This is a genomic window from Glutamicibacter sp. AOP38-B1-38 (assembly GCF_052377485.1).
Lineage (GTDB): Bacteria > Actinomycetota > Actinomycetes > Actinomycetales > Micrococcaceae > Glutamicibacter.
Genome location: NZ_JBQSWU010000007.1, coordinates 56,269 through 140,559, shown reverse-complemented (window position 1 = coordinate 140,559; position 84,291 = coordinate 56,269). Strand labels below are relative to the sequence as shown.

Below are 84,291 nucleotides of genomic sequence, written 5' to 3'. Positions count from 1 at the left end.
AACTGCGAGTCCTCCGTCTAGCATGCAGGCACCACGAGTGTCTGCATGCACCGCGCCGTATTCGCTGTGCGCCCGCATGGTTGCACGAGCGCCCCGGGAATTGGCTGCCGCTTCTCGACAAATTCCAAGTCGACAGGGCGAGGCATCAGGGTTAAACAAAAGCACCCTCCCGAGCCGTATTCACGGCTCAAGAGAGTGCTTCTGTATCTAGTGCTTAGTAGTCGCGACGTCCGCCGCTACGGCCCGAATCGCCGAAACGGCTCTTGCCGCCACGTCCGCCACCGCCGCCGAAGCCGCCGCGCTTTTCGCCACCGCGTCCGCCGCCGAAGCCTCCGGAGCGTCCGCCACCGAAGCCACCGGAACGCTTACGGTCGCCGTAGCCACCGCGATCCGAATCTTCGGCTGGGCTGCGACCGTTGTCGAGCTCCAGGTCGATAGCTTCGCCGCCAATGCGCGTCTTGGACAGTGCACGCCACTGGTCCTTGCTCAGCTCTGCTGGCAATTCGACCAGGGTGTGATCCGAACGGATATCAATGCCACCGATTTCGGAGGAGTTGAAGCCACCCTCGTTTGCCAGTGCGCCGACGATCGAGCCTGGCTGAACGCGGTTACGACGGCCAACGGCCAGACGGTACATGGCGTTGCCCTCGGCTGCAGTCTTGCGAGCACCGCGCTCACGTGGTTCGCGACGGGCTCCGTCACGGCCACCCTCACGTCCGCCTTCGCGGTCCATGCGGGCCTTCTTCGATGGTGGGATGACTGGTTCGGTCATCAGCAGTGGACGACCGCCCTGAGCCATCAGTGCCAGTGCGGCAGCGATTTCCAGCTGATCCAGGTCTTCGTGCTCGCTGGCGAAACGCTCCACGATTTCACGGAAGGTAGTCAGATCCTGGCCACTGATGGTCTGGTCGATACGATCAATGAAACGCTGGATGCGACGGTCGTTGACCGAGTCCAGGGAAGGAAGCTGCATCTGGGTCACCGGCTGGCGGGTAGCCTTCTCGATGGCACGCAGCAGGTACTTCTCGCGTGGGGTCATGAAGAGGATCGCGTCGCCCTTGCGCCCTGCACGGCCGGTACGGCCAATACGGTGCACGTAGGACTCGGTGTCGTGTGGGATGTCGTAGTTGATGACGTGGGAGATGCGTTCCACGTCAAGGCCACGAGCGGCCACGTCGGTTGCGACCAAGATATCGATCTTGCCCGAACGCAGGTTCTCGACGGTGCGCTCACGCTGCTGCTGCGGGATATCACCGTTGATGGCGGCGGCGGTGAAGCCACGTGCCTTCAGCTTGTCGGCAAGATCTTCGGTAGCCATCTTGGTGCGCACGAAGGCGATAACGCCTTCGAATTCCTCGGATTCGAGGATACGGGTCATGGCGTCCAGCTTGTGGGCACCCATAACCTGCAGGTAACGCTGGGTGATGTTGGTGCCGGTCGAGGTGGTCGACTTGACGGAAACTTCCTGTGGGTTGCGCAGGTATTCCGCAGCGATACGACGAATGGTGCGTGGCATGGTTGCGGAGAAGAGTGCAACCTGCTTGTCGGCCGGGGTCGACTCCAAGATCTTGTCGACCTCTTCGGCGAAGCCCATGCGAAGCATTTCGTCGGCCTCGTCCAAGACAACGTACTGGAGGTTGGACAGGTCCAGGGAACCCTTGTTGATGTGGTCGATGACACGACCTGGGGTACCAACAACAACCTGTGCACCGCGGCGCAGGCCGTTGAGCTGTGGGCCGTATGGGGAGCCGCCGTATACCGGCAGGACGGTGAAGTCGCTGAGGTACTTGGCGTAGGAAGTGAAAGCTTCAGCAACCTGGAGGGCTAGCTCGCGGGTTGGAGCCAGAACCAGGATCTGCGGGGTGCGAGCTGGACCGTTGAGGTCAGCAAGCTCGGCCATGCGGGACAGTGCCGGCAGCGCGAACGCCGCGGTCTTACCGGTACCGGTCTGAGCCAAACCAACAACGTCACGGCCTTCAAGAAGCAGTGGGATGGTGGCGGCCTGGATTGGCGATGGCTTCTCGTAGCCGAGGTCGGCCAGTGCTGCAAGCACTCGGGCGTCAAGACCAAGTTCGCTGAAGAGCACGGTCGGCTCTTCGGTGGTCTTTTCGTCATTGGTGTTTACGGGCATGTCAGATGACACGAAGAATTACCTCATTCGTTTGGGGGAAGGCCTACCCGTCCCCAAAAGAAAGAACGACGCATAGGCTACACAGTAAAAAAACTACTCACGCTCATCAAGCGCTCCCCTATGACATAAAAACCGCGCTCACACTTGGCGGAAGAAATACAACACGAGAAGGCTCTAGCCTCAAAAATTGGGCGAGATGCAAGGAAACCCTGATGTTCGCGAACACCTAATACTATCGACATCAGGGGCCATTTGTCAGGGCGAGAGCCGTGTGAGTTCGGGCACCGCGACGCAGAGGACCCAAAACCATCCCCGGAACGCTAGGCTGGAAGACGTGAAAAAGCCCGCGAATCCCTCACTTACAGACGTGTCGACCCCCGGTGCGCTACGCATCTCCCGGTTCGTTTGGATTTTGGCCGGAGTGCTCTTCTTGGGCTTCGCAGCCAATCTATTCTTCGATACCTGGACTGGCCGGTCCCTGGACCTGGGGCCGCTGGCTCTCGTCGCCCTGCTGGCGGTGGCCGGGATTGCGTTCTGCCTCTTGGCCATCCGCCTGTGGAAGGGCGAACGCTCGGCACGTGCCCAGTTGACCTGGATCGGACTGATCGCGGCGCTGCCGACCCTGCTGCGCATGGGACGCTATGCGATTCTTGCGGCCGTGGTGCTCGTCGCGGTGCTGCTGATGTGGACCCCGGCAAGCATCAAGTATTTTAAACTCGTCTCGCCAAAGCCCAAACAGAAATAGTCGACGGCCCGGTTAAACACCGCGGGACTCGCAACCCAAGTGGCTACGAGTCCCGCGGTGTTTTTCTGCTTACAGCGCCGTGAAGGCGCGCTCCAGATCATCGATCAAGTCGGCGGCATCTTCGATACCCACCGAGAGTCGAAGCAAATTCACCGGGACGGCCAGCTCGGTGCCCTTGACCGAAGCGTGAGTCATCTCCGATGGGTAGTTCATCAGCGATTCGATGCCGCCGAGCGACTCGGCCAGGGTGAAGAGCTTCGTGCTTTCGGCAATCTTCCGCGCGGCGGCCTCGCCGCCGGCGAACTGCACCGACACCATGCCGCCAAAACCGCTCATCTGCTTCTTGGCGATCTCATGGCCGGCGTGATCGGCGAAGCCCGGGTAGAGCACGCGCTCCACTTCCTTGCGTTCGCGCAGCCAGGCAGCGACCTGGGCCGCATTCTCGCTATGGGTGCGCATGCGCACGCCCAGGGTCTTCAAACCGCGGGTGGTCAGGAATGCGTCCATCGGGCCTGATACGGCGCCCACGGCGAACTGGATGAAACCGATCTTCTCGGCCAGCTCGTCGTCGTTCACGATGATCGCGCCGCCAACAACATCTGAGTGCCCGCCGATGTACTTGGTGGTGGAATGGACGACGATATCCGCACCGTGGGTCAGCGGCTGCTGCAGGAAGGGGCTGGCGAAGGTGTTGTCGACAACCAGCAGCGCGCCAGCCGCGTGGGCGATCTGCGCGACCCGGGAGATATCGGTGATCTTCATCATCGGGTTCGACGGGGTCTCGACCCAGACCAGCTTCGCCTTGCTCTTTTCGATCGCGGCGGTCAAGGCCTGCTCGTCGGCCATGTCCACCGGGGTGTTGCCAATGCCCCAGGCGCCGAGCACGCGGTCGATCAGGCGGAAGGTTCCACCGTAGGCGTCGTTGCCCAATACGATGTGGTCCCCCGGGCGCAGGATCGCGCGGATCAAGGAGTCCTCGGCCGCCAGGCCCGAGCTGAAGGAAAAGGCGTGCTTGCCGAATTCGGCTCCGGCCAGCTGCGCCTGGAGCGAATCACGGGTTGGGTTGGTGCCGCGGCCATATTCATAGCCGTTGCGCAATTTGCCGATCGCTTCCTGCGCATAGGTCGAGGAGAAGTGCAGCGGCGGAACAACCGCGCCGGTCACCGGTTCAAATTCCTGCCCGGCGTGTACGAAACGAGTATTTGATCCTTGGGTATTTTCGGTCATGACGTTCCTGTCCTTGAGGTGGAATTCTTTAGCGGGTGACGTAGGCCAGCAGGTCCGACGCCGATAGCGCGGCGACAACGTCTCCGCCGTGCGTCAGCAGAACCGCCGGGTGCACGGCCAGCATTTCTTGGGCACGGGCGAGATCTTCACCCACACCGAGCAGCGGGATGGCCAGCTGCTCGAGCTCTGCCAGCTCGCTGGTGGCCGCGGCGCCGGCCAGGAGCGCGTCGGTGATGGCCGCCGCGCCGATGACCCCGCGGATTTCGCCGATCCGGGCGGGCAGCTGGACGGTGGCCACGACCAGCGCTTCGGCACCGGACTCGCGCAGCGCCGCGGCGGCCTGGGCCAGGGTGGTCTCGGGTGCCACGGTCGGCTGCGGCTGAGTAGCCAGCGCGCGGGCTATGCCCACCAGCTCGGAGTCCGCCTCGCCGGTGAAACCCTGGGTGAGCATCCAGGAGTCATTGAAGATCTTCGCCAGGTAGCCGCGGCCGCCATCGGGTGCGATGACCACCACGACGTCGTCTTCGCTCAGGTCCTTGGCCACGCGCAGCGCCGCCACGATGGCCATCCCGGATGAACCGCCCAGCAGCAGTCCCTCCTCGCGAGCCAGCCGGCGAGTCATCTCGAAGGAGTCGGCATCCTTGACCGCCTCGACAGCATCGGGCACCGCAGGATCGTAGTTGCCCGGCCACATATCCTCGCCGACGCCTTCGACGAAGAACGGGCGGCCGGTGCCGCCGGAGTAGACCGAACCGTCCGGGTCCGCGGCGATGACCTTGACCGGACCAGCGGCACGATCGGCGGAAATCTTCTTGAGGTAGCGTCCGGTACCGGTGATGGTGCCGCCGGTGCCCGCACCGATCACCACGTGGGTGAGCTTGCCGTCGGTATCGTTCCAGATTTCCGGGCCGGTCGTCTCGAAGTGGCTTTCCGGGGCTCCGGGATTGGAGAACTGGTCTGGCTTGTATGCGCCCTCGATCTCGCGGACCAGGCGATCCGAGACACCGTAGTAGGACTCAGGGGATTCCGGGGCTACTGCCGTTGGCGTCACGACGACTTCGGCTCCATAAGCGCGCAGCACGTCGCGCTTTTCCTCGCCGACCTTGTCCGGGGTGACGAAAATGGTGTTGTAGCCCTTCAGCTGTCCGACCATCGCCAGCCCGACACCGGTGTTGCCACTGGTAGGTTCGACAATAGTTCCGCCGGCCTTCAACTCGCCGCTTTGCTCCGCACGCTCAACCATTTTCAGGGAGATGCGATCCTTGATGGATCCGCCCGGATTCAGGTATTCGAGCTTGACCAGCACGGTGGCTTTGATACCGTCGGTCACGCGATTGAGTTTGACAAGTGGCGTGTTGCCAATCAGATCTAGAACTGTAGACGCATACTTCATGTCAAGAACTTTACCGGCGGATGACACACATGTCGTGGCCACTCGTAGCTTAGCGTCATCCAGTAGCCATCGCTGGCGCGAAATGTTAGCGAGAGGCCCGAACAGGGGAAGAGGTACAGAGCGTGCACACCGCGGCGACCAGCAGCACCTACGACCCGCAGCGTCCGGTCAATTTGCCGAAGTCCTTGGGGATTCTGCGTCGCGGCCTCGGCGACCCGACCATCCGGCTGTCGGCCACGGAGGCCTGGTTGGCCTTTGCGACGCCGCAGGGCGATGCGACGCTGCACATGTTTAAACCGTCGATTAATGGCGTCGCTCGGTTCGACGCGTGGGGACCGGGTGCGCGGTGGGCCATCGAATACGCGCCGGAGCTCTTGGGCAGCCAGGACGATTGGGCGCGCTTCGATGAGCCAGATTTCTTCGCCACCCTGCCCGAACTAGTGCAGCGCCAGCGCAGGGATCATCGGGATATGGTGCTGCCGCGGACCCACCGGATCTTCGAGCATGCCGCCGGTGCGGTGCTGGAACAACGCGTCACCGGGATCGAAGCAAATCATGCTTGGCGCTGGCTGATCCGGCACCATGGAAGAACCGCACCCGGCCCGGCGCCCGAGGGGCTGCGGCTTTTTCCGCGCCCGGAACAAATCGCTTCGCTCAAACGCTGGGATTGGCAAAGCGCCCGGGTTGAGGATCAGCGGGCGCAGACGCTGAGCAGGCTAGCGTTCGCCGCGAGCCGATTGGAATGGTGGGCCGCCTTCGAACTGGGTGAGAAGAAGCCGCAGGCTAGCGGCGCGGGCACTCTGGAAGCTGCGTTGCTGGCCATGCCCGGCATCGGACCTTGGACGGTTGCCGAAACCTTGCAGCGTTCCCACGGCTCCCCCGACCACATTTCGGTCGGCGACTATCATCTGGCGGGGTTTGTTGGACAGATGCTGACCGGACGTCGCGTCAAGGATTCGACAATGCTTGAGCTGTTGTCGCCTTTTGCCCCACAGCGCCAGCGCGTGATTCGGCTGCTGCTGCTTTCCGGCCAGAAAAAGCAAAGCTTCGGGCCACGCTATGCCCCGTTGGATCATCGAGGTCGTTAGCAGCCCGAAGCTTTAGTTGCCAGATAGCTTTTGTACTATTCCGCCTGCGCGCCTTCCTCGGCGATCTGTGCGTGCACCTCGGACATGTCGATGCCCTTCACTGCGGTGACTAGATCTTCGAGCTGGGCCGCATTCAGCACACCAGGCTGAGAGAAAACCAGGACCTTTTCGCGGAATGCCATCACGGTCGGAATCGACGTGACATTGGCAGCGCGGGCCAAACCCTGTTCGGCTTCGGTGTCCACCTTCGAGAACACAACATCAGGGAACTTTTCCGAAGTTTGCTCATAAACCGGCGCGAACTGACGGCAAGGACCGCACCACGCTGCCCAAAAATCAACGAGCACAATGTCATTGTCTTCAATCAGCTGGGCGAATTCTGCTTCGCTCACATTTTTAGTTGCCATGCTTACACGGTAGCCGAATTCGGTCACAAGTACGTAGCTGAGAGACATTTTGCGCAGTGAGGAAACCCGGAATATCGGGATTTTTGCGTATTTTTCCGGGGATGCAAAAAACTCCCAGATCCTAAGATCTGGGAGTCATTTGTGGCAGATACTGGATTCGAACCAGTGAAGGCGTTGCCAGCTGATTTACAGTCAGCCCCCTTTGGCCACTCGGGTAATCTGCCCCGTTTGTTCACGTCGGAACGAGAAATAACTCTACAGGAGTTTCGGGGAGTTGTGAAATCGGGAGGCGCATTTTTGATGTAAGCCTGATCACAGCCCAAATTCGCGCTGCTAAACCGGTAGGCTATGAAGCGAATTGGACCCGTAGAACACCAAGGAGAAATCACATGGCTAGCGATTCCACTTTTGATGTCGTCAGCAAGGTAGACAGCCAAGAAGTCGCCAACGCACTGCACCAGGCCCAGAAAGAAATCGTGCAGCGATACGACTTCAAGGGCGTCGGTGCCGAGATCGACTACAGCGGCGAGAAGATCCTAATGAAGGCCAACGCCGAGGAGCGCGTCAAGGCTGTGCTGGACATCTTCCAGTCCAAGCTGGTCAAGCGCAACATCTCGCTGAAGTCCTTGGACGCCGGCGAGCCCTATGCCTCGGGCAAGGAATACCGCATCGAGGCCTCCATCGTCGAGGGCATCGCCCAGGACGTTGCCAAGAAGATCAATAAGCTCATTCGCGACGAAGCGCCGAAGGGCGTCAAGTCCACCATTCAGGGTGATGAGCTGCGTGTTTCCTCCAAGTCCCGCGACGACCTGCAGGAGACCATGACGCTGCTGCGCGGCTTCGAGGAAGCCGACCTCCAGTTCGTGAACTTCCGCTAGGAACCAGCCCGAGTGCCAATGACAAAGCCGTTGCCAACTGTTCGTTGGCAACGGCTTTGTCATTGCATGGTGAATTTTCTGTCGAAGTGCTAGTGGCCGCGGGCCATCGCTTCCAACCGGGCGACTCGGTCGTCCATGGCGGGGTGAGTCGAGAACATTTGCTTCAGGCGCGAGCCGAAGGGGTTCGCGATCATCAGATGCGAGCTGTTCACCAGCTTCTGGTCTTGCGCGGCCAGCGGGGCGGCGCTGATCCCGGATTCAAGCCGGCGCAAGGCGCTGGCCAGCGCCAGCGGATCGCCAGTGAGTTTGGCGCCGTCTTCGTCCGCATCGAACTCGCGGGTTCGGCTCACAGCCATCTGGATGAGCGAGGCGGCCAGCGGTGCCAGCAAGGACATCGCGATCAGTGCAATCGGATTGACGTTGCGGTTGTCCCGTCCGCCGAAGAACAGCATGAATTGGGCGACGGAGGTGATCACGCCGGCCACGGCCGCCGCCACCGACGAGGTGAGGATGTCGCGGTTGTACACATGCATCAGTTCGTGGCCCAGCACTCCGCGCAGCTCGCGCTCGTCGAGCAGCTGCAAGATCCCCTCGGTGCAGCACACCGCGGCGTTCTGCGGGTTGCGCCCGGTCGCGAAGGCATTGGGCGAGGTAGTCGGGGACACGTAGAGCCTAGGCATCGGCTGCTGGGCATTAATCGACAGCTCGCGAACGATGCGGTACATGGCTGGCTGATCCGCCTCGGTGACGGGGTAGGCATGCATCGAGCGCAGGGCGATCTTGTCGCTGTTCCAGTAGCCATAGGCGGTGGTGCCCACGCCGATCAGGGCAAAGATCCAGATGAATGAGCCGTTTCCGCTGCCGAAGGAAATCAGCGATCCGAGCGCCAGCAGGAGGGCAAACATTCCACCGAGCAAAAGCGCGGTTTTGAAGCCATTGTTGTGTTGATGCACCTTGGGTCCACTCCCCATGTTCGAAATCCCATTGCGGTTCTCTCTAGTGTATTTGAACGAGCAAGTCGGCGTGTTTGTTCCCCGCCGGAGTCCTCTCCCCTGGTGCGAGCTGGATCACGGTGCGCCCCGCCGGTGTGATTTAATCCCCGCCTGAGCCGCGGCGTGACTACCATCACCTTGTGCGGCCGTACCCGGCCCTTGGGCATACGATCGACTGACAATGCTCTGATCCACGGCGCCGCCTGCGGCCCGTGGTGGCTCGGTGGAAGTGGAAACGATTAACTGATGAGTTCCGGAAGCACTAAACCAGTTCGCTCCGAACATTCCCTTGGCCTGATCCAAGGCACGACCGCATATTTGGTCTGGGGGCTGCTCCCCCTGTACTTCCTTTTGCTGCCGGAAATCTCCGCCTTCGAATTCGTCGCCGTGCGCATCGTCTTCTCGCTGGTTTTCTGCGCCCTGCTGCTATTCGTGACCAAGCAGATTCGCTTGTTCCTCAGCATGTTCAGAAATCGCCAGACGGTGAGCCGTCTGGCACTCGCCAGCGTGCTGATCGCGGTGAACTGGACGCTCTATGCCGTGGCGGTACTCACCGGCCATGTCCTTGAGGCGTCGCTGGGCTATTTCATCAATCCCATCGTCGCCATCGTGCTCGGCGTGCTTGTCCTGAAGGAAAGACTGAGCCGGCTGCAATGGGCCGCCTTGGCCGTGGCCACGATTGCGGTGCTGGTTCTGACCTTCGGCCTCGGCCGAGTCCCATGGATCTCACTGGGCTTGGCGTTTTCCTTCGGCTTCTACGGACTGGTCAAGAGCCAGGTAGGGAAAAGCGGCACCGCCCTTGGGGCGCTGACCATGGAAACTCTGATCCTGGCGCCCCTGGCCGGCGTCTTCCTGCTCTGGACGTCGAGCCAAGGCTCCTCGGTCTTCACCGGGGTCGAACTGCCGATGCTGGCCCTGTTGGCCGCCAGTGGCATCATCACGGCCGTGCCCCTGCTGCTTTTCGGCGGGGCCGCACGCCGCCTGCCGCTGAGCACCCTGGGCTCCTTGCAGTTCCTGGCTCCGATCATGCAGTTCATCCTCGGCCTGCTGGTTTTCGGCGAATCGATGCCGGTGGAGCGCTGGATCGGGTTCGGGCTGGTCTGGACGGCGGTTGTGCTGATCATTCTCGACATGGTTCGCACGCCGCGGACCGGGCGCGACCCAGAACCAAAACAGGTTAGTTAACGCACAAGTGGCCTGGTTTATTGGAACCAGGCCACTTGAGTTTGAGCGAGTTACGCGTGCTTGCGAATCGCTGCCTCCAGGACATCAAAGGCTTCGCTCAGCAGCGCGTCTCCGATGACCAGCGGAGGCAACAGGCGCACCACATTGCCGTAGGTGCCGCAGGTGAGGATTAGCACACCTTGGGCCAGGCACTCGGCGGCGACCTTCTTGGTCAGTTCCGCGTCTGGTTCCTTGCCGCCGGCCTTGACCAGTTCGAGGGCAACCATCGCGCCGCGGCCGCGGACGTCGCCCAGCGCCGGAACATCCTTTTGCAGGGCTTCGAAGCGGGCGAAGAACTGCTTTTCGATCTCGCGGGCACGCCCGGCCAGATCCTGCTCTTCCATGAACTTGATGCTCTCCAGCGCCGCGGCTACGGCAACCGGGTTGCCGCCGTAGGTTCCGCCGAGTCCGCCGCCGTGCACCGAATCGAGCAATTCTGCGCGCCCGATGAGTCCCGACAAGGGCATGCCGCCGGCAATGCCCTTGGCCACGGTCACCAGATCGGGTTCGATCCCTTCGATTTGGGAAGCAAACCACGCGCCCGCGCGGGCAAATCCGGCCTGGACTTCATCGGCAACGAAGACGATGCCGTTTTCCTTGGCCCACTCGACCAGGCGCGGCAAGAAGCCGGTGGCCGGGACAATGAAGCCGCCCTCGCCCTGGATTGGTTCGATGATGATCGCGGCGATCTGGTCGCCGCCGATCTGCTTCTCCATGGCCAGGATCGCGCGCTCGGCTGCTTCCTTGCCGGAGATGTTAGGGTTCTCTTCCCGGTAGGGGTAGCTCATTGGCATCCGGTAGATCTCCGGTGCCAGCGGACCGAAGCCGCGCTTGTATGGTGCCGCCTTGGCGGTCAGGCCCATGGTGAGGTTGGTGCGGCCGTGGTAGGCGTGGTCGAAGGCGACTACCGCCTGGCGGCCGGTAGCCACGCGAGCGACCTTGATCGCGTTTTCTACCGCTTCGGCCCCGGAGTTGAAGAATACCGCGCGCTTCTCGAAGTTGCCCGGAGTGATCGCCGCAAGCTTCTCGGCCAGCTCGATGTAGTTCTCATAAGGGGCCACCATGAAGCAGGTGTGGGTGAACCGAGCCGCCTGCTCGGCGACGGCCTTGGCCACCGCAGGGTTGGAAGCGCCTACGGAGGTGACCGCGATGCCGGAGCCGAGATCAATGAGCTGGTTGCCGTCTACGTCGACGATGATTCCGCCATCGACATCGGCAGCGTAGACCGGCAGGCTGGAGGCCACGCCGGCGGCGACCGCCTTGGCACGGCGGGCGCTCAATGCTTGGGACTTTGGTCCTGGGAAGGCACCAATAATCTGGCGTTTCTGCTCAATGCGGTAAGTAACGTCCACCGTGTTTCCTTTCGAAAAATATTGCCGGTCCTTGATGCCGGAATGACTCTATCTAGAAGAATATGGCCGTGCGGCATATTGCTCTACCCGTACCAGCACAATAATGAACCATATTCACAGTGCACTTGCACAGAGAAAAAGCCTCCTCCCTTCCGGACACATATCCGAAAAGGAGGAGGCTTAGTTCTTTAGGCAGTGACCTAGTGGTTATTCGTTGCCAGTGGTGGCCGGCTCGACATCGTCATCGTGCTTTTCCGGATTGCGCGAGAGATTCACTAGGCTGATCGCCAGGCCGCCCCAAATGGTCAACATGGCGATGATCATGAAGGTGATTGCAATGCCGCTCATGGCTAGTACTCCTTTCCGACTGGATCGGGCAATTCTTCTGCCTCGACTTTTTTCTGATGTTCCGCAAATTCGGGATCATTCAGTTTCGATTTCTTGCTCCATGGAACGAGCGAGAGCAGCACGGCACCGACGATCAGTGCGCCTGCCATGCCCCAGCCGAAGATGCCGTTGAACCAGACCGGGTAGCCGGAATACGGCTCGGAAATCTTGGTCTGGATCTCGTTGATCAGCATGTAGCCAAGCGCCGCCGGGCCGACACCACCGACGAGAACCATCCACGCGGTGCCCAGCTTGATGGAGCTGTGGCGGTTCAGGTGCTTGGCCAGACGCGGCAGCATGCCCAGGCCAGCGCCGAAGACAATGATCAGCACCAAGGCACAGGCGAGAATGCCGAACTGGTTCACGAATGCGTCCATGGTATCCAGCAGGTACAGCCCGGTCGTGGTCGGGAACAGAATCATCGAGATCAGCGCCACCGGAAGGGTCACCACCAAGGTGGCGGCCTTGCGGTTCCAGCCCAGCTTGTCTTGGAACGCCGCCACGATGACTTCAAGGATCGAGATCAACGAGGTAATCCCCGCAAAGACCAGCGAACCGAAGAACAGCACGCCGATGACCGAGCCGAATGGCGCGGCGGAGACGATGGTTGGGAAGGCGATGAAGGCCAAGCCGATACCGCTGGCGGCCACATCGGAAACCGCAGAGTTCGCGTTGTAGGCCATGAAGCCCAGCGCCGCGAAAACACCAATGCCGGCAAGCAGTTCGAAGCTGGAGTTGGCGAAGGCCACCACGTAGCCCGAACCGGTCAGGTCGCTCTTGCGCCTCATGTACGAGGAGTAGGTGACCATGATGCCGAAGGCGATAGACAGGGAGAAGAAGATGTGGCCGAAGGCCGCAGCCCACACCCCTGGGTTCGACAGCGCTTCGAAGTTCGGAGTGAAGAAGGCGTTCAGGCCATCGACTGCTCCGGGCAGGAAGACCGACTGGACGACAAGGATCAAGAACATCACGATGAGCAGCGGCATAATGAAGCCGTTGGCACGTGAAATGCCCTTGTTGACACCGGCAACCATAATGATGATGGCTACCAGCCAGACGCCGAGCATTGGCCCGAAGACCCCGCCCACGATATCCATTGAGACACCGGCTTCCGGCGCGACCTGGAGGAAGCCCTCCATGAAGAAGGTCGCGGCGTCATCGCCCCAGGCCTTCGTCAGGGAGAACCAGCAGTACATGGCTGCCCACGCGATGATGGCCGCGTAGTAGATGGCGATAATGAAGCAGATCAATACCTGCCACCAGCCAAGCACCTCGGCCTTGCGGCTCGCGCGGCGGTATGCCAGCGGGGCCGACCCCCGGTAGCGGTGGCCGATCGAATAGTCCAGGAATAGCAGTGGAATACCGGCGCAGAGAATTGCGACGAGGTAGGGAATCAGGAACGCGCCGCCACCGTTCTCGTAGGCGACATAGGGGAAACGCCAGATGTTTCCCAGACCAACGGCTGAACCAATCGCCGAGAGAATAAAAAGCTTGCGCGACGAGAACGTCTCGCGCTTGCCTTCAGCGAGTGGAGCGCCCTTTTTCAAAGATGGAGTGCTCATGGCACTAAACTAGCGCAAATGGTTCACATTATGGGCAATTCTCCAAGAAAATTGTCCATAATCTGAACAACTGGGTTTTTCGGGAACTTTTGCGCGGCACCATAGAATTGCCGTATGGCAATCACACTACGCGCCCTATTGGCCCTTGACGAGCTGGATCTTCGTCCGCTCAACGATCATTCGGCAGCCAATGACACCGCAATCACCTGGGGCGCGGTCACCGAACTTCTCAATCCGGCAGACTTCCTCACCGGCCGGGAAATCGTGCTCACCACGGGGGTCCGGCAGAAGACGACGGCCAGCCAACGAGAATTCGTCAAGACCCTCGCGCAGAATGACGTCGTGGCCTTGGGCTTCGGCACCGGCTTGGGCCACAAAAATGTCCCAGCCTCAATCCTGCAGACAGCAAATGAGGTCGGCCTCCCGGTCTTCGAGGTTCCCTATCAGATTCCCTTTGCCGCAATCACTCGCATCATCGCCGAGGCGCTGAACGCGGACCACCTGCAGCGGCTCGAACGCCTGCTGCGCTCGCACCAGCGGCTGACCCGCGCATTGCTGTCCTCCGATCTGGACACCATGCTCGATGAACTCGCCCGGATATTGAAGACCGACGTGGCGTTGACTCTTTATGGCGAAAGCATCAGCGGCAACTACGACGAGCAACGCGATTGGAATAGCCTGCCGGTGGCCACCGGCATCCGCGACAAATGCATTCTGCACCTAGCGCAGCCGTACGCGCCAGATCCTCTGATCGAATACGCGCAGTCGCTGATCGGACTTGAGGTTGCCAACAACGCCCGGCTGCTCGCCTCGGAACGCCAAGCCAACGGCCAGGTGCTAGCGGACCTGGCCGCCGGCACGCTGGCCGGGGATGATGCGACGGTCAGAATCGGCGCGCTGGGGCTCAATCCGAAGCGCGAGCATGCGGTGATCTTGATTCAGGCCGCGACGCACCCCGAACGCTTGCCGGCGCTGCCCTTGCCGGCCGAACTGAGCTCACAGGTTTCCGTAATCGTCGAGGACCGCCTGGCGATTATCGTGGCACACAACCAGCTGCAGCATTCGATTCGACGACTTGATGCCTACCTGAATGACGCGGGTATCACCGCACGGGTGGGATATGGCGGGCGCTACCCGAATACCTCGGGCATCCGGTGGAGCTATTTTGAAGCTCTCGAAGCCTTGCGCCATGGTGACCGCGTCAACGTGCCCAATAAGTTGTCGCTGACCTCGCTGTTGCTCGCCGCCCGAGATGTTCCCTTGCAGGACCTGGCCGAGGAAGCCTTGGGACCGATTCGCAAATTTGATGCAACTCACGATTCCGACCTTGAACGGACGCTGCGCGAATACCTCAATCGCGACGGCTCGGTAGGCGCCGTCGCGGAATCACTGGGCTTGCACCGCAATACCGTGCGCTATCGCATGCAGCAGATCTCTGAACTCACCGGGTACGACCCGAACGTCACCAGCGATCGCGTGCAGCTGTGGATCGCGTTGAGCGCACTTGAACTGGGCTAATTCTCGATAGGATAAAGACATGGCTGACATGTTTCTTGAAAAGTTCCGTTCCCTCGTCCCCAAGTACCTTGAGGACCAGTGGAATGAAGCTGACGGATTGACCGCCGAAGAATTGGCCGAGGGGCTGGCCCAATCGGGGGTTTCCATTCCTTTCGTGCTCGAAGAGTTCTACCTCGCGGTCGGCAATAACGAGGACTTCACCGAGGCCTACCATTTCTTCTTCGACCCCGAAGAGCTGGAAATCGACGGGGATTACCTGTTGTTCCTCGAAGACGAAGAAGAGAAATACGTGTGGGGCTTTAAAGCCTCCCAGCTCGACGTGCCGGATCCGATCGTATACCGCCGCAATAATGCCAAGGGAACCTGGGTCAGCGAAGAAGGAACCTTCAGCGAATTCACCTTGGACCTGTTCAGCTGGGTCTTCGAAGAACTAGCCGCCGAACTGGATGACTAGTGCTGCATAGTTCCCATGAACCAGCAGGATATCGCTGCCCTTTTTGCGAGCTTGTCAACGAGCAGCCATTTAGCGAAGGCAACCTCTGCGCGCCGAGCGATCTGATTTATCAGACCGAATTGGTTGCCGCGATCATGGCCTGCGACGGATTCGGGAACTACGGCGGTCATGTGATGATCATTCCCACCGCGCATTTGGAAGCGCTCTACGACCTGGACGAGCGAACCGGCGCTGCCATCATGCGGGAGACCAAGCGCGTCGCCCTGGCGATGAAATTGGCGTGGAATCCGGAAGGAACCAGCACCCGCCAGCACAACGAGCCTGCGGGCAATCAGCATGTCTGGCACTATCACCAGCATGTGTTCCCGCGCTATGCAGACGACGAGCTGTACCGCCAGCTGCGCCACCGCGTCCCGGTCGACGAACGGGCGCAGAAGGCCAGGGAGCTGCGCGCGGCGCTATGCTCGCCCGAGCACCCAAACCGACTTCAGCAGGCGGAAATCATTCGCTGAGTGAGGATTGCGTTTCACCCCTTCACCAAGCGCCCTGCACCGGCTACGGTTATGGGAACAAACCGGCTACGCTCTTTGGTGATGGTGATGGTGCAACGCAGTAAAGACACGCATAAACCCACGATCCTGGCCGTTCTCGCGGTCTTCGTTTCCTGCGCCGTGCTCTGGAGCATGACTCAAGCGACACCCAGCGCGGCACAGAACTGGCTAATCATAGCGTGGATTATTCTGGCTTCCGCGGCGACCGCAGGCATGCTCAATACTCCGAAGGTTTCTCGGCTTGCGTGCTTGGTGATCACTCTTGGGTCGTTGGCTGTGGCGCTGTCCGCTAAGCTCTCGGGGATTAGCGAACCGCTGCTGCTCACCCCGTTCTTCGGTCTCGCATTTTGCTTCTTCCTGCAATTGCTCGCCGCGAAAAAACCGGCAGCGCCCTAGCAGATTAAAACAAAGCGCTGCTTGCGATCCCGATTGAGATCGCAAGCAGCGCTTTGGTGCGTAGAACTAGGCCTCGCGGGTCACGACCGCATCGGCGAAGGAAATCAGCGCCTGCTTGATGGTTCCCTCGGGCAGTGGCGCAAGTACGGCAATGGCGTCGTCCGCCCAGCGGCGGGCGACTTTCCATGCTTCGGTGGTGGCCGGGTGCGCGGCGACCGCCGCGACGGCGACCGCCAGCGCCTCATCGGTGCTCAAGTCCGCCTCGACCAGTGCTACGGCCGCCTGCGCCGCTTCGTCGCCGTGCTCGGCTGCTTGGCGCAGCAGCAAGATTGGCAGCGTCGGCACGCCTTCGCGCAAGTCCGTGCCGGGAGTCTTGCCCGATTCGGCTTCCTTGGACGCAATATCAATCACGTCGTCGGCAACCTGGAAGGCGACACCAACCTTTTCACCGTACTCGCGCAGCACATCGATAAATTGCGGGCAGCCGCCGAAGTTGGCGCCATAGGCCCCGGAGGTTGCCAGCAGGGAAGCGGTCTTGTCGCTGATCACCTGAATGTGATGGGCAATCGCGTCTTCGCTTTCGCGCGGGCCGATTGACTCGTGCAGCTGGCCGAGGCACAGCCTCTCGAAGGTGCGCGCCTGCCAATTCACCGCCTCGGTACCGAGCTCGGCGCCAAAGACCGACGCACGGGCGAAGATCAGGTCTCCGGCCAGGATGGCGACAGAATTTCCCCAGACCTCATGGGCGGTCGGTGCACCGCGACGCATGGGAGCTGAGTCCATCACGTCATCGTGGTACAGCGTAGCCAGGTGGGTTAACTCAACGATAGCGGCGGCCTTGATGACCTCGTCGTTGATGCCCTCGCCGAGCAGCGCCGTGAGCAGCACCAGCAGGGGGCGCACACGTTTGCCGCCGGCCTCCACAAGGTGGCGGCTGGTGGCATCTATCAGCGGGTCGGAGTTGGCGATCGCGTCGCGCAGCAGCTTCTCAACCTTGGCCATGCCGGTGGAGATGGCGGGACCATACTCCGGGTCCTCGGCGATCAGCGCGAAGCCCGAGGGAAGATTGAGGGCCGCAGCGAGTACCGCGGTTTCAGGATTCAGCTCAATCGAGTCGGACACGTCGTGCCCGGCTGCGGTCCAGTTGCTCTTGGAATCAGTCACTGTTTTACGGCTTACTTATCTTTCATCGGGTTGGTCATCGCAGAGTGCGAAGACTCCATGCATGCCAAATGCACGCAAACTTCACTCTAGCCGATGCTTACCAGTCAACGTCTTCGGGCGCTCCGCAACCACCGTCAATGACAGTCGAAGTACCCGAACTGTATTCGCCCCCGAGTTTACCGGTTGGCGCGGGCCCGGAGGAACAGACCCGGCGCATCTCACATGGGTGAGCAGCAACACCTCCACGCGACCGTCCAGCCTGTTGCGCGGTAGGCTTAGCCTTATCATGTCTGCCGATTCGACCGCTCTCGCCGCCAGCGCGCATCAATCAACGACACCGGCCCTGACCAGTGTCACCTTCGATTTCAAAGATGCCGCGCAGTCATTAATTTCCGATTCCCTCCGCCACCACGCCATGGTTTGGACGCGCAACGGAAATGGCCTCGTTGGATTCGGCGTCGCCGCCCAGATCCACACGCAGGGCGAAGAGCGTTTCGCACAGGCCCGGGGATGGTTTGCCCAAATCATCAAGCTGGCGCAGATCACCGACCCGATTGCCCGTCCCGGCAGCGGCCTGGTCGCCTTCGGTTCGTTCGCTTTCTCCTTCACCAGCACCTTCGCCTCACGGCTGGTCATCCCTGAGGTGGTCCTGGGCAAGGACGGGGAGCAGGCATGGATCACGATCACCGGACCGGCGAAGAAGCTCGAAGGGATGAAATTTGCCGACGCCCTGCGATTGGCCGAGGAAAAGCTCGCGAGTTCGGCAATTCCCGCCCAGGATCCGGGGGAAATCGAGCTCACCACCGGCCAGCTCACCGCGGGATCCTATCTGGAAGCCGTGACGGCGGCGCTGGGACAGTTCGAAGAGCGCGGCATTTCCAAACTGGTGCTGGCGCGCGACATCCTGGCTCGGAGCACCAAGCCGATCGACCTGGCCTCGGTGCTGCGCATCTTGACCGAACAATATGAGAATTGCTGGACCTACGCCGTTGATGGATTGGTTGGCGCGACTCCGGAGATGCTGGTGCGCGTCACCAACGGACTTGCCGAGGCTCGCGTGCTGGCCGGTACCCTGGACCGGGCCACCGAAGGCGCCAATGCGCCGGGCTACGCGCAGGAAAAACTCTTCGAGGATCCCAAGCAGCGCCACGAACACCAGTTGGCTATCGACTCGCTGACCGAATCCTTGAACCCGATTTCCCATGGCATGCAGTCGCCCGAGGAACCGTTTATCCTCGCGCTTCCCAATGTCTGGCATCTGGCAAGCGACGTCCGCGCCGAATTGCGCGCCGACGCCGAGGGCCAGCTCCCCTCGGCACTGGATGTTGCGCAGATTTTCCACCCGACCGCCGCCGTATGCGGCACCCCGACGAAGCCTGCCGGAGTATTGCTGCGCGAATTGGAAGGCATGGACCGCGGCCCCTATGCCGGACCGGTGGGCTGGGTGGACAGCCGCGGGGATGGCGAATTTGGCATCGCACTGCGCGGAGGAATGCTCGAAGCCGAGAATCTCATGCGGCTCTACGCAGGATGCGGCATTGTGCCCGGCTCCGAACCGGTAGCCGAGCTGGCCGAGTCCTGGGCCAAGATGCGTCCGATGCGCCAGGCCCTGCGCGCGGAATAGAACCCAGCGGCCGATGAGCCGAATCTGAGCATAAGCAAAGCTGATGCTTTGCGCGTCATGTGTGATGGAAGTCTCGGTCTAGTGCGTCCGTGGTTATGATTGTTCCTACGCAATGATCCACTCGCATTACCGAAAGTAGGTTCTGATCCTATGCGTCCTCTCAAGAAACGCTTCGTTTCAACTCTCGCCGTTTCCTCGGTGGCCCTCTTGGCCCTCACCGCCTGCGGTTCGGGGACTTCCGATGAGTCCGAAGACAGTGGATTCCCGGTCAACGCCGGCAAGCTCACCTTTTGCTCAGATATCCCCTACGAGCCTTTCGAATTTGTCCAGGACGGAAAGAATGTCGGCTTCGACATGGACATCGCCGCCGAAATCGCCAAGGATGCCGAGCTCGATCTGAATGTCATCGATGCCAGCTTCGACTCGATCGAGTCGGGCCTGTTCAGCGTGCAGTGCGATATCGCGATCTCCTCGGTCTCCATCACCGAGGAACGTGCAGCCAAGATGGATTTCTCCACCCCTTACATGGACGATGATCTGGTGCTGATTGCGGCCGAAGGTTCGGGAGTCACCGATCTGGAGTCCGCGAAGGGCAAGAAGGTCGGCGTGCAGCAGGCGACCACCGGCGAGAAGTACGCCAAGGAGCAGGGGCTGAACAACACCATCGGCTACGAAGATGCCGGCCTGCAGACCCAGGCGCTTCTTGCTGGCCAGGTCGACGCATTGCTGGGCAACCAGTCGGTGCTTGGCTACACCATCAAGGACAAGCCAGGCTTCAAGGTGGTCGCTGACTTCAAGACCGGTGAGCAGCTAGGTATTGCGGTACCAAAGGAACAAGCCGAAACCCTCGAGCTGGTCAATGGCACCCTGAAGCGTCTGACCGATGCCGGCACCATGGAAGAACTGACCGTGAAGTGGTTCGGCGAGAAGTAATTCTGCATCGCTGAACGAATGAACACCAGGCGGAGTCGAGGCGAGACTCAAAAAGTCCTCGCCTCGGCTCCCCTTACCTTTACGAGAGGTTTGCAAGCATGGCAATGACTACAAGTCAGCGTGCCCGCATGAGCAAGACCATCCAGATCGTGATCTTCGTGATCGCGGTCATCGCGATTCTGTTTGCCGTGGACTGGGAGAAGGCACGCTATGCGTTCTTCTCCTTCGAAAAATTGGGACCGATGTTCCCAGACATGATCCTGATTGGCTTGCGAAACACCGTGTTCTACACGGTGATTTCCTTCGCCTTCGGCCTGGTCCTGGGTTTGCTGCTGGCACTGATGAAGATGGCCTCGTTCGCACCGTACCGGTGGTTCGCAACCGCATTCATCGAGTTCTTCCGCGGCATTCCCGCCATCCTGGTGCTCCTGGCCTTCGGCTTCGGTTTGCCTCAGGCCTTTGGAACCAACTGGCCACAACCGGTGAACATCATGTTCGCCTTGGGTCTGGTCTCCTCCGCCTACATCGCGGAGACCCTGCGTGCAGGTTTGCAGGCTGTGCCCAAGGGCCAGACCGAGGCCGCCCGTTCGCTGGGCATGCCCGCCTGGCGCGCAATGGTCACCATCGTGATCCCGCAGGCATTCAAGATCGTGCTCCCTCCGATGACCAACGAAATCATCTTGCTGACCAAGGACACCTCGCTGGCCTTCATCCTCGGGGCCGCCTTCACCCAGTACGAGATGACCAAATTCGGTCGTGACGGCATCTCATCACTGGATGCAGGTATCACCCCGCTGGTCGTTGCCGGTCTGTTCTACCTGGTGATCACCATTCCGCTGAGCCTGATTGCTCGCAAGTTCGAATCCCGCTCGGCGCGGACCAAGCGATAGTTAGGAACAGAGAATGACGACTCCAAATAATGAGCTATCGGTCAAAGCTTCAGGCGTGAGCATCGTCGGGCTGCGCAAGGCCTACGGTTCCAATGAAGTGCTCAAGGGAATAGACCTCGAGGTCAAACCGGGCGAAGTGGTCTGCTTGATCGGCCCTTCGGGTTCCGGCAAGTCCACCTTGCTGCGCTGCGTGAATCTGCTCGAACAGCCCAACGGCGGAACCATCCACGTGGCGGGCTTTGAGACCACCGATTCGGAGGTCAATCTGGATAAGATGCGCCAGAACGTGGGCATGGTCTTCCAGCAGTTCAACCTCTTCCCGCACCTGACGGTGCTGGAGAACTGCACGGTGGCCCAGCTCAAGGTGCTTAAGCGAAACAAGAAGGACGCCAGCAAGATCGCCCTGAGCAATCTGGAACGGGTAGGCCTGGGAGATTTCGGCGAACGCTACCCGGATCAGCTCTCCGGTGGGCAGCAGCAGCGCGTGGCGATCGCCCGCGCGCTCTCGATGGAACCAACGCTGATGCTCTTCGACGAGCCAACCAGTGCCTTGGACCCCGAGACGGTGGGCGAAGTTCTTTCGATTATGAAGAACCTCGCCAAGTCCGGCATGACGATGCTGGTGGTCACCCACGAGATGAGCTTCGCCAAGGAAGTTGCCGACCGTGTGGTGTTCATGGACGGAGGCATCGTGGTCGAAGAAGGCAAGGCCGTGGATGTGATCGGCAATCCGCAGCAGCCGCGCACGCAGGACTTCCTGCGCCGGGTTCTGGACCCAACACACGTAGACCTCTAGGCGGCATGGTCCGCAAAAAGCAGGGCATGGAGTCGGCGATCGCTGATTCCATGCCCTGCTTTTTTGGGATTACGCGGGCCAGCGAAGTTCGGCTATGCGCGAGGCGAGTTCCAGGCTATCGGCCCGCAGCCCCGCTCTGCTCGCAGCGATTTCGATCAGCCGCAGCTTGCATGCCTTGGGGGTCCGCAGCGCCTCGCGCAGCTCGGTCCGCGTCGCCACCAGTTGGTATTGCCATCCATAAGCCGCCGCCAGCGCCTTCAGCCGGGCATTTTGCGGCGTGGCGAAGAGCCGCTCGACCGTCTGCGCGTAGCGTCCTGACTGCTCTACCTGCCCGTGTTCCAGCGTGGAGAAGATCGCGCCTCCCCCGTCGTTATAGACCACCACGTCGAGGTCCGGCTCCGCTTCCCCCGGGGTCCACGCCAGGGAACTGGCGTCATGCAGGAAGGTGATATCTCCCATGACGCTCAGCGTCGGTTCACCGGTGGCCACCGCCAGGCCCAGCGCGGTCGAGATCGTTCCGTCGATCCCGGCAAGCCCACGGTTGGCGAATACCCTAGCCCCGGCCGCGGCGGCGGGAATTGCGGCTAGGTCGAAGTCGCGGACGATATTCGAGGATCCCAAAAGCAGCGGGCCGCAATGCGTCCGCCAAATTTCCTCGGCAACCACCGGGCCGGTGAGCAGCGCTTCGTCCGCCAGGCCCTGCCGTACGGCGAGCGCCTGGGCATCGAGGTCCCGCCAAGCCGCCATCCACCCTTCCGGCGCGCTCCCGGCGAATTCGACCAGTTTCTCCGGTTCGCTGATCACCATTTCGCGGCGGCGTCCGGGTTCATACCAGGCCACCGGTCCCGGCTGCCAGATCGCGGTGGACACCGCTCGGTTCGCCAATAACTTCCCCACCGGGCGGCTGAGCGTAGGACGGCCGAAGAGCACCACGCGGTCAATCTGCCCCGCCCCCACGGCAAGCAATGGCCGGTAGTGGCCGATGGCCTGGGTGGAATGGCGTGCGTTGGAGGATGGTTCGGCGAACAGCGGCAGGCCGAGCGCCTCGGCGAAGATCTGGGCTTCGGCGCCGGCTCCATGGCCGGCGACCACGACGGTACGGCGGGTAGCCAGGCCCTCGGGTTTGGCCCAGGGTGCCGGCGCTGTGGCCGTGTGCCACCGCCCCGGGCTCAGTTCGGTCCAGGCCTGCTTCTCGACGCGGTCTGCGTCTGCGGGCGTCAGCGGGTCGCGGAATTGCAGGTTCAGCTGCACCGGGCCACCAGGCTGCCGGGTTGAACCTGCCAGGGCCGCAAGTGCTTGGGCGAGCGCTGGTGCCGGGTCGGCACCCGCGGCGACGTTCAACGCCGCACGCACGTGGGAGCCGAATAAGGTCTTCTGGTCGGTGCTTTGGCTTGCGCCGGTCCCCAGTAGTTCATCGGGGCGGTCGGCGGAGAGCACCAGCAGCGGCGTTGCCGTGTGGTTGGCCTCCATGATGGCCGGCAGCAGCTGCCCGATCGCGGTTCCGGAGGTGGCGGCCAGCGCGACGGGAATCTTTGATCCGTGGCTCAGCCCCAGCGCCAGGAAGCCTGCAGAACGCTCGTCGATGCGTACGTGCAACCGCAAATGTCCGGCGGCTTCCGCCTCGGCTGCGGCGTAGGCCAGGGGTGCGCTGCGTGAGCCCGGGGAAAGCACCAGGTCGCGCAGCCCGGCGCGAATCAGTGCGGCCAAAATCTGACGCGCCGTGTCAATTGCCGGTTGTCCTTCATCCTGCCGCGCGCTCACGCCGTGTTCCACCCCTGAAGTATCGCCTGAAAGCATCGGTTCAAGTCTATGCCCAGTTATGGCAAGACCCCGGTGCAGGCGCTCAGTGCTGCACTGAGTCGCCCTCACCGGGGTCTAGGGTCGGCTAAGACTGAAGACTAGTCTTTGTTATTGCCGTTCCCATTACCGTTTCCGTTGTTGCCATTTCCATTGTTTCCATTACCGTTGCCCTGCTTGAAAACCTGGACCACGGATGGGCGCGGGCCGTAGAACTGGCCCTTCCCGACCGAATCTGCGGAATTGATGAAGTCTGGAAAGAGTGAGGTCGGCTGCGCGAAGCTGCCGCCCTCGCCCGGGTGCTGGACGGAGACGAAGACCGAGTTGTCCTTGTCGTGCACTACCGGGCCGCAGGTCTCCGCACCGGTTGGCACTGCCAGGAACTGCTCGACCCGTCCGCGATCCTTGCCGTGCAGGCTGACCTTGTGCAAGGCGTCAGACAGGCCGATGACCCCTGGTGCGCCATCGGTGGAGATCCACAGGTTGCCGGCCGAGTCGAAGGCGAGGTTGTCCGGGCAAGAAATCGGCGAGACCTTATCGGTCGGGTACCCGGAGAAGTAGGTCGAGGAGTTGACCCGTGGGTCGCCGGCAACGAGCAGGATGTTCCAGGTGAAGCGGGTGCTGGTTGCGTCGTTCCCGGCTTCGGTCATTTCCAGCACGTGGCCGTCGCGGTTCGCGATACGCGGGTTCTGCTCGGTAGCGCCTTCCTTGCCGGCCTTGCCGCGGTCGGTGTTATTGGTCAGGGCCACGTACACCTTGCCCGATACCGGGCTCGGCTCGACATCCTCTGGACGGTCCATCTTCGTGGCGCCGACCTTGTCCGCGGCCAAGCGGGTGTAAACCAAGACCTCGTCAAGGCTCATGCCTTCGACCATCGACTCGCCGTTGCGCACCAGTGGCAGCCACTGGCCGGTGCCGTCGAATGCGTCATCCGTTGGGACCTGGCCGCTGCCGTCGAATTCGGAAACCGGGGAGTTTCCGGAGAACTTGGCCACGTACAGGTCACCCTCGTTGAGCAGGGTCATATTGTGCTGGCGATCGTTCTTGCGGTAGGTGTCCTTCGAAACGAACTTGTAGATGTATTCGAAACGCGAGTCATCGCCCGAGTAGGCCACGGCCTTGCCGTTCTTCGCCACGCGCACGGTAGCGCCCTCGTGCTTGAAACGGCCCAGGCTGGTGTGCTTGACGGGGGTGGAGTTCGGGTTCTGCGGGTCGATCTCAACGATCCAGCCGAAACGGTTTGCCTCATTTTCGTAGCCCGCATTGTTCAGGCCGAAGCGTGGATCGGTGTGCTCCCAGCCGCGGCCCGACGCGCTGGTGCCGATGCCGTAGCGGGATTCCTCGGCAGTTCCGCGGCCCTGGAAGTACTGGTCGAAGTTCTCTTCGCCGGAGAGCACGGTGCCCCACGGGGTGGTTCCGCCGGCGCAGTTGTTCAGCGTGCCGAGCACCAGCTTGCCGGTTGGGTCCGCGACGGTCTTCAGCAGCTCGCTGCCGGCGGCAGGACCGGTTACGGCGAATGGGGTATTTGCGGTGATGCGGCGGTTGCGTTCCCCGCCGACCACGTAGGTCCAACGCTTGTCGTTCTTCTTGCGCTTGATCTCCACGACGCTCAGACCGTGGGAGCTCATCGCGATGCGGCGGGCTTCGTCGGTGTTCTCGGCAAACCACTGGGCATCGAACATCATGTCTTCGTTGGAGTACTCGTGGTTGGCCACCAACACGCCGGTGCGTCCGGAATACTTGTCGGCGATGATGTCCAGGTAGTCGCAGTTATAGCCGAACTGCAGGTCCTGGGCCTTCGCGGACTGCTTCATGGCGTCGAATTCCGGGCTCGACTTGAATAGCGGATCGCCCCACCGGATGATCGCGTGCCAGTCGTAGCCTTCGGGGACGCTCATATTGTCCACGGAACGCGAAACCGGATCGATGGCTTCGAATTTCAGGTGGCCGCCTTTGCCGAGGCCGGTCTCCACCAGCGGTGCGGCCACGGCGCCCGGGGCTCCCAGCAGCTGCGGGCCGATCACCAGCGCCGAGGCGCCGACTGCGCCTAAGCCGAGCACGTTGCGGCGCGAGAGGGCCTGGTCGGCGATGTCCTTGAAGTAGCTATTACCCGAGGTGTTGCACTCTGGCTTAACGCAAGCGTCGCCACATTTGAAGTGGCAGGTAGCTGCGGAACGTCCGCCGCGGGTGTGGCCCAGCATCGGCAACAGGGTTCGGATGGGATTCATAACTACGGCACTTCCTCATTCTTTGGCTCAAGTTCAGGGGAACGAACTAGTTGAGCTTTTCATCAAGAGGTGAGCTGTTGCCGTCGCGCAGGTTAACTGCGCGTAAACACCTGTCAGGAACGGTTTTCTGGTTGCTCCAGATACGCGTAGCAGTCACGGAGGCGTTGTTCCCACCAAATTCTGCGTGGCGCGGCGACCCGCAGCTTGAGCAATTTCTCGGCTTCCGGCTCCACTGATCGAACCGGGAGCTGACCGGCGGTGGCCAGCAACGGCGTCGAGGTCACGTCCTCGGCGAATAGCGAGCCGGTGGACAGCCCGCAGGCATAGGGAAGCTCCGGCAGAGCCGCAGCCAGGGCGGCGGCCTGCGCCAACCCCACGGAGGTGTCCAGGGCGCTGGAGACCACCACGTCCAGCCCTGATTTGGCGGCGATTTCCAGCACCGCCTTGATGCCTCCCAGGGGCTGGGCCTTGATCACCATCAGGTCCGCTGCACCCAGGCGGGCGACTTCGAGCGGATCGGTATGTTTGCGCACGGCCTCATCGGCGGCGATTTTCAGCTCTACTCCGCGGGCACGCAACCGTTCGCGGACCTGGGCCAGCCCGGTAATTCCGGGAACCGGCTGCTCGGCGTACTGCAGGTCGTATTCGGCAAGTGCCAGGAGCGCGGTGACGGCTTCCTCGATCCCCCAGCCGGTATTCGCATCGACGCGCAAGGCAGCCTCCGGGAAGAGCCGCCGGGTCGTGGCGACCCGGGCAATGTCATCTTGCAGGCTCTGGCCTCTCTCGGCGACCTTGATCTTGATGGTGTGCGGCGCATCGTAGTTCGCCAGAACACGGCTCACTTGGTTCGCAGCCACCGCCGGAAGCGTCGCATTGACCGGGATGCTGGAGCGCAGGGCCGGCGGGAAGGGCTGATAGGCGGACTCGATGGCCGCGGCAAGCCAGCGCGAGGCCTCTGGCGGACCGTATTCGAGGAAGGCGGAGAACTCTCCCCACCCGGCCGGACCCTGAATCAGCAGGGCTTCACGCTCGGTCACCCCGCGAAATTTCACCCGCATCGGTAACCGCACCACGTGCGCATTCGCTATCAGTTCTTCCACCGGAGGCAGGGCAAAATCCATAAGCCTAGACTATCGATAGTGTCTAGGCTTACAGGCATCGGCGATAGGGCTGGCCCGCCGAAATGTGAGATTCTAGAGTCATGAGTCCGCGGTCTTTCCTCAGTACCCCTCGCCACCTTCGCTGGTGGTGGGCCTTGGTGCTGCTCGCCGGACTATTTGCCGTCGAATATTTGTTCTTCGTTCAGCTGCGCGTAGGGCAATGGGCCGATCAGGCCGCCTTCGTGGGCTGGACCCAGTGGTGGCCGCGCACGGAAATACTTGACCCGGCGCGCGAATTCTTGAATCTCCTGCCGTGGATCTGTGCCGGAATTTCAGGGATTTTCTTGCTCTACCGAGTGATTCGGGATCGTAGTTTCCTGCGTGCGGCCCTTGCCGTCGCGGCGGTGGCCGCGGCGTTGCTGAGCACCCAGGTACTCAAACATCTGCTTCTGGAACGGCCCGACTTCAATTTCGGCACGGCTGGTAATTCTTTCCCTTCCGGACACACCACGGCAGCCGCCGCAGCCATGGGGCTGATGTATCTCATTTCGCCGCCCAAGCTTCGCCCGGTGGTGCAGCCTATCGCCTGGATCTTCGCGACGGCCACGGGACTCGCTACGCTGATCTGCGGATGGCACAGGCCCAGCGATATCGCCGGAGGATTCCTCATCGTGGCGTTCTGGCTGGTGCTGGCCAGCGCCATCCTGCAGCGCATCCAACCGCTGGCACCGGTCGTTTCAAAATCGGCGTGGTCCCGTAGGACCGGGATAAGCTGCCTGGTGATCTGGTTGCTGGTTCTGGCTGCCGCAGTCTTGCTACCGCACCCGCACATCCAACGCATCCCCGAAGCGCTGCTGATCGCCTATGCGATCCTGGGATTGGTGCATGTGACTGCGGTTTCGCTCATCGCCGGACTGTGCCTGCGCTCGGTAATCCTGGGTCCGACACGCCAGCTGCAAAGCTAGAAGGATACGCCTCGCCGAGGCACGGTCTATTTGACCTCGTTGGCCGGGACCTAATGACCGCCGGTCAGGCTTGCTGCAATTTTGCCTGCAAGATCCCGGCCGCACGTTGCGACTCGGGTACGGTGACCGCGAAGCGTTTGCCGTTGTGCAGTTCGAGGGCCAGTCCCTCGCTCTTGCCAAGCACCACGGCGGAACCTCCGGGGAAGAACCGCCAGCCCCAGCCGCCCCACAGCATCGGTGAAATTTCTTCGCTGTGCACATCCTTGATCTGGTCCAGGGCAAGGGTGCGCAACGGGAACCCGAAGATGGCCGAGGACACCCGGAGTTTATCGCCGTGGATTCGCACGCGCACCAGACAGATTCCGAGAACCAATGGGGTCAGCAGCAGCACAAAGATCGGTCCAGCGACCAGCAGAATGAGGCTTTCGGAACCGTCATCGCCCTTCATCACGGTCAGCATGAGGATACCCATCACCAGCGGGAATAGTCCCAGCAGCCAGAAACCCCACGGGGCGCTGGCTTTCTGGTTGAATTCCTCGGTGGCCTTCTGGGCCACGACCTGTACCGGTTCATCCAGCTTGCGCCCCTGAGCTTGGGCTACGCGACGGCGGCGCTGTTCTTGGCGTTCGCGCCCGAATTGCTGGTACACCCCGGCAATCCAGACCGGCAGCAGGCCGATGAGCGAAGCGAGCACACCAACAAAGGTCATCCCACCGCTCACCGCCTGGGTGGGATCCCCGGCTAGTGCCGTAGGCACGGCGCAGGCTACGAACAGTCCGGCGCTGGTCCACGCTGCCATGGCGCCGAGGAACAGCAACGCAATATGCAGCATCGGCTTGTTGGCCAACGCCAGGGAGAGCAAACCGAGCAGTCCGCCGCCGATGGCGAGGCTCAAGCACACCGCCACAAAAACACGGGTGTCGGTGAAGCCGTCGGGGTATGAACTTCCGGACCAGTGGGTGGCGGTGATCGCGGGCAGGCTGTCACCCAGGACCAGTCTCGTTCCCAGCACCACCAGGAGCGGCAGCACCAGCAGGAGCGTGACCAGCGAACGGTGCTTGACCTCAAAGCGTGATGTTGAAATGATCGCATCCTATTCACTGGGGTTGGTGCTCGGCTGGTGCATGTCGATTTTTGATACCCTGAATGCCTCGCCGAAGTATTTAAATCATTCTAGTAAACGCTTCATGGCTTGCAAATACTTGGTGTGATTGCCAATCATTGTGCTGCTTGGCCGGCAAATAGCTATCGCCCGGCACGGGGCCGGGCGATAGCTATTGATTGATCTTCTTCCCTACAGCGCTGTCAGGGCCGCCTTCGGATCGGTCATGGCATCTGCCACGAAGCGCAGGAACCCTGCGGCCGTTCCGCCGTCGCACACCCGGTGGTCGAAGCTCAACGTCATCTCGCAGATCGAGCGAACCTTGATCTTGCCGTTGACTACCCACGGTTTTTCGACGACCCGGCCGATGCCCATAATTGCCGCTTCTGGGTAATTGATGATCGCGGCCGAGCCATCCACGTTGAACACACCGTAGTTGTTGATCGTGAATGTGCTGCCGGACAGATCACTGACCTGCGCCTTGCCCTCACGGGCCAGGGCCGCGAGACGGGCGAACTCTGCCGAGAGCTCGACGGCGTTGAGCTTATCTGCACCACGCACGTTCGGCACCACCAAGCCGCGATCGGTTTGCGCGGCGAAACCAAGATTCACCCCGTCGAACACGGTATGGCGCAACGAGCCATCGGCTTCGGTGTCGATGCGGCTGTTCATCGCCGGGAAGCGAGCAAGCCCGGCGACGGCGAAGCGTGAGATCAACGCGAGCATGCTTGGCGCACTGCCCTGCGCTTCCTTGAGCTTGCCGCGAAGCTTCAACAGCTTGGTGACATCCACGTCCACCCACACAGTAGCTTCGGGAATCTCTCGGCGCGAGGTGGCCATCGCGTTGGCGATGGTCCGGCGCACGCCGGTAAGCACCTGCGAGCTGGCCACCGGCAAGCCGGTGCGCGCATCGGCCTCCGCGGAGGCCGGCTGCGCTGCCGAGCCCTGGGCAGGCTTGGCCTGCTCCTGCTTGGCCGGAGCTGGAGAATCGGCAGCAGCTGCGCCCTGGCCAATGAGCGACTGCACATCGCTGCGCAGAATCAGCCCGTCGGCTCCGGTGCCGCGCACCTGGTTGATATCCACGGAGTTCTCGCGGGCGAGCTTGCGCACCAGCGGATTGATAACCCGGGTGGCCACCGAGGTCGTTTCGCTGGAAGCCGCTGCCGTGGTGATGCCGTTGCGCGGGCGACGGCGGCGGCTGGCGCCGGTCTTGGCGGCACCGGTTCCGTAGCCGATCAGCACGTTGCCGCTGCCTTCGTCTTCTTCCGCTGGCGCTTGCGTTCCGGCAAGCTCCTCCTCGAGGTAGCTCTGCGCACCGGCGGCTGGATCGTCGTCCGGGGCTGCTTCCGCTCCCCCGGTATTCACCGAGAAGAATGGCTCATCAACCAGCATCATCTGGCCGGCCTCGCCATGCAAGGTGGAAACTACGCCCTCGAAAGGCGAGGGGATCTCCACCAATGATTTGGCGGTTTCCACCTCTGCGATGGGCTGGTCCACGGCCACCGAGTCGCCGGCGGCAACCATCCAGCGAACAAGTTCCGCCTCGGTCAGCCCCTCGCCCAAGTCGGGCAGGAGAAAAGTCTTGACGCTCATTTATGCCTCCCACTGAAGTTGATCTACCGCATCGAGGATGCGCTCGGCACTTGGCAGATTGTATTTCTCCAAGGTTGGTGCCGGATAAGGAATGTCGAAACCGGTCACCCGCAATACCGGGGCGGCCAAGGAGTGGAAGCAGCGTTCCTGGACGCGGGCCACGATTTCGCTGGCTACGGAGACGAAGCCCTGGGCTTCGGCCACCACGATCGCGCGTCCGGTTTTGCGCACCGAGGCGCAGACGGTCTCATCGTCGAAGGGCACGATGGTGCGGATGTCGATGACTTCGAGGCTGATGCCCTCCTCGGCGGCGAGTTTTGCCGCTTCCATGGCGGTGGACACGCTCGGCCCGTAGGTGATCAGCGTGGCGTCGGAGCCGGCTCGGGCGATCCGCGCACTGCCTTCGGTGCGTGCCGCACGCTTGGCTTCGTACTCGGCGGCCAGCTTCGTGAGGTCCACCTGCTCCTTGGACCAGTAGAGCTTCTTGGGTTCGAAGAACACGACCGGATCCGGCGAGTCGATCGCCTCGCGCAGCATCAGGTACGCGTCCTTGACGGTGGCCGGGGTGAAGACCTTGAGTCCCGGGGTGTGCGCGTAGTATGCCTCGGAGGAATCGCAGTGGTGCTCCACGCCGCCCACGCCGCCGGCGTACGGGATGCGGATGACCATCGGCAGCTCCACCTTCCCGCGGGTGCGGTTGTGCATCTTGGCCACATGCGAGGCGATCTGCTCGAAGGCCGGGTAGGCGAAGGCGTCGAACTGCATTTCGATCACCGGGCGCATCTCGTTGATGGCCATGCCGATGGCCATGCCCACGATGCCGGACTCGGCCAGCGGGGTGTCGAAGCAGCGGTCGGTGCCGAAGCGTTCGGTCAACCCGTCGGTGATGCGGAAGACCCCGCCCAGGGTTCCCACATCCTCGCCGAAGATGACCACGGAGTCGTTGGCCACCAGCGCGTCGGCGAGCGCGGTGTTCAGCGCCTTGCCGAAGGTGACCGGCTGGTTTTCGTTCGCTGCCTGGGCGGCTGCGCGTGCGGTTGCATCGCTGACGTTCGGGTTCACCCGTGATGTCGTGGCGGTCATGGCTAGGCCTCCTCGCGGGCTAGTTCGTCGGCCAGCAGCGCCTGCTGCTCGGCCAGCTGAGTGGTTTTGGAAGCAAATACGTGTTCGAACAATTCGCTCGGCGGAGTATCGGCGTCTTGGTTCATGCCGTCGCGCAGCTGCTTCGCGACCGCCTCGGCGCGCTCGGTGATCTTCGCCTGCGCTTCCTCGGTGAGCAGTCCGGCATCGTCGAGGTAGGCCTGCATGCGCGTCACCGGGTCCTTGGCGATCCAGCCCTTGACCTCGGCGTCCTCGCGGTAGCGCTTGTCATCGTCGGCATTGGTGTGGGCCTGCATGCGGTAGGTGTGCGCCTCGATCAGCAACGGGCCGTTGCCTTCGCGGGCCAGCCGCACCGCGCGTCCCATCACGGCCATCAGCGCCATCAGGTCGTTGCCGTCTACGCGCTCGCCTGCCATGCCGTAGCCGACGGCCTTGTGCGCCAAGGAGGGTGCGGCCGACTGCTGCGCGAGCGGCACGGAGATGGCGTACTTGTTGTTCTGCACGAAGAAGATCACCGGAAGCTTGAAGACCGCGGCGAAGTTCAGCGCCTCGTGGAAGTCGCCCTCGCTGGTGGCGCCGTCGCCGCACATGGCGACCACCACGGTGTTCTCCCCGCGCAACTTGGCCGCATGGGCCACGCCAACCGCGTGCAGCAGCTGGGTGGTCAGCGGGGTGGACATCGGAGCGCAGTTGTACGCCTTGGGATCGTAGCCGCAGTGCCATTCACCGCGGAAGCTGGTCATGACCTCCATCGGGGCTACGCCCTTGGTGAGCACGGCGACGGTGTCGCGGTAGGTCGGGAACAGCCAGTCGCCGGCTTCGAGGCACAGGGACGCAGCCACTTGGCAGGCTTCCTGTCCGTGGCTTGAAGGGTACACGGCCATGCGTCCCTGACGGACGAGGGCCGAGTTCTGGTCGTTGACACGGCGGCCAACGGCGAGGGCGGAATATGCGTCCATGAGCTCGGCGGGGCTTGGCAGCGGGTACTCGTGCCCCGGCTCGGTGCCTTGCTCGCTCTGCTCGCGCAGCGTTCCATCCGGATCCAGAAGATTAATCATGTGCCGCGCTGGCAGCATGTAATCTTCGGGGGTAATCCCGAACTTCTTGCTGACTTCGGAGATGCGATCTTCGTGAGCTTCGGTGCTCATGCCATCCCGCCTTTCGTTCTCTGGTTGGGTCTCAAGAAACCATGTCTTGTGACTCAACTCACCCAAACATCATTTGCAATCAATTATGCGCAGGACGCTCAATTTGTATCCAGTCCGGAGTCGAATCGTAGAAAGTTGCGCTGAGGATCCGTATACTTGTAGACGATTAGTACGCACAAAATGGGTTTGGCGAATACTCGTCCTGCCCCTGCAAGGAGAAGAAATGGCCGCGGATGCGGAGCTGAAGCTGGACGATGTTGACCGAGCGATCTTGGCCGAGCTCACCAACGACGGGCGGCAATCGGTGACGACGGTGGCGCAGCGCGTGCACGTTTCCCGGGCCCACGCCTATTCGCGAATCGCAAAACTGCAAGATGCCGGGGTCATTACCCGATATACCGCCGTGATTGATCCGGTGAAGGCGGGGTTGAAAGCCAGCGCATATGTGACCCTGAAATTGCGCCAGCACTCCTGGCGGGAATTGCGCGACCACCTCGCCTCGATTCCCGAGGTGCATCATATTGGTCTGGTCGGCGGAAATTTCGATGTGATTCTACTGGTCCGTGCCAAAGACAATCTGGATCTGCGACGCGTGGTTTTTGAACATCTGCAATCCTTGCCTACGGTGCTGGACACCCAGACCTTACTGATCTTCGAGGATTCCGATACCCGCTAAGCGCGGACAGCAAAAAGCGGGCGGAACAGCATTTACTGTTCCGCCCGCTTTTCGCCGTTTAGTTGCCGCCGGTAAAGACCGGTGGCCGTTTCTCCTGGAAGGCCTTGAACCCTTCGGCATAGTCGCTGGTGTCGCACAGCGCCGCCTGCGCCTTGTTTTCGGTGCGCATGGAGGTCCAGAGCCCTACCCGCTGATCGCGGATCTCGGCGACAAGCGCCTTGGACGCGACAAAGGCCTGGGTCGCGCCGTGGGCCACCTTCGAGATAATCTCTTCGCTGCGCTCGATCAGCTCATCGGCCGGGAACGCGCGAGAAAATAGTCCCGAGCGCACGGCCTCCGCGCCGGAAATCAGCTCGGCGGTATAGATCATGTCGAGCGTCCGGTGGGCTCCCAGACGCTCGGTGAGCAGCCAGTGCCCGCCGGAGTCGAGGGTGGCGCCGAGATTTGCGAACGGCGAACCGATCTTCGCATTCTCCGCGACATACACTACGTCGGTGGCTACCGCGAGGCCCAGCCCGACACCCAGGCAGGCGCCTTGCACGATGGCGAAGGTGGGGGCCGGGAAACTGGACATCTTCTCCAGCAGCGGCTGAACCTGTCCATCCAGGTACCCCATGACGTCGTCATCGGCCGGGTTGACTCCGGAAATATCCCGGCCCGCACAGAATCCGCGGCCTTCGCCGGTGAGCACCAGCGCTCGTACCGTTCCCTCGGCCACCCCGGACGCTGCCCGGTCGTAGGCCTCGGAGAGCTCACGCAGAGCGGCCGGGTCCAAGGAATTCATCTTCTTCGGTGCGTTGAGCACCACGCGGGCGATGCCCTGGTCAATGCTTAGCTCGATCATGGCTTATCCCCTAGGAGTCGAAGTTGACGCTGAGCTTGTCGCTGGTTGGGTGCGACTGGCAGGTCAGCACGTAGCCGGCTTCTACTTCTTCCGGTTCCAGCGCGTAGTTCTCCGCCATGGACACGGTTCCCGAGGTGACCTTGGCACGGCAGGTGCCGCAGACCCCGCCGGCGCAGGCGAAGGGAACGTCCTGGCGGACTCGCAGAGCCGCATTGAGCACGGTTTCGTTGGCCCGTACCGGGGACTTCACCTCTCCCTGCAAGCCATCGAGGGTGAAGCTGATTTCGATGCTCTTCTCGTTTTCATCGACAAGCACGGGCCGTCCCACATGGCCCTGCGGACGATTCGGCTCACCGGTGGTGAACAACTCGAAGCGCACCTTTTCACTCGGGACTTCCAGCTCGGTGAGCTGATCGCGAACCATCTGGACCAGTTCGAAGGGACCGCAGAGGAACCATTCGTCGACCTGCTGTGCCTGCAGCACATTGGTAAGCAAGGCCGAAAGCTTCTCGGCATCGATACGTCCGGAGAGCAAGGGGGAAATGCGCTGTTCGCGGCTCAGCACGTGGTGCAATGCCAAGCGAGCCGGGTAGCGATCCTTCAGATCTGCCAGCTCCTCCAGGAACATTACGTCCATGGCCGCCTTATTGGCGTAGATCAAGTCGAATCGGGTATTTTCGTTCGCTTCGAGAATGGTGCGTGCAATCGCCAAGACCGGGGTAATCCCGCTGCCGGCGGCCACCGCCACGAACTGGTCCTGGTTCACGGTATCCACCGAGCTCGGGTCGTTCATTTCGGTGAGCTTGTGCTTCGAAATGAACGCGCCGGTGGGACTCATCACGTCGATCTGGTCTCCGGCGACAAGTTCTTCGTTGGCCCAGGTGGAGAATTGGCCGCCAAGGTCGCGCTTGATTGCGACCTTGATCAGCTCACCGGTCGGTGCCGCGCAGATCGAGTAGGAGCGGCGAACCTCAACTAGTTCGCCCTCCGTGTTTGGCAGTTCCTTGCGCAGCGCGACGTACTGGCCTGCCAAGTAATCGAAGTCGCTTGAAAGCTCTGCCGGGATCGCGAAGCTGACTTCGATGGAATCCTTGGTCAGCCGGCGCACCTCGGCGACCGTCAGGCGGTGGAAAGTGGCCCGACGACGGGTGGGGGTAGTTTGTTCGCTCATGAAAGCACCTTGAAATAGTCGAAGGGTTCTAAACAGTCTTTGCAGGAGTACAACGCCTTGCACGAAGTCGAAGCGAAGCGCGCGAGCTCTCGGGTGTTCAGGGAATGGCACCGTGGGCACTTGACGCTCATGCCTACGGTGACGCGCCCGCTATGTCCGGTACCGGTCGGCGGGGCAATTCCATACTCTTCGAGTTTGCGCTTGCCATCCTCGGTCATCCAGTCGGTCGACCAGGCCGGGGTCAGTACCAGCTTCACGTCGACCTTCTCGATGCCCACCGCGCGGAAGGCCAGGTACAGATCTTCGGTAATCACGTCCATGGCCGGGCAACCGGAATAGGTCGGGGTGATCACCACCTGCACGCTGCCGTCCGCATTGGCGTTGACCTCGCGCAAGATGCCCAGATCCGCGATGGACAGCACCGGAATTTCTGGATCAGTGACCTTCGCGGCAACGCCATAGAGTTCTTCTGCACTGGTTATTGCATTGCTCAAGACTGCTGCTCCCTTCAAACGGATTAGGGAATCGGTTACCAGCTCGCACCGGGGTGCTTGCGGGCAAGAACTTGCATCTCGGCCAGGATGTAGCCCATATGTTCGGAATGCTCTCCGGCGCGTCCATTCGCCATCGCCGATCCCGACTTCGGTTTTTCTAGCCCGGCTTCGGCGAGGACGGCGGTGATCTCCGCGTCCCATGCTTCGCGCAGCGAGGACGGGAGAACCGCCACCTCGCCGAGTGTGCGGTGCAGCTCCTCGTCCTGGAACATCTCTCCGGTGTATGGCCAGAGGATCTCCAGCGCGTGGCGCATCTTTTCGGCCGATTCCTCGGTTCCCCGTCCCAAGCGGATGGTCCAGGCGATGGCGTGGTCCCGGTGGTAGTCAACTTCCTTGACCGCCTTGGCGCAGATCGCCGAGATGGTTTCATCCGTCGATTCCAGCAATCGGCTGTAGAGCAGGTGCTGGTAGATCGAGACGATGAGCTGGCGCATGATGGTCACGCCAAAATGTCCGTTTGGCTGCTCCACGATATGCAGCGAGGTAAATTCCTCTTCCTCGCGCCAGTAGGCCAGATCATCTTCGGTCTTATCCCAAGCCAAACCGGCATAGGTCAAAAATGAACGGGCATGGCCGAGGATATCAAGGGCAATATTGCCCAAGGCAATATCTTCCTCGATTTCCGGCGCACGGGAGATCCAGTGCGAAAGCCGTTGGGCCAGGATCAGTGCGTCGTCTCCGAGGTGCAGGGCATAGGCGGCGACTTCGTCGCTTGGCTTGGCTCCTGCCACCGCGATGTCTTCCGGGCGCAGCGCGTTGCCCGGGGTGACGCGGGTGGCCGAGGCCAGCGCGTCGCCGAAGCTATCGAGCGAAGCGTCGAGCTCTTCGTGGTTCACAGGTGCTTCACCCCTTCGCTTGCCTTGTAGTAGGTGGCGTGGCGGTAGTCCTTGCCCTGCGGCGACTCGAAGAACGCGTCCTTGCTGTCCGGGTCGGAGGTGATGATATCGGTGGAAAGCACCACCCAGAGGGAAATGCCTTCGTTGCGCCGGGTGTACAGATCCCGGGCGTTGCGCAGGGCCATTTCCTTATCCGGGGCATGCAGCGATCCGGCGTGCACATGCGAGAGTCCGCGGGAGGACCGGACGAATACTTCCCACAGGGGCCAATTGCTCTTTTGGCTCATGCTAGGCAACCTCACTTTGTTCTTGCTTTGCGGCGTATGCGGTAGCGGCGTCACGGACCCAGGCGCCTTCACGGTGGGCCTTGCGGCGGTGTTCAAGCCGCTGGGCGTTGGCGGGACCGTTGCCCTTGATGACGTTCATGAATTCGTCCCAGTTCAGCTCCTTGTGGATCCACTGTTTCTTCTCTTCATCGAAGTGCAGGTCCGGATCCGGCAGGGTCATGCCCAGCACCTTGACCTGTTCTTCGATCATGCCCACGAAACGCTGGCGCAGTTCATCGTTGGAGAAGCGCTTGATCTTCCAGGCCATGGACTGGGCGGAGTTCGGCGACTGGTCATCCGGTGGACCGAACATCATCAGCGAGGGCTCGTAGAAGCGGTTGATGGCCTCTTGCGCCATCTTCTTCTGTGCCTCGGAGCCGCGGGAGAGGGAGAGCAGGATTTCGAATCCCTGGCGCTGATGGAAGGATTCTTCCTTGCAGATGCGCACCATTGCGCGTCCGTATGGACCATAGGAGGCACGGCATAGCGGCACCTGATTGGCGATGGCAGCACCGTCGACGAGCCAGCCGATGGCTCCCATATCGGCCCAGGTGCGTGCCGGGTAGTTGAAAATCGAGGAGTACTTGGCGCGTCCGGTCAGCAGCTGGTCGTTCAGCTCGTCGCGGTCGGTGCCCAGGGTTTCGGCCGCGGAGTACAGGTACAGACCGTGGCCGGCCTCGTCCTGGACCTTCGCCATCAGAATCGACTTGCGCTTCAAGGATGGGGCGCGCGTAATCCAGTTGGCTTCTGGCTGCATGCCGATGATTTCGGAGTGAGCGTGCTGGGACACCTGACGGGTTAATGTCTTGCGGTAGGGCTCTGGCATCCAGTCTCGAGGTTCTACCCGGGAATCGTCGTTGATCAGGGCGTCGAAGCGCGCCTGCGACTGCTGCTCTTCATAGCTTGGGACGGCACTCAGTCCCGGCTCCTGCGGTGTGGTCGGGGCCATGGTTCACCTCACTGAAATTCAATTTACATACTGACCGTTCGTTCAGTATATGAGGGTGCGCTCGATCACGTCAACAGCACCGCCGGGACGGGCGTCACATTCGAAGGCAGGCGCCCCGAAATGAGCCTGAGGGCGCAAAAATGCCCCAGGCGGCACCTGGGGCATTTATAGGGTTTTGCGGCTACCGGCTATGCGTTTACGGTGGCCTTCTTGCTCTTGAAGATCAACGCATCGACCGATACGCGGCCCGGCCCCACGAGGAGCAACGCAAGGGCGCCGGCGGCCAATGCCAGCACCAGCTCAATGCCGCCGTTCTCCACGAAAACGCCACCCGGAATGTGGACCATGAATAGCGCAACGACCATTTGCGCACCCAGCAAGCCTGCGAACACGCGAGTCAGCAGGCCGAGGATCAAAGCTGCGCCGCCGACGATTTCAAGGGTAGCGGCGACCGGTGCGATAATTCCGGCGGCCGGAACGCCCATCTGGCCAAAGGCCGCCGTGGTGCCTTCGAGGGTGAACTGGAAATACTTCTGCCAGCCGTGAGCCAGGAAGAGGAAGCCGAAGGCAAGGCGCAGCATGGTTTGGGCGATGACCTGCAGGCGTGGATTATCGATGAGGTTATTCATATGGGTACTCCTGGTGAATTTTTCCAAATGCATTGGATCTCGAATGATCAGCTCCGCGCCGACGGGTCGGCGCTAGCTCTGCTTCCAGCCTAAGTTAATTTACTTTAATCTTCAACTAATGTTGCGTGGTGCAACAACCAAGCCCAATAAGTGCGCACACAAATTCGGCCCGCCTTGGCACCGCCTCGGGTGAGGACGCTGCAAGGGCGGGCCGAATTTACGCGGTAGCGCTAGGAAAACCTAGAGCACCTTGGAGAGGAAGTCGCGGGTACGTTCCTGCTGTGGGTTGCCGAACAGTTCCTCTGGCTTGCCTTCTTCGCAAACCACACCACCATCCATGAAGACCACGCGGTCCCCCACTTCGCGGGCGAAGCCCATCTCATGGGTGACCAGCACCATGGTCATGCCCGAGTCGGCGAGTTCCTTGATCACCTGCAGCACCTCGCCGACCATCTCCGGGTCCAACGCGCTTGTTGCCTCGTCGAAGAGCATGATGCCCGGGGACATCGCCAACGCACGGGCGATCGCCACACGCTGCTTCTGTCCGCCGGAAAGCGAGGCCGGACGGGCATTGGCCTTTTCAGCCAAGCCCACACGGGTCAGCAGCTCTTCGGCTTTAGCCCGCGCCTCGGTCCGGTTCAGCTTCTTCAGCTCCACCGGTGCCAACATGATGTTCTCTGCCACCGACATATGCGGGAACAGGTTGAAATGCTGGAACACCATGCCCACATGGCGACGGACCTCGTTGATATCCACCTTCGGATCGGTGACGTCGAATCCGTCAACAACCACCTTGCCCGAGGAAATATCCTCCAGCTTATTCAGGCAGCGCAGCAGCGTTGACTTGCCGGAGCCCGAAGGCCCGATCACGCAGACAACCTCGCCTTCGCCCACCTGAAGATCGATGCCCTTGAGGACCTCGTTGGAGCCGAAGGACTTGCGCAGTTCCTGGACCTGGATCTTCGTCGTGGCGGTTTGCTCGCTTACGGTGCTCACTTGTTAAACCTCCGATCGGCAAAGTTTGCCAATTTGGTCAGGGCCATGATGGCGATGAAGTAGATGATGCCGACGATGAACAGGGTCTCGGTGACACGGAAGTTCGCCGCGTAGATCTGCTGACCCTGGTAGAGCAGCTCGGCAAAGCCGATGGCGAGCAGCAGGGAGGAATCCTTGAGCATGATGATCAACTGGTTGATCAAGGAAGGAGTCATCATCTTGAAGGCCTGCGGCACCACAACCTTCTGCATTGACTTTCCGTAGCCAAGGCCCAGCGAACGGGAGGCTTCCAGCTGCCCTGGATCAACCGACTGGATACCGCCGCGAACGATCTCGGCAATATACGCGCCGGCGTTCAGCGACAGGGTAAGCACACCTGCAACCCAGATGCTGACATCCCAGCCGGTGAGCTGAGGCAGGCCGAAGTAGAACATGAAGGCCCAGAGCAGCAGCGGCGTGCCACGGAAGATATTGACGAATGACGTCGAAATTCCGCGGACCACGATGTTGCCCGAAATCTTCATGAAGCCAAAGAGCAGACCAAGAACCATGGCCACCGCGAAGGAAATCGCCGTCACCAACAGGGTATTCCCCAAACCGGTCATCAACGCCGGCAAGGACTTGGCCACCAGGTCGAAGAAGTTGCTGGGCACCGCCGCGCTCGGATCGGCCAGGTACTCGTTCAGGATCTTGTCGTACTCCCCGCTGGCTTTCAGCTCGGCCAGCCCGTCGTTGAAGGCCGCCAGCAGCGCGGTATTCTCGCCCTTGTTGACCGCGAAACCATAGGAGCCGCCCGGCACCTTGTCGGTCACCGTCTTCAAACCGTTGTTCTGCGCGATGCCGTAGGCAAGGACCGGGTAGTCGTCGATGACGGCCACGGCGCTGCCGGACTTCACCGATTCGTACATGGTGGCCGACTGGTCCAAGGACTTGACGGTGAAGCCGTACTCGTCCGCGATGGACTTCGCGTAGGTCTCGCCCTCTGAACCGGTCTTGGCTACAACGGTTTCACCCTCGAGGTCTTCATAGCCCTTGGTGGTCTCGTCGTCGCGATCCACCGCCATCTGAACACCGGATTCAAAGTATGGCTCGGAGAAATCATAGATTTCCTTGCGATCGTCGGTAATCGACATACCGGCGATCACGCCATCGACCTGGTTCGAGGACAACGCCTGCAAGGCAGCGCTGAAGCCCAGCGAACGAATCTCGACGTTGAAGCCTTGATCCTCGGCGATGGTATTGATCAGATCCATGTCGATGCCGGTGAGCTCGCCATCCTGGCGGAACTCAAACGGAGCGAAGGTGGTGTCGGTGCCGATGACGTACGTTTGGCCCTCGACGCTCTCATTGCCCTGGGCCAACGCCCCGGGCGCCCCGGCTACCAGCGCCATGAAACCGATGGCAGCCGCAGCAATCCACCGAGTCAAACGCCTCGACCTCAAAGTAGTGCGTGTGTTTTTCACTGCTGAATCACTTTCTATTGCGAATAGGGCGCTTTGCCCTTGGTGCAGTTCGATTCTTTATGTTAGTTAGCCTATGGCCAATGTGGGCCAGCCGACACCCTTTGCTCCATGTCCGCGTGCCTTAAACGAGGAATTTACCGCTCGATTCCTGTCCGCGCTGAGCATAGCCAACCCCACAGGCGCCGCTGGTGGGATTGAATGGGTGCATGACTTCTGCATCGATTACCGCTAGCGCGCCGCTCGCAGCGAAGATTCCCACGATCCGCGAATTCCATGGAGACTCCTTCACCGACGACTATGAGTGGTTGCGGGAAAAGACCAGCAAGCAGGTACTGGACCACCTGAACGCGGAGAATGCCTACACCGATGCGGTCACCTCGGATCAGGAAGAGCTGCGCCAGGAGATCTTCAAGGAGATCAAGGCGCGCACCGTTGAAACCGATTTGTCGGTTCCCACGCGGCGGCGCGGCTGGTGGTACTACACCCGTTCGGTTGAAGGTAAGCCCTACACCATCCAGTGCCGGGTCAAGGCCGAAGACTCCCCCGATACCCGCGCCGACTGGACTCCGCCGGTCATCGACCCGGTCGAAGCGCTGCCCGGGGAGCAGGTGCTGCTCGACGGCAATCAGCTGGCCGAGGGCCAGTCGTTCTTCGCGCTGGGCGGCATGGCCATCAACGAGCCGAGCAACCTGCTGGCATACTGCATCGATACCCAGGGCGATGAGCGCTTCACCCTGTACATCAAGGATCTGGAAACCGGGCAGCTGCTTCCGGACGTCATCGAGGGCGTGTTCTACGGACTGGCCTTCTCCCCCGATTCCTCCACCGTCTACTACCTGGTCGTTGACGATACGTGGCGCCCGCATCAGGTGCGCGCCCACGTGCTGGGCAGCGATCCGGCCAGCGATACGGTGGTTTTCCAGGAAGATGATCCGGGCATGTGGCTCGGCTTCGATCTCAGCGCAGACCTCCAGCAGCTGCTGATTTCCAGCGGCAACTCCGAATACGCGGAGACCAGCGTTTTGGATCTGAACGACAAAGACGGACAGGTGCGCTTGCTCGTTCCGCGCGAACTGCGTCTGCTCCACGGGGTCGACCTGCTGCCCGGAGACGATCGGCGCGCCCTGATCACCCACGACCACCAGGCACCGAACAATATGCTCTCGCTGGTCGAGCTGGCGCAGCTGGGCGCCGACACCGACCCGGCAAGCTGGCGCACGGTGCTCGGGCACGAGTCCACGGTCAAGATCGAGGGCACCGCGCTGACCGCCACGCATCTGGTGGTTTCCGTGCGTCGCGATACCTGTGAACGGGTTCAGCTGATTCCGCTGGAATCGCTGGGCACCGAATCGCAGTTGCCGGTGCTCGAGCCGGCCTTCGACGAGGAGCTGTTCACCGCCGCCGCCACCTTCGCAGATCTGGAAGCCCCGCTGATCCGCATCGGGTACACCTCGGATTTCACTCCGGCGCGCGTCTACGACCTGTGGCTGGATGACAAGGAATTGGTGCTGCGCAAGCAGACTCCGGTGAACGACTACGACTCGGCGGACTACCTGTCCACGCGCGAATGGGCGACGGCCGCCGATGGCACGAAGATTCCGTTGACGGTGATGCGCCGCGCGGATTTGGACACCTCGGTGCCGAATCCGGTGCTGATCTACGGCTACGGCTCCTATGAGGCGTCGATGGATCCGGGATTCGGGATTCCGCGGTTGAGCGTGCTGGACCGCGGGGTGGTCTTCGTGATCGCCCACGTGCGCGGCGGCGGCGAGCTGGGCCGCAACTGGTACCTGCAGGGCAAGAAGCTGTCCAAGCGGAACACCTTCACCGACTTCATCGATGCCACGGTGCATCTGATCGATGCGGGCTGGGCCGATCCGGCGCGCATCGCGGCTCTGGGCGGCTCGGCGGGCGGCCTGCTGATGGGCGCCATCGCCAACCTGGCCCCGCAGCTGTACACCTCGATCATCGCCCAAGTTCCCTTCGTGGACCCGCTGACCTCGATCCTGGATCCGGAGCTGCCGCTCTCTGCCCTGGAGTGGGAAGAATGGGGCAACCCGATCGAGGACAAGGAGGTCTATGAGTACATGAAGGCCTACTCCCCCTACGAGAACGTTGCGGCCGTGGACTACCCGCGCATCGCCGCGGTGACTTCCTTGAACGACACCCGCGTGCTTTACGTGGAGCCGGCCAAATGGGTGGCGAAGCTGCGCGAGGTCGGCACCGGCAGCGAACCGATCTTGCTGAAAACCGAGATGGAAGGCGGCCACGGCGGCGCCTCGGGCCGCTACGAGGCGTGGAAGAATCGCGCCTGGGATTACGCCTTTGCCCTCGATGCGCTGGGCAAGAACCCGGCCACGGCGAAGTAACCCGCGAGGGAACCTAAGCCTGAATCCACCGATCCGCCCACAACCTTCGATTGATTTCGATGGCTGTGGGCGGTTTCGTTTTTCGGCGCGGTGCGAAACCGGTTCGGTGATGGGATACCAGCAGTGCGAGGAACCCTTTATTCTGCGTGCTCATCAGCGCCTTTGCCGCCGAGCGGCGCCGGCTCTCCGCGTAATTGTGACGTCCACCATTAGACAGCAGGGCTTGAGATGGGTCACAATCTAGTATTACCTAATGATCGTTCGGTAACTAATTCGGCGGAGGCCCCTATGAGCGAAACCCAAATCGATAAGTCACTACCCCACGCAATCTTGCACAATGACTATGCCACCCAGTGGATGGGCATTGAAGTGGTGGAAGTGGGCGACGGGTTTGCGGTCATTACGATGACGCTCCGCCGGGAAATGCTCAACGGCTTCGGCATCGCCCACGGCGGAATGATCTTCTCGCTGGCCGATACCGCGTTTGCCTTGAGCTGCAACCCGCCGGAAGGCTCCGCGGACACCATCACCGTGGCTTCGGGGGCCGACATCAATTTCCTCAAGCCGGGGATCCCGGGACGCCTGCTGACGGCAACCGCGCAGCGCGTCTCGCAGCAAGGGCGCAGCGGAATCTACGACATCACGGTCACCCAGCCAAGCAGCGATGGCGGGATTGAAACCGTGGCCGAGTTCAGAGGCCGCTCCCGCACCGTCCCGAAGCCTAAGACCCGCTAAAAACATTCAGCCACCTCACGAAAGAATGAGCATGTCACAGCCAACTGACCGCGATAACTTGCCCAACCCACTGGATCCCGAAGAGACCATGAGCCGGGACCAGATCGAGTCGATTCAGCTCACTCGACTAAAAGAAACGCTGGACTACGCCTACACCAATGTTCCTTACTACAAGGATAAGTACGACGCGGCTGGCGTGCACCCCACAGATTTGAAGGAACTTGCAGATCTGAAGCTGTTCCCGTTCACCGAAAAAGAAGATCTGCGCAAGAACTACCCCTTCGGCATGTTCGCCGTTCCGCAGCATCAGGTGGCGCGGATCCACGCTTCCTCGGGCACCACCGGGCGGGCCACCGTGGTGGGCTACACCCAGCAGGACCTGGATGATTGGGCCAAGATGGGTGCACGTTGTTTGCGCCTCTCCGGGGTCAAGCCGGGCTGGAAGGTCCACAACGCCTACGGCTACGGCTTGTTCACCGGCGGCATGGGCGCGCACGCGGCTGCCGAGCGCCTGGGCACCACCGTCATCCCGATGTCCGGCGGACAGACCGAAAAACAGATTACGCTGATCAAGGACTTCGAGCCGGACGCGATCCTGTGCACCCCGACCTACCTGCTGACCATCGGCGATGCCATGCAGCGGGCGGGCTTGGACCCGCGCGACACCTCGCTGAAAGTCGCCGTCTGCGGCGCCGAACCGTGGACCGAAGAGATGCGCCACGAGCTGGAAGAGATGTTCGGCATCGACGCCTGCGACATCTATGGACTCTCCGAGGTCATGGGCCCGGGAGTGGCCGGCGAATCCGTCGAGCTCAAGGACGGCAGCCACATCTGGGAGGACCATTTCCGTCCCGAAATCGTGGATGCGTTCGACGAAACCAAAGTACTAAACGACGGCGAACACGGCGAGCTGGTCTTCACCTCGCTGACCAAGCAGGCACTGCCGATCATCCGCAACCGCACGCACGATCTGACCCGCCTCCTGCCCGGCTCGGTCCGCCCCGGCCACCGCCGCATGGGCCGCATCACCGGGCGCAGCGATGACATGATCATTCTGCGCGGGGTGAATCTCTTCCCAAGCCAGATCGAAGAGCTGATCCTGAAGCTGCCGGCGCTCTCGCCGCACTTCCAGCTGGTGCTGACCCGTCCGGGCCGCATGGACCAGCTCGCGGTCAAGGTGGAGCGACGCACCGGCGCGTCGGCCGCGGAAGCCGCCAACGCGGCCAACGACCTGGCGAAACTGATCAAGATCCATGTGGGATCCTCCTGCGCCATCGAGGTATTGGATCCGGAAACGCTCGAGCGCTCCATGGGCAAGCTCAAGCGCATCTATGACATGCGAGACAAGTAAAGCCTGCTTGCCGTGGGACAATCGAGGGATCATGAGACTTATCGACAAAGCGAACACCCCGCTCAAAAGGGGACGCCCGGGCTACGATCAGGAGTCCGTCCTGCGCATCGCGGTCGAGGCTTTTAACGAACACGGGTATGAAGCCACCTCGATGGGTAAGCTGGCGGACCGGCTGGGCATCAGCAAGTCCGCCATCTACCACCATGTTCCCTCCAAAGAGGATCTGCTGCGGCTGGCCCTTGATGAGGCGCTGATTCCGCTGGAGGCGGTCATCATCGAGGTGCGCGCCCATCAGGGCAGCGCCGATGAGCGCCTGGACTTCTTCTTGCGGGCAACTTTCCGCATCCTGATCTCCAAGCGCAGCTACGTGACCTTGCTGCTGCGGCTGCGTGGCAACACGGAGCTGGAACGCGCCGCGCTGGAACGTCGTCGCGCCATGGACCGCCAGCTTGCCGAGCTGGTGACCGCGGCGCAGTCCGAGGGCGAGCTCCGCGCGGATCTCGATCCACGCGCCACCGCACGTTTGCTCTTCGGCCTGATCAACTCCGTGGTCGACTGGTTCCGCGAAGATGGCCCGATCGAGGCAAAGACCCTGGAAGACCAGGCGATCACCTTGCTCTTCGACGGGCTGCATTCCACCGGCGCATAGATTCACCAGCTCGGCCCCGAGGCGCCGCCCATGTGGCGCGGTCGCCTCGGGGTCGAGCTTTTTTATTACCTTCCCGAAACCGGTCGATAATCGTCTTCACAGGTTGCGGCGATAGCATCATAAGAGTGCGTTTTGCGCCCGCCCGATCATTTCCCAGTCAATCTAAGAAGCGTCGTGGAAGAACTTTTTTACACTCTTTTCTCCCAGCTGCCAGGCACCGATTCAGGCATGCAGGTCGCACTGTTCTCACTGAGCGCGCTGCTCTCGGTGGTCGCCTGTGCCTTGCTGGCACACCGTAATGATCTAGGTTGGTGGGCCCAAATTCTCGCGGTCTTCGCCGGTCCGCTGGTCATTGCAATGCAGTACGACACCCTGTTCCTGGTGTACGCGATCCCGTCCCTGCTCATCGGAGTCTTCGGCCTCTGGCGGTTCTCCCGCTACAAATTCCAGGGAAAGTTCACCCGGCAGGTGCTCCGCGCACCGCTGGGGCTCTCCGCAATCATCGCCGCGGCGCTCGGGGTGGCGGTGCTCACCGCCTTGCACCTGGGCGAAATGCTCACCACCGGTTTCGCGTTTACCGCCGGCACCGGCACCATTTGGGTTTCCTATCTCACCGAGGCCGTGGTGCTGGTCTCCTTCGCCCTTATCGCCTGCGGCATCCGTGCCGGGTGGCTGCTGATGGCCCTGGCCTCGGCCGTCTACGTGGCCACCCTGTTCGCCAACAACCCGGCCTTCGCGTTGCTGCTGGTCTGGGTGTTCATGGTCATCGCCGCGCTCTATGCCTGGTTCATGTGGCGCACGCTGCCGCGGCGGGACTCGGCGGATCACGCCGGCGGAACACCGGCCGTGTCCGGCTAGCCTCCGGAACTTTCGAAACGGCAAAAGAGCAGTGGCTGCGGAATCTTCTTCCGCAGCCACTGCTCTTTTATTCTCGGCTCTTAGTCCTGCCAGTTGGCGTAGATGGTATCTTCCTTCTCCACCAGCGTTAGCACGTCGTAGGTCGCCACGATCTCATCGTTCTGGTTGTGCAGAATCGCATCCCAGGCGACCTCGCCGTACTCATCGGTGACCCGCGGGGTGATCTTCTTGGCGGTCAACGTGACGCGCACCGAATCACCGACGGCTACCGGGGTGATGAAGCGCAGGTTCTCCAGGCCGTAGTTGGCCAAGACGGGTCCCGGAGCCGGCTCCACGAAGAGCCCGGCGGCCCAGGAGACCAGCAGGTAGCCGTGCGCCACGGTGCCCGGGAAGAACGGGTTGGCTTCCGCGGCCAACTGGTTCACGTGGGCGTAGAAGGTGTCACCGGTTTCGTTGGCGAAGGCGGTGATCTCCTCCTGGCTGACCTGGCGCAGGTCCGAGGCCAGTCCGTCGCCGATCTTCAGTTCGGCCAGCGACTTGCGGAACGGGTGCACATTTCCGGGCGTGGCACCGAACTTCTCGCTGCCGGCAAGCTGCCGCGCAGCACCGGTGTGCCACACGCCGGTCAGCGCGGTGAGCATATTCGGCGAACCCTGCACCGCGGTGCGCTGCATGTGGTGCATCACCGAGCGGATACCGCCCAGCTCCTCGCCGCCGCCGGCGCGGCCTGGACCGCCGTGGACCAGGTGCGGAACCGGCGAGCCGTGGCCGGTGGTGCTGCGTGCGGTCTCGCGGTTCAGGATGTGCACGCGCCCGTGGTGGGCGGCGATGCCCAGGGTCAGGGTGCGCATGATTTCCGGATCATTGGTGCAGACCGTGGCGACCAGCGAACCGGAGCCCATGGCCGCCAGCTCGATGGCTTCTTCCACGGAGCCGTAGCCGATGACCGAGGACACCGGGCCGAAGGCTTCGCGGGAGTGCAGGATCGGATTCCGGGCATCGTCCCAGCGCAAAACCAGCGGGGACATGAAGGCCCCGCCCTCGGCGATCGCGTCGCGTTCCGGGGCCACGCGGACCGCCGGGTCACCCAGCCGGCCAAAGGCCAGCTCGCCGCCGGCGTCGAGCATATCCTGGACCGCGGCTCGCACGTCTCGCAGCTGCTCCACCGAGGCGAGCGCGCCCATGGTGACGCCCGCAACGCGCGGGTCGCCGAGCACCACACGCTCATCGATGCGCTTGCCGATCGCGTTGATCACCGCGTCGACCTGGGCTTCCGGGACGATATTGCGGCGGATCGCGGTGCATTTCTGTCCGGCCTTCGAGGTCATTTCGCCCACGACAGCCTTGACGAAGGCGTCGAATTCGGCGGTGCCCTCCACCGCATCCGGGCCGAGAATCGCGGCGTTCAACGAGTCGGTTTCGGCGCTGAAGCGCACTCCCCCGTCGATCACGTTCGGGTGGGACTTCAACCGGCTGGCGGTCGCCGCCGATCCGGTGAAGGAGAACATATCGCGGTAGTCGAGGTGATCCATCAGGTCGCGCGCGGAGCCCGAGATCAGCTGCAGCGACCCTTCGGGCAGAATGCCCGATTCGATGATCATGCGCACAGCGACTTCGGTCAGGTACCCGGTGGGAGTCGCCGGCTTCACGATGGTGGGCACCCCGGCGATGAAGGCCGGTGCGAACTTTTCAAGCATTCCCCAAACCGGGAAGTTGAAGGCGTTGACCTGGACGACTACCCCGGACAGCGCGGTGTAGATGTGCGAGCCGAGGAAGGATCCGTCCTTGCTCAGCGGTTCGGCGTTGCCGTCGATGATGACGTTGCTGTTGGGAAGTTCACGGCGCCCTTTGGAAGAGAAGGTGAACAGCACCCCGATGCCGCCGTCGATATCGACCATCGAGTCGATCTTCGTGGCGCCGGTCTTATAGGAGACCTCGTAGAGATCCTTGCGGCGCTCGTTGAGGTACATGGCAAGTTCCTTGAGCTTCAAGGCCCGCTCATGCAGGGAAAGCTTGGACAGCTCGCGCTGTCCGACGCCGCGGCCGTACGCGACGGCTCCTGCGACGTCTAGGCTTCCGCCGGTGACGGTGGTGAGCAGCTCACCGGTGTTGGCGTCGCGGACTTCGGTGCCGCCCTGGGCTTCGGGGGTTTGCCATTGACCGGCAATGAAACTTGGGACCACACCAATCTGGGATGTCGACATCGACATAATTCCTTCCTGAACGATCGGTCAGTAATACCATTAACAGTATCAGCAACCACGTGATCGAGGACACTCGGGAGCAGAAACAATGGCTAATACGTCCTCCGCTACCCCGCCCGCAGAACCATGGAGCATCGAGTTCGGCGCCCTCGACCGCAAGATGGGCATCGAAATCCTCGAAGAATCGGTGCAGAAGGTGGTCGCCCGGATGTAGGTGGAGACAAACGCCCAGTCCTTCGGCCTACTGCACGGCGGCGCCTCGCTCGCCGCGGGCGAAGCGGTGGGCTCCTGGGCTGCGGTGAAGCACGCCTCGACCTTCGGCAAGGTAGTGGTCGGGGTGGATGTCAACGCCACCCACCACCGCCCGGCCAGCGCCGGGATGATCACCATGACGGCCACACCGATCAGGCTCGGCCGACGCACTAGCCGGGATTCAGTGTTTTGCCCAGACCCCGAGCTCGTTTCCGCTCGGATCGGCAAAGTGCAGCCGGCGCCCACCGGGGAATTCGTAGGGTCCTTGCAGTATCTGGCCGCCAGCGGCGGTAATCCCCTGAGCCGTTGCATCCAGATCCTCGGAATACAACAGGACCAGCGGGCCGCCGGCCGCCCGCGGCGCCTCGGCGAGCGCAAGCCCGCCAACCTCTTCCCCGTCCCCAGCACCCGAGCCGATCCCCGCATAATTTGGCCCATAATTGTTGAAAACCCAGCCGAAGGCGCTGGCATAAAAAGCCTTGGCTTCGGCCAGGTCGGTGACGCTTAGTTCGATGTAGTTGAACGCATGGTGCAGTGGCTGAGGGCTCATGCGGTGAGCTTACAACCAAGGCCGCCGAGCTGTCACGGCCGTGGGCGGCTAGCCAGGAATTGCAGCCGCTGCAATTGAGTTTCGGACAGGCCGCAGGTCGCCAGGAAGCCCCGAGCGCTGCCCAGCCAGTCGAGGAATATTTCCAATTCCGCAGCGCGTTCGGCGATCGCTCGGCGCAATTCGGCTTCACCCTGATGGGATTCGTAGGGGTGCTTGCGCGGGGAGACCCGGTGCCATTCGTTGATGCCGCGCACCGCTAGCTCATCTTGCTCAAGTATTTCCCCGCGCCGCCCGGCGAGATCGAGCAGGAGCGTGGCGACAAGTCCCGAGCGATCGCGTCCAGCAGAGCAGTGAACCACCGTGCCGCGTTCGGTTTCGGCGAGCGCTTCGAATACCGCTCGCAGCTGGCTGCCGAATTCTTCGCAGACCAGCCGGTACATGCTGGTGTGATTCATATAGGGCACCGCAACCGCAGCAAAGCGCTCGCTGCCGGAGGTCTCCAGCGGCAGCCGGAGGATTTCCATCCCTTCCAGAACTCCTTGGTCAACCACCGGGTCATGTTCGCGTCGTTTGACCTCCCCGTGGTTGCGCAGGTCGATGATGCGTTCGATTCCGTCCCGGCGCATCTGCTGCCAGCCGAGGCTCGTAAGCCATTCATGGCGCCCCATGCGATAGAAGGCCCCGGTGATCCATCGGGCATTGATCGACCCGTCCCAGTTCACATCTTCGGGAAGTCGGCGATAGTCGGGAGCGTGGCCCATGGAACCCATTGCATCACATCGGCTGGTTCCTGTAGAGTTCTAGTCATTGGCAAGTGCCAATTAGTCTGCCAAGAAGGAGGGGTAACGATGAATGTCTTCTGCCCGCATACGTTCCCACCCCTACTTCCCAAGGACTCACAGTGTCTTCATACCCCGGAAAATTCGCCAATTTAGACGATTCCGAACCTCAGCTTCGCACCCGGCGAAAAACCATTACCTGGGACGAAACCTCAATCGATGAGCTAGGTCCCCAGCAGCGCTATTCCAGCTGGCCGTTGATCGAAAAATCCTGTCGCGGTCCCAAGCCGTATCCCGCATGGTTGATCGAGGACGCCGCGGCCATCGACCTCGAGCTCGGCGTGCTGAAAACCGGCAAGGAAGGCGAGGTCTTCCTGATCGAGCGTGCCACCTCGCAGCGCAGCGTGTTGCTGGCGGCCAAGCGTTATCGCAAGCGGGACCAGCTGCAATTCAGTCGTTCGCAGTCCTACAGCGAGGGGCGCTCCGCGCGCCGCTCGCGTGATAATCGAGCCATCGACAACAACTCCAGCTATGGACGCGAAATCGCCGCCATGCAGTGGGCGAGCGCGGAATGGACCTATTTGCGCCGCTGCCATGCCGCTGGCATACCGGTCCCCTACCCGGTGCAAATCGAGGGAACCGAGATTCTCATGGAGTTCATCGCGGATCCGGACCGCCCCGGTGTCGCGGCACCGCGGCTGCAGCAGCTGCCGCGCAACGATCCGCGCCTGCCAATGCTCTGGGACCAACTGGCCGAGGCCATGGAGAAATTTGCGGCCATAGGCATCGCCCATGGCGACCTGTCGGCCTACAACCTGCTGGTCGCAGGCGAGCGCCTGGTGGTGATCGATGTGCCCCAGTGCGTGGACCTGGCCGGGAATCTGCACGGGCTGGACTTCTTGCATCGCGACTGCGTGAATATGTGCGACTGGTTCACCTCCAAGGGGCTGGAACGGGACGCCGACGCGTTATTCACCTCCTTGCTCGCGAGCATGTTCGCCTAAGCAGAAGGCAGCGATACTCGATAAGAACCAGCACCTTGGTGGTGATTCTTATCGAGTTTCGCTGCCGGCAGGGCGGTTAGAGTCGAGCAGACTCCACCGGAATCCATAGTTGGCCACGTCCGCTGCTGCCATCGGCATCTGGCTGGATGCTGAGCAGCTCGGGACCGGGAACCCAGCGATATGGATTAGCCGGGAACCATTCGGTGGCCGCGTCCGCCCAGAGGCGTTGAAGGACCTCCGGGAATTTCCCTTCGGCTTCAAAGACCACCCAGGTGCCAGCGCGGACCTGGATAGCTTCAAAACCCTGCGGGATCTCCTGCGTGGTGGCTACGGCTTGCCAGTAATCCAGTTCCGAGCCTTCGTCCCGTGAATCTTCGATGTTGACCGACGCCGAAACCATGCCCGGCAGGCCAGGTTCCGCCAGCTCTTTGAGCCGGAGCATCTGTTCCGGAACAAGACTCCTCTGGAATTCGATGATGTGCGGATTTGGCCCCTCATGGATCAGTGGAACCCGGGCGGTAAATCCAATAAGCCGGAACTCACCCAGCTCTTCAATACGGTGCTTCATGTCATGGCTCCCTTCAATGCGTACATGAATCCTCAAGCGAGGTTGGGAGCGGAGAACTGCCCCAGGTCTGCGTGCCTCGCTCGGCGTCAAACCATGCAGGGCCTTGAAGGCTCGATTAAAAGCCTCACCCGAGCCATATCCGTAGCGGACGGCAACATCCAGAACAGCATCACCGGCAATGATCTCTGCGGTCGCAGCGGTCAGCCGACGCCGCCGAATGTATTCGGATATCGGCAGACCCGCGAGCGAAGCGAACATTCTTCGGAAATGATATTCCGAGGTCAGCGCCATGCGAGCCAGCCGCGCCACATCAATTGGCTCGGTCAGATCCGCGTCGATGGCTTCTATAGCTTCGTTCCACTGATGCACGTGTTCTCCTTCTCCCACCATTGAACTCTAGGGAGATTCAAATGTCGCGCACCCGATAATTGATGCCATAAAAAGTCAGCCCACCCGCGTGGAAATAATCCCAGGCAAGTGGGCTGGCAGACGAAGAGGAAGCTCAACGTATGAGATTCAGTTCGTCTAGCGCTGACGCCCCGGTAATCTACCGCGACTGGCTCACATCCTAAGTTCCTCGAATACCTAAATCAAGACCGTCTCCCCATCAGCCTTTCCGCCGCCCGGGGGCCTGATGCGGTCATCCAGCTGGAATTGGATAATGCCAAACGCATCAATCTGCGCGCACTTTGGACATTCCGGGATCACGATCAAGAGTTACCTCGATTGGGAGGTGCGGAGGCTCGAAGCGAGCAATCAAAGCCATAGGGTCGTGGCGGCCCGGGGCAAGGGCCGGACGGCCTCGATCTGCTTGACCGATTAAGCGGTCTGGTTGGTGTTTTCGCAGGAAAATTCACCTGGCGCAAAAAGCAGCCCGCTCGGAACGGCGAGATGCCGTTCCGAGCGGGCTGCTGAAACCAGGGGTGATTACCAGGTGTAGAAACCCTGGCCGGTCTTTCGGCCAAGCTTTCCCTCGGCCACCAGGTCCTTCAGAATCTGCGGCGGAGCAAAACGATCGCCCAGCGTCTCATGGAGGTATTCGGCAATTCCCAGACGCACGTCGAGTCCGACGATATCGGTGGTCTTCAGCGGTCCGGTCGGGTGCTTGTATCCCAGCACCATCGCGTTGTCGATGTCTTCGGCACTGGCCACCCCTTCTTCGACCATGCGCATGGCTTCCAGCGCGATGGCCACGCCAAGCCGCGAGGAGGCAAAGCCCGGTGCGTCGTTGACCACTACCGCGGTCTTCCCCAGCGCCGCTACCCAGCCGCGCGAAGCTGGCACAAGTTCCTGCGCGGTCTGCTTGCCGATCACGACCTCGATGAGCGTGGAGGCCGGCACCGGATTGAAGAAATGCAGACCCAAGAAGTTCGCCGGGCGTTGCAGTTCTTCGGCCAGGCCGGTCACGGACAGCGAGGAGGTATTCGAGGCAAGGATTGCCTCCGGCGCGAGCACCGCCTCCACTGCCTGCAAGGAGGAGACCTTCAGGTCCCAGATTTCGGGAACTGCTTCGATGACCAGACCGGCGGCCGCGAAGTCTGCGTAGTCGGTGCTGGTTGAAAAGCGGGCCAGGAGTTCCTCGCGGGACTCGTTCACCGCACCGCGGGCGAGCGACTTATCGACCGAATCGGCGACGCGCCCGTAGGCTGCGTCGGCCGATTCCTGATCGCGTTCGACCACGGTCACGGCCGCTCCGCTGGTCAAGAACGCGTGGGCGATACCGGCACCCATGCGGCCGCCGCCGAGGACTCCGACGGTTCCGGGCAGTTTATTTGCTACGGCGTCATTGTTCATATGCCTACTTCTTCTTTCGATCAAGGAATGCCTGCATCCGGTCAAACTTTGCCTGCGACTCAAAAAGCATGCCCTGAGCCAGGGTGTCGATCATCGGGTGCGCCTCGCGTGGAGCGTGGAATACCGACTTGGTGATGCGCACCGCCAGCGGGTCCTGGGCGCCGATCCGATCGGCCAACGCATCGGCGGCCGCATCCAGCTCGCTCGCGGCGTGCAGTTCGGTGATCAGCCCCACGCGCAGGCATTCGGCCCCGGTGAGCACCTTGCCGGCCAGCAGAATATCCTTCGCCACCGGCTCCCCCACCAATTCCTTCAGCCGCCAGGTGGCGCCGGCGGCGGCCATGATGCCGAGGTTGGCCTCCGGGTTTCCCATGCGCAATTCTTCGGTGCCGATGCGGAAGTCGGCGGCATAGGCCAGTTCGGCCCCGCCTCCCAGCGCGTAGCCGTCGAGGGCGGCGATCACCGGCATCGGCAGCTTGGCGATCCGCTCGAAGATGCTCGAGTTGATTCCGGCGAGCGCATCCTCGCGTCGGCGTTCGCGCAGCTGGGCAATATCGGCTCCGGAGGCGAAGATGCCCTTGGATCCCTTGGGCTTTTCCGCGGTGGGTTCCTGGCCGGGGCTGCCGGCCAGGATGAGGATTTTAGGTTCGCGTTCCAGCTGGCTGCAGACCGCGTGCAGTTCATCGACCATCTGCTGGTCGATCGCGTTGCGGACTTCCGGCCGGTGCAGGCGTACCCAGAGCCGGTCTGCGGTTTCCGAGATCTTCAGCGTGCCGAAGTCGGCGGGGTTCAAGCTCATGCCTAGACGCCTTCCACCAGCAGTGCGGCACCCTGGCCGACGCCAACGCACATGGTCGCTACGCCGAGCTTCCGTCCGGCGCCGCTCAGCTCGCGTTCCATGCGGCCCAGCAAGGTGATCGCGATGCGTGAACCGCTGGATCCCAGCGGGTGCCCCAGCGCGATCGCGCCGCCGTCGCGGTTCACGATGCCCGGGTCCACCCCCAGCTCGCGCATGCTGGCCAAGGACTGCGAGGCGAAGGCCTCGTTGATTTCCATGGCACCGAGATCCGAGATGTTCAGCCCGGCCCGGGCCAGCACCTTGTTGGTGGATGGGACCGGGCCCATGCCCATGATCTCCGGCGCGAGGGCCGCCGCCTGCCCGTCGATGACCCGGGCGCGCGGCTTCAAGCCGAAACGTTCGATGGCCCGTTCGGAGACGACGAGGATCGCCGAGGCGCCGTCGTTGAGCGTGGAGGCGTTTCCGGCGGTGACGACCGAGCCGCCCTTGACCACCGGGCGCAGGGAGGAGAGGACCTCCAGGGTGGTGCCGGGGCGTGGGCCTTCATCGGTGTCCACGAGGTGTTCACCCTTGCGGGTCTTCACGGTGACCGGAACGATCTCGTCCTTGAAGCGGCCCGCGGCGATCGCGTCGATGGCCTTGGCGTGGGATTCCACCGCGAACTGGTCTGCGTCTTCCCGGGAGATGTTGTACACCCGAGCGACCTCTTCGGCGGTTTCCGGCATCGAGTAGGTCGCCTTGCCATCGCGGGAGAGTTCTCCGGAGAGGAAGCTCGGGTTGGTGAAGCGCCAGCCGATCGACGTATCGAAAACGGCTCCCGGTTTAGCGAAGGGCTTATCCGGCTTTTCCATAACCCACGGGGCCCGGGACATGGATTCCACGCCGCCGGCAACGACAATATCCGCCGCCCCCGACTTGACCATGTGGCTTGCCATGGTGATGGCACTCATCCCCGAGGCGCACAGCCGGTTGACCGTGATGCCCGGGACGCTGTCGGGGAAACCTGCCAATAACCAGGCCATGCGGGCCACGTTGCGGTTCTCTTCTCCGGCGCCGTTGGCGTTTCCGAAGATCACTTCTTCAACTGCGGCCGGATCGATCCCGGCATCTTCGACGAGCTGGCGAATGGTGATGGCGGCCAGATCATCCGGGCGGACACCGCTCAACGCTCCGCCGTAGCGGCCAACAGGGGTGCGCGTTCCGCCCACCAAGAATGCCTCAGCCATGAATACTCCTTCGTACTCCGGATTCAGATCCGGCTCGCTTCGCGCGAGCAGCATCCGTTCCGGAAAGATATTGATGCCAGCAGAGTGATCCCCACCACGCAAACTTACCGACCATTCGTTCACTAATAGAATCACAGATAGGCTCGCCCAGCGTCAAGAAAGCTACGCGCAAAGCGTGGATTCGCTCACTCCCAAGTTGCGGAGATTCTTCCTCCAAATATAGACGGTACGAAAGATCTGCATGTCAAAGATTGATTCTAGAATGAAGCTCACGTAACCTTTGGTAACTGACCGACTCTGGAGATATCCCCAGATCGTGGACCGTCTCCAAGGCCATGTAGTTCGGAAGGCTTTGGGCATCCGGTCGACGGAAAGCTGAAAAGTAACGGAGCATTTATGCCGCCGGAAAACAGCCACCCAAAAAACAATTCAGGTACCGAGAATTTCACGCCCGATCTCAACCACGACATCGGCCCCGATATGGGCACCGCCGCCGGACGACGCGAAGTGCGCAAAGCCACCGCAGCTTCGGCAATGGGCAATATGACCGAGTGGTTCGACTACGGCGTCTACGCGGTAGCCGTCACCTATATCACCGCGCACTTCTTCCCCACCGAGGGCGGGACCCTGATGGCCCTGGCCACGTTTGCGCTTTCCTTCCTGGTCCGCCCGTTAGGCGGCCTGGTGTGGGGCCCCCTGGGCGACAAGCTTGGACGCAAGAAGATCCTGGCGCTGACAATCATCATGATGTCGCTGGCGACGTTCCTGATCGGCGTCTTGCCCACCTACGCTTCGATCGGTGTCGTCGCGCCGGTCCTGCTGATACTGCTGCGCATGGTCCAGGGCTTCTCCACCGGTGGCGAGTACGGCGGCGCGGCTACCTTCATGGCCGAATACGCCCCGGATAAAAAGCGCGGGTACTTCGGCTCATTCCTGGAGTTCGGCACCCTGGGCGGTTTCGCGCTCGGCACCGCGGTGATGCTCTCCTTGCAGGTGATGCTCGGCGAGCAGGCCATGATGGACTTCGGCTGGCGCATTCCCTTCTTCATGGCCCTGCCCATGGGCCTCATTGGCTTGTACCTGCGCAGCAAGCTCGAAGACACCCCGGTCTTCCAAGAAATGGAAGCGGCCGGAGAAACCCAGGAAAGCGGCACCCTCCGGGCGCTCATCGGCTCCTACTGGCGCCCCATGCTGGTGATGAGCGGCCTGGTCATCGCCTTGAACGTCGTGAACTACACGCTACTGAGCTACATGCCGACCTACTTGGAGACGCAAATCGGGCTGGCCCCCAGCGCCTCCCTTGCAACGATCTTGATCGGCGAGGTAGCGATGATGGCGGTGATCCCGTTTGCCGGTTCGCTCTCGGATAAGATCGGCCGAAAACCCATGTGGAACATCTCCGTGATCGGGCTGTTCATCTTCGCGCTGCCCATGTTCTGGCTTATGGGGCAGAGCTTCATGTGGGCGATTGTCGGCTTTGCGGTCCTCGGTTTGCTGTACATCCCGCAGCTCGCCACGATTACCGCGACCTTCCCAGCGATGTTCCCTTCGCATGTGCGTTTCGCCGGATTTGCCATCACCTACAACGTGGCGACCGCGATCTTTGGCGGCACCGCCGCCATCGTCAACGAAGCGGCCATCGATGCTTCGGGTTTCCTGCTGTTCCCGGCCGTATACATGATGATTGCCTGCGTGATCGGCATGGTGGCCATCAGGTTCATGCCGGAGACCGCAGGCGCTTCACTGCGCGGTACCGAGATCCCGGACGCACTGGACACCGGCATTCTGGCCACCGTTCCGGCCAATGATCCGAAGGCCGAGCATAGCTAGGGCTTCGGCGCGAAGCACTAAGGGGTTTGGTTCCCGCCATTGGGCATGAACCAAACCCCTTAGTCGTTTGCTGCAGGCTTTAGTGGTCCACGGTTACTTTGGCCTTTTGGCCAACGAACTTCCAACCGATGAAGAGCAGGATCGCGAACAACGGGATGGCGGCGATCGTGTACAAACCGATGTGGAACACCTCGCCGTTCTCTCCGGTCAAGGTATCGAAGGAGATCAGTGCGGTGATGACCAGCAAGGAAACGAGGCCGACCCATCCGGTGACCGGCGCTCCCGGCATGGGGAGCTTGGAAATTTTTCCTTTTTTCTTGCGCAGCATCAATTGGCAGGCGAAGATCGTAGCCCAGGTGAACAGCACGCCGATCGAGGCGGTATTCAATGCGAGGTCGAAGGCGAAGGTACCGCCAAGCCACACGTTGAGCAGCACGCCGAGCAGATAGACCGCTCCCACGGTAAAGATGCCGGCCGAAGGAACAAAGCGTTTATTCATCTTGGACAGCCAGGCCGGCGCGTGCCCGTTGCCGCTCATCGTGCGCAAGATCCGGCCGATGGAATACAGCCCGGAATTGCACGAGGACAGTGCGGCGGTAATCACCACAAGGTTCATCACCGAACCGATCCAAGCCAACCCCATCTTGTCGAATACGGTGACGAACGGGCTGACTCCGGATTCATACTCATGCCAGGGCAAGATCATCGCGAGCAGGCTGACGCTGCCGATGTAGAAAACGAGAATCCTGAAAACCACCGCGCGAATGGCAGAGGGAACTTCCTTCTCCGGATTCTCCATCTCGCCTGCGGCGATACCCACCAGTTCGATCGCGTTATAGGCGAAGATCACCGAGTTCAGCACCAGGATCGAGACGAAGAATCCACGCGGGAACATGCCGCCTTCGCCGTTTTCATTGCCGATAAAGAGGTTCGACACCGAAGCGGTGTGTTCCCCGATCTGCGCGTTGGTAACCACCATGTAGGTGCCAACGGCGAGGAACAAGATGATCGCGGTGACCTTGATGAAGGCGGCCCAGAATTCGAATTCCGCGAATGCCTTGGCGCTGAACAAATTGATCGCCACAAGCATCGCCAGCGCGCAGAGCGCCGAGGCCGCAACCGGCAGATTCGGGAAGAAGTACTGGAAGTACAGGCCAATGGCAACCAGCTCGGCGATTCCGGTCATCACCCAGTTCAAGACGTACATCCAGCCCGAGACGAAGGCGCCCTTGGGGCCAAAAAGCTCACCGGCATAGGACACAAAGGAACCCGAGGTTTGGCGGTACATGATCAATTCGCCCAACGCCCGCATCAGCAGATAGGCGATGCCCCCGGCCAGCGCGTAGGAGAAAATCAGCGCCGGTCCGGTAGCCGCCAGCCGACCGCCAGATCCCATGAAAAGTCCCACACCAATCGCACCACCGATGGCGATCATTTGCACATGTCGACGTCCGAGGGTTTTTTTGTATCCTTCGGAGCTGATCTCAGCTTCTTTGATGCCCGGATTGTGGTGGCTAGATGACACGTACTCACTCCTGAAATGCTTAGGTCCTCGGCTTGCCCATGGCGACTGCCAGGCTCAAGGCTCCGAGGAAAATTTACTCCCTTTGGCACGCAAAGCACGAATCATCGCCGTGACACGTTCTGCTAGAGACCGGTCTTTGCGCGCACCTACACCGAGATCTCCGGCCGTTCGACTAGCATTTAGAGGGTGAGTAGCCAGAATAATTCAGCCCAGCCAGAAAAGGTCTCCGACATTTTCGACCCCGTGCGTTGGCGCGTTGTCGAAGGTTTCGATTTCACCGACATCACCTACCACCGCCAGGTGGAGCGTGCGGCAAGCGGCGAGATCCTCCGCGACCTGCCGACGGTGCGCATTGCCTTTGACCGTCCCGAGGTGCGCAACGCATTCCGCCCCCATACGGTAGACGAGCTTTATCGCGCGATGGATCATGCGCGCATGACCAGCAACGTGGCCACCGTCTTGCTCACCGGCAACGGTCCATCGCCCAAGGACGGCGGGCATGCCTTCTGCTCCGGTGGCGATCAGCGTATCCGTGGCCGTGACGGCTACCGCTACGCCGAGGGCGAGACCGGCGAATCAATCGATCCGGCCCGCGCCGGGCGACTGCACATTCTCGAGGTGCAGCGCCTGATGCGCACCATGCCGAAGGTTGTGCTCTGCGTGGTCAACGGCTGGGCTGCCGGTGGCGGCCACTCGCTGCATGTGGTCTCGGACCTGAGCATCGCTTCGAAGGAACACGGCAAGTTCAAGCAGACTGATGCGACCGTGGGCTCCTTCGACGCGGGTTACGGTTCGGCATTGCTGGCCCGACAGGTCGGCCAGAAGACCGCGCGGGAGATTTTCTTCCTGGCCCGTGAGTACTCCGCCGATGACATGGTGCGCATGGGCGCGGTCAACGAGTCGGTCGAGCACGCCCGCCTCGAAGAGGTTGCGTTGGAGTACGCGGCAGACATTGCCAAGCAGTCCCCCCAGGCCATTCGCATGCTGAAGTTTGCGTTCAACCTGGCAGATGATGGCCTGGCCGGCCAGCAGGTCTTCGCCGGGGAAGCTACCCGGATGGCCTATATGACCGATGAAGCCGTAGAAGGCCGTGATGCCTTCCTCGGCAAACGCGACCCTGACTGGTCCAACCACCCGTACTACTTCTAAGCCACGGAGGATTAGCTGAGTATGCAGGCACCCCACCACAGTCTCATGCAGGCGTTGGCCGCCAACGCCAACGATTCCGGACCGGCCCTGGAAGTCCTTGCGGACCCCTCGGCGCCCGGCGGTCTGCAGGTCGCTTATCTGCGCCCGGAGGAGCTTCCCGGGTTTGCGCAGACCATGGTGGTGGTGCGCACTTCCGGGTCCACCGGGAGGGCCAAGCGCACGGTGCTCAGCGTCTCGGCGATGGCAGCCAGCGCCCAGGCCACGGCCGAGTACCTCGGCTTCGAGGGACAATGGCTGCTGGCCCTGCCGGTGCACTATGTCGCGGGACTCAGCGTGCTGACCCGTTCGCTTTTTGCCGGGACCAATCCGGTGAGCATGGATCTTCAGGGCAGCTTCTCTGCGCAGAAGTTCACCGACGCGGCCGAGGAAATGGTCGATGCCCACCGCCTGACTTCCCTGGTCCCCACCCAGTTGGCACGCCTGCTGGACAATCCGGAGCCACGGACCATTGCGGTGCTGAAGCGTTTCGACGCCATCTTGCTCGGCGGCGCACGGGCCAGCAAGGACCTGCTGCAAAGCTCGCGGCATCTGGGCCTGAAGATCTTCCAAACCTATGGCGCGGCGGAAACTTCGGGCGGTCTGGTCTACAACGGAACCGCCTTGCCGGGAGTGAAACTTGCCGAACGCCAGGGACGCATCCTGGTCTCCGGCCCGATGCTCGCCGACGGCTACGCGAATAATCCCGAGGCCACCGCCGAACACTTCGTCATCCACGAAGGCGCGCGCTGGTACCTCACCGATGATCTGGGCAGCGTCGACGGCAACCGGCTGAGCATCGCCGGGCGTATGGACGATGTGATTAATACCGGTGGCGTCAAACTGTCGGCCGGGAAAATCGAAGGGCTGCTCGAAGAGTTCTTCCAGCAGTGCCTGGTGCTGCCGGTCCCCGACGCGCAATGGGGCCAAAGCGTAGGTTTAGCCTATTCAGGTCCGACAAATACGCAGGATGCTTTTGAAGCCGTGCGGCAAACCATTGGATCCGCGGCCGTTCCCAAACGGGTCCGCCACTACCCTTCCGGGCTTCCAATGCTGCCCAACGGGAAGTTTGATCGGCGCCGGATCCTCGACGAGTTGCGCGCCGGCGGCTGATCCGATTCGCCTTGCCCGAAGTTTCGCGGGAAACTAAGGGGTCCGAGTTTTTGGTCTCGCCGAAAGGAACGAGAAGTGGCAACGCTTTCCCAGTGGGTCGCCGGCGCACGCCTGCGCACCCTGCCCATCGTCATCGCCCCGGTAGTCATCGGCACCGCGGCCGCAGTGGGCGAAACCGGCCAATTTTTGTGGTTCCGCTTTGTGCTTGCCCTGCTCGTGGGGCTCCTGCTCCAGGTCGGCGTGAATTACTCAAATGACTACTCCGACGGAATCCGCGGAACCGACGACGAACGGGTCGGCCCGCTGCGGCTGACCGGCGCCAAACTCGCGAAGCCGAAGCACGTGAGAAACGCCGCTTTCGGATGTTTCGGGTTGGCGGCGATTCTCGGATTGCTGCTCGTTATTCTTTCCGCTTCATGGCCGCTGCTCTTGGTGGGCGTCGCCGCGATCTTTGCCGCCTGGGGTTACACCGGCGGTAAGAACCCTTACGGATACCGTGGTTGGGGAGATCTCTACGTCTTCATTTTCTTCGGCCTGGTGGCCACGCTGGGCACCACGTACACGCAGATCGGTCAGCTGACGCTGGCTTCCCTGCTCGGTGCGATCGGTACCGGCCTGATCGGCTGTGCGCTGCTGATGGCAAATAACGTCCGCGATATTCCCACGGACCGCGAAGTTGGAAAAATTACCTTGGCGGTGCGATTGGGCGAACAGTCGGCCCGGCTGAGCTACGTGCTGATGTTGAGCGCCGCCATTGTCCTGCCGCTGTTGCTCACGGGGTCAAACGGTTGGATGTGGCTCATCCTGCTCAGCTTCATCCCGGCCGCCGCTCCAAGCTGGCTGATGCTGCGCGAAGAATCGCTGCCTAAGCTGGTGCTGGTGCTCAAGCAGACGGGCCTGGTCAACGTGGTCTACGCCGCGCTCTTCAGCTTGGCCATCATGCTGCACACCTGGCTCTAAGACAGAAGCCTTCCAAAGTGAACAACTTTGGAAGGCTTCGCTTATTTGTTTTCCGGTCGCTGCGATTCGTCGAAGGAATCCTCGATGGCTTCTTCGGCCAGCTGGGATTCGGTCTTCGATGCGCTGGTTTTGGCAAAGGCGTTGCGCGCGTCCTCGTTTGCTGCCAAACGTAGTTTGTTGAAGAACAAATAAGACACGGCAAAGGCGACTATCAGGGCAATCAGGCCCGAGGTGAAGATCGGCCAGGCCATTAGCTTCCACATTGCCAAGAAGACAACGCAGAACAGACCCAACCGAAGCACCGAATATTTCACAAACTGCATACGTTAAAGTCTACCGATGAACCTGTGAGCCAGAAAGTCATTAGACTAGAGGCATGGTCCGCATCATTATTTTTGCCGCACTCATTTCGGTGGCGCTCATGATCTACACATTGATCGAGTGTGCCCGCACCGAGCGACATCGGGTGCGCTCCCTGCCCAAAACGGCATGGCTAGTCATCATCATTCTCCTGCCCCTGCTCGGGCCGGGATTGTGGTTTGTTTTAGGTCGTCCAACTGCGGGGGCAAGCAAGTCCCCGGACACGCAGAATGCTCCCGACGACGACGAGGATTTCCTCCGCCAGCTGGAAATCTGGCGGCGCCAGCAGCAGCGCGAAACCGAGCTCAAAGCACGTGAGGAAGAACTCAAACGAAAAGAGCGCGAAGCGAAGAAGAAACCTAATAAGGGTAATTCTTCGGACGATTCAGATACTCCGTCCAAAGACAGCTAATTTTCAGCAAAGCGAACTGCAGGGCCCGGCTTATGCCGGGCCCTGCAGTTCTTTCTACGCAACGTTATCGATGCGGTGCTAGCCCGTGCTGATTCCAAGCCCGGAAGGCCGCTAAGCTGCCGCTGGCGGCTGTTGAGCGGCGGCTTAGCCGCGGTGGACTTCAACTTCCGGATCGGTTGATCACGGCAAGGAGCTTCCCGGGCATGGAAAAGCCCCGAGGGCTGGACCTTTGGGTGGTCCGTCCCTCGGGGCTGCCCCGGCGACCGGGGTCCCGGGTGTGGGCTAGACTCCGGCGTAGGAGTGCAGGCCGTCGAAGAACATATTCACGATGGTGAAGTTGAAGATCACGCAGCCGTAACCGATGATCGACAGCCACGCCGAACGGGGCCCGGTCCAGCCACCGGTAGCTCGTGCGTGCAGGTAGCCGGCGTAGACCACCCAGATCACGAAGGACCAGACTTCCTTCGGATCCCAGCCCCAGTAGCGTCCCCAGGCCGCTTCGGCCCAGATCGCGCCGGCCATCACGGTGAAGGTCCACATGACAAACGAAATGGTATTGATGCGGTAGGCGAAGTTCTCCAGCGCGCCCGCTCCGGGAACCAAGCGCATGAATGGCAGCTTGTCCGGCTGGCCGGCGGCCAGCTTGCTCATCCGCGAGTGCTGGATCAGCTGCAGCACGTTCATGGCGAAGCTGATGGAGAACAGCGCCGCGGCGAATACCGCGATGGACACATGGATGACAATCCACGGGCTCTGCAAGGCGGGTACCAGGTGGCCCAACGGAGTGGGGAAGCCCAGGGTCGCGCCGCACAGCATCAGGGTCACCAGGCCGATGATGAAGCTGCCCATGAACCGCAGGTCCTTGAAGAACAAAACCACCAGGTACACCACGGTGACCACCAGCGCGCCGGTGGACAAGAACTCATACATGTTGCCCCACGGCACGCGGTGCGCCGCGACGCCGCGGGCGACGACCGCGAAGCCATGCATCGCCACGCCAAGCCAGGTCAGCACCACCGCGATGCGTGCGATATTGCGCGTCGAGGAGTGCTCGGTGTAATTCATCTTGTCGTTGACGATGTCTTCGCCAACGTTGTCGGCGCGCGCCGGCTGCGCACCGCGCTTCGGGCGTTTCGGCTGCGCCACCGCGGTCGTTCCGGCACCAACGAGCATCTCGGAGTCGCGTTTTAATGCGGCCGCATCAATTTCGCTGATGCTCTTATTGCTCTTGGCCAGGTCCAGCGCGAAGAAAATGAAGGCAACCATGTAGACGAATGCCGAAAGCAACATGAACAGCTGGCTGTAGTTGCCCAGCGTTTCGTTGATTGGCGCGAGGTTTGAGCCGTTAGGCATTTACTTCTCCTTGGTCCTGCTTCTGGCTGGCCAATGGCCACTTGCTGTCAAAGATATTGTGCAACTCTGCGGATTCACGTTCAAGGCGCGGATCCTCGCCGCGGGCCAGCAGCGCGTATTCAATGCTGCGCTGCCCGTCCTCGTTCTTCAGCTTCACCCAGACGCGTCGGCGCGGAGTGAAGAGCGAAACCGCCAGTCCAGCGAGGGACAAGAACGCGAAGATGAGGATCGGCGTTTTGCTCGGATCGTAATTCACATCCACGGCGATGAAGCGCTTCAGGTCGTCGAAGGCGATGCTCCCCTTGCCATCGGGCAGGTCATAGGTCTGCCCGGCTTCGAGCACGATGCCGCCGGAGTCGAGATTGCGTGAATTCACCTCGGTGAGGTTCTCGGTGTCCAGCACATACACGTTCTGCGGCACGCCGTCGTCGAGGCCCAGGTTTCCGGCGAAGGAGTTCAGGTGAAGCTGCGGGTTGATCGCGTTGGGATCCCCGGAGATGCCAAAGCCGGTTTCATCGACCAAGGCGGTGGGCAGCAAGAAGCCCTGGAAACCCAGCTGTTCTGGTTTCGCGTCCGGTGCCTTGATGACCATCAGGGAGGTGTACACCGAGTCCTGCGGCACCGAAACCACCGGGCCGGAGAAGGACACATCCCCGTTGCCGTCACGGACCGTCACCACCGGCGCGTAGCCGTTGCCGACCAAATACACGTCGGCGCCGTTGATGCGCAGCGGGTGGTTGACCTTCAGCTCTTCTTTCACCGGTTCGGCATCGGCAGAACGCCGGGTCTCCACATGCGCGGTGAAATCCAGGGGCTGGCCGAAGTGCGTTTTCGATTCGCGGTCGAAGACGATGTCGAATTTGTCGAGCTTCACCGAATAGGCGGTGAGATTCTCCGGGTTGAAGCTGGTGCCCGGGGTGAAGGAATCATAGGAAACCAGCGAGTTCACGAAGGTCTCCCCCTCCACGATGACGCGCTGCCCGGCGTAGCCGAAGGCTCCGCCGATGGCCACCGAAACGAGCACGCCGATCAGCGAGATGTGGAAGGTCAGGTTGCCGATCTCCCGGGTGTAGCCGCGTTCGGCCGCTACCGAGCGGCCGGTTGCATCGGAGCGACGCTCAACACGGTAACCACGCTTACGCAGCACCTTGTAGGCATCATCGATGACTTCATCATCGCTAGGAGTATCCGCTTCATCTTCAACCAGCGAAAGTGAGGTGTACTGCGGCAACCGATCGAGTCGGGCGGGAGTGCGTGGCGGCGGGGTGCGCAGTGCCTGTGCGTGCTTCTTCACCCGGGGAATGATGCAACCCACCAGCGAAACGAAGAGCAGAATATAAATCGCGGAGAACCACGCGGAGGAATACACATCGAAGAGCTGGAACCGGTCAAGCCAGGGGCCGGTTGCCGGGTTCTGCTCGAGATACTCATTGACCGTCTCGGGGTTCATCGACCGCTGCGGGAAGATTGATCCCGGAACGGCAGCGACCGCGAGCAGCAGCAGCAAGAACAGGGCGGTTGGCATCGAGGTCAGTTGCGTCCAGATCCACCGCAGCGAACCAAGGAAACCCAGGGCAGGTGCGTCGCCTCGGTCTTTGCCGGTTCGTTTATTTTTCGCCATTAGATCGGCAACCTCACTTCATTGGCAAACCAGTTTTGTAATTCAGCGACCCAGGTTCCCCAGAGCCCGGAGATCATGACCAGTCCGAGCAGGATCAGCATTCCCCCGCCTAGACGCATAATCAGCAGCTGATGCTTGCGGAAGAATGCCAGCGCCTGCATGCCGCGCTGCAATCCGAGGGCGATCAGGATGAACGGAAAACCCAATCCAAGGCAATAGAACACCGTCAACAGCGTTCCGCGGGCAACGTTCGCATCGGTGCCAGTGGACATGATCAGCACCGCGCTAAGCGTAGGCCCGATGCACGGGGCCCAGCCCAAACCGAAGGTCAGCCCCAGCACCGGCGCTCCCCAGAGCCCTGCCGGTGGTTTCCGATGAATTTTTCGGTCCCGTTGCATCCAGGAAATTCCGCCCATGAAGACGATGCCCATAAGCACCACGACCAGGCCCAAGGCCTGGGTGACCCAGGCGCCGTTGAACTTCAGCCACGCGGTGGCCTGGCTGAACAGCACCCCGGCCGCGATAAAGACTACCGAGAATCCGAGGACAAACAGCAGCACGCCCAGCAGGACCCGACCGCGGCGGTGCTCGCGCAGATCGGCGCCGGTCAGCCCGGTGACATAACCGAGATATCCCGGGACCAAGGGCAGCACGCACGGTGAGAGGAAGGAAACCAGTCCCGCAAGCATGGCCACCGGGGCGGCCAGCAGCAGCGACCCGTCGAGCGCAATGTCGGCGAAGGGATTCGAAGAGATCAACGGGAGGCTCACAACTCTTCGGTGAGCGCGGTGTCGATCAGGGACTTCAACGTCCCCTTTTCGATAGCACCTATGACGCGGGCGCGAACCCGTCCCTCGCGGTCCAGAACCAGCGTGGAGGGAACCGCCTGCAGTGGTACGTATTTGGTCATCGCCAATTGGATCTGGCCATCGGTGTCTTGCACGGATTCATAAGGGATTTCGAAGCTGCGCTCGAAGGCCAGCGAGGCTTCGGCCTCATCGCGGACGTTGACTCCGATGAATGGAACGTCCTCGCCAAAGTCCTCGGAGAGTTCTTTCAGGTGCGGTGCCTCGATTCGGCACGGTGCGCACGCGGCGTACCAGAAGTTCAGCACCACCGGCTTACCGCGCAGGGCCGCCAGATCGATGGGCGTGCCCTGATAGGTCTCGGAGGTCAGTTCGATTGGCTCGCTGCGCTTCGCGGGCAGATATTCCTGCACCGCGCCGTCGCCGGCGATGTAGTTTTTGTTATCTCCGGAGCGCGCCTGCTTGGCTAGCGGATCCTCGGTGACCGAGCATGCGGCCAGCGGCACAGCCGCCGCGGCAACCAGCATCGAGCGCAGCATGGTGCGACGATTCAGGAAGCGAGGATTCTGCGAGGATTCATTCATTTGGCTTAGGCTCCAGGGATGTTCGCCGCGCCCGCCAGCAGGTCTGGGCTCGGTTCGGTGTAATTCACGGAGCGAAGTTCGTCTCCGTCAAACTCAAAACTCGTTATTGAGCTCAGCGTGCATTCGCGCTGGCGTGGGTCATGCCAGAGCGGCTTGCCTTCACCGGCGCGCCGGGTCACCCAGATAGGCAGCTGGTGGCTGACGATAATGATCTCGGCGCCGTCGCCGTGTTCGGCCACCGCCGCCTGGCGCTGGTCGTCCATGGCCTGTCGCATGCGAGCGACCTGCGCGGCGTACGGTTCGCCCCATGAGGGTTTCAGCGGATTGCGCAGCAGCGGCCAGTACCGCGGATTCTTCAGGTGGGTTTTGATCTGGGCCAGGCCTTCAAAGCTGTTGCCTGCTTCGATCACCCGGTCATCGGTAATGATGGGCAGGCCCAGAGCCTGGGCCGCAGGTTGCGCGGTCTGCTGCGCACGAAGCAGCGGGGAGGCGACCAGGCGGACCACACGGGCGCCTTCGGCCTGACGCTTGGCGAAGTACTCTCCGGCTCGATCCGCCATCTGGAAACCCAGCTCGGAAAGGCCATAGCCCGGGATCCGGCCATACAACACGCGGTTCGGGTTGAAAACTTCCCCATGGCGCAACAAATGAACGGTTGAAACTGGCATGGTTACAGTCTCTCAAACAATCAACCTAAAAGATGAAAATTGTGGCCACGATCAAGTATTCACAGCCTCTGCATGGGATTCCCATATCAAAAAACCATCCTTTCGGAGGGGCACATCACAAACGCCACGGACTAGGCTAGTAGTTAGAGTTACTCACCGTTTAGCAGCAATCAAAGGACGATCATGAGCACCAACGATCCGAACCAGCCAGGCCAGCCCTATGACCCGTCAGCCGGGTCCGGGAGTTCGAACCCGAACCCCTACGGCGAAAATCCCTACGGTGGGCAGCCGACCCCCTATGGTCAGCCGGCAGCGCAGCAGCTTCCGCAGTTCCAGCAGCAAGGTGGCTACGCTCCGGTTCAGCCGCCTGCCGAACGTCCCAAGACCTTGCAGATGGCGTTTATTTTCATCATGCTTGCCGGGGTGCTCAGCGCCGTAGCCAGCTGGCTGATCAACAGCACCAACCTCTTCGGCAATATGGTGCGTTCGCAGTGGACCATGTTCGAAGATCAGATGCGCATGCAGATGGAGTCTTCCAACGACGCCGCGATGAATGCAGAGATCGAACGCATGATAGAAAACCCGGACACTTTCCTGGCGCAGATCACTTCCACAATGACCACCTTCACCGTGGTGGGCATGTTCATCACGCTCATCGCCTACTTCCTGGTCGGCTTCTTCGTCGGTCGAGGGGTCCGCGCGATGCGGATCATCGCCACGATCTTGGCGGCCATCTCCGTAGTTGGCATGCTGATCAGCCTGCCGATGTTCAGCATGTACGCCAATGCAGCTGATGCCACGATGATCAATGTGGTCTACGCCCTTGGATTCATTGCGGGCATCGTCGGCGTGGTCTTCGCCTGGTTGCCGGCTTCCTCGCAGTACATCGCGCAGCGTCGCCAGGCGCGCCGGGCTGGCTACCGCTAAACCGTTCGGGTCCTCGGACCCAGCGCTGAAAAAGGCGTAGGCCGTGGCTCAGCTGAGCCACGGCCTACGCCTTTGGATTTTAACTGCCCGGTTGCCGCCTAGCGTTGTACCGCGTGGTAGGCCAGGATCTGCAGCTCGGTGGACAGGTCCACGCGGCGCACGATCATGCCTGCCGGAATGCGCAGCGGCTGTGGCGCGAAGCTGAGCACCGACTTCACCCCATGCTCCGCAAGCGCGTCGATCAGCCCCTGGGCCGCGACTCCGGGCACCGCTAGCACCGCGATGTTGATCTGTTCCCGCCGGATCACCGCGCCGAGCTCATCGACCGGTTCCACGACAAAATCGCCGACCTCGCTTCCGACCAGGGATTCAGCCGTATCGAGGATGGCGCGTACCTGGAAACCTCGGCTGGCAAAACCTGCGTAGCCGCTCAAGGCACGTCCGAGGTTACCGGCACCGAGGATGGCCACACGCCAATCCTGGTTCAGGCCCAAGGTCCGGTTGATGTGTTCGGCCAGCTCTGTCACCACATATCCGACGCCACGAGTTCCATAGGAACCGAGCAAGGAAAGATCTTTGCGCAGGATCGCCGGGTTCACTCCGGCTTCCTTGGCCAGCACACCCGAGCTGGTGCGTTCCACGCCCTGGGCTTCGAACGCATTGAGCGCACGCAAATACTGGGTCAGGCGGGTCAGCGTCGCTTCGGGCAGAACCCGCGGTTCAAGTTCAGCCATGCGCCGCTGCGCTGTTCTTCGAGCGGTCCGGTAAACGCATCAAGGGGCCTCTCATGCCATTAGCTGCCCAACAGGCGTTCGAGCCGCTTGGCATCGATGGTCCAGAAGTCCCGAACCTGACCATCAACGAGAAGCACTGGTACCTCTTCGTGGTGGCGGGCCAGCAGTTCGGGGTGCTCGTCGATGTCTATTTCGGAGAACTCCATGTTCATCCGTTCGGTGACGTCTTTGACTGTCGCCCTGGCGGCCACGCACAAATGGCATCCTTGGCGCACCAGCAACTGGATCTCATGCATTTTACTCACCTGTCCATAATCTCACGAGCCGCAACCAGCGTCTAAGTCGGCAATGAAATAAACTGGATCAAATGCAGTCTTCAGAGCACCTCACCAGCCAGAACACGTCTGCGCCACGCGACGTCGTTGCCGCCTTCTTCGACGTAGACAACACCATGGTCCGTGGTGCCTCGCTATATTTGCTGGCCCGGAAGATGCATCAGCGTCGCTTCTTCCAGTTACGCGAAATTCTTTGGTTTGCCCTCAAGCAGCTGCGCTTTGCCGCCCGCGGTGAGCATCTGGGCGACATCCATCAGATTCGCGACCGTGCGCTGCTGATGGCCAAGGGCATTTCGGTCGCCGAGATGGCGCAGATTGGCCAGGAAATCTATGACGAGTACATCGAGCCCAAACTGTGGAAGGGCACGGTCTCCATCGCCCATCAGCATCGCGCGGTGGGCCGAGAAGTTTGGCTGGTCACCGCGACCCCGCTGGAAGTAGCGAACGTCATATCCGAACGCTTGGAACTCACCGGTGCCTTAGGGACCGTGGTTGAAAGCGTGGATGGAAAATACACCGGCGCGCTGGCCACCCCGATCTTGCATGCAGCCGAAAAAGCTCAGGCCGTTCGTACGCTGGCTAAGGAACGTGGAATCAAGCTTTCCAAGTCCTGGGCGTACTCGGATTCCTACAACGATGTGCCGCTGCTTGAGGCGGTGGGGCATCCGGTTGCGATCAACCCGGACGCGCGGCTGAGGGCCTACGCCAAGCGTCGCGGATGGCAGGTCTACGACTTCCGCACCGGGCAGCGTGCGGCACGGATCAGCCTGCGTCTGGCCGGCGTGCTGGGCGCAGTGTGGGCCGCGAAGCGTTCGCTGCCAAACCGCCGCGGGAAATAGCTGGGGAAAAAGCAATCGCCACCGTCAAGGTCAAGCCTTGATACGGTGGCGATAATTGCCAAGAGGCAAATGCTGCTTGAAGCAGATTTACTTCTTATTACGACGCTGGTGACGAGTTTTACGAAGCAATTTACGGTGCTTCTTCTTCGACATACGCTTACGGCGCTTCTTGATAACAGAGCCCATAGTGGTTCCTCACAAACTAAATAAATATGTCAACCAAAATGTAGGCCTAAGAACAAGCATAAGCCACAAGGTTGACCGGACGTTAAACGTTCCTTAATAGATTACCCGCTTTTCGGTCATGCTCTGACCATCGCGCGGCTATCGACCGAGGGAACCTGTTCCTCGCTGCGGATCAATCGCCGCAGCTTGCAGGTAGGCTTCCACTGCGTTTTCCGGAACGCGATAGGAGCGACCGAATTGAACAGCAGGCAAGTCGCCTGCATGAATCAGGCGATAAACCGTCATTTTGGAAACACGCATCATCTCGGCCACTTCAGCGACCGTCATGAAACGGGCTCCTGCAAAATTCTGTTTATCCGCCATAGGGGAATTTCTCCTGACGCTGATCTCTGATTCGTCGTTTATTTTGCTCGCGTGAACAAATACGACTTGGGATCAACATCGGCAATCATATTCACGTTCGCTCGATTCCAGTCTAGTCGCACTTACGTAACTTTTGCATCACGGAACACACCTGAACCACATTTAGATCTCAAATAGGAGCTTTTAAAGACTGTCGGCCGCTGTCCCGATGCCAAGCACGGCGTCGGGACAGCGGCCAACAGGTCGCTTGCGAGTCGAGGGACTAGATCAGGCCCTGAGCCAGCATTGCGTCGGCTACCTTGACGAAGCCGGCGATATTGGCGCCGGCGACGTAGTTGCCTGGCACCCCGTATTCGTCGGCGGTGGTGGCGCAACGCTCGTGAATGCCGACCATGATCTCGGTCAGGCGAAGCTCGGTGTGCTCGAAGGTCCACGAGTCACGGCTGGCATTCTGCTGCATTTCCAGCGCAGAAGTGGCCACGCCACCGGCGTTTGCGGCCTTGCCCGGGCCAAAGAGGATGCCGGCATCCTGGAATACCGAGGTCGCCTCGGCGGTGGTTGGCATATTCGCGCCTTCGGCCACGGCGATAGTTCCCGCGGCAACCATCTTCTTCGCCGAGGCTGCTCCAAGTTCATTCTGCGTGGCACACGGCAGGGCTACCGCGCCCTGCACGTCCCAGACGTTTCCGTCGGCCACGTAGGAGACTTTCTTGCTTCCGCGACGCTCGGCGTATTCGCTGATGCGTCCGCGCTCGACCTCCTTGATCTGGCGCAGCAGTTCAAGGTCGATGCCATTTTCGTCGACGATGAATCCGCTGGAATCCGAGGCGGTAATCACCTTCGCGCCCAGATCCTGAGCCTTCTCGATGGCGTGCAGTGCCACATTCCCGGACCCCGAAACGACCACGCGCTGGCCGTCGAAGCTCATCCCGCGGGTTTTGAGCATCTCTTCGGTGAAGATCACCGCGCCGTAGCCGGTGGCTTCCGGGCGTACCAATGAACCGCCCCAGCTCAGCCCCTTACCGGTGAGCACGCCAGATTCGTAGCGGTTGGTGATTCGCTTGTACTGGCCGAAGAGGTAACCGATCTCACGGCCACCGACTCCAATGTCACCGGCTGGCACGTCGGTGTATTCGCCGATATGACGGTAGAGCTCGGTCATAAACGACTGGCAGAAGCGCATCACTTCGCCGTCGGTCTTCCCGCGCGGGTCAAAGTCCGAGCCGCCCTTGCCGCCACCGATTGGCATACCGGTCAGGGAGTTCTTGAAGATCTGTTCGAAGCCAAGGAACTTGACGATGCCCAGATATACCGAGGGATGGAACCGCAGTCCGCCCTTGTATGGGCCCAGCGCGGAGTTGAACTCGACACGGAAACCGCGGTTGATCTGCACACGGCCCTGGTCGTCGACCCAAGGCACTCGGAAAATGATCTGGCGTTCTGGCTCGCACAGGCGCTGAAGAATAGCGGCCTCTGCATACTCTGGGTGCTTCTGTGACACCGCTTCGAGGCTCTCGAAGACTTCGGTCACGGCCTGGTGGAATTCTGCCTCACCGGGATTACGGCGGAAGACTTCGTCGCGAATACTCGCTAGTTGCTTGTCCAAGTTTTTCTCCTCATCACTTGGGGCAGGCCTCAGGGGCGCGCAAAAGCCCACCGGCCCGGCAACTCTGCCCCACGCAAGAGAATGCCATGCCTGACATTCTCAATGAAAATTCTTTGTTACATACAGCGCTCGCCTGCGTAACGTAAATATCACCGAGCGCAATGCCCGAATCCGCTTTTACTCAGGTCAGATGGTTAACGTCGACGGCCGAAGCGTGGGATGCGCTCCAATATTTCTTGCGCTCTCCCCGTGACTTGTTCGAGCCCCCGCCCTACACTGCGTCCGAGCTGATGAGCTGCGGCTGGAAGTGCATTGGCGTCCTGCGGATCTTGAATCAGGTCCAGGTCCACCGGCACCAGCTCCGCCGCCGACTCCTCGGCCGGCAAAAACTCGACGCACCAGGACACCAAGGTGTCGATCGCTTCGCACTGCACACTGTAGATGCGGCGTTGGCCCTGGGCGGTCATGCTGACCAGGTCAGCTTCACGCAGAACCTTCAGGTGCTTGGAGACGGTCGGTTGAGATATCTCCAGCTGAACCACCAAGGCACCAACCGCCATCGGCTCGATCTTTAGCGCCTCGATGATCTTGCGTCGGGTTGGTTCTGCCAATGCAGAAAATACTTCGTCAATAGCCACAGACATTACCCTATCGGCATATGGCCTTACAGGAACGAATTTTTTGCCCCTGTTGAGGGTCGAGATTGATCACAGGAAAGCGAACGCCTTAGTCAAACCACGGGTCCAGTCCATAGAGCGGGAAAACTTCCTTACGCGTGGCGATGATCGTACGGTCCACCGGATCGGCCGGGTCATAGCCGACCTCCCAGTTCCGCCACCACAATTGGGCGTCGTCCCCCATCAGGTACGGCACCGCTCGGCCGTAGGTTTCCAGCACATGGCGCCGGAAGCCCTCCGGAACATAGGTGCGCAACGCAATGGGCTTGCCGGCGGCGATGGCCGTCAGGTGGGTCCAGGTGCGCGGCACTACGCCGGTGACGTTGTAGCCGCCGCCTCCGGTAGCCAGCCAGCGGCCCTGGCATACTTCGTCAGCCAGCTGGGAGATGTCCAGAGCCACCTGGCGCTGGGCATCCACCGATAGCTTCAGATTGGTCATGTCGTCATCGCGATGGGCGTCGCAGCCGTGCTGGGACACGATGACCTCCGGATTGAAGGCGCGCACCAGCTGCGGAACCACCGCGTGGAAGGCGCGCATCCACGCGGCGTCCCCGGTCATCGCGGGCAAGGCGATATTCACCGCGCTGCCCTCGGCCTGCGGGCCTCCGGTCTCGTTGGCGAACCCCGTGCCGGGAAAGAGCGAAAGCCCCGACTCATGGATGGAAATCGTCAAGACCCGGTCATCGTCCCAGAAGATCGCTTCGGTGCCGTCTCCGTGGTGGGCGTCGACATCGATATAGCAAACACGTTTCGCGCCGCGCTCCAGCATGCGGTGAATGGCTGCGGCGGCATCGTTGAAGATGCAGAAGCCGCTGGCCTTGTTGCGCTTGGCATGATGCATTCCGCCGGCGAAGTTCACCGCGCGCACGGTTGATTCATCCATGATCGCCTCCGCGGCGATCACCGAACCGCCCACGATCCGCGCGGCCGCCTCATACATCCCGGCAAAGACCGGGTCATCTTCGGTTCCCAAACCAAAGTCGACCGCAATCTGCGTGGGGTCGGCGCTGACCTGCTTTACCTGATCCAGATACTCCTGGTCATGAACGGTTCGCAGCACGGCGTCCCCGGCGACCTCGGGGGCCGAGATGCTCACCGTCGGAGCATCATAAACTTCAAGCTGCTCGCTGAGCCGATGGGTCAGTTCAAGCCGGGCGGGGTGCATTGGATGGTAGTCGCTGAACTTGTACTTCAAATACTGTTCATCCCAGAGCACCAAGGTGGGTTGCGGCGCATGTCGAGGTTCTAACACCCTTGTAGGCTACCCGATTGTGATCCTTGTAACCCATTTATGGCCGTCCGGGACAATTTGCACGTGTTTCGCGGGCCCAAGACGAGCGCATTCGGTTGCGAACGCGTAAATTACAAGGAGAACCCTCCGTCCCAACGAAATGGCGAATTTAGGCGATGAGCACCCAGAGCGAACCGCGCGACAAGGCGCGGGTAGCTGAATTACGCGAAAAGCGGCGCAAGCGGTGGCTGGAGTTGCGCGTGCGGATCGCTGACTTCACCGTCCGCTCCCCCGCACGCTTGGCCCTAGGCGCCTTCCTCGTGGCCATCGCGATATTCACTTCCCTGCTGGCGGCACCGTTCTCCTCGGCTTCCGGGGAAGCGACCGCATTGCACGACGCGCTGTTCACCGCCGTCTCGGCGGTCTGCGTCACCGGCCTGACCACGGTCTCCACCGCGGTCCACTGGTCCTTCGCCGGGCAACTGATCATGATCATCGGCGCCTTCATGGGCGGGCTGGGAATCCTGACCCTGGCCTCGATCCTCTCCCTGGCGGTCTCGCGCAAGCTCGGCGTGCGCGGCAAGCTGATGGCGCAGAATTCCATGAACACCACCGGGGCTTCCGCCCTGGGCGAGGTCGGCTCGCTGCTGCGCATCGTGATCCTGACGGCGGTCAGCCTGCAGGCGTTGATTGCGCTGCTGCTGGTCCCGCGCTTCGCGGTGCTCGGCGAAAACCTGCCTTCGGCCATCTGGCACGGGGTGTTCTACGCGGTCTCCTCCTTCAACAACGCCGGCTTCACCCCGCACTCCGACGGGCTGGTGCCCTACGGAACGGACTTGTGGATCCTCGGCCCGCTGATGTTCGGGGTGTTCCTGGGTTCCCTGGGCTTCCCCGTCATCATGGTGCTGCTCGTCCACCGGTTCAATGCGAAGAAATGGAATCTGCACACCAAGCTCACCCTGATGGTGACCCTGATCCTGCTGGTCGCCGGCGCCCTGCTGTGGCTCGTGGTCGAATGGAATAATCCGCGCACCATTGGGCCCATGGATTCCGGCGACAAGCTCGTCCACGGCCTGTTCGCCTCGGTGATGACCCGTTCTGGCGGATTCAACCTCGTGGACCAAAACGACATGAGCCAGGTCTCGGTGCTCATCACCGATGCGCTGATGTTCGCCGGCGGCGGTTCGGCCTCCACGGCCGGCGGCATCAAGGTGACCACGATCGCCGTGATGTTCCTGGCGATCATGGCCGAGGTGCGCGGCGAGCGCGATGCGAAGGCTTTCGGCCGGCGCATCCCGGAAGGCACCATGCGCGTGGCGGTGTCGGTGGTCGCCCTCGGCGCCACCCTGGTGATGGTGTCCACCGGCTTGCTGCTGGCCATCGACCAAGAGGTCGGCTTCTCCCGCGCGTTGTTCGAATCGATCTCCGCATTCGGTACCGTAGGACTGAGCATGGGAGTCTCCGCAGAGATGCCTCCCGCAGGCAAATACGTACTGAGCGCCCTCATGTTCGCCGGACGTATCGGAAGCATCACCTTGGCAAGCGCCTTGACCATGCGGCATCGCGATACGCTGTATAGCCTCCCCGAAGAAAGGCCGATCATTGGCTGAGAAAAGTATGGAGCACAACGCCCCGGTGCTCGTCATCGGACTGGGACGCTTCGGCGCCTCGGTGGCCGAAACCCTGGTCAAGCAGGGCCGCGAGGTGCTCGCCATCGAACGCAGCCCGGAATTGGTCCAGCAATGGGCCAGCACGCTGACCCACGTGGTGTCGGCCGACGCCACCAATATCGATGCGCTGCGCCAGCTGGGCGCCCAGGAGTTCAGCTCCGCGGTGGTCGGAGTAGGCACCTCGATCGAGTCCTCCGTGCTGATCACCGTGAATCTGGTGGATCTGGGGATCGAGCACCTCTGGGTGAAGGCGATTACGCCGTCCCACGGCAAGATCCTCACCCGCATCGGCGCGAATCATGTGATTTATCCGGAGGCCGATGCCGGGGTTCGCGCGGCCCACCTGGTCGGTGGACGCATGCTGGACTTCATCGAGTTCGATGATGGCTTCGCGATTGTGAAGATGTACCCGCCAAAGGAAACCCAGGGCTTCACGCTGGCCGAATCGCAGGTGCGCTCCAAATACGGGATCACCATCGTCGGGGTGAAAACCCCGGGCGAGGACTTCACCTACGCGGTGCCGGACACGATGGTCACGAGGCGCGACATATTGATCGTCTCCGGGCATGTGGACCTGCTCGAACGCTTCGCCGCCCGCCCCTAAACGGGCGTAGCTACGGCTATGGCGCCGGTACCCCAGTTCGGGGTGCCGGCGCCATAGAACGTTAAATCGCTGGATTAGCCGAGTTCTGCGCTGAGCTGTGCGGCACGCGCGGCGGCGGCCTTGGCCCCGGCTTCGATAATCGCTGGAATCCCCTGCGCATCGAAGGTCATAATCGCTTGCTCGGTGGTGCCCTTGGGGCTCGTGACCGCACGGCGCATATCTGCCGGGTTGGCCTGCGGGTCAGCGAGCATCTTGCCGGCCCCGGCCACGGTGGCACGCGCCAGATCCATGGCGAGCTTCTCGTCGAGCCCCATGGCGATCCCGGCGTTGGTCATCGCTTCGGCCAGGTAGAAGCCATAGGCCGGGCCGGAGCCGGAGATCGCCCCGAGCGCGTTTTGCTGCGACTCGTCGATCACGTGGACCTCCCCGGAACCGGCAAAGAGCTCGGCGACCAGCTTGATTTGCGTCTCGCTCACCGCCTGGCCGGCGCTCAAGCCGACGACTCCGGAACCAACCATCAGCGGCGTGTTCGGCATCGAACGGATCACCGGCTGTCCATCGCGCAACTGCTCCTGCATGGTGGCCAGGGTAATCGCCGCGGCCACCGAGACCACCACGGTCTGCGCGGGCAAGGCTTCGGCAATCTCGGCGCAGAGCGCGGAAATTCCTACCGGCTTCACCCCGAGGAAAACGATATCCGCTTCGGCGGCGGCCTTCATGTTCGCTTCGGGATCTTCGCTGCCGATCAGCACGTTGATGCCCAATTCGCGCAGTTGCGCGGCACGGTTGTCGCTGCGCAGGGTTGCGGTAATTTTCTTCGGGTCATGTCCGGCGCCCAAGATACCGCGCAGGATCGCGCCGTTCATGGATCCGGTACCCAAAAATGCCAGTCGGAGATTATTCGTAGCTTCGCTCATACAGTTATTTTGTCACCCGTTCAGAGTCTTGATTAATTGACAGATGCTGGCGCGCAAATTCGAGGGTCTGGCCCAGCCATTCTTCTTTTTGCCCCGCCTGCCTGGCCTTGCGCGTCGACACTTCCACCGCGACTACGCCATCCCACTGAGAATCACGCAAAAAATTCAGCGATTCAACGACAGGCTGCGTACCCAATCCGGGCACCAAATGTTCATCCTTGCCGTTGTCCAACCCATCACACAGGTGTACGTGAGTCAACCTGTCCCCTAGGTCCTCAAACACTTGGCGGGAGTTCATCGCTGCAATAGCCGCATGGGAAAAGTCCCAAGTGACATGGCGATAATCCTCGGGGACCGGGTTCCAATGCGGGAGATACATCTTGGAGGATTCACGCCCGCGGCTGCGCCACGGGTACATGTTTTCAACCGCGATTTTCATGCCGGTGGAATCGGTCAGCCGGCGTACGCCCTCGACGAATCCTTCGGCATAGTTCCCCTGCCAGCGAAACGGCGGGTGCGCAACAACCACGCTGGCTCCTACCGCTTTCGCCAGGATCACCGACCGCTCGATTTTCGCCCACGCCGAACCCCAGACCTGCTGGGTAAGCAGCAAGGTTGGCGCGTGTATCGCCATAATAGGCAATTGGTATTTGTCCATCAGGGCCATCAGCGCGGTGGCTGACTGACTGGCCTGGTTGCCGGTCACCAACACCTCAAGCCCGTCGTAGCCCACGTCCTTGGCTATCGCGAAGGCGTCATGTACGGTCAGCGGATAGACCGAGGCACTGGATAGTGTCACCGGTACCCGAGGTACACGCTGTTGGTCTTCCATATCCGACCCCTCCTCGTTGCGCCGCTGCATAGCGGCGCCTTTTCCAATGAAGCGCTAGGCCGTTGGTTCGCCAAGACTTAAGGTCTTCAACGAACCCAAGGCAACCTCTCCTACCCCCACGCTACTACTGAGCGGTGTCGAAGAGTCAAACATCACGTGATCAAAACGTCGCAGCATGAGGCCTTCGCGTAACGCCCAAGGGCAGATGCGGACACTTTTGAGTTTTAATGCGCTCATCGCCTCATGAGCAACGATCGCACCGGCGAGCAGCTGCGGGGCACGGATTTCCGAGACCCCTGGCAGTTCGGCGCGTTCGTCCCAGCTCATCGCGGTCAGCCGGTTGGTCCAGAGTTTCAGCGAGTCGCGGTGCAGCACGCGTTTGACGTATGGCCCCTCCCCGCTGGGGGCGGATCCGGTGATCCGCGACAGCGACCGGAAGGTTTTCGAGGTGGCCGTGGCCAGTGTGGGCTTGCCGTATTGGCGCAGTTCGGTGGTCGGGTCGGTGAGCACATCACGCACGTAGTGGCGCAGCTCCCGCACTTCCTTGATCGAAGGCAAGTCATTGGGCAGCCATTCGCGAGTCAGCCTGCCGGCGCCCAGTGGCACGGAGAAGGCGACCTGGGGGAATTCGTCGGTGCCCACCGCAAGTTCGAGCGAGCCACCGCCCATATCCAGGTTGAGGATCGATTCAGAAGACCAGCCGAACCAGCGGCGCACCGAGTAGAAGGTCATTCCTGCTTCTTCTTCGCCGGAAAGCTCCATCAGGCTCACACCGGTTTCCCGGCTCACCCGTTCCAGCACCGCCACGCCATTGGAGGATTCCCGAATGGCAGAGGTGCAAAATCCCATGAAGTCTTCGACCCGATGGCTTTTGGCGAACTCGGCTGCCTCCTTGATGAAGGCGATGAGTTCTTGCTGCCCCTCTTCGGTGATGGCGCCGTACTCGTTGAGGTAGCGCACCAGCGACAACGGTCGTTTATGCGAGGCATAAGAGACCGGTCGGGCGCCTGGGTAGGCGTCCACCAATAATAGGTGGACGGTATTCGAACCAATATCCAAAACGCCAAGTCTCATGGTGCGCTCCTCAACTCAGAGACGAAGTCTACTTCTCGCTCTTCTTGGCGGTGGTTTTCTTCGCCGTGGTCGCCTTCTTGGCCGGGGCCTTCTTGGCTGCGGGCTTCTTCGCGGGAGCCTTTTTCGCTGCCGTGCGCTTCACCGGGCCACGGGCGCGCTTATCCGCCAGCAGCTCAATGGCTTGCTCACGCGTCAGCTCCTCCAAGGAGGTTGTGCGCGGCACGGTGATGTTGGTGACGCCGTCGGTAATGTATGGGCCGAAGCGGCCATCCTTGACCACGATGTTCTTCTCGCTCGTCGGGTCCACCCCGAACTCGGCTAGCGGCGGCACCGCGGCGCGGCGGCCACGCTGCTTGGGCTGTGCGTAGATCGCCAGCGCCTCGTCGAGGGTGATGGTGAAGATCTGCTCTTCGCTGTCGATGGAACGCGAATCGCTGCCCTTCTTCAGATACGGACCGAAGCGGCCGTTCTGCACGGTGATCTCTTCGCCCTCGGCGTCGGCACCGAGCACCCGGGGCAGGCTCATCAGCTGCAGAGCCTCATCCAGGGTGACGGTTTCCACGGTCATGGTCTTGAACAGCGACGCGGTGCGTGGCTTGACCTTGACCGGCTTCTTCGGCGGCTTTGGCTTGCCGTTCTTGTAGTATTCCACCGGCTGCGCGGCGATTTCCTCTTCCGTGAGCTCCGGGATGATCTCGGTGACGTAGGCGCCGTAACGGCCGTCCTTGGCCACGATCTTGCGGCCGGTAGCCTCTTCGATGCCCAGCTCGCGTTCGGAGACCTGGGCGGTGGCGAACAGTTCCTCGGCCTTCGCCGCGGTCAGCTCGTCCGGAGCCAGTTCCTCGGGCACATTCGCGCGCTGCGGGTCGGTGCCTTCTTCGGCGCCTTCCGGGATGGCGCGTTCCAGGTATGGGCCGAACTTGCCCACGCGCAAGGTGATGTCATCGGTGATCTTGATGGAGTTGATCGCCCGAGCGTCAATGTCGCCGAGGTTGTCCACCACGTGCTTCAGGCCCTCCGGGCTGGTTTCGCCCTTGCCGCCGAAGTAGAACATGTTCAACCAGTCGGAGCGCGCACGGTTGCCCTGCGCGATTTCGTCCAGGTCGTCTTCCAAGCGTGCGGTGAAGTCGTAGTCCACGTACTTGGCGAAGTGCTCTTCGAGCAGGCGGATTACCGAGAACGCGATCCAGCTTGGCACCAGGGCGCCGCCGCGCTTGGTCACGTAGCCGCGATCCATGATGGTGGAGATGGTCGGCGCGTAGGTCGAGGGACGGCCAATCTCGCGCTTTTCCAGCTCGGCGACGATGGACGCTTCGGTATAGCGCGCCGGCGGGGTGGTTTCGTGGCCCAGTGCGGTCAGCTCATCCCCGGTCAGCCCCTGTCCCACGGCGAGCTGAGGCAGGCGTGCCTCGGCGTTCTCTGGCTTATCTGCCGCGTCGCTCTCGGAGTCCTTGCCTTCTTCGTAGGCCGAGAGGAAACCGCGGAAGGTGATGACGGTACCGGAGGCAGAGAATTCGGCAACGCGCTGATCGCTAGCGGTGCCCGCGAGCTTGATGGTGGCGGTGAATCCCTTGGCATCTGCCATCTGCGAGGCGACGGTGCGCTTCCAGATCAGCTCGTACAGGGTGAATTCATCCTTGGAGAGCTGGGAGCGGACGTCCTTTGGGCGGCGGAACATGTCACCGGCCGGACGAACTGCTTCGTGGGCTTCTTGAGCGGAGTCGGACTTGCCCTTGTACACGCGGGGGCTCTTGGGAATCGAATCCGAGCCATAAAGTTCGGTGGCTTGGGTGCGGGCGGCGCGGACGGCCTCATTCGACAGGAATACCGAGTCGGTACGCATGTAGGTGATGTAACCGTTTTCGTACAGACGCTGCGCGATCTGCATGGTCAGCTTCGAGCTCCAGCGTAGCTTGCGGCTGGCTTCCTGCTGCAAGGTCGAAGTGGTGAAGGGCGCTGCCGGACGTCGGGTGTAGGGCTTGTCCTCCACGGAGGTGACGGCAAAGTCGCTGTTGGCCAAATTGCTGACCAATGATTCGGCGGCTTCCTGGTTCAGCTCCGCGACCGGGTTGCGGGTGGTCTTCAGCTGGCCGCGGTCATCGTAGTCGCGGCCCGAGGCGACGCGCTTGCCGTCCACCGAGGAGAGCTTGGCGGCGAAGGTTTCCCCAACGGTGGTGGCGAAGCTTCCCTTGACATCCCAGTACCCGGCGGAGACGAAAGCCATGCGCTCACGTTCGCGCTCAACCACCAGCCGGGTGGCGACCGACTGGACACGGCCGGCGGAGAGCCCGCGGGCAATCTTGCGCCACAGAACCGGAGAGATCTCGTAACCGTAGAGGCGATCCAGGACGCGGCGGGTTTCCTGCGCATCGACCAGATCGGTATCCAGCTCACGCATCGAGCCCAGGGCGCGCTCGATACCTTCCTTGGTGATTTCGGTGAAGGCAAGACGGCGTACCGGGACCTTGGGCTTAAGCACCTGGAGCAGGTGCCACGCGATGGCTTCGCCTTCGCGGTCCGCATCTGTTGCGAGGTAGAGTTCGTCGGCATCTTTGAGCTTGGCCTTCAGCTCCGAAACGCGCTTCTTCTTATCCGGGTACACCATGTAATAGGGTTCGAAGTCGTTATCGATGTCGACCGCAAATTTGCCCACGGAAGTTTTCTTGAGCTCGGTGGGAAGCTCGGAGGGCTGGGGAAGATCGCGGATGTGGCCCACCGAGGCGTCCACGTCGAAGCCCTCGCCCAGATATTTGGCGATTGACTTTACCTTGGCAGGAGACTCCACGATAACGAGTTTCTTGCCGGTCTTTTCCTTGGCCTTTGCGGGCACAGCTCTCCTTTTATACAACGCGGTTCCGAACGCTTCCCAGCGAGGTAACGCTCGGGCGGCAATCGCAGCACCATTCCTTGCGACCAGAATCAGTCGCAATTCCCGATGATCTTACACCGAAGAACTGCACAACTTTTCTCTAGCTCGCATCTCCACCCGGGTGCTGGTACTCGGGTAGTAGTGAGATTAAGTAGAACATACGCTTTGAGTCGATGTTGCGTTCTTCGGCCGTGGCCATTGCCTCATACTCGTAAACGAGGTCCAATAATCGCCGATTAAACTCCTTTTGCTTCGCTTCGGGAAGAAACACTAAACCACTGGTCAGCAAGGGTGGGCGGTCGGCATCCGGCTCGATTCCCGACTTGGCTTCCGCCTCGCGCCGCTCCACTTCGGCATTCAGCCTTGTGCGGAACGCGTTCAACTGCACGTTGAGGTAGGCCGTTTTCGCGTTCGTCGAATCGATCTGGGTGTTTAGCTCCAGCCTTTCGCCCGCGGCGCGCCACCGGCGTTCTCGCGCGTCGCCTTCGCTGGCCGCGCGCGCCACGTACCCGTATTTCTCCAGTGCGCGCAAGTGATAGCTCATGGCGCTGGGCGTCAATGAGCACATCGATGCCAGCTCCGTTGCGGTGCGCGTGGTTTGCGATGCGAAAAGCTCGTCGAGCACGATCAGCCGAGCATCATGGGCCAGCGCGCGGATCGCCTGCGGGTCGGTGATCGAGAC

General features: G+C 61.5%; 79 protein-coding genes, 1 tRNA gene and 2 pseudogenes (1 of these 82 only partly in view). 30 read left to right on the top strand and 52 right to left on the bottom strand.

Annotated elements, in window-relative coordinates; genetic code table 11:
* Positions 1–214: 214 nt before the first annotated feature.
* Positions 215–2,131 carry a DEAD/DEAH box helicase gene (locus ACT3TP_RS06175; RefSeq protein ID WP_096283524.1) on the bottom strand — a complete coding sequence of 639 codons (1,917 nt, stop codon included), beginning with the start codon at positions 2,129–2,131 and terminating at the stop codon, positions 215–217.
* 334 nt (positions 2,132–2,465) lie between these two features.
* Here ACT3TP_RS06175 and ACT3TP_RS06170 point away from each other — a divergent pair, with 334 nt between their 5' ends.
* Positions 2,466–2,876, top strand: coding sequence for a hypothetical protein (locus ACT3TP_RS06170; protein WP_141393447.1), 411 nt, complete (start codon positions 2,466–2,468; stop codon positions 2,874–2,876).
* Between the two features lie 69 nt (positions 2,877–2,945).
* On the opposite strand, the gene ACT3TP_RS06165 is transcribed toward ACT3TP_RS06170, so the two are convergent.
* Complete coding sequence (locus ACT3TP_RS06165; protein ID WP_444619889.1) at positions 2,946–4,103, bottom strand: cystathionine gamma-synthase; 1,158 nt, start codon at positions 4,101–4,103, stop codon at positions 2,946–2,948.
* A gap of 28 nt (positions 4,104–4,131) precedes the next feature.
* On the bottom strand, positions 4,132–5,496 hold the full coding sequence (locus ACT3TP_RS06160; RefSeq protein WP_444619887.1) for a pyridoxal-phosphate dependent enzyme: 1,365 nt from the start codon (positions 5,494–5,496) through the stop codon (positions 4,132–4,134).
* Between the two features lie 122 nt (positions 5,497–5,618).
* Here ACT3TP_RS06160 and ACT3TP_RS06155 point away from each other — a divergent pair, with 122 nt between their 5' ends.
* Positions 5,619–6,584: a DNA-3-methyladenine glycosylase family protein gene (locus ACT3TP_RS06155; protein ID WP_444619885.1), complete on the top strand. Its 966-nt coding sequence runs from the start codon at positions 5,619–5,621 to the stop codon at positions 6,582–6,584.
* 35 nt (positions 6,585–6,619) lie between these two features.
* Here the strand turns inward: ACT3TP_RS06155 and ACT3TP_RS06150 are convergent, their stop codons facing one another.
* Together ACT3TP_RS06150 and ACT3TP_RS06145 are read right to left on the bottom strand one after the other, a co-directional pair.
* A complete protein-coding gene (locus tag ACT3TP_RS06150; RefSeq protein ID WP_096283570.1) occupies positions 6,620–6,991 on the bottom strand; it encodes a thioredoxin family protein in 372 nt (123 codons plus the stop codon).
* 142 nt (positions 6,992–7,133) lie between these two features.
* Positions 7,134–7,215 (bottom strand) — tRNA-Tyr (locus ACT3TP_RS06145).
* 165 nt (positions 7,216–7,380) lie between these two features.
* Here ACT3TP_RS06145 and ACT3TP_RS06140 point away from each other — a divergent pair.
* A complete protein-coding gene (locus ACT3TP_RS06140; protein ID WP_096283514.1) occupies positions 7,381–7,869 on the top strand; it encodes a YajQ family cyclic di-GMP-binding protein in 489 nt (162 codons plus the stop codon).
* Positions 7,870–7,958: 89 nt separating this feature from the next.
* Here the strand turns inward: ACT3TP_RS06140 and htpX are convergent, their stop codons facing one another.
* Positions 7,959–8,822 carry a zinc metalloprotease HtpX gene (htpX, locus tag ACT3TP_RS06135; RefSeq protein ID WP_096283568.1) on the bottom strand — a complete coding sequence of 288 codons (864 nt, stop codon included), beginning with the start codon at positions 8,820–8,822 and terminating at the stop codon, positions 7,959–7,961.
* Between the two features lie 285 nt (positions 8,823–9,107).
* On the opposite strand from htpX, the gene rarD reads away from it, so the two are divergent.
* Positions 9,108–10,046, top strand: a complete 939-nt coding sequence (gene rarD, locus ACT3TP_RS06130) for an EamA family transporter RarD (RefSeq protein WP_444619883.1) — start codon at positions 9,108–9,110, stop codon at positions 10,044–10,046.
* Between the two features lie 50 nt (positions 10,047–10,096).
* Here rarD and gabT read toward each other — a convergent pair whose 3' ends face one another.
* The 3 genes from gabT to ACT3TP_RS06115 form a co-directional block, all read right to left on the bottom strand.
* Complete coding sequence (gene gabT / locus ACT3TP_RS06125) at positions 10,097–11,437, bottom strand: 4-aminobutyrate--2-oxoglutarate transaminase (RefSeq protein WP_444619881.1); 1,341 nt, start codon at positions 11,435–11,437, stop codon at positions 10,097–10,099.
* Positions 11,438–11,644: 207 nt separating this feature from the next.
* Entirely contained in the window at positions 11,645–11,785 is a 141-nt protein-coding gene (locus tag ACT3TP_RS06120; protein WP_096283508.1) for a methionine/alanine import family NSS transporter small subunit, read from the bottom strand.
* Between the two features lie 2 nt (positions 11,786–11,787).
* Positions 11,788–13,386 carry a sodium-dependent transporter gene (locus ACT3TP_RS06115; protein ID WP_096283506.1) on the bottom strand — a complete coding sequence of 533 codons (1,599 nt, stop codon included), beginning with the start codon at positions 13,384–13,386 and terminating at the stop codon, positions 11,788–11,790.
* A gap of 114 nt (positions 13,387–13,500) precedes the next feature.
* Here ACT3TP_RS06115 and ACT3TP_RS06110 point away from each other — a divergent pair, with 114 nt between their 5' ends.
* From ACT3TP_RS06110 to ACT3TP_RS06095, 4 genes are all read left to right on the top strand, one after another.
* Positions 13,501–14,904: a PucR family transcriptional regulator gene (locus ACT3TP_RS06110; RefSeq protein WP_096283504.1), complete on the top strand. Its 1,404-nt coding sequence runs from the start codon at positions 13,501–13,503 to the stop codon at positions 14,902–14,904.
* A 19-nt stretch (positions 14,905–14,923) separates the two neighbouring features.
* Positions 14,924–15,358, top strand: coding sequence for a hypothetical protein (locus tag ACT3TP_RS06105; RefSeq protein ID WP_096283502.1), 435 nt, complete (start codon positions 14,924–14,926; stop codon positions 15,356–15,358).
* Positions 15,358–15,870: an HIT family protein gene (locus ACT3TP_RS06100; protein ID WP_444619879.1), complete on the top strand. Its 513-nt coding sequence runs from the start codon at positions 15,358–15,360 to the stop codon at positions 15,868–15,870. The genes ACT3TP_RS06105 and ACT3TP_RS06100 overlap by 1 nt, the downstream gene beginning before the upstream one ends.
* An 87-nt stretch (positions 15,871–15,957) precedes the next feature.
* A complete protein-coding gene (locus tag ACT3TP_RS06095; RefSeq protein WP_444619877.1) occupies positions 15,958–16,305 on the top strand; it encodes a hypothetical protein in 348 nt (115 codons plus the stop codon).
* A 66-nt stretch (positions 16,306–16,371) separates the two neighbouring features.
* On the opposite strand, the gene ACT3TP_RS06090 is transcribed toward ACT3TP_RS06095, so the two are convergent.
* Entirely contained in the window at positions 16,372–17,469 is a 1,098-nt protein-coding gene (locus ACT3TP_RS06090; RefSeq protein ID WP_096283496.1) for a polyprenyl synthetase family protein, read from the bottom strand.
* 286 nt (positions 17,470–17,755) lie between these two features.
* Between ACT3TP_RS06090 and ACT3TP_RS06085 the strand changes: the two genes are divergently transcribed.
* From ACT3TP_RS06085 to ACT3TP_RS06070, 4 genes are all read left to right on the top strand, one after another.
* Entirely contained in the window at positions 17,756–19,093 is a 1,338-nt protein-coding gene (locus tag ACT3TP_RS06085) for an isochorismate synthase (RefSeq protein ID WP_096283494.1), read from the top strand.
* 150 nt (positions 19,094–19,243) lie between these two features.
* Entirely contained in the window at positions 19,244–20,026 is a 783-nt protein-coding gene (locus ACT3TP_RS06080) for an ABC transporter substrate-binding protein (protein WP_096283492.1), read from the top strand.
* A 98-nt stretch (positions 20,027–20,124) separates the two neighbouring features.
* A complete protein-coding gene (locus tag ACT3TP_RS06075) occupies positions 20,125–20,916 on the top strand; it encodes an amino acid ABC transporter permease (protein ID WP_096283490.1) in 792 nt (263 codons plus the stop codon).
* 13 nt (positions 20,917–20,929) lie between these two features.
* The gene (locus ACT3TP_RS06070) at positions 20,930–21,712 is read left to right on the top strand and encodes an amino acid ABC transporter ATP-binding protein (RefSeq protein ID WP_096283487.1); all 783 of its coding nucleotides are present in this window, start codon (positions 20,930–20,932) and stop codon (positions 21,710–21,712) included.
* 69 nt (positions 21,713–21,781) lie between these two features.
* Here ACT3TP_RS06070 and menD read toward each other — a convergent pair whose 3' ends face one another.
* The 3 genes from menD to ACT3TP_RS06055 all read right to left on the bottom strand — a co-directional run bounded on the left by menD (position 21,782) and on the right by ACT3TP_RS06055 (position 26,858).
* Positions 21,782–23,473 carry a 2-succinyl-5-enolpyruvyl-6-hydroxy-3-cyclohexene-1-carboxylic-acid synthase gene (menD, locus tag ACT3TP_RS06065; RefSeq protein WP_444619875.1) on the bottom strand — a complete coding sequence of 564 codons (1,692 nt, stop codon included), beginning with the start codon at positions 23,471–23,473 and terminating at the stop codon, positions 21,782–21,784.
* 137 nt (positions 23,474–23,610) lie between these two features.
* Positions 23,611–25,737, bottom strand: coding sequence for a PhoX family protein (locus ACT3TP_RS06060; protein ID WP_444619873.1), 2,127 nt, complete (start codon positions 25,735–25,737; stop codon positions 23,611–23,613).
* A gap of 113 nt (positions 25,738–25,850) precedes the next feature.
* Entirely contained in the window at positions 25,851–26,858 is a 1,008-nt protein-coding gene (locus ACT3TP_RS06055; protein WP_444619871.1) for an o-succinylbenzoate synthase, read from the bottom strand.
* Positions 26,859–26,938: 80 nt separating this feature from the next.
* On the opposite strand from ACT3TP_RS06055, the gene ACT3TP_RS06050 reads away from it, so the two are divergent.
* Positions 26,939–27,802 carry a phosphatase PAP2 family protein gene (locus ACT3TP_RS06050; protein ID WP_096283479.1) on the top strand — a complete coding sequence of 288 codons (864 nt, stop codon included), beginning with the start codon at positions 26,939–26,941 and terminating at the stop codon, positions 27,800–27,802.
* 64 nt (positions 27,803–27,866) lie between these two features.
* On the opposite strand, the gene ACT3TP_RS06045 is transcribed toward ACT3TP_RS06050, so the two are convergent.
* From ACT3TP_RS06045 to pdhA, 4 genes are all read right to left on the bottom strand, one after another.
* Positions 27,867–28,832: a hypothetical protein gene (locus tag ACT3TP_RS06045; RefSeq protein WP_444619869.1), complete on the bottom strand. Its 966-nt coding sequence runs from the start codon at positions 28,830–28,832 to the stop codon at positions 27,867–27,869.
* Positions 28,833–29,096: 264 nt separating this feature from the next.
* A complete protein-coding gene (locus ACT3TP_RS06040) occupies positions 29,097–30,497 on the bottom strand; it encodes a dihydrolipoamide acetyltransferase family protein (protein WP_444619867.1) in 1,401 nt (466 codons plus the stop codon).
* Positions 30,498–31,580 (bottom strand): alpha-ketoacid dehydrogenase subunit beta, encoded by a 1,083-nt coding sequence (locus tag ACT3TP_RS06035; protein ID WP_096283472.1) that lies wholly within the window; start codon positions 31,578–31,580, stop codon positions 30,498–30,500.
* Positions 31,581–31,582: 2 nt separating this feature from the next.
* Positions 31,583–32,746 (bottom strand): pyruvate dehydrogenase (acetyl-transferring) E1 component subunit alpha, encoded by a 1,164-nt coding sequence (gene pdhA, locus ACT3TP_RS06030; RefSeq protein ID WP_444619865.1) that lies wholly within the window; start codon positions 32,744–32,746, stop codon positions 31,583–31,585.
* A gap of 223 nt (positions 32,747–32,969) precedes the next feature.
* On the opposite strand from pdhA, the gene ACT3TP_RS06025 reads away from it, so the two are divergent.
* Positions 32,970–33,422, top strand: a complete 453-nt coding sequence (locus ACT3TP_RS06025) for an Lrp/AsnC family transcriptional regulator (RefSeq protein ID WP_096283468.1) — start codon at positions 32,970–32,972, stop codon at positions 33,420–33,422.
* Positions 33,423–33,480: 58 nt separating this feature from the next.
* Here the strand turns inward: ACT3TP_RS06025 and ACT3TP_RS06020 are convergent, their stop codons facing one another.
* The 9 genes from ACT3TP_RS06020 to ACT3TP_RS05980 all read right to left on the bottom strand — a co-directional run bounded on the left by ACT3TP_RS06020 (position 33,481) and on the right by ACT3TP_RS05980 (position 41,118).
* Positions 33,481–34,266 (bottom strand): enoyl-CoA hydratase/isomerase family protein, encoded by a 786-nt coding sequence (locus ACT3TP_RS06020; RefSeq protein ID WP_444619863.1) that lies wholly within the window; start codon positions 34,264–34,266, stop codon positions 33,481–33,483.
* 10 nt (positions 34,267–34,276) lie between these two features.
* Positions 34,277–35,437: a 1,2-phenylacetyl-CoA epoxidase subunit PaaE gene (gene paaE / locus ACT3TP_RS06015; RefSeq protein ID WP_096283464.1), complete on the bottom strand. Its 1,161-nt coding sequence runs from the start codon at positions 35,435–35,437 to the stop codon at positions 34,277–34,279.
* Positions 35,434–35,931, bottom strand: coding sequence for a 1,2-phenylacetyl-CoA epoxidase subunit PaaD (gene paaD, locus ACT3TP_RS06010; protein ID WP_096283462.1), 498 nt, complete (start codon positions 35,929–35,931; stop codon positions 35,434–35,436). The genes paaE and paaD overlap by 4 nt, the downstream gene beginning before the upstream one ends.
* Before the next feature lie 35 nt (positions 35,932–35,966).
* On the bottom strand, positions 35,967–36,827 hold the full coding sequence (gene paaC, locus ACT3TP_RS06005; protein WP_444619861.1) for a 1,2-phenylacetyl-CoA epoxidase subunit PaaC: 861 nt from the start codon (positions 36,825–36,827) through the stop codon (positions 35,967–35,969).
* Positions 36,824–37,114 carry a 1,2-phenylacetyl-CoA epoxidase subunit PaaB gene (gene paaB, locus ACT3TP_RS06000; protein ID WP_096283458.1) on the bottom strand — a complete coding sequence of 97 codons (291 nt, stop codon included), beginning with the start codon at positions 37,112–37,114 and terminating at the stop codon, positions 36,824–36,826. Before paaB ends, paaC begins: the two co-directional genes overlap by 4 nt.
* A gap of 1 nt (position 37,115) precedes the next feature.
* Positions 37,116–38,102, bottom strand: coding sequence for a 1,2-phenylacetyl-CoA epoxidase subunit PaaA (gene paaA / locus ACT3TP_RS05995; protein ID WP_444619859.1), 987 nt, complete (start codon positions 38,100–38,102; stop codon positions 37,116–37,118).
* Between the two features lie 188 nt (positions 38,103–38,290).
* The gene (locus tag ACT3TP_RS05990; RefSeq protein WP_444619857.1) at positions 38,291–38,731 is read right to left on the bottom strand and encodes a DoxX family protein; all 441 of its coding nucleotides are present in this window, start codon (positions 38,729–38,731) and stop codon (positions 38,291–38,293) included.
* A gap of 240 nt (positions 38,732–38,971) precedes the next feature.
* Positions 38,972–39,727 carry an amino acid ABC transporter ATP-binding protein gene (locus tag ACT3TP_RS05985; RefSeq protein ID WP_444619855.1) on the bottom strand — a complete coding sequence of 252 codons (756 nt, stop codon included), beginning with the start codon at positions 39,725–39,727 and terminating at the stop codon, positions 38,972–38,974.
* A complete protein-coding gene (locus ACT3TP_RS05980; protein WP_444619899.1) occupies positions 39,724–41,118 on the bottom strand; it encodes an amino acid ABC transporter substrate-binding protein/permease in 1,395 nt (464 codons plus the stop codon). The genes ACT3TP_RS05985 and ACT3TP_RS05980 overlap by 4 nt, the downstream gene beginning before the upstream one ends.
* Positions 41,119–41,396: 278 nt before the next feature.
* On the opposite strand from ACT3TP_RS05980, the gene ACT3TP_RS05975 reads away from it, so the two are divergent.
* The 5 genes from ACT3TP_RS05975 to ACT3TP_RS05955 all read left to right on the top strand — a co-directional run bounded on the left by ACT3TP_RS05975 (position 41,397) and on the right by ACT3TP_RS05955 (position 47,152).
* A complete protein-coding gene (locus ACT3TP_RS05975) occupies positions 41,397–43,559 on the top strand; it encodes a S9 family peptidase (RefSeq protein WP_444619853.1) in 2,163 nt (720 codons plus the stop codon).
* Positions 43,560–43,847: 288 nt separating this feature from the next.
* Positions 43,848–44,294 carry a hydroxyphenylacetyl-CoA thioesterase PaaI gene (gene paaI, locus ACT3TP_RS05970; RefSeq protein WP_444619851.1) on the top strand — a complete coding sequence of 149 codons (447 nt, stop codon included), beginning with the start codon at positions 43,848–43,850 and terminating at the stop codon, positions 44,292–44,294.
* 31 nt (positions 44,295–44,325) lie between these two features.
* Positions 44,326–45,645 (top strand): phenylacetate--CoA ligase family protein, encoded by a 1,320-nt coding sequence (locus ACT3TP_RS05965; protein ID WP_444619849.1) that lies wholly within the window; start codon positions 44,326–44,328, stop codon positions 45,643–45,645.
* Between the two features lie 31 nt (positions 45,646–45,676).
* Positions 45,677–46,294, top strand: coding sequence for a TetR/AcrR family transcriptional regulator (locus tag ACT3TP_RS05960; protein ID WP_444619847.1), 618 nt, complete (start codon positions 45,677–45,679; stop codon positions 46,292–46,294).
* A gap of 174 nt (positions 46,295–46,468) precedes the next feature.
* Entirely contained in the window at positions 46,469–47,152 is a 684-nt protein-coding gene (locus ACT3TP_RS05955; protein WP_444619845.1) for a hypothetical protein, read from the top strand.
* A gap of 80 nt (positions 47,153–47,232) precedes the next feature.
* On the opposite strand, the gene paaZ is transcribed toward ACT3TP_RS05955, so the two are convergent.
* Positions 47,233–49,356 (bottom strand): phenylacetic acid degradation bifunctional protein PaaZ, encoded by a 2,124-nt coding sequence (gene paaZ, locus ACT3TP_RS05950; RefSeq protein ID WP_444619843.1) that lies wholly within the window; start codon positions 49,354–49,356, stop codon positions 47,233–47,235.
* Positions 49,357–49,444: 88 nt separating this feature from the next.
* Between paaZ and ACT3TP_RS05945 the strand changes: the two are divergent.
* A pseudogene (locus ACT3TP_RS05945) lies at positions 49,445–49,771 on the top strand (hotdog fold thioesterase); the annotation flags it as partial.
* 18 nt (positions 49,772–49,789) lie between these two features.
* Here ACT3TP_RS05945 and ACT3TP_RS05940 read toward each other — a convergent pair.
* Together ACT3TP_RS05940 and ACT3TP_RS05935 are read right to left on the bottom strand one after the other, a co-directional pair.
* The gene (locus ACT3TP_RS05940) at positions 49,790–50,158 is read right to left on the bottom strand and encodes a VOC family protein (protein ID WP_444619897.1); all 369 of its coding nucleotides are present in this window, start codon (positions 50,156–50,158) and stop codon (positions 49,790–49,792) included.
* A gap of 32 nt (positions 50,159–50,190) precedes the next feature.
* Positions 50,191–50,919 carry a tyrosine-protein phosphatase gene (locus tag ACT3TP_RS05935; protein WP_444619841.1) on the bottom strand — a complete coding sequence of 243 codons (729 nt, stop codon included), beginning with the start codon at positions 50,917–50,919 and terminating at the stop codon, positions 50,191–50,193.
* Between the two features lie 140 nt (positions 50,920–51,059).
* Here ACT3TP_RS05935 and ACT3TP_RS05930 point away from each other — a divergent pair, with 140 nt between their 5' ends.
* A complete protein-coding gene (locus tag ACT3TP_RS05930; RefSeq protein WP_255248331.1) occupies positions 51,060–51,941 on the top strand; it encodes a serine protein kinase RIO in 882 nt (293 codons plus the stop codon).
* A gap of 76 nt (positions 51,942–52,017) precedes the next feature.
* Here the strand turns inward: ACT3TP_RS05930 and ACT3TP_RS05925 are convergent, their stop codons facing one another.
* The 4 genes from ACT3TP_RS05925 to ACT3TP_RS05910 form a co-directional block, all read right to left on the bottom strand.
* The gene (locus ACT3TP_RS05925; RefSeq protein ID WP_096283562.1) at positions 52,018–52,878 is read right to left on the bottom strand and encodes an AraC family transcriptional regulator; all 861 of its coding nucleotides are present in this window, start codon (positions 52,876–52,878) and stop codon (positions 52,018–52,020) included.
* Between the two features lie 558 nt (positions 52,879–53,436).
* The gene (locus ACT3TP_RS05920) at positions 53,437–54,303 is read right to left on the bottom strand and encodes a 3-hydroxyacyl-CoA dehydrogenase family protein (protein WP_096283432.1); all 867 of its coding nucleotides are present in this window, start codon (positions 54,301–54,303) and stop codon (positions 53,437–53,439) included.
* Between the two features lie 4 nt (positions 54,304–54,307).
* The gene (locus ACT3TP_RS05915; RefSeq protein ID WP_096283430.1) at positions 54,308–55,102 is read right to left on the bottom strand and encodes an enoyl-CoA hydratase/isomerase family protein; all 795 of its coding nucleotides are present in this window, start codon (positions 55,100–55,102) and stop codon (positions 54,308–54,310) included.
* A gap of 2 nt (positions 55,103–55,104) precedes the next feature.
* A complete protein-coding gene (locus tag ACT3TP_RS05910; RefSeq protein WP_444616314.1) occupies positions 55,105–56,328 on the bottom strand; it encodes a thiolase family protein in 1,224 nt (407 codons plus the stop codon).
* Between the two features lie 396 nt (positions 56,329–56,724).
* On the opposite strand from ACT3TP_RS05910, the gene ACT3TP_RS05905 reads away from it, so the two are divergent.
* Entirely contained in the window at positions 56,725–58,158 is a 1,434-nt protein-coding gene (locus ACT3TP_RS05905) for an MFS transporter (RefSeq protein WP_444619839.1), read from the top strand.
* 79 nt (positions 58,159–58,237) lie between these two features.
* Here the strand turns inward: ACT3TP_RS05905 and ACT3TP_RS05900 are convergent, their stop codons facing one another.
* Positions 58,238–59,683, bottom strand: a complete 1,446-nt coding sequence (locus ACT3TP_RS05900; protein WP_444619837.1) for an amino acid permease — start codon at positions 59,681–59,683, stop codon at positions 58,238–58,240.
* 186 nt (positions 59,684–59,869) lie between these two features.
* On the opposite strand from ACT3TP_RS05900, the gene ACT3TP_RS05895 reads away from it, so the two are divergent.
* The 3 genes from ACT3TP_RS05895 to ACT3TP_RS05885 all read left to right on the top strand — a co-directional run bounded on the left by ACT3TP_RS05895 (position 59,870) and on the right by ACT3TP_RS05885 (position 62,941).
* Positions 59,870–60,832, top strand: coding sequence for a 1,4-dihydroxy-2-naphthoyl-CoA synthase (locus tag ACT3TP_RS05895; protein ID WP_096283424.1), 963 nt, complete (start codon positions 59,870–59,872; stop codon positions 60,830–60,832).
* A gap of 21 nt (positions 60,833–60,853) precedes the next feature.
* The gene (locus ACT3TP_RS05890) at positions 60,854–61,981 is read left to right on the top strand and encodes an AMP-binding protein (RefSeq protein WP_096283422.1); all 1,128 of its coding nucleotides are present in this window, start codon (positions 60,854–60,856) and stop codon (positions 61,979–61,981) included.
* Between the two features lie 75 nt (positions 61,982–62,056).
* On the top strand, positions 62,057–62,941 hold the full coding sequence (locus ACT3TP_RS05885) for a 1,4-dihydroxy-2-naphthoate polyprenyltransferase (RefSeq protein WP_444616310.1): 885 nt from the start codon (positions 62,057–62,059) through the stop codon (positions 62,939–62,941).
* A gap of 41 nt (positions 62,942–62,982) precedes the next feature.
* On the opposite strand, the gene ACT3TP_RS05880 is transcribed toward ACT3TP_RS05885, so the two are convergent.
* The gene (locus tag ACT3TP_RS05880) at positions 62,983–63,264 is read right to left on the bottom strand and encodes a DUF4229 domain-containing protein (protein WP_096283418.1); all 282 of its coding nucleotides are present in this window, start codon (positions 63,262–63,264) and stop codon (positions 62,983–62,985) included.
* A gap of 53 nt (positions 63,265–63,317) precedes the next feature.
* On the opposite strand from ACT3TP_RS05880, the gene ACT3TP_RS05875 reads away from it, so the two are divergent.
* Entirely contained in the window at positions 63,318–63,713 is a 396-nt protein-coding gene (locus ACT3TP_RS05875) for a PLDc N-terminal domain-containing protein (protein ID WP_444619835.1), read from the top strand.
* A 282-nt stretch (positions 63,714–63,995) separates the two neighbouring features.
* On the opposite strand, the gene ccsB is transcribed toward ACT3TP_RS05875, so the two are convergent.
* From ccsB to ACT3TP_RS05850, 5 genes are read right to left on the bottom strand one after another with little or no spacing between them, the layout of a single operon-like run.
* Complete coding sequence (ccsB, locus tag ACT3TP_RS05870; RefSeq protein WP_096283414.1) at positions 63,996–65,066, bottom strand: c-type cytochrome biogenesis protein CcsB; 1,071 nt, start codon at positions 65,064–65,066, stop codon at positions 63,996–63,998.
* A complete protein-coding gene (gene resB, locus ACT3TP_RS05865) occupies positions 65,059–66,687 on the bottom strand; it encodes a cytochrome c biogenesis protein ResB (protein WP_444619833.1) in 1,629 nt (542 codons plus the stop codon). The genes ccsB and resB overlap by 8 nt, the downstream gene beginning before the upstream one ends.
* Entirely contained in the window at positions 66,687–67,457 is a 771-nt protein-coding gene (locus tag ACT3TP_RS05860) for a cytochrome c biogenesis CcdA family protein (protein WP_255248329.1), read from the bottom strand. The genes resB and ACT3TP_RS05860 overlap by 1 nt, the downstream gene beginning before the upstream one ends.
* Positions 67,454–68,077: a TlpA family protein disulfide reductase gene (locus ACT3TP_RS05855; protein ID WP_096283410.1), complete on the bottom strand. Its 624-nt coding sequence runs from the start codon at positions 68,075–68,077 to the stop codon at positions 67,454–67,456. Before ACT3TP_RS05855 ends, ACT3TP_RS05860 begins: the two co-directional genes overlap by 4 nt.
* Positions 68,078–68,082: 5 nt before the next feature.
* Entirely contained in the window at positions 68,083–68,745 is a 663-nt protein-coding gene (locus ACT3TP_RS05850) for a histidine phosphatase family protein (protein ID WP_096283408.1), read from the bottom strand.
* A 183-nt stretch (positions 68,746–68,928) separates the two neighbouring features.
* Here ACT3TP_RS05850 and ACT3TP_RS05845 point away from each other — a divergent pair, with 183 nt between their 5' ends.
* Positions 68,929–69,672, top strand: coding sequence for a DUF4199 domain-containing protein (locus tag ACT3TP_RS05845; protein ID WP_096283406.1), 744 nt, complete (start codon positions 68,929–68,931; stop codon positions 69,670–69,672).
* Positions 69,673–69,770: 98 nt separating this feature from the next.
* Here ACT3TP_RS05845 and ACT3TP_RS05840 read toward each other — a convergent pair.
* Positions 69,771–70,409, bottom strand: a pseudogene (locus ACT3TP_RS05840) (redox-sensing transcriptional repressor Rex); the annotation flags it as partial.
* Positions 70,410–70,465: 56 nt separating this feature from the next.
* Positions 70,466–70,702 carry a glutaredoxin family protein gene (locus ACT3TP_RS05835; RefSeq protein WP_444616349.1) on the bottom strand — a complete coding sequence of 79 codons (237 nt, stop codon included), beginning with the start codon at positions 70,700–70,702 and terminating at the stop codon, positions 70,466–70,468.
* 71 nt (positions 70,703–70,773) lie between these two features.
* Here ACT3TP_RS05835 and ACT3TP_RS05830 point away from each other — a divergent pair, with 71 nt between their 5' ends.
* Positions 70,774–71,580, top strand: coding sequence for an HAD family hydrolase (locus tag ACT3TP_RS05830; RefSeq protein WP_444619831.1), 807 nt, complete (start codon positions 70,774–70,776; stop codon positions 71,578–71,580).
* 87 nt (positions 71,581–71,667) lie between these two features.
* On the opposite strand, the gene ACT3TP_RS05825 is transcribed toward ACT3TP_RS05830, so the two are convergent.
* The 5 genes from ACT3TP_RS05825 to ACT3TP_RS05805 form a co-directional block, all read right to left on the bottom strand.
* Positions 71,668–71,766 carry a 30S ribosomal protein bS22 gene (locus tag ACT3TP_RS05825; protein WP_005504750.1) on the bottom strand — a complete coding sequence of 33 codons (99 nt, stop codon included), beginning with the start codon at positions 71,764–71,766 and terminating at the stop codon, positions 71,668–71,670.
* 138 nt (positions 71,767–71,904) lie between these two features.
* Positions 71,905–72,129 (bottom strand): helix-turn-helix domain-containing protein, encoded by a 225-nt coding sequence (locus ACT3TP_RS05820; RefSeq protein WP_096257016.1) that lies wholly within the window; start codon positions 72,127–72,129, stop codon positions 71,905–71,907.
* Positions 72,130–72,391: 262 nt separating this feature from the next.
* The gene (gene gdhA / locus ACT3TP_RS05815) at positions 72,392–73,735 is read right to left on the bottom strand and encodes an NADP-specific glutamate dehydrogenase (protein ID WP_096283398.1); all 1,344 of its coding nucleotides are present in this window, start codon (positions 73,733–73,735) and stop codon (positions 72,392–72,394) included.
* A 194-nt stretch (positions 73,736–73,929) separates the two neighbouring features.
* Entirely contained in the window at positions 73,930–74,379 is a 450-nt protein-coding gene (locus ACT3TP_RS05810; RefSeq protein WP_444616304.1) for an ArsR/SmtB family transcription factor, read from the bottom strand.
* Between the two features lie 82 nt (positions 74,380–74,461).
* Positions 74,462–75,577, bottom strand: coding sequence for an acetoin utilization protein AcuC (locus ACT3TP_RS05805; RefSeq protein ID WP_444616347.1), 1,116 nt, complete (start codon positions 75,575–75,577; stop codon positions 74,462–74,464).
* A gap of 242 nt (positions 75,578–75,819) precedes the next feature.
* Between ACT3TP_RS05805 and ACT3TP_RS05800 the strand changes: the two genes are divergently transcribed.
* Entirely contained in the window at positions 75,820–77,253 is a 1,434-nt protein-coding gene (locus tag ACT3TP_RS05800; protein ID WP_444619829.1) for a TrkH family potassium uptake protein, read from the top strand.
* A gap of 7 nt (positions 77,254–77,260) precedes the next feature.
* Positions 77,261–77,917, top strand: a complete 657-nt coding sequence (locus ACT3TP_RS05795; protein WP_444619895.1) for a potassium channel family protein — start codon at positions 77,261–77,263, stop codon at positions 77,915–77,917.
* A gap of 74 nt (positions 77,918–77,991) precedes the next feature.
* Here the strand turns inward: ACT3TP_RS05795 and proC are convergent, their stop codons facing one another.
* The 5 genes from proC to ACT3TP_RS05770 form a co-directional block, all read right to left on the bottom strand.
* On the bottom strand, positions 77,992–78,834 hold the full coding sequence (proC, locus tag ACT3TP_RS05790; protein ID WP_444619827.1) for a pyrroline-5-carboxylate reductase: 843 nt from the start codon (positions 78,832–78,834) through the stop codon (positions 77,992–77,994).
* A gap of 4 nt (positions 78,835–78,838) precedes the next feature.
* Positions 78,839–79,696, bottom strand: coding sequence for a sugar phosphate isomerase/epimerase family protein (locus tag ACT3TP_RS05785; protein WP_444619825.1), 858 nt, complete (start codon positions 79,694–79,696; stop codon positions 78,839–78,841).
* A 24-nt stretch (positions 79,697–79,720) separates the two neighbouring features.
* Positions 79,721–80,740 carry a Ppx/GppA phosphatase family protein gene (locus ACT3TP_RS05780; RefSeq protein ID WP_444619823.1) on the bottom strand — a complete coding sequence of 340 codons (1,020 nt, stop codon included), beginning with the start codon at positions 80,738–80,740 and terminating at the stop codon, positions 79,721–79,723.
* A 28-nt stretch (positions 80,741–80,768) separates the two neighbouring features.
* On the bottom strand, positions 80,769–83,570 hold the full coding sequence (gene topA, locus ACT3TP_RS05775; RefSeq protein ID WP_096283387.1) for a type I DNA topoisomerase: 2,802 nt from the start codon (positions 83,568–83,570) through the stop codon (positions 80,769–80,771).
* Positions 83,571–83,709: 139 nt separating this feature from the next.
* On the bottom strand, positions 83,710–84,291 hold the 3' portion of the coding sequence (locus ACT3TP_RS05770; RefSeq protein ID WP_105650052.1) for an ArsR/SmtB family transcription factor. 69 nt of this gene lie beyond the right edge of the window; only the last 582 of its 651 coding nucleotides appear in the window; the start codon falls outside the window, past its right edge; the stop codon is at positions 83,710–83,712.

Coding starts and splice junctions, on each gene's coding strand:
- ACT3TP_RS06175 (WP_096283524.1), bottom strand. CDS start 2,131: ATGCCCGTAAACACCAATGACGAAAAGACCACCGAAGAGCCGACCGTG.
- ACT3TP_RS06165 (WP_444619889.1), bottom strand. CDS start 4,103: ATGACCGAAAATACCCAAGGATCAAATACTCGTTTCGTACACGCCGGG.
- ACT3TP_RS06160 (WP_444619887.1), bottom strand. CDS start 5,496: ATGAAGTATGCGTCTACAGTTCTAGATCTGATTGGCAACACGCCACTT.
- ACT3TP_RS06150 (WP_096283570.1), bottom strand. CDS start 6,991: ATGGCAACTAAAAATGTGAGCGAAGCAGAATTCGCCCAGCTGATTGAA.
- ACT3TP_RS06140 (WP_096283514.1), top strand. CDS start 7,381: ATGGCTAGCGATTCCACTTTTGATGTCGTCAGCAAGGTAGACAGCCAA.
- rarD (WP_444619883.1), top strand. CDS start 9,108: ATGAGTTCCGGAAGCACTAAACCAGTTCGCTCCGAACATTCCCTTGGC.
- ACT3TP_RS06120 (WP_096283508.1), bottom strand. CDS start 11,785: ATGAGCGGCATTGCAATCACCTTCATGATCATCGCCATGTTGACCATT.
- ACT3TP_RS06115 (WP_096283506.1), bottom strand. CDS start 13,386: ATGAGCACTCCATCTTTGAAAAAGGGCGCTCCACTCGCTGAAGGCAAG.
- ACT3TP_RS06110 (WP_096283504.1), top strand. CDS start 13,501: ATGGCAATCACACTACGCGCCCTATTGGCCCTTGACGAGCTGGATCTT.
- ACT3TP_RS06105 (WP_096283502.1), top strand. CDS start 14,924: ATGGCTGACATGTTTCTTGAAAAGTTCCGTTCCCTCGTCCCCAAGTAC.
- ACT3TP_RS06095 (WP_444619877.1), top strand. CDS start 15,958: ATGGTGCAACGCAGTAAAGACACGCATAAACCCACGATCCTGGCCGTT.
- ACT3TP_RS06085 (WP_096283494.1), top strand. CDS start 17,756: ATGTCTGCCGATTCGACCGCTCTCGCCGCCAGCGCGCATCAATCAACG.
- ACT3TP_RS06080 (WP_096283492.1), top strand. CDS start 19,244: ATGCGTCCTCTCAAGAAACGCTTCGTTTCAACTCTCGCCGTTTCCTCG.
- ACT3TP_RS06075 (WP_096283490.1), top strand. CDS start 20,125: ATGGCAATGACTACAAGTCAGCGTGCCCGCATGAGCAAGACCATCCAG.
- ACT3TP_RS06070 (WP_096283487.1), top strand. CDS start 20,930: ATGACGACTCCAAATAATGAGCTATCGGTCAAAGCTTCAGGCGTGAGC.
- ACT3TP_RS06060 (WP_444619873.1), bottom strand. CDS start 25,737: ATGAATCCCATCCGAACCCTGTTGCCGATGCTGGGCCACACCCGCGGC.
- ACT3TP_RS06055 (WP_444619871.1), bottom strand. CDS start 26,858: ATGGATTTTGCCCTGCCTCCGGTGGAAGAACTGATAGCGAATGCGCAC.
- ACT3TP_RS06050 (WP_096283479.1), top strand. CDS start 26,939: ATGAGTCCGCGGTCTTTCCTCAGTACCCCTCGCCACCTTCGCTGGTGG.
- ACT3TP_RS06040 (WP_444619867.1), bottom strand. CDS start 30,497: ATGAGCGTCAAGACTTTTCTCCTGCCCGACTTGGGCGAGGGGCTGACC.
- ACT3TP_RS06035 (WP_096283472.1), bottom strand. CDS start 31,580: ATGACCGCCACGACATCACGGGTGAACCCGAACGTCAGCGATGCAACC.
- pdhA (WP_444619865.1), bottom strand. CDS start 32,746: ATGAGCACCGAAGCTCACGAAGATCGCATCTCCGAAGTCAGCAAGAAG.
- ACT3TP_RS06025 (WP_096283468.1), top strand. CDS start 32,970: ATGGCCGCGGATGCGGAGCTGAAGCTGGACGATGTTGACCGAGCGATC.
- ACT3TP_RS06020 (WP_444619863.1), bottom strand. CDS start 34,266: ATGATCGAGCTAAGCATTGACCAGGGCATCGCCCGCGTGGTGCTCAAC.
- paaE (WP_096283464.1), bottom strand. CDS start 35,437: ATGAGCGAACAAACTACCCCCACCCGTCGTCGGGCCACTTTCCACCGC.
- paaB (WP_096283458.1), bottom strand. CDS start 37,114: ATGAGCCAAAAGAGCAATTGGCCCCTGTGGGAAGTATTCGTCCGGTCC.
- paaA (WP_444619859.1), bottom strand. CDS start 38,102: ATGGCCCCGACCACACCGCAGGAGCCGGGACTGAGTGCCGTCCCAAGC.
- ACT3TP_RS05990 (WP_444619857.1), bottom strand. CDS start 38,731: ATGAATAACCTCATCGATAATCCACGCCTGCAGGTCATCGCCCAAACC.
- ACT3TP_RS05980 (WP_444619899.1), bottom strand. CDS start 41,118: ATGGCGCTGGTAGCCGGGGCGCCCGGGGCGTTGGCCCAGGGCAATGAG.
- ACT3TP_RS05975 (WP_444619853.1), top strand. CDS start 41,397: ATGACTTCTGCATCGATTACCGCTAGCGCGCCGCTCGCAGCGAAGATT.
- paaI (WP_444619851.1), top strand. CDS start 43,848: ATGAGCGAAACCCAAATCGATAAGTCACTACCCCACGCAATCTTGCAC.
- ACT3TP_RS05965 (WP_444619849.1), top strand. CDS start 44,326: ATGTCACAGCCAACTGACCGCGATAACTTGCCCAACCCACTGGATCCC.
- ACT3TP_RS05960 (WP_444619847.1), top strand. CDS start 45,677: ATGAGACTTATCGACAAAGCGAACACCCCGCTCAAAAGGGGACGCCCG.
- paaZ (WP_444619843.1), bottom strand. CDS start 49,356: ATGTCGACATCCCAGATTGGTGTGGTCCCAAGTTTCATTGCCGGTCAA.
- ACT3TP_RS05940 (WP_444619897.1), bottom strand. CDS start 50,158: ATGAGCCCTCAGCCACTGCACCATGCGTTCAACTACATCGAACTAAGC.
- ACT3TP_RS05935 (WP_444619841.1), bottom strand. CDS start 50,919: ATGGGCCACGCTCCCGACTATCGCCGACTTCCCGAAGATGTGAACTGG.
- ACT3TP_RS05920 (WP_096283432.1), bottom strand. CDS start 54,303: ATGAACAATGACGCCGTAGCAAATAAACTGCCCGGAACCGTCGGAGTC.
- ACT3TP_RS05915 (WP_096283430.1), bottom strand. CDS start 55,102: ATGAGCTTGAACCCCGCCGACTTCGGCACGCTGAAGATCTCGGAAACC.
- ACT3TP_RS05910 (WP_444616314.1), bottom strand. CDS start 56,328: ATGGCTGAGGCATTCTTGGTGGGCGGAACGCGCACCCCTGTTGGCCGC.
- ACT3TP_RS05905 (WP_444619839.1), top strand. CDS start 56,725: ATGCCGCCGGAAAACAGCCACCCAAAAAACAATTCAGGTACCGAGAAT.
- ACT3TP_RS05890 (WP_096283422.1), top strand. CDS start 60,854: ATGCAGGCACCCCACCACAGTCTCATGCAGGCGTTGGCCGCCAACGCC.
- ACT3TP_RS05880 (WP_096283418.1), bottom strand. CDS start 63,264: ATGCAGTTTGTGAAATATTCGGTGCTTCGGTTGGGTCTGTTCTGCGTT.
- ACT3TP_RS05875 (WP_444619835.1), top strand. CDS start 63,318: ATGGTCCGCATCATTATTTTTGCCGCACTCATTTCGGTGGCGCTCATG.
- ccsB (WP_096283414.1), bottom strand. CDS start 65,066: ATGCCTAACGGCTCAAACCTCGCGCCAATCAACGAAACGCTGGGCAAC.
- resB (WP_444619833.1), bottom strand. CDS start 66,687: ATGGCGAAAAATAAACGAACCGGCAAAGACCGAGGCGACGCACCTGCC.
- ACT3TP_RS05855 (WP_096283410.1), bottom strand. CDS start 68,077: ATGAATGAATCCTCGCAGAATCCTCGCTTCCTGAATCGTCGCACCATG.
- ACT3TP_RS05850 (WP_096283408.1), bottom strand. CDS start 68,745: ATGCCAGTTTCAACCGTTCATTTGTTGCGCCATGGGGAAGTTTTCAAC.
- ACT3TP_RS05845 (WP_096283406.1), top strand. CDS start 68,929: ATGAGCACCAACGATCCGAACCAGCCAGGCCAGCCCTATGACCCGTCA.
- ACT3TP_RS05835 (WP_444616349.1), bottom strand. CDS start 70,702: ATGCATGAGATCCAGTTGCTGGTGCGCCAAGGATGCCATTTGTGCGTG.
- ACT3TP_RS05830 (WP_444619831.1), top strand. CDS start 70,774: ATGCAGTCTTCAGAGCACCTCACCAGCCAGAACACGTCTGCGCCACGC.
- ACT3TP_RS05825 (WP_005504750.1), bottom strand. CDS start 71,766: ATGGGCTCTGTTATCAAGAAGCGCCGTAAGCGTATGTCGAAGAAGAAG.
- ACT3TP_RS05820 (WP_096257016.1), bottom strand. CDS start 72,129: ATGGCGGATAAACAGAATTTTGCAGGAGCCCGTTTCATGACGGTCGCT.
- ACT3TP_RS05810 (WP_444616304.1), bottom strand. CDS start 74,379: ATGTCTGTGGCTATTGACGAAGTATTTTCTGCATTGGCAGAACCAACC.
- ACT3TP_RS05805 (WP_444616347.1), bottom strand. CDS start 75,577: ATGCACCCCGCCCGGCTTGAACTGACCCATCGGCTCAGCGAGCAGCTT.
- ACT3TP_RS05800 (WP_444619829.1), top strand. CDS start 75,820: ATGAGCACCCAGAGCGAACCGCGCGACAAGGCGCGGGTAGCTGAATTA.
- ACT3TP_RS05795 (WP_444619895.1), top strand. CDS start 77,261: ATGGAGCACAACGCCCCGGTGCTCGTCATCGGACTGGGACGCTTCGGC.
- proC (WP_444619827.1), bottom strand. CDS start 78,834: ATGAGCGAAGCTACGAATAATCTCCGACTGGCATTTTTGGGTACCGGA.
- ACT3TP_RS05785 (WP_444619825.1), bottom strand. CDS start 79,696: ATGCAGCGGCGCAACGAGGAGGGGTCGGATATGGAAGACCAACAGCGT.
- ACT3TP_RS05780 (WP_444619823.1), bottom strand. CDS start 80,740: ATGAGACTTGGCGTTTTGGATATTGGTTCGAATACCGTCCACCTATTA.